This is a genomic window from Kribbella sp. NPDC056951 (assembly GCF_042674205.1).
GTDB lineage: Bacteria > Actinomycetota > Actinomycetes > Propionibacteriales > Kribbellaceae > Kribbella > Kribbella yunnanensis.
Window position 1 is genome coordinate 57672 of record NZ_JBHUQZ010000007.1, and the last position, 115343, is coordinate 173014.

Annotated in this window: 90 protein-coding genes, 2 tRNA genes and 1 riboswitch (1 of these 93 only partly in view); of the genes, 42 read left to right on the plus strand and 50 right to left on the minus strand. The window is 66.6% G+C overall.

Annotated features, from left to right (window positions below; all coding sequences use genetic code 11):
- Positions 1–188: 188 nt before the first annotated feature.
- Positions 189–4733: a GDSL-type esterase/lipase family protein gene (locus ACFTSF_RS26105; protein ID WP_380156378.1), complete on the plus strand. Its 4545-nt coding sequence runs from the start codon at positions 189–191 to the stop codon at positions 4731–4733.
- A gap of 1025 nt (positions 4734–5758) precedes the next feature.
- On the opposite strand, the gene ACFTSF_RS26110 is transcribed toward ACFTSF_RS26105, so the two are convergent.
- Entirely contained in the window at positions 5759–7234 is a 1476-nt protein-coding gene (locus ACFTSF_RS26110; RefSeq protein WP_380156380.1) for a glycoside hydrolase, read from the minus strand.
- 194 nt (positions 7235–7428) lie between these two features.
- On the opposite strand from ACFTSF_RS26110, the gene ACFTSF_RS26115 reads away from it, so the two are divergent.
- The 3 genes from ACFTSF_RS26115 to ACFTSF_RS26125 all read left to right on the plus strand — a co-directional run bounded on the left by ACFTSF_RS26115 (position 7429) and on the right by ACFTSF_RS26125 (position 9755).
- On the plus strand, positions 7429–8271 hold the full coding sequence (locus tag ACFTSF_RS26115; protein ID WP_344158955.1) for an SAM-dependent methyltransferase: 843 nt from the start codon (positions 7429–7431) through the stop codon (positions 8269–8271).
- 41 nt (positions 8272–8312) lie between these two features.
- Entirely contained in the window at positions 8313–9143 is an 831-nt protein-coding gene (locus ACFTSF_RS26120) for an alpha/beta hydrolase fold domain-containing protein (protein ID WP_380156382.1), read from the plus strand.
- A gap of 138 nt (positions 9144–9281) precedes the next feature.
- Complete coding sequence (locus tag ACFTSF_RS26125) at positions 9282–9755, plus strand: hypothetical protein (protein WP_380156384.1); 474 nt, start codon at positions 9282–9284, stop codon at positions 9753–9755.
- Positions 9756–9765: 10 nt separating this feature from the next.
- Here the strand turns inward: ACFTSF_RS26125 and ACFTSF_RS26130 are convergent, their stop codons facing one another.
- The 7 genes from ACFTSF_RS26130 to ACFTSF_RS26160 form a co-directional block, all read right to left on the minus strand.
- Positions 9766–10731: an arabinan endo-1,5-alpha-L-arabinosidase gene (locus ACFTSF_RS26130; protein WP_380156386.1), complete on the minus strand. Its 966-nt coding sequence runs from the start codon at positions 10729–10731 to the stop codon at positions 9766–9768.
- A gap of 34 nt (positions 10732–10765) precedes the next feature.
- Entirely contained in the window at positions 10766–12265 is a 1500-nt protein-coding gene (locus ACFTSF_RS26135; RefSeq protein ID WP_380156387.1) for an alpha-N-arabinofuranosidase, read from the minus strand.
- A 34-nt stretch (positions 12266–12299) separates the two neighbouring features.
- Positions 12300–13127, minus strand: coding sequence for a carbohydrate ABC transporter permease (locus ACFTSF_RS26140; RefSeq protein ID WP_344158961.1), 828 nt, complete (start codon positions 13125–13127; stop codon positions 12300–12302).
- Positions 13124–14011, minus strand: coding sequence for a sugar ABC transporter permease (locus ACFTSF_RS26145; RefSeq protein WP_344158963.1), 888 nt, complete (start codon positions 14009–14011; stop codon positions 13124–13126). Before ACFTSF_RS26145 ends, ACFTSF_RS26140 begins: the two co-directional genes overlap by 4 nt.
- Positions 14012–14020: 9 nt before the next feature.
- Positions 14021–15316 (minus strand): extracellular solute-binding protein, encoded by a 1296-nt coding sequence (locus ACFTSF_RS26150; RefSeq protein ID WP_380156390.1) that lies wholly within the window; start codon positions 15314–15316, stop codon positions 14021–14023.
- Between the two features lie 82 nt (positions 15317–15398).
- Positions 15399–16403 (minus strand): LacI family DNA-binding transcriptional regulator, encoded by a 1005-nt coding sequence (locus ACFTSF_RS26155; protein ID WP_380156391.1) that lies wholly within the window; start codon positions 16401–16403, stop codon positions 15399–15401.
- 24 nt (positions 16404–16427) lie between these two features.
- Complete coding sequence (locus tag ACFTSF_RS26160; protein ID WP_380156393.1) at positions 16428–18749, minus strand: polysaccharide lyase 8 family protein; 2322 nt, start codon at positions 18747–18749, stop codon at positions 16428–16430.
- Positions 18750–18866: 117 nt separating this feature from the next.
- Here ACFTSF_RS26160 and ACFTSF_RS26165 point away from each other — a divergent pair, with 117 nt between their 5' ends.
- Positions 18867–19901, plus strand: coding sequence for a LacI family DNA-binding transcriptional regulator (locus ACFTSF_RS26165; RefSeq protein WP_380156394.1), 1035 nt, complete (start codon positions 18867–18869; stop codon positions 19899–19901).
- Here the strand turns inward: ACFTSF_RS26165 and ACFTSF_RS26170 are convergent.
- Positions 19889–21229: a choice-of-anchor Q domain-containing protein gene (locus ACFTSF_RS26170; RefSeq protein WP_380156396.1), complete on the minus strand. Its 1341-nt coding sequence runs from the start codon at positions 21227–21229 to the stop codon at positions 19889–19891. The two genes, ACFTSF_RS26165 and ACFTSF_RS26170, sit on opposite strands and share 13 nt — an antisense overlap.
- A 104-nt stretch (positions 21230–21333) precedes the next feature.
- A complete protein-coding gene (locus tag ACFTSF_RS26175; protein WP_380156398.1) occupies positions 21334–23295 on the minus strand; it encodes a hypothetical protein in 1962 nt (653 codons plus the stop codon).
- A gap of 70 nt (positions 23296–23365) precedes the next feature.
- Here ACFTSF_RS26175 and ACFTSF_RS26180 point away from each other — a divergent pair, with 70 nt between their 5' ends.
- The 3 genes from ACFTSF_RS26180 (at position 23366) to ACFTSF_RS26190 (ending at position 26312) form a co-directional block, all read left to right on the plus strand.
- A complete protein-coding gene (locus ACFTSF_RS26180; protein ID WP_380156400.1) occupies positions 23366–24070 on the plus strand; it encodes a GntR family transcriptional regulator in 705 nt (234 codons plus the stop codon).
- 86 nt (positions 24071–24156) lie between these two features.
- Positions 24157–25617, plus strand: coding sequence for an NCS1 family nucleobase:cation symporter-1 (locus tag ACFTSF_RS26185; RefSeq protein ID WP_380156402.1), 1461 nt, complete (start codon positions 24157–24159; stop codon positions 25615–25617).
- Complete coding sequence (locus ACFTSF_RS26190; protein WP_380156404.1) at positions 25614–26312, plus strand: aspartate/glutamate racemase family protein; 699 nt, start codon at positions 25614–25616, stop codon at positions 26310–26312. Before ACFTSF_RS26185 ends, ACFTSF_RS26190 begins: the two co-directional genes overlap by 4 nt.
- Here the strand turns inward: ACFTSF_RS26190 and ACFTSF_RS26195 are convergent.
- From ACFTSF_RS26195 to ACFTSF_RS26210, 4 genes are all read right to left on the minus strand, one after another.
- Complete coding sequence (locus ACFTSF_RS26195; RefSeq protein ID WP_380156406.1) at positions 26301–27593, minus strand: hypothetical protein; 1293 nt, start codon at positions 27591–27593, stop codon at positions 26301–26303. The two genes, ACFTSF_RS26190 and ACFTSF_RS26195, sit on opposite strands and share 12 nt — an antisense overlap.
- Before the next feature lie 5 nt (positions 27594–27598).
- Positions 27599–27925, minus strand: a complete 327-nt coding sequence (locus ACFTSF_RS26200) for a hypothetical protein (RefSeq protein ID WP_380156408.1) — start codon at positions 27923–27925, stop codon at positions 27599–27601.
- A gap of 66 nt (positions 27926–27991) precedes the next feature.
- Positions 27992–29875 (minus strand): exo-alpha-sialidase, encoded by a 1884-nt coding sequence (locus ACFTSF_RS26205; RefSeq protein WP_380156410.1) that lies wholly within the window; start codon positions 29873–29875, stop codon positions 27992–27994.
- A gap of 79 nt (positions 29876–29954) precedes the next feature.
- Complete coding sequence (locus tag ACFTSF_RS26210; RefSeq protein WP_380156412.1) at positions 29955–30665, minus strand: FadR/GntR family transcriptional regulator; 711 nt, start codon at positions 30663–30665, stop codon at positions 29955–29957.
- 185 nt (positions 30666–30850) lie between these two features.
- Between ACFTSF_RS26210 and ACFTSF_RS26215 the strand changes: the two genes are divergently transcribed.
- The 7 genes from ACFTSF_RS26215 to ACFTSF_RS26245 all read left to right on the plus strand — a co-directional run bounded on the left by ACFTSF_RS26215 (position 30851) and on the right by ACFTSF_RS26245 (position 39869).
- Entirely contained in the window at positions 30851–32470 is a 1620-nt protein-coding gene (locus ACFTSF_RS26215) for an ABC transporter substrate-binding protein (RefSeq protein ID WP_380156414.1), read from the plus strand.
- 11 nt (positions 32471–32481) lie between these two features.
- Positions 32482–33441 (plus strand): ABC transporter permease, encoded by a 960-nt coding sequence (locus ACFTSF_RS26220; protein WP_344158993.1) that lies wholly within the window; start codon positions 32482–32484, stop codon positions 33439–33441.
- Positions 33441–35408, plus strand: coding sequence for a dipeptide/oligopeptide/nickel ABC transporter permease/ATP-binding protein (locus ACFTSF_RS26225; RefSeq protein WP_380156416.1), 1968 nt, complete (start codon positions 33441–33443; stop codon positions 35406–35408). Before ACFTSF_RS26220 ends, ACFTSF_RS26225 begins: the two co-directional genes overlap by 1 nt.
- Positions 35405–36424 (plus strand): oligopeptide/dipeptide ABC transporter ATP-binding protein, encoded by a 1020-nt coding sequence (locus ACFTSF_RS26230; RefSeq protein ID WP_380156418.1) that lies wholly within the window; start codon positions 35405–35407, stop codon positions 36422–36424. Before ACFTSF_RS26225 ends, ACFTSF_RS26230 begins: the two co-directional genes overlap by 4 nt.
- Positions 36421–37356, plus strand: coding sequence for a dihydrodipicolinate synthase family protein (locus tag ACFTSF_RS26235; protein WP_380156420.1), 936 nt, complete (start codon positions 36421–36423; stop codon positions 37354–37356). Before ACFTSF_RS26230 ends, ACFTSF_RS26235 begins: the two co-directional genes overlap by 4 nt.
- A 778-nt stretch (positions 37357–38134) precedes the next feature.
- A riboswitch (cyclic di-AMP (ydaO/yuaA leader) is annotated at positions 38135–38328 on the plus strand.
- Positions 38328–39239 carry a hypothetical protein gene (locus tag ACFTSF_RS26240; RefSeq protein ID WP_380156422.1) on the plus strand — a complete coding sequence of 304 codons (912 nt, stop codon included), beginning with the start codon at positions 38328–38330 and terminating at the stop codon, positions 39237–39239. (Overlaps the previous riboswitch by 1 nt.)
- Before the next feature lie 147 nt (positions 39240–39386).
- The gene (locus ACFTSF_RS26245) at positions 39387–39869 is read left to right on the plus strand and encodes a CHAP domain-containing protein (RefSeq protein WP_380156423.1); all 483 of its coding nucleotides are present in this window, start codon (positions 39387–39389) and stop codon (positions 39867–39869) included.
- Between the two features lie 9 nt (positions 39870–39878).
- Here the strand turns inward: ACFTSF_RS26245 and ACFTSF_RS26250 are convergent, their stop codons facing one another.
- Genes ACFTSF_RS26250 through ACFTSF_RS26270 form a run of 5 tightly spaced genes read right to left on the minus strand, consistent with a single transcriptional unit; the run spans position 39879 to position 45072 of the window.
- Entirely contained in the window at positions 39879–41084 is a 1206-nt protein-coding gene (locus tag ACFTSF_RS26250) for an ADP-dependent glucokinase/phosphofructokinase (protein WP_380156425.1), read from the minus strand.
- A 1-nt stretch (position 41085) separates the two neighbouring features.
- On the minus strand, positions 41086–41949 hold the full coding sequence (locus tag ACFTSF_RS26255) for a ketose-bisphosphate aldolase (protein WP_380156427.1): 864 nt from the start codon (positions 41947–41949) through the stop codon (positions 41086–41088).
- A 23-nt stretch (positions 41950–41972) separates the two neighbouring features.
- Positions 41973–42815, minus strand: a complete 843-nt coding sequence (locus ACFTSF_RS26260) for a carbohydrate ABC transporter permease (protein ID WP_380156429.1) — start codon at positions 42813–42815, stop codon at positions 41973–41975.
- Between the two features lies 1 nt (position 42816).
- Positions 42817–43749: a carbohydrate ABC transporter permease gene (locus tag ACFTSF_RS26265; RefSeq protein ID WP_380156431.1), complete on the minus strand. Its 933-nt coding sequence runs from the start codon at positions 43747–43749 to the stop codon at positions 42817–42819.
- A 33-nt stretch (positions 43750–43782) separates the two neighbouring features.
- Complete coding sequence (locus tag ACFTSF_RS26270) at positions 43783–45072, minus strand: sugar ABC transporter substrate-binding protein (RefSeq protein ID WP_344159015.1); 1290 nt, start codon at positions 45070–45072, stop codon at positions 43783–43785.
- Positions 45073–45259: 187 nt separating this feature from the next.
- Between ACFTSF_RS26270 and ACFTSF_RS26275 the strand changes: the two genes are divergently transcribed.
- Positions 45260–46057, plus strand: coding sequence for a DeoR/GlpR family DNA-binding transcription regulator (locus ACFTSF_RS26275; RefSeq protein WP_380156433.1), 798 nt, complete (start codon positions 45260–45262; stop codon positions 46055–46057).
- Between the two features lie 3 nt (positions 46058–46060).
- Here the strand turns inward: ACFTSF_RS26275 and ACFTSF_RS26280 are convergent, their stop codons facing one another.
- Both ACFTSF_RS26280 and ACFTSF_RS26285 read right to left on the minus strand, forming a co-directional pair.
- Positions 46061–46513, minus strand: coding sequence for a VOC family protein (locus tag ACFTSF_RS26280; protein ID WP_380156435.1), 453 nt, complete (start codon positions 46511–46513; stop codon positions 46061–46063).
- Positions 46514–46691: 178 nt separating this feature from the next.
- Positions 46692–47663, minus strand: coding sequence for a glycoside hydrolase family 6 protein (locus ACFTSF_RS26285; protein ID WP_380156437.1), 972 nt, complete (start codon positions 47661–47663; stop codon positions 46692–46694).
- Between the two features lie 230 nt (positions 47664–47893).
- Between ACFTSF_RS26285 and ACFTSF_RS26290 the strand changes: the two genes are divergently transcribed.
- Positions 47894–48862, plus strand: coding sequence for an aldo/keto reductase family protein (locus ACFTSF_RS26290; RefSeq protein WP_380156439.1), 969 nt, complete (start codon positions 47894–47896; stop codon positions 48860–48862).
- Here ACFTSF_RS26290 and ACFTSF_RS26295 read toward each other — a convergent pair whose 3' ends face one another.
- Complete coding sequence (locus ACFTSF_RS26295) at positions 48863–49435, minus strand: TetR/AcrR family transcriptional regulator (protein ID WP_380156441.1); 573 nt, start codon at positions 49433–49435, stop codon at positions 48863–48865. It abuts the gene before it with no gap.
- 47 nt (positions 49436–49482) lie between these two features.
- Between ACFTSF_RS26295 and ACFTSF_RS26300 the strand changes: the two genes are divergently transcribed.
- The 3 genes from ACFTSF_RS26300 to ACFTSF_RS26310 all read left to right on the plus strand — a co-directional run bounded on the left by ACFTSF_RS26300 (position 49483) and on the right by ACFTSF_RS26310 (position 56617).
- On the plus strand, positions 49483–51900 hold the full coding sequence (locus ACFTSF_RS26300) for a glycoside hydrolase family 3 protein (protein ID WP_380156442.1): 2418 nt from the start codon (positions 49483–49485) through the stop codon (positions 51898–51900).
- 44 nt (positions 51901–51944) lie between these two features.
- On the plus strand, positions 51945–52640 hold the full coding sequence (locus tag ACFTSF_RS26305; RefSeq protein WP_380156444.1) for an alpha/beta fold hydrolase: 696 nt from the start codon (positions 51945–51947) through the stop codon (positions 52638–52640).
- Positions 52641–53434: 794 nt separating this feature from the next.
- Entirely contained in the window at positions 53435–56617 is a 3183-nt protein-coding gene (locus ACFTSF_RS26310; RefSeq protein ID WP_380156446.1) for an NACHT domain-containing protein, read from the plus strand.
- A 55-nt stretch (positions 56618–56672) separates the two neighbouring features.
- On the opposite strand, the gene ACFTSF_RS26315 is transcribed toward ACFTSF_RS26310, so the two are convergent.
- The 4 genes from ACFTSF_RS26315 to ACFTSF_RS26330 form a co-directional block, all read right to left on the minus strand.
- On the minus strand, positions 56673–57668 hold the full coding sequence (locus tag ACFTSF_RS26315) for an ArsR/SmtB family transcription factor (RefSeq protein ID WP_380156448.1): 996 nt from the start codon (positions 57666–57668) through the stop codon (positions 56673–56675).
- Between the two features lie 81 nt (positions 57669–57749).
- The gene (locus ACFTSF_RS26320) at positions 57750–60809 is read right to left on the minus strand and encodes a BTAD domain-containing putative transcriptional regulator (protein ID WP_380156450.1); all 3060 of its coding nucleotides are present in this window, start codon (positions 60807–60809) and stop codon (positions 57750–57752) included.
- A gap of 248 nt (positions 60810–61057) precedes the next feature.
- On the minus strand, positions 61058–61504 hold the full coding sequence (locus ACFTSF_RS26325; protein ID WP_380156882.1) for a ricin-type beta-trefoil lectin domain protein: 447 nt from the start codon (positions 61502–61504) through the stop codon (positions 61058–61060).
- 151 nt (positions 61505–61655) lie between these two features.
- Positions 61656–67700 (minus strand): RHS repeat-associated core domain-containing protein, encoded by a 6045-nt coding sequence (locus tag ACFTSF_RS26330; protein WP_380156452.1) that lies wholly within the window; start codon positions 67698–67700, stop codon positions 61656–61658.
- Positions 67701–67877: 177 nt separating this feature from the next.
- Between ACFTSF_RS26330 and ACFTSF_RS26335 the strand changes: the two genes are divergently transcribed.
- Positions 67878–71117 carry an RICIN domain-containing protein gene (locus ACFTSF_RS26335; RefSeq protein WP_380156454.1) on the plus strand — a complete coding sequence of 1080 codons (3240 nt, stop codon included), beginning with the start codon at positions 67878–67880 and terminating at the stop codon, positions 71115–71117.
- A gap of 733 nt (positions 71118–71850) precedes the next feature.
- Here ACFTSF_RS26335 and ACFTSF_RS26340 read toward each other — a convergent pair.
- The 3 genes from ACFTSF_RS26340 to tenA form a co-directional block, all read right to left on the minus strand.
- Positions 71851–71923, minus strand: a tRNA-Lys gene (locus ACFTSF_RS26340).
- 70 nt (positions 71924–71993) lie between these two features.
- On the minus strand, positions 71994–73538 hold the full coding sequence (locus ACFTSF_RS26345) for a phytoene desaturase family protein (RefSeq protein ID WP_380156455.1): 1545 nt from the start codon (positions 73536–73538) through the stop codon (positions 71994–71996).
- A 3-nt stretch (positions 73539–73541) separates the two neighbouring features.
- Complete coding sequence (gene tenA, locus ACFTSF_RS26350) at positions 73542–74201, minus strand: thiaminase II (protein ID WP_380156457.1); 660 nt, start codon at positions 74199–74201, stop codon at positions 73542–73544.
- An 84-nt stretch (positions 74202–74285) separates the two neighbouring features.
- On the opposite strand from tenA, the gene ACFTSF_RS26355 reads away from it, so the two are divergent.
- Positions 74286–76001 (plus strand): aminotransferase class V-fold PLP-dependent enzyme, encoded by a 1716-nt coding sequence (locus ACFTSF_RS26355; RefSeq protein WP_380156459.1) that lies wholly within the window; start codon positions 74286–74288, stop codon positions 75999–76001.
- Between the two features lie 4 nt (positions 76002–76005).
- Here the strand turns inward: ACFTSF_RS26355 and ACFTSF_RS26360 are convergent, their stop codons facing one another.
- The 3 genes from ACFTSF_RS26360 to ACFTSF_RS26370 form a co-directional block, all read right to left on the minus strand.
- Positions 76006–76776 (minus strand): hypothetical protein, encoded by a 771-nt coding sequence (locus ACFTSF_RS26360; protein WP_380156461.1) that lies wholly within the window; start codon positions 76774–76776, stop codon positions 76006–76008.
- A gap of 12 nt (positions 76777–76788) precedes the next feature.
- A complete protein-coding gene (locus ACFTSF_RS26365) occupies positions 76789–77277 on the minus strand; it encodes a SigE family RNA polymerase sigma factor (RefSeq protein ID WP_344159050.1) in 489 nt (162 codons plus the stop codon).
- Between the two features lie 184 nt (positions 77278–77461).
- Positions 77462–78484, minus strand: coding sequence for a S8 family serine peptidase (locus tag ACFTSF_RS26370; protein ID WP_380156462.1), 1023 nt, complete (start codon positions 78482–78484; stop codon positions 77462–77464).
- A gap of 203 nt (positions 78485–78687) precedes the next feature.
- On the opposite strand from ACFTSF_RS26370, the gene ACFTSF_RS26375 reads away from it, so the two are divergent.
- Positions 78688–79647: a bacteriocin fulvocin C-related protein gene (locus tag ACFTSF_RS26375; RefSeq protein ID WP_380156464.1), complete on the plus strand. Its 960-nt coding sequence runs from the start codon at positions 78688–78690 to the stop codon at positions 79645–79647.
- A 282-nt stretch (positions 79648–79929) separates the two neighbouring features.
- Here ACFTSF_RS26375 and ACFTSF_RS26380 read toward each other — a convergent pair.
- Positions 79930–80002, minus strand: a tRNA-His gene (locus ACFTSF_RS26380).
- 69 nt (positions 80003–80071) lie between these two features.
- Entirely contained in the window at positions 80072–80668 is a 597-nt protein-coding gene (gene orn / locus ACFTSF_RS26385) for an oligoribonuclease (RefSeq protein ID WP_344159064.1), read from the minus strand.
- Positions 80669–80852: 184 nt separating this feature from the next.
- Between orn and ACFTSF_RS26390 the strand changes: the two genes are divergently transcribed.
- The 3 genes from ACFTSF_RS26390 to ACFTSF_RS26400 are packed head-to-tail and all read left to right on the plus strand — an operon-like array spanning position 80853 to position 84973.
- The gene (locus tag ACFTSF_RS26390; protein WP_380156466.1) at positions 80853–84056 is read left to right on the plus strand and encodes a tetratricopeptide repeat protein; all 3204 of its coding nucleotides are present in this window, start codon (positions 80853–80855) and stop codon (positions 84054–84056) included.
- Positions 84057–84089: 33 nt separating this feature from the next.
- Positions 84090–84503, plus strand: coding sequence for a peptidoglycan DD-metalloendopeptidase family protein (locus ACFTSF_RS26395; protein WP_380156468.1), 414 nt, complete (start codon positions 84090–84092; stop codon positions 84501–84503).
- Positions 84500–84973, plus strand: a complete 474-nt coding sequence (locus ACFTSF_RS26400) for a GNAT family N-acetyltransferase (protein ID WP_380156470.1) — start codon at positions 84500–84502, stop codon at positions 84971–84973. The genes ACFTSF_RS26395 and ACFTSF_RS26400 overlap by 4 nt, the downstream gene beginning before the upstream one ends.
- 48 nt (positions 84974–85021) lie before the next feature.
- Here ACFTSF_RS26400 and ACFTSF_RS26405 read toward each other — a convergent pair whose 3' ends face one another.
- Positions 85022–85225 (minus strand): cold-shock protein, encoded by a 204-nt coding sequence (locus tag ACFTSF_RS26405; protein WP_132164162.1) that lies wholly within the window; start codon positions 85223–85225, stop codon positions 85022–85024.
- 265 nt (positions 85226–85490) lie between these two features.
- Between ACFTSF_RS26405 and ACFTSF_RS26410 the strand changes: the two genes are divergently transcribed.
- The 4 genes from ACFTSF_RS26410 (at position 85491) to ACFTSF_RS26425 (ending at position 90285) form a co-directional block, all read left to right on the plus strand.
- Positions 85491–86282, plus strand: a complete 792-nt coding sequence (locus ACFTSF_RS26410; RefSeq protein ID WP_380156473.1) for a hydroxypyruvate isomerase family protein — start codon at positions 85491–85493, stop codon at positions 86280–86282.
- Positions 86283–86339: 57 nt separating this feature from the next.
- Positions 86340–88106, plus strand: coding sequence for a glyoxylate carboligase (gene gcl / locus ACFTSF_RS26415; protein WP_380156475.1), 1767 nt, complete (start codon positions 86340–86342; stop codon positions 88104–88106).
- A 5-nt stretch (positions 88107–88111) separates the two neighbouring features.
- Positions 88112–89134, plus strand: coding sequence for a 2-dehydropantoate 2-reductase (locus ACFTSF_RS26420; RefSeq protein WP_380156477.1), 1023 nt, complete (start codon positions 88112–88114; stop codon positions 89132–89134).
- A 170-nt stretch (positions 89135–89304) separates the two neighbouring features.
- A complete protein-coding gene (locus ACFTSF_RS26425; protein WP_380156479.1) occupies positions 89305–90285 on the plus strand; it encodes a LacI family DNA-binding transcriptional regulator in 981 nt (326 codons plus the stop codon).
- Here ACFTSF_RS26425 and ACFTSF_RS26430 read toward each other — a convergent pair.
- Genes ACFTSF_RS26430 through sucC form a run of 3 tightly spaced genes read right to left on the minus strand, consistent with a single transcriptional unit; the run spans position 90271 to position 93189 of the window.
- Positions 90271–91143 carry a 2-hydroxy-3-oxopropionate reductase gene (locus ACFTSF_RS26430; RefSeq protein ID WP_380156481.1) on the minus strand — a complete coding sequence of 291 codons (873 nt, stop codon included), beginning with the start codon at positions 91141–91143 and terminating at the stop codon, positions 90271–90273. The two genes, ACFTSF_RS26425 and ACFTSF_RS26430, sit on opposite strands and share 15 nt — an antisense overlap.
- Positions 91140–92021: a succinate--CoA ligase subunit alpha gene (sucD, locus tag ACFTSF_RS26435; protein ID WP_380156482.1), complete on the minus strand. Its 882-nt coding sequence runs from the start codon at positions 92019–92021 to the stop codon at positions 91140–91142. Before sucD ends, ACFTSF_RS26430 begins: the two co-directional genes overlap by 4 nt.
- Positions 92022–92040: 19 nt before the next feature.
- A complete protein-coding gene (gene sucC, locus ACFTSF_RS26440; RefSeq protein ID WP_380156484.1) occupies positions 92041–93189 on the minus strand; it encodes an ADP-forming succinate--CoA ligase subunit beta in 1149 nt (382 codons plus the stop codon).
- 156 nt (positions 93190–93345) lie between these two features.
- On the opposite strand from sucC, the gene ACFTSF_RS26445 reads away from it, so the two are divergent.
- The gene (locus ACFTSF_RS26445) at positions 93346–94716 is read left to right on the plus strand and encodes an OFA family MFS transporter (protein WP_380156486.1); all 1371 of its coding nucleotides are present in this window, start codon (positions 93346–93348) and stop codon (positions 94714–94716) included.
- A complete protein-coding gene (locus ACFTSF_RS26450) occupies positions 94713–95267 on the plus strand; it encodes a hypothetical protein (protein WP_380156488.1) in 555 nt (184 codons plus the stop codon). The genes ACFTSF_RS26445 and ACFTSF_RS26450 overlap by 4 nt, the downstream gene beginning before the upstream one ends.
- 76 nt (positions 95268–95343) lie before the next feature.
- Here the strand turns inward: ACFTSF_RS26450 and ACFTSF_RS26455 are convergent, their stop codons facing one another.
- Positions 95344–95628 carry a hypothetical protein gene (locus tag ACFTSF_RS26455; protein WP_344159093.1) on the minus strand — a complete coding sequence of 95 codons (285 nt, stop codon included), beginning with the start codon at positions 95626–95628 and terminating at the stop codon, positions 95344–95346.
- A 121-nt stretch (positions 95629–95749) separates the two neighbouring features.
- Here ACFTSF_RS26455 and ACFTSF_RS26460 point away from each other — a divergent pair, with 121 nt between their 5' ends.
- The 5 genes from ACFTSF_RS26460 to ACFTSF_RS26480 all read left to right on the plus strand — a co-directional run bounded on the left by ACFTSF_RS26460 (position 95750) and on the right by ACFTSF_RS26480 (position 102995).
- The gene (locus ACFTSF_RS26460; RefSeq protein ID WP_344159095.1) at positions 95750–97459 is read left to right on the plus strand and encodes a thiamine pyrophosphate-binding protein; all 1710 of its coding nucleotides are present in this window, start codon (positions 95750–95752) and stop codon (positions 97457–97459) included.
- Between the two features lie 12 nt (positions 97460–97471).
- On the plus strand, positions 97472–98698 hold the full coding sequence (gene frc / locus ACFTSF_RS26465) for a formyl-CoA transferase (RefSeq protein ID WP_380156491.1): 1227 nt from the start codon (positions 97472–97474) through the stop codon (positions 98696–98698).
- A gap of 31 nt (positions 98699–98729) precedes the next feature.
- A complete protein-coding gene (locus ACFTSF_RS26470; protein WP_380156493.1) occupies positions 98730–100874 on the plus strand; it encodes an acetate--CoA ligase family protein in 2145 nt (714 codons plus the stop codon).
- Positions 100875–100945: 71 nt separating this feature from the next.
- Positions 100946–102448 carry an Nramp family divalent metal transporter gene (locus ACFTSF_RS26475; protein WP_380156495.1) on the plus strand — a complete coding sequence of 501 codons (1503 nt, stop codon included), beginning with the start codon at positions 100946–100948 and terminating at the stop codon, positions 102446–102448.
- Between the two features lies 1 nt (position 102449).
- Positions 102450–102995: a hypothetical protein gene (locus ACFTSF_RS26480; protein WP_344159103.1), complete on the plus strand. Its 546-nt coding sequence runs from the start codon at positions 102450–102452 to the stop codon at positions 102993–102995.
- Positions 102996–103055: 60 nt separating this feature from the next.
- On the opposite strand, the gene ACFTSF_RS26485 is transcribed toward ACFTSF_RS26480, so the two are convergent.
- The 6 genes from ACFTSF_RS26485 to ACFTSF_RS26510 form a co-directional block, all read right to left on the minus strand.
- Positions 103056–103355, minus strand: a complete 300-nt coding sequence (locus tag ACFTSF_RS26485; RefSeq protein ID WP_380156497.1) for a hypothetical protein — start codon at positions 103353–103355, stop codon at positions 103056–103058.
- A gap of 46 nt (positions 103356–103401) precedes the next feature.
- Positions 103402–103593, minus strand: coding sequence for a hypothetical protein (locus ACFTSF_RS26490; RefSeq protein ID WP_380156498.1), 192 nt, complete (start codon positions 103591–103593; stop codon positions 103402–103404).
- Between the two features lie 28 nt (positions 103594–103621).
- Entirely contained in the window at positions 103622–104365 is a 744-nt protein-coding gene (locus ACFTSF_RS26495; RefSeq protein ID WP_380156500.1) for a GntR family transcriptional regulator, read from the minus strand.
- A gap of 104 nt (positions 104366–104469) precedes the next feature.
- Positions 104470–104631 (minus strand): hypothetical protein, encoded by a 162-nt coding sequence (locus tag ACFTSF_RS26500; protein ID WP_344159107.1) that lies wholly within the window; start codon positions 104629–104631, stop codon positions 104470–104472.
- A 105-nt stretch (positions 104632–104736) separates the two neighbouring features.
- Entirely contained in the window at positions 104737–105897 is a 1161-nt protein-coding gene (locus ACFTSF_RS26505; RefSeq protein WP_380156502.1) for an NAD-dependent formate dehydrogenase, read from the minus strand.
- 45 nt (positions 105898–105942) lie between these two features.
- Complete coding sequence (locus ACFTSF_RS26510) at positions 105943–106914, minus strand: LysR family transcriptional regulator (RefSeq protein ID WP_344159111.1); 972 nt, start codon at positions 106912–106914, stop codon at positions 105943–105945.
- Positions 106915–106978: 64 nt separating this feature from the next.
- On the opposite strand from ACFTSF_RS26510, the gene ACFTSF_RS26515 reads away from it, so the two are divergent.
- Positions 106979–107830 (plus strand): alpha/beta fold hydrolase, encoded by an 852-nt coding sequence (locus ACFTSF_RS26515; RefSeq protein WP_380156505.1) that lies wholly within the window; start codon positions 106979–106981, stop codon positions 107828–107830.
- A gap of 260 nt (positions 107831–108090) precedes the next feature.
- On the opposite strand, the gene ACFTSF_RS26520 is transcribed toward ACFTSF_RS26515, so the two are convergent.
- The 4 genes from ACFTSF_RS26520 to ACFTSF_RS26535 form a co-directional block, all read right to left on the minus strand.
- On the minus strand, positions 108091–109113 hold the full coding sequence (locus ACFTSF_RS26520; protein ID WP_380156507.1) for a PQQ-dependent sugar dehydrogenase: 1023 nt from the start codon (positions 109111–109113) through the stop codon (positions 108091–108093).
- A 111-nt stretch (positions 109114–109224) separates the two neighbouring features.
- The gene (locus ACFTSF_RS26525) at positions 109225–109938 is read right to left on the minus strand and encodes a YdcF family protein (protein ID WP_380156509.1); all 714 of its coding nucleotides are present in this window, start codon (positions 109936–109938) and stop codon (positions 109225–109227) included.
- Positions 109939–109954: 16 nt separating this feature from the next.
- On the minus strand, positions 109955–111088 hold the full coding sequence (gene dnaN / locus ACFTSF_RS26530) for a DNA polymerase III subunit beta (protein ID WP_380156511.1): 1134 nt from the start codon (positions 111086–111088) through the stop codon (positions 109955–109957).
- A 67-nt stretch (positions 111089–111155) separates the two neighbouring features.
- Positions 111156–112127 carry an NAD(P)-dependent alcohol dehydrogenase gene (locus tag ACFTSF_RS26535; RefSeq protein ID WP_380156513.1) on the minus strand — a complete coding sequence of 324 codons (972 nt, stop codon included), beginning with the start codon at positions 112125–112127 and terminating at the stop codon, positions 111156–111158.
- Between the two features lie 61 nt (positions 112128–112188).
- Between ACFTSF_RS26535 and ACFTSF_RS26540 the strand changes: the two genes are divergently transcribed.
- Positions 112189–112830: a TetR/AcrR family transcriptional regulator C-terminal domain-containing protein gene (locus ACFTSF_RS26540; RefSeq protein WP_380156515.1), complete on the plus strand. Its 642-nt coding sequence runs from the start codon at positions 112189–112191 to the stop codon at positions 112828–112830.
- Here the strand turns inward: ACFTSF_RS26540 and ACFTSF_RS26545 are convergent.
- Entirely contained in the window at positions 112817–113395 is a 579-nt protein-coding gene (locus ACFTSF_RS26545) for an AAA family ATPase (RefSeq protein WP_380156516.1), read from the minus strand. The two genes, ACFTSF_RS26540 and ACFTSF_RS26545, sit on opposite strands and share 14 nt — an antisense overlap.
- A gap of 119 nt (positions 113396–113514) precedes the next feature.
- Here ACFTSF_RS26545 and ACFTSF_RS26550 point away from each other — a divergent pair, with 119 nt between their 5' ends.
- The 3 genes in view from ACFTSF_RS26550 to ACFTSF_RS26560 are tightly spaced (at most 46 nt apart) and all read left to right on the plus strand, a layout consistent with a single transcriptional unit that may run on beyond the window.
- Positions 113515–114147, plus strand: a complete 633-nt coding sequence (locus ACFTSF_RS26550) for a class I SAM-dependent methyltransferase family protein (RefSeq protein ID WP_380156518.1) — start codon at positions 113515–113517, stop codon at positions 114145–114147.
- Between the two features lie 46 nt (positions 114148–114193).
- Positions 114194–115318, plus strand: coding sequence for an FAD-dependent oxidoreductase (locus tag ACFTSF_RS26555; protein WP_380156520.1), 1125 nt, complete (start codon positions 114194–114196; stop codon positions 115316–115318).
- Between the two features lie 4 nt (positions 115319–115322).
- A protein-coding gene (locus tag ACFTSF_RS26560) for a TetR/AcrR family transcriptional regulator (protein ID WP_380156522.1) crosses the window boundary here: on the plus strand, positions 115323–115343 show its start. Its footprint extends 651 nt past the window's final position; the window shows 21 of its 672 coding nt (coding positions 1–21); the start codon lies at positions 115323–115325; the stop codon falls past the right edge of the window.

Genomic DNA, 115343 nt, shown 5'->3' on the forward strand with positions numbered 1-115343 from the left:
GTTCACGTTCACAGGTTTCGCGATCAGGTCTTGTCAGGTTCGTGAACATGCGCTTTCATCATGGTGATCGCGCGATGCCACAGAGTGTTCACGCTCACAGTCGTTGCCGCTGCGTCCGCCTTTCGCCCCCTGCCGGACCGCGCTACGACCGCTTTTTCCTTCGCCCATTGAGGAAGAGGTACCGCCCCATGTCCAGCCTCCGAACAGTGCTCCTCGCCTCGGCACTGACCATCGCTTCCGTGACCCCGCTACCGGCGGCCGCGCAGCCGTCCGCCCAACCGTCGGCCCTGCCCGCCGGCTGCTCGGGAACAGCGCCGATCCAGTGTCATTTCGACGTTGCTCCTGGCAACTATGACGTCACAGTCGATCTCGGCAGCCCGACCCGAGCTGCCACCACCGGTATGTCGGTGGAAGCCCGCAGACAGGTGTTGCCGGCCGTCTCGACCCGCGCGGGCCAAGTGGTCCGCAGTACCGCCACAGTCAACGTCCGGATCCCGGAAGGACAGCCGACCGGCCAAGGCGGAACCGGCACACCGGGCCTGAGCATCACCTTCGACGGCAGTGCGCCGGCGATCGGTGCGCTGACGGTCAAGCCGGCCGCCGCACCGCTGGTCGCCTACCTCGCCGGCGACTCGACCGTCTGCGACCAGCCGGGCGCGCCTTATGCCGGTTGGGGACAGCTCCTGCCAACCCGCATCCGCAATGGTGCGGTCGTCGCGAACTACGGGGATTCCGGCGAGAGCTCCGGCAGTTTCCTCGCCAACTCCGCGCTGTTTCCCACGATGAAACCGCTGATCAAGAGCAAGGATCTGGTCTTCATCCAGTTCGGGCACAACGACAAGGACACCACCGCGACGGCCTTTCGAGACAACCTCACGAAGCTGGTCAACGGCGTACGCGAACGTGGCGGCACGCCGGTCCTGATGACACCGCCGGTACGACGGTTGTTCAGCGGCAACACGCTGACCCCGACCGCGTTGCACGTGAATGGTCGCGGTGTGGACCTGCCCGCGGTGATCCGGGCGCTCGGTCAGAGCGCGAACGTTGCGGTGATCGATTTGACCGCCAAGAGCAAGGCGTTGGTGGAGTCGCTCGGACCGACGGCCTCGCAGCAACTGTTCCTCACCAAGGAAGCCAACGACAACACGCACTTCTCCACGTACGGCGCTACGCAGATGGCGGACCTGGTCGTCCAGGGTATTCGCGAGCGCAACCTGTCGCTGACAGGGTTCCTGCGCCCGAGTGCTTCTGCTGAGTCCGAGACGCTCGACCGAGGTGTGATCAGTGTGCACACGGCGAAGGGCAACCGCGTCAGCTGGCGGTTGCTCGCGGAAGACCCTGCGGATGTGGCGTACAACGTCTATCGCGATGGCACCAAGGTGAACACCACGCCGGTCACGGGCCCGACGAGTTTCGTGGACGCGGAAGGAACGGCTGACGCGAAGTACGTCGTACGGGCTGTTGCCGATGGGGTCGAGCGGCAGGCGAAGTTTGCCGCCGAGGAGTCGCTGTCGTTGGACAGCGTCAACGGTGCGAACGCGAGCAGCCGGGATGTGCCTTTGCAGATCCCGGCCGGTGGTACGACGCCGTCGGGCGAGGCCTACACCTACACGGCCAACGACACGAGTGTCGGTGATCTGGACGGGGACGGGCAGTACGAGTTGGTGGTGAAGTGGGATCCGACGAACGCGAAGGACAACTCGCAGTCGGGGTACACCGGCAACGTCTACCTGGACGCGTACAAGCTGAACGGGACGCGGTTGTGGCGGATCGATCTCGGCCGGAACATCCGGGCGGGTGCGCACTATACGCAGTTCCAGGTCTTCGACTACGACGGTGACGGCCGTGCCGAGGTGGCGGTGAAGACCGCGGACGGCACCCGATCCGGTACCGGGCAGGTGATCGGGAATGCGAGTGCCGACCACCGCAACTCGTCCGGTTACATCCTGGCCGGGCCGGAGTTCCTGTCGGTGTTCCGCGGGACCGATGGCGCCGTACTGGCGACTGCCAACTACCAACCCCCGCGCGGCACTGTGTCGTCCTGGGGCGACAACTACGGCAACCGGGTCGACCGCTTCCTGGCCGGTACGGCGTACTTGGATGGCTCGCGGCCGAGCATCATCATGGCGCGTGGCTACTACACGCGTTCCGTCATCACCGCGTGGGATTTCCGCAACGGGGCATTGACGCAGCGCTGGATCTTCGACTCGAACTCGGCCGGAAGTCAGTGGACCGGGAAGGGTAATCACCAGCTCTCCATCGCGGATGTGGATGCCGACGGTCGCGACGAGGTGCTCTACGGGTCGATGGCGATCGACGACAACGGCCGCGGGTTGTGGCAGAACAGCACTCATCACGGCGACGCGTATCACGTCAGCGACTTCATCCCGTCCCGTCCTGGGTTGGAGGTGTTCAAGCCGTCGGAGTCGACCAGTGAAGTGGCGCATTGGATGGGTGATGCGCGGACCGGGCAGATTATTTGGAGTGCGCCGTCCTGTGGATGTGACAACGGGCGGGCGGTCGCGGCGGACATCTGGGCCGGCAATCGCGGCGCGGAGGCCTGGTCGGCGGCGGTCGGCGGACTGCGCAGTGCCACCAACGGGAGTGAGGTCGCGGCGCGCAAGCCGGGGTCGATCAACTTCGTGATCTGGTGGGACGGTGACGCGCAACGCGAGCTGCTCGACGGCACACATATCGACAAGTACGGAACGAGTGGGGACACCCGGCTGCTGACCGGCTCGGGGGTGTCGTCGAACAACGGGACGAAGTCGACGCCTGCGCTGTCGGCCGACATCCTCGGCGACTGGCGCGAGGAAGTGATCTGGCGGACGTCGGACAACCGCGCGCTGCGGATCTACTCGACGACGGACAGTACGTCGATCAGTCGGCCGTCGCTGATGCAGGACCGCCAGTACCGGGTGGCCGTGGCTTGGCAGAACACCGGGTACAACCAGCCGCCGCACCCCAGCTTCGCGATCGACAACACGGCCGTCGCCGCTGCTGTTCCGGCCGGGACCGGGGCGCCGAATGACGCGAACATTCAGTACTACGGTCGCTGGAATCGCGCTAACTCGTCGTACTACTCGATGGGTTGGGCCGGCGGGTATCTCGAGGCGGGGTTCACTGGGACCTCGATTGGAGTGCGGCAGCGCAACACCATCGACCTGTACTACTCGATCGACGGGAAGCCGCTGCAGTGGCGGCGCAATGTCTCCGGGACTGTCACTCTCGCGACCGGGTTGTCGAGCGGTTCGCATCGGGTTCGGATCGGGTATCGGGAGCGGGCCGGTTCGTACACGGGTGATCCGGTCTTCGGCGGTCTCGTGCTGGGCGGTGGTGGGCAGACGACCGCGATCAGCCGGCCGCAGAAGCTGGTCGAATTCATCGGTGACTCGATCACTGTCGGGCAGCCGAATGGCAATCGCCCGTTCACGGCTTACCCGTGGCTCACCGGGGAGGCGCTGAAGGCCGGTCACACGCAGGTCGCGCAAGGTGGTGCCTGCCTGGTCAACCAGGACTGCTACGGGATGGTCGACTGGTTCCGCCGGTCCTCGGCCGCGGCAACCACCGATGACTGGAACTTCTCGACGTACCAGGCCTCGGCGGTGGTGATCAACCTGGGCACCAACGATGCCGGGCGAAGTATTCCGGCCGCCACGTTCCAGCAGAACTACGTGACCATGCTCGAACGCGTACGGCGCGCCTACCCGTCCGCGCAGATCTTCGCGATGGGCACCTTCCGCAACCGCTACGTACCGGAGACCCGCAACGCGGTGGCGGCTCGCACCGCGGCCGGGGACACCCGAGTCCGCTTCGTCGACACCACGGGGTGGATCAACCCGGCCACGGACACCAGCGACAACGTCCACCCCACCGAAGCAGGCCACGCAAAGATCGCCCAACGCCTCACCTCCGTCCTAGCAGCCAGTACGGCGAGCGCCGCGGCGCCGGCGACCGCGAACCCCTGCGCGTCATCGCCCACCACTTCATCGGCGGGACCGGCCGCGCAGACCCCCATCACGGTCTGGCTCGCGGGTGACTCCACGATGGCCGCGCCCTCCAGCGGCACGACGTGTCCGGCCGGGTGGGGATCTCAGGTCGCCCCCTACTTCAACTCCAACGTGACCATCCGGAACAGCGCCGTCGGCGGACGCAGTATCCAGACCTGGCTGTACGAGGGCAACGTCACGGGGACGAAGAACTCGGCCGGTGAGTGTGTCCTCAGTTCGAACACCTATTCATCGCGCTGGCAGGCGATGCTCAACTCGACGACCGGTATGAAGGCCGGCGACTACCTACTCATCCAGTTCGGCATCAACGACGGCGACCCCAACTGCCCACGGCACGTCGGCTCGGCCCGCTACCGCGAACTGCTCGGCGTGATGGCCGCCGCGGCCAAGGCCCGTGGCGCAAAGCCTGTCTTCTTGACCCCGGTCTCTGCGATCAGGTGCTCGGGCAGTACGGCAGTCGGCACCCGCGGTTTCATCAGCGAGACGAACGCCGCCGCGAGCGCCAACCAGGTGCCGGTCATCGACCTCCATCGCCTGAGCTACACGCTCTACAACACCCTGAAGTTCTGTCCGAACAACGGCGACTACAACTCAGGCCCGGTCGGTGCCTTCTTCTGCAAGGACCACACCCACTTCGAACCCGCCGGCGCCCGTCAAATCGCCGGCGTGGTTACCAAGGCAGTCCGAGACCAGCAGATCCCCCTATCGGCGTACCTGAAGTAGCCGCTCAGCAGTAAGCCCGAGCTGGCCTGTCGAGCTGGGGGGTTGCCCACTGAAAATCTCGGTGGGCAACCCCCCAGCTGAGGGGGCAACCCCCAAGGCCGGTGACTTAACGCGGCTCGGGTGGTGTCAACCGGGCCCGTCGTGATCCAGCTCCCAAACCGGTTGGGGAGGATCGGCACCACGTGTCCAGAACGGTGGGGAGTCCTACCACCCGACTCGGTGGGGTAGCGCTCCCCAACGCCGCCGGACAGCACCGCAGGTAACGCGACCCCGAACCGCCTGACGAACCGGCTTCGGGGTCAGCCCCAGGGCCGGTCGGTTGAGGCTTTCCACACGTGCCGGTACGGCGTTGTGCACGGTTCAACCATGCGCGCGGGTTGGAAGTGGTTGAGGGGTGCTCAAGGTGACTCCTGCCGCACGATCTCGGGTCCCTGGGGATGGTTAGCGCGTTAGGTGGTAATAGACCGGCGACGACCCGAAAAACTCACTTGTAACGCAGAACTCCATCACGCACCTCAGCCACCGCCCGTCCGTCCCAGACGACGTGGAACCGCGGTCGCCGGGCCTCGCCATCCCGCTCAGCCAACTGCTTGGCCCGCCTCGCGCTTTCAGTCGGCCGCCCTTGGCGGTCGAGTGGGTTGAGGTCCGAAAGGACTCGGCCGGGGACGTGCGCTGTGGCTTGTCACCGCTCCCGGCCGACTCTAAAAGACAGGGTGGCCGGGCGCCGCGGTGGCTGGGGGTGGATGGCGAGGCTGGTGACCGAGGCTCCACGTTGCCTTGGGTTGCCGGGCTGTGGTTGCGGTGCGGAACGAGGCCGACAATCGGCTGACCCGACCCTCTCACCCGCACGCACGCAGGTGCGGTCCGGCCACACCGAACGTCCGACGATCCGGAGACCGGGCCTGCGGGTTTCTTCGGACGTTGTGGTGGAGTTGGGATCCGCAGAGGCCTAACGTCCGATGGTTCGGAGGCGGGTCCTCCGGTTTCGGACGTTAGCTCAGCGACGGATTTGATGTTCGGAGGAGTCAGCGGGTGACGCCGTCGATCTGGATTGTCTGTACGGCGCCTGCTGCGAAGGGCACCTGAACGAGTTCCCCGCTGACAGTCAGGTCCTGGCGACGCGTGTACCGGTCGCCAGAGCCTGAGGTCAGCGTGGACCAGCGAGTGGCTGTGCCGTTCGGTGCCGTGCCGAACGGCGACAGGTCGAAGGTGAGGTTCTGTGCGGCTCCGTTGTTCGCGGCAACGATCACCAGGCGTCGCGCCGCCGCATCATGAGCCGCCACGGCGTAGTCGACTCCGGTGTTGATGATCCGCATGCCAGGGCGGATGTGCCGGGTGAACTGGGCGACGACGTACAGCTTGGTCTCGACTGCACCTGCCTGGCCGGAGTTTCCGTCGTACCGGAGCAGGCCCCAGCCGGCGGTCGGGTCCATCACCTGCCAGTAGCACCAGGCGGACGGCTTGAGCCACCGGAAGTCCATCAGCAGGCAGAGGGCGGTCATCATGCCGGTGCCGTCGGAGTCACCGTGCTCGGAGTTCCACAGCACCTTGCCCGATGCCCGGACCTCGTTGCCCAGCAGATCGCGACGTCCGCTCAGGCCCTCGTAACCGTGCACGTTGACCTGTTGGACCCGGCCCTTGGTGGCCGAGTCGAAGCTGCTCCACGTCGTCCGGGCCAGGTCATAGTTCGTCTCGTCGGAGGCGGAGATTCCGACATTGCTGAGGCCGACCCGGTCGAGTTCGGTCCGCAGGTTGGTGATGACGCTGCGCTGGGTCGTGGCGTCGATGTGGCAGCCCTCCTGGCCGCCGTCGGCCTTCCACCAGCCGGATGACGGCTCGTTGAACGGGTCCACGGTCCGGAAGTTCACACCCCACTGATCGCGGGCGCGACGGGCGGTCGTCGCCAGATGCAGTGCGTGCTGGCGGTGGTTCCACGACTGGAGGTTGTTGCCGCCGTCCGGGGCGCCGGACGGGTTGTGGTTCGAGCACATCCACCACATCGGCGAGTTCGCGAACAGCTCGCTGATCGCGCCACGCTGGGTCGCCTTGGACAGCATCGCCCGCTGCTTGGCGTCGGCGTTCCAGTTCCACGCCGCGGACGCCGGGTCCTCGTTGCTCCAGTCCTGCCAGAATCCCTCGATCTGCTTGAACCGCGGGATGTTGGGCGAGACCGCCATCCGCTCACTGCCGACGGCGTTCCAGCTGCACGCACCGAGGTTGTAGCGGGCGATGTTCATCCCGAGACCCGGCAGCGAGGCGCCGTTGTAGCTCACCGTCTTGGTGGTGAAGAAGAGGTCGGCGAAGTCATCCCGGTCGCCGAAGACATTCGCCCACCAGGCCAGCGAGGTTCCCCACCCCTCCCAGCCCCCCTGATCGGCGGCCGGATCGACGCGCACGGTCGCATCGGCGCGCGCCGTACCGGTGCTGAGCACCGCGGACGCAGCGGTGACGCCGGCCGCGGCGAGTAGTGTCCGGCGGTGGATGTTCACAGGTGAGTCCATGGGGCGGTCTCCTCGCTGAGAGTGGCTTGGGGTCATCGCAGTGGGCGTCCGGCCCCGAAGCAATACTCCGAACACAGACGACCACAATCGACCGACATGTATCTGCCTCGTCAAGGAATTGTGGGCTGTGGTTACAGGGTGATGCACGTTCGCTACGATGCGGGTTACTGCACGGGCGGCGTCGAGGAGTTTGTATGAGTGACCACAGCGATGACACCGAAGTCGACATGGTGGAACGGCTCAATCTGAGTGTTCCGCACAGTGCGCGGGTCTATGACTACTTCCTGGGTGGCAAGACGAACTTCGCGCCGGACCGCGCGGTCGCCGAGCACCTGCTCGAGGCCTTCCCCGGGTTCCGGACCGCGGCGCAGTCGAACCGGATGTGGATGCACCGAGCGGCCCGGTACGTCGCCGAGCAGGGCATCACGCAGTTCCTCGACATCGGTACCGGGATCCCGACCAGCCCGAACCTGCACGAGGTTGTGCAAGAGGTCGTGCCGGAGGCCCACGTCGTGTACGTCGACAACGACCCGATCGTGCTCGCCCACTCCCGCGCGCTGCTGGTCAGCACGCGGGAAGGCCGCACGGCGTACCTCGAAGCCGACATCTCCGACCCGCAGGCGATCCTCGACTCCGACGAGGTCCGCGACGTCCTCGACCTGAGCAAGCCGGTCGCCCTGAGCATCGTCGGCGTCTTCCACTACCTCCCCGACGACGCCAAGCCCTACGAGCTCCTCCAGCAGTTGGTCGACGCTCTGGCCCCCGGCTCCTACCTGCTCTTCTCCCACTGCACCCCGGACTTCGCCCCCGAGATGTGGGAACAAGCCATCCAGGTCTACAAGGCCGACGGCGGCGACGCCCAGGTCCGCAGCCGCGAAGAGATCGCCCGCTTCTTCACCGGCCTGGAACTCGTCGACCCCGGCGTAGAGGTCCCCTACCGCTGGCACCCCGACGCCGAAACCGACCGCCTGGTCGAGAACGACACCTTCAACGACATCAGCTGCAGCCTCTGGGTAGGCGTAGCCAAAAAGCCGTAACAGCCTGACATCAACTGGCCGAGCGGGCATACCCTCCACCCATGCTCGTCTCGGCCAGTGCTGGACCGCACCAGTTCGAGGTCGTTCCCGCGCTCCGCTATCGGCGGCATCTGGATCGCCCACCGTGGGAGTCCGACCTCCATCTCGATCTGCTCGTTCCGCGCGGAGCAGGTCGCACGCCGCTCGCCGTCTACTTCCACGGTGGAGGATGGCAGTCGGGCGGTCGCGAGCTCGCGATGTACCCGTGGATCAGCCCGCTGCTCGCCGCCAACGGCATCGCCGCGGCCAGTGTCAGCTATCGACTGACAACCACCGATCCGTTCCCGGCCCAGCTCGACGATGCCCAAGCCGCAGTCCGCTGGCTGCGCACTCACGCCGGCAGCTACAACATCGACCCCGATCGGATGGCAGTCTGGGGAGACTCCGCCGGAGGGCACCTCGCGCTTCTGCTCGCCACGCGGCCCAATCCCGCCGTACAGGCTGTTGTTGCTCGCTGCGCACCCACCGACTTCCGCACCTGGCACCTGACCGACGAGAACGACCCCGGCTCGGTCTTCCATGACCTGTTCGGCGGACCCAACACCACCAACAGCCAGCTCCGAGCCGCGGCGAGCCCTGCCCACCACCTCCACCTGGTCGACTCGACCTTGCCACCGATCCTCCTGTGCCACGGCGACCGCGACGAGACCGTCCCGTACCGCCAGAGCGTCGATTTCGCCGACCAGGTCCGTTCCCTCGGCGGCGACATCACGCTCCGCACCGTCCACGGTGGACACCACAACCTGACCGACGACGCGCACGCCCCGTGGACCGACCAGCCCTGGGAACAGCTCGGCCACGAGGCCCTGCACTTCTTCCAACGTCACCTGTAGCGGGACCGCCGTAGCACCGGACTGGGCTGTTGAGCGCGAATTGTGCATGGGGCGTCGGCTTGTGCACAGAGGCGTCGCGGCGGTCGCGATGGCGGTGAGGCTGGTGGGGTCGTCATTGTCGAACCGGTGGGAGTCTCCATGAAGAAGGTGCCCCGGCTGCTTGTCGGCCTAGCGATTCTGATGGCGGGGCTCAGCCCGCTGTCTGCCGATGCCAAGACCACTGCAACCTGCAGTGGAACCGGCTGTAACAACAAGGATCCGTATGCGACCGGCTGCAATGTCGGTGCGAGTCCGATCCACGACTTCTATCCGCCCGGCGGTGGCCGCTTCCGGATGTTCTACTCCGGCACTTGCGGGACCAACTGGATTCAGTGGGACGGTGCAGCTGTCTGCACGTGGAAGCGGGTGCAGTCGCCGTACGGGAGCTGGACCCAGTGGGAGAAGGATCACGCGACCTGGTCGTACTCGATGCAGATCTACGCGCCCGGCAACTCGTGGGTCCAGGTCGAGTGGGCCGTTGGCAGCCTCGCCTACGGCAACGGCACCTGCGAGGCCGGGGCCTGGGACTACGCCCACGCTGTCGGCAAGCACGGCTGGTACACCGTGACGTAATACCCAGTCTTCAGCTGACCACGGGCCAGGCGGCGCTGTCCCAGGTGAGCCAGTTGATGCCTAGGAGGGGTGTGCCGTCGTTGGCGTAGTAGTGGTAGACGAGGATGTCGTGGTCGGTGTCGGGGAAGACGTCTTGGTGGCCGGGGCCGTGGATGGTGTCGTGGGAGGCGAGGATTTGGGTGCCGCCTCCCGCGTTCAGGTCGGTGCCGTTGCGGTCGCGGTAGGGGCCGGTGACTGTGGTGGAGCGGCCGACCATGACGCGGTAGGTGCTGTCGGCGCCGCGGCAGCAGTAGTCGAAGGACACGAAGAGGTAGTAGTAGCTGCCTCGTTTGATGATGTTCGGGGCTTCGATCGGGCCGCCGTTGCGGCCGGCGAGGGCGCGCAGGGTGGAGTCGGCGCGTAGGCCGGTGGTGGGGTTGAGGGCGATCTGCTTGATGCCGGACCAGAACGAGCCGAACGAGAGCCACCAGCGACCCTGGTCGTCGACGACGAGGTCAGGGTCGATGGCGTTGTAGTTGTCGGTGGTGCGGGATTCGACGACCAGGCCGCGATTTGTCCAGGTGCCGGAGTTGCCGGTGGGGCTGGTGGCGAGGAAGATCGCTGAGCGGTTGGAGCCGAAGGTGGAGGCTGAGTAGTACAGGTAGTACTGGCCGTTGCGGTAGGAGATGTCGGGCGCCCACAGGTGCGGGCTGCCGTTGGTGTAGGCGGTTGTCCAGGGGGCGCCGCCCGGGAAGACCGAGCCGGCGTTGCGGAAGGCCGTTCTGTCGGTGGATGTCTTCAGCGAGATGTTGTCACCGGTGTGGGCGACCAGGTAGCCACCGCCTGGTCGCTTCACGACGCTCGGGTCGTGCACTCCGATATCCCCGGTGACGTGGCCGGGTCCTGGATAGGCGGCCCAGGCGTTGGGAGCCATCGCGGCGGTTACTGCAATGGCTCCGGCGAGCAAGCTGGCGAGTGGTTTCGTGAAACGACGCATGGCGTCCTCGATCCGTGGGGCGACGGGGCGGGGGTCAGACGGACAGGCTCAGGGCGCTCCAGCTGATGGCGGGCAAGGTGAGTGTCAGCTTGCCGTTCACCAGTTGGGCTGAGTCATGGTGCTGCGCGGTGACGCGGTCCGGGGCGACCGCGGAGTTGGTGGCGAGTGGGTCCTCGTCGTGGATGATGACTGCTTCGTCGATCGAGTTGACGCCGGTCCGGCTGAGGTCGACGGTGATCTCGACGGGCCCCTCGGTGGAGCGATTGACGGCGAACAGCGACAGCCGGCCCTCGTCGTACGTCGCCACTGCGTCGACGGCCGCTACTTCGCCGTGCTTGGCCGTGGTCACCGTGGGGGAGTTGGTCTCGACCCGCAGGACCTGGCCGGCGGCGAGGCGCGAGGTGATGGCGAACGGGTGGAAGGTCGGTTGCCGCCAGGCAGCGCCGCCGGGCTCGGTCATGATCGGCGCGATCACGTTGGCCAGCTGGGCCAGACACGCGACCGCGACCCGGTCGCTGTGTCGCAGCAGCGAGATCAACAGGTTGCCGACGACAACGGCATCCGTGACGTTGTACTCGTCCTCGATGCGCCGCGGCGCGACCTCCCACTGGTCGGCCGGACCATCGGTACGGCGGGAGCGATCGCCGTACCAGACGTTCCATTCGTCGAAGGAGATGTCAATGCGTTTGCGGCTCTTGAGCTCGACACCCACGTGGTCGGCGGTCGCCGTGACGGAGTCGATGAAGTGGTCCATGTCCACGGCCGAGGCGAGGAAGGACGCGGTGTCACCGTCGTCATTGCCGTAGTAGGCGTGGCAGGAGATGTAGTCGACGAATTCGTAGGTCTCGCGCAGTACGTCGCGCTCCCAGGTACCGAACAACGGCATCTTCGACGACGACGAGCCACACGCGACGAGCTGCAGATCCGGTTCGACCATCCGCATCGCCCGAGCCGTCTCGGCCGCCAGCCGCCCGTATTCGGTCGGAGTCTTGTGCCCGACCTGCCATGGCCCGTCGAGTTCGTTGCCGAGGCACCACAACTTCACCCCGTACGGCGAGGCTCCGTGCTGCGCGCGCAGTTCGGACAACGCCGTACCGTCCGGGTGGTTCGTGTACTCGAGCAGGTCGAGTGCCTCCTGTACGCCGCGGGTACCGAGGTTGAGCGCCATCATCGGCTCCACCCCGGCCTTGGCGCACCAGCGCATGAATTCGTCCAGCCCGAACTCGTTGGTCTCGACGCTGTGCCAGGCGAGGTCGAGCCGTCGGGGCCGTTCCTCCCGCGGACCGACACCGTCCTCCCAGCGGTACCCGGAGACGAAGTTGCCGCCGGGGTAGCGAACCACCGAAGCGCCGAGCTCCCGCGTCAGCTCGAGGACGTCCTTGCGGAAGCCGTCCTCGTCGGCGGTCGCGTGGCCGGGCTCGTAGATCCCGGTGTAGACACATCGGCCCATGTGTTCGACGAAGGTCCCGAAGGTCCGGCGGTTCACCGGGGCGATCGCGAAGGCGGGATCGATGGTCAGGTGGGCAGTGCGCACCAGCTTGCTCCTGTCAGTGAAAATGTTGTAGCGGTCAGCCTTTGATGCCGGCGTCGCCGACCCCGCGGACCACCTGACGCTGGAACAGCGCGTAGACGATCAGCAGCGGCAGGCCGCCCAGCACGGCCGAGGCCATGATCTGGGCGTAACGCAGGCCGTACGAACCCTGGACGTTCGCGAGCCCGACCGGGATCGTCATCATCGACGGGTCAGTGGTCACGATGAAGGGCCACAGAAAGTTGTTCCAGGCACCGATGAAGGTGAAGATGCCGACGGCAACGAGAATCGGGCGTGACATCGGCACCATCACGCTCCAGACGATCCGCCACCGGGACGCGCCGTCGACCCGGGCCGCGTCCTCGTAGTCGCGGGAGATGCCGTCGAAGAACTTCTTCAGCACGAACACCATCACCGGTGCCACCACCTGCGGCAGCACGATGCCCCAGTAGGTGTCGACCAGCCCGAGGCCGGTCATCTCCTGGAACAGCGGCACGATCAGCACCTGCGGCGGCACCAGGATGCCGGCCACGACCAGCCCGAAGAGCACCCGTCGGCCGGGGAAGTCCGTGCGGGAGAAGCCGAATGCAGCCAGTACCGACACGAGCAGCGTCAGCACAGTGACCAGAACCGAGACCACGCTGCTGTTGACGAACCAGCGGATCAGATCACCCTGGCTGAGGATGCTGCGGTAGGCATCCACCGTCGGTGCCGCGGGCCACCACGTGATCGGCGACCGGGTGGTCTCCGGTTCCGGCTTGAGCGACGTACTGACGGCCCATAGCAGCGGAATCAGCCAGACCACGCCCAGGATCAGCGCGCCGACCGTGGTGGCGACCTTCGGGAACGTCCAGGCCGGCCTCATTCGCTGGTCTCCTTCGAGCCGGAGAACAGCTTGAACTGCAGCACGGCCACCACCACGATGATCGCGAAGAACATGTACGAGATCGCCGAGGCGTAGCCGATCCGGTAGTTGGTGAAGCCGTTCTGGTAGATGTACTGAATGATCGGCCGGGTCGCGTAGTTCGGACCGCCGTTGGTCATCAGGTAGATCTGGTCGAAGATCTTCAGCGAGGCCACCAGTTGCAGTACGGCGATCAGCGCGGTCGTCCGGCGCAGCAGCGGCAACGTGATCCGGAACAACTTCTGCCGCTCACCCGCACCGTCGATCGCCGCCGCCTCGTAGACCTGCTCCGGAATCCCTTGCAGAGCGGCCAGATAGAGCAGGAAGTTGAACCCGACCGTCCACCAGACGGTCGTGATCACCACCGCGAGCATCGCCCGGTTCTCGGTGTTCAGCCAGTCGATCTCGGCGAACCCACCGGCCGTCAGCAGTCCGTTCACCAAACCGAATCCTGGTTCGTAGATCCAGACCCAGATCAGTGTCACGACTGTGGCCGGCAGCACGAACGGAGCGAAGTACGCGAATCGCAACAGCCACCCGAGCACACCGGTGCGATTGGCCAGCAGGGCCATCACGAGCGCGATGATCACCAGCGGTGGCGTGCTCATCGCGGTGAAGATCAGCGTGTTCTTCAGCGACGACCAGACCGCGGAGTCGCTGAACATCTCGCGCCAGTTCTGCAGCCCAAGGAACTCCTGCTCAACACCCGCCAGGCTCGTGTTGAAGAAGCTGTTCCACAGCCCGGAGATGGTCGGCCACACCAGGAATACCGCGAACAGCAGCAAGAACGGGCCGACGAAGAACAACCCGGCCCAGCGTTCCCGCCAAGGCTTTTGGGAAGACATGTGTACCTCCTAGACCGGGGACGGAGTGTCGAGGAGCTTCTGGGTCGCCGCCTTGAACTGCGCGAGCGCGGCCTGGGGTGTCGTCTGTCCGGAGAAGACGCCACTGAACGCCGCACCGGCCTCGTTCTGCAGCTGCGCCCCGGAGCCGCTGAACCAGGCGTCGGGGTCGAACAGCACGTCAGGCGCGACACTGCGGTACTCCGCCTGTGGCTTGAGACTCAGGTATTCCTGGCTGGTGACCACTGGCTGGTACGCCGGGATGTGGCCGCCGACCGCCCAGTCCGTACTGTGCTTGAGCATCCACGCGATGTACTCGACCGTCGCCTTCGTGTCGGCCCGGTTCCGGTTCGCCTGGTGCGGGAGCACGAAGGTGTGCGCATCACCGGCGTACTTGGGAACGTCGTACAGGACCGGAAAGGGCGCCATGCTGAACGGCAGTTTCGCCGTCTGGTAGGTCGTCACCTCCCACTCGCCGTTGAAACTCAGGCCCGCCTCGCCGTTGCTGAACTGCGCAACCAGGGCGGCGTAGTTGGCCGATCGAGGCGTGAGCCCGTCGGCCGCGAGCTTCGCCATCAGCGACAGGGCTTCGAGCGCCTTGGCGTCGTCGAGCGCCAGGCGCTGACCGGAGTCGTCGAAGAACTTGCCTTCGAGCTGGCCGTAGAGCGTCCACCACATCCGCCAGGGGTTGGTGGTCTCGACCGAGGCGGCGAACTTGCCGGTGGTCTCCTTGACCGCCTTGAGCATGTCCAGGAAGGCGGGGATGCCTTCGACCGGTTTTAGGCGGCCGTCGGGTGCGAGCAGCCCGGCCTTCTGACAGATCTCGGTGTTGTAGTACAGAACGAACGGGTGCTGGTCGAGGGGAACGGCGTACAGGACGCCGTCGACGTGGCAGCGGTTCCAGATCTCCGGCAGGAAGTCGGACTCGCTGATGCCGGCCTCGGTCAGCAGGTCGAGCGGGATCGGGTCGAGCATGGTCGTCGGGCTGAAGCCCTTCAGCCGCGACAGGTGGAGGGTGGCCACCTCGGGCGCACGCCCGCCGGCCGCCGACATCGCGAGTTTGGTGTAGAACGGCGGTCCCCAGGCGAGCGTGTGGGCCTCGAACCGTACGTCGGGATGTTCGGCGACGTACTGCTGGTGGATCTGCTGCAGGCGGGCGCCGTCACCGCCGCCGAAGAGGTTCCATTCGCGAACGCGGGTCTTCGACTGCAGGCCGGCACAGCCGGTCAGGGACAACGCGCCGGCGCCGAGCAGACCGCCGAGTACGGCGCGGCGACGTGGGCGAGAGGGGGCGGAGCCGTCGGCCATTGCAGGGTTCCTCCGGCCTTCTACATCGGTGTACTACATCGGTGTAGAAAGGATGCACGCCAGCCCTGAGCCGGTCAAGACGTCAGCTGACGGTCGACTCGCGGACGTGCAATCGGTACGGCGCGACGAGCTCCTCGTGCTCCGAGGTGTCGCCGCCCATCCGCCGGACGAGCAGGTCGACGGCGGTCCGGGCGATGTGCACCCGGTTGGGATCGACCGTGGTCAGCGTCGGAGTGCTGTACTCGGCCTCGTCGATGTTGTCGAAGCCGGCCACCGCGATGTCGTCCGGAATCCGGAGCCCATGCGTGGTGATCGCGCGGATCGCACCCAGCGCGAGCGTGTCGTTCAAGGCCAGGACCGCGTCGAAGTCCCGCGTGCGGGAGAGCAGGTCGTTCATGGCGTCGGCTCCACTCGAGCGGTGCCACTTGCCGCCCGAGACGGCCAGGTCCTCCGGGACAGGTACGCCGTACTCCTCGTGAGCCTCGATGTACGCGCGGTGCCGGATGGCGGCGGTGCCGATCTGCTCAGTGGGTTTGCTGCCGAGCAGCGCGATCCGCCGTCGGCCCTGGTCGAGCAGGTGCTTGACCACGGCCTTGGTCCCCTCGACGTTGTCGATCATCACGTGGTCGACCGGGCCGTGAAAGATCCGTTCGCCGAGGAGCACCATCGGACTGCGGGTCGGCAGCTCGTCCACGTCTTCTTGCCCCAGCCCGAGCGGGCTGTACAGCAGACCGTCGACCAGGTGACCGCCGGGCCGGGCGAGCGCGGTCAGTTCGCGCTCGCGGTCGGCATTGGTGGTCTCGATCATCACCGTCAACCCGTGCTCACCGGCGGCTGCGATCGCCGCATCGGCGAGCTCCGCGAAGTACGGGTTGCTCAGCTCGGGCAGCACGAGGGCGATGACACCGGTCCGCCCGGACTTCAGCGTGCGAGCGGAGATGTTCACCCGGTAACCGAGATCGTCGATCGCCGCGAGCACCCTGACCCGAGTCTCTTCGCGGATGTACGGGTACCCGTTCATCACGTTCGAGACCGTCTTCGGCGAGACGCCCGCATGCCGCGCGACGTCGCGCATCGTCACCGCCACCAGCCCACCTCCTCAGGGGCCAGCTTAGAGCCGGATGGTCAGCTTTCGGGTGGAGCCCGCTGCGTTGGTGACGTCCGCGGTGATCTCGAGGCCGTAGCCGGTACGGCGGAGGTGGACTCCTTCGTCGGCGCTGACGATGGTAGCCCTGGGCAATGACAGTCGGACACGTACCTCGGTGGCCAGTTGGGTCGGGTCGGAGAGGGCGATGTCGATCTCGCGACCACGAGCTCGCCGTACGACTGAGCATGGGGTGTCCGCGGTGAGTTCGGCGGCCCGGCCTGGGGACCAGAAGTTGGCCAGGAGGAGCCGACCACTGAGGATGGCCTGTACGTCGGCTGTGTTGCGGAGCACGAGGACTGAGCAGTGGCGAGCGAGTTCGGCGGTTCGTACGGCGGTTGCGCCCGGTGCGATGAGATAGCTGTACGTCGCGTTGGTCGGATCGACGCCGTGGTCCAGCCACATCGTCAGGTACCGGCGGTCGACCGGCGTGGTGGGGCCTCCCGTGTTGATGTCGCGCCAGGTGCCGGTCCGGGTTTCGCGGCGGAGCTGCAGTGGGGTGCTGCCGTCGAGGAAGACGTAGCCGGCGACTCCGTCCAGGTGAGCCCAACGAGCAGCGACGGTCTTTGCGTCACCGAGCTCCGGGACCTCTGCGGATCCGTTGACCAGCAGGGCGTTCGTGCCATCGCTGTGCAGGTTGCGGTTCTCGACGATCGTCTCGACGGGGTGCCCGCTGGTCCCGGTGATTCCGGCGCCGAGGGCAACGACGTACTCGTCCAGGCAGAACCAGGATTTGCGGGCGCGCATTGGTGAGCCCAGGCCTTGGAGGTCCTGGCCGACGGCTGCATAACCGGCGAGGGTGGATCCACCTACCCAGTTCGTAGTCGGTCGGCTGGCTCCCCATTCGCCGCCGGTTTTCGGTGCCAGGGGCAACTTGTCGACGGTGATGCCGGGGAGGCGGTAGCGGTCGACGGTGGGCCAGAAGGCGTCGGCGTACTGGCCGTTGTCCTTGTCATAGAGATACGTCATCCCGGAGCCGGTGTGGAAGCCCTGGTCGTTCTCGCCGTTGCCGCATTCGTAGTACGCGATCCGGGCGCTGGCCATCGAGATCGAGTAGGCCCAGCCGGAACGGCGGTGGACCGCGCGATCCATGCTGGCGAACAACGTGTGGCCGTCGGGCTCAGGTGCCGGGGTCACGCCCTGCAGGCTTTTGATCAGCGCGACGCGGGGGATGCTGGCCCCGGCGAGCACGCTGCCGAACGTGTCTCGCGAGACCCAACCGGCGACCGCGGCACGCCACTTTGTCGCGAGGGTGGCATCGACTCCGTTGGCCAGGCGCAGGATCGCCTCCATCACGGTGTAGCCGTCGTTGTGGTCGGAGGCGTTGTACCGCGAGACTGCGCGGCCGCGGACGAAGTCCATCATCCGTGTGTCGTGGACGACCGGGAGATACGCCTTCGCGACCGAGTCGAACAGGATCTGCCGCTTCGGGTCGGTGACTTCCCAAGGCGACTGTGCGAGCAGGGCGAGGAGCTTGCCGATGCCGTTGAGCAGGACGTGACCGTAGGTTCCGGTGTACGCAACCCAGGTGTGCTGGATGAACGAACCGTCGCGGTAGAACCCGTCGCCGCTGGTGACGTACTGCCAGGTGTCGCTGAGACCGTCGCGGGCATGGATGAGTTTCGCTTCGTCGTCGGTGACCAGCGAGCGCACGATGATCGCCTGGCAGAGGTCGACCCGGTTCGCGCCGGTCGACACGACCGAGCGCGCGGGCGGAAACATCAGGTACGGGTCGGGGACGAAGTGGTCGATGGCCGCGCAGTACCGATCACGCGCCTCGGCCGGCAGGACGTCGTACAGGAGGACCATGATGCTTGCGAGCGGCCGCGTCGCGCCGATCTCCCACGACCACCAGTTGCCGAACTCGGCAGTCGTCGTGTTGTAGATCAGCTGGTTCATCGACTCGAGCGCAGCCAGTACGTCGGTCAGTAGCGCGGCATCTTGGTGGTACGTCGAACCTGGCGTTGCCCAGGCGGTTGCCAGTTGCTCGAGCCGGACGTAGGTGTTCGCGACCGACGGGTCGGCGGTCAGCGGGTAGTCGGTGAAGACCCGCGTTCGTTGCGGAGCGCGGTCGAGTTTGCCAAGCGACGACGCAACCGCGGTGTCCAGGCGACGGAGTGCGGCAGTGTAGTCCGGATCGGCTGGGTCGATCGCCGTACCTCCGGTCAGGCTGGCGGCCCACCTGGCCCGCAGGGCGGCGAAGTCCGACGGGGCTGCGGCGGCCGGTAGATGGAGGGTGAGGGCTGCGGTGGCGGCAGTCGTGCCGACCAGGAAGGCGCGTCGATTCACGGGGGATCTCCTGAGGCGGATTCAGGGGGTGTTCGGATGAGTGTGGGCCAGGTCATCTGCTGGGTCAACAGATTGATACGAATGAATTTCCGGAGTGCTGCCCAGTAGAGTCGGCGCGTGAGCGGATCCGAGGTGCCGGCGGCTGACGTGCAGCGCGGGCAGAAAGCGCGGCATCTCGCGCTTGACCTGCGGCGCGGGATCGCCGAGCTGCGATGGCCCGGGGGCAAGCTGCCGACCGAGCAGCAGTTGGCCCGTGAGCAGGGGGTCAGCCTCAGTACCGTCCGGCGGGCGGTGGATCTGCTGGTCCAGGACGGACTGGTCTACCGGCGGCAGGGCTCGGGGATGTACATCGCGAGCAGCGACACCGGGCCGCTGATCGGCGTGGCGGTGCCGTCGATGACGTACTACTTTCCGCGCATCATCGTCGGTATCGAGCGCGAACTGGCTGTCCACGGTGCGCAGATGCTGTTGCGGTCAACGGAGTGGGACGCGGTCGCGGAGCGGCAGGCAGTCGAGGGGCTCGTGAGAGCCGGCGCGGCCGGGCTGATCCTCGCGGCGGACGTGCCGGGGCTGGACGATCTCGACGTACCGGTGGTGCTGGTGGAGCGTGGTCTGGAGGATCCGGGCACGTTGCACGAGTTCGTCGGGTCGAACCACGCCGCCGGAGCACGGGCTGCGGTTGAGCACTTGCGCGGGCTGGGGCACACGCGGATCGCTTACCTGGAACGGACGAGCCCGCATACGGCACCGCAGCTTCGCGACGGACTTGGCGACGTACCGGTGGTGTCGGAGACGCGGGACCGCTGGACGAGTGCCGACGCGAGCCGATTCCTTGCCGAACTCATGCGTGAGCAGGTCACCGCTGTCATCTGCTTCGCCGACCGCGAGGCGACCTTGCTGGTCAACGCGGCGGCCGCGAACGGCATCGCGATCCCCGGCGACCTCTCCGTGATCAGCTACGACGACGAGGTGGCCGACCTCTCCGATGTCCCGCTGACCGCGGTCTCCCCGGCCAAGCTCGATGTCGGCCGCCTTGCCGTCGAAACCCTGCGCGCGCGGCTCGCAGACCCCGACTCGCCGCGGCGGCAGATCTCGCTGATCCCCAGGCTCGTCGTACGCGACTCGACGGGTCCGGCCGCTCAGTACTCGTAGGCGCCCGCGTCGTACGGGACCGAACGGGTCTTGCCGTCAGCGTCCGTCGATGGCGCGTCGGTGGTGGTGCCGAATCCGATCGCGGGACTGCCGGACTTGAGGTGGACGTTTCCGGCGGCGTAGTCCACGAAGTACGTCGAGTACGCCGCGCCAACGGTCACGTTGTTGCTGTGCCGGGTATTGGTTCCGGCGCCGGTGTTGAAGGCGTGGGCCACGTTGTTGCGGATTACATTGTTGTCGGACGGGGTGCCGTCCTTCTGGTTGGTCAGCCGGATCTCGCTGTCGACCCCGAGCGCATTGGGCACGACCGTGTTGTTGACGATCCGGCTGTTGTTCATGCCGTAGAGGCCGATCGCGAGATTCACCTCGACCATCACGACATTGTTCTCGATGGTCCAGTTGTCGTACGGACCGTCGAAGGCGCCAATGCCTTGAGTGGTGTATTTCCCGTTGTACTGAAAGGGAATCTTCGAGTACCGGGTGCCCTGCCGACTGATGAAGACGTTGCCCCGAAGCACCACGTTCGTGATCGGCGTGAAGCTGCCGTCGCCGCGATAGCTCTGAAACATGTCGCGGTGCGGCGGATCGTTCTCCATGCCTGGCGGTACGACGGCGTAGCTGTTGATCGCGGAATTGCGCTCCAGGAGACAGCCGCTGACCTTGCAGCGGAAGGCATCCTCCCAGAAGTGGTTGACACTGTTGCCCCGGACAACAGCGCCGGTCGCGCCGGCACCGGCGGTCGTCGTCCGCTCGAGCATGACTCCGTTGCGGACATTGCGAATCTGGTTGCCCAGCACCTGATTGTTGCTGCCGACCACCATCACCGCGGTGCCGCTGCGGTTGACCCAATCGTCGTTCGCCCAGCCGGCCGCCGTACTGTCACTCGCGGCGCGGATCTGCGAGTTCTGTACGACGTCATTCGTGGCACCCGCGTCGAACTGGACCAGGTTGGCGGTGGTGAACGACCCGTCGGCCTCCTGTGGAGACACCACCACACCGTCGACCGTCCAGCGCGTGGCGCCGCTCTGGAAACGCAGTGTCCGCATTCTCGGTGTCTGGCCCGCTTCCGCCTTGATCGTCCGAACACCGGAGGCGACCCCGCCCCGAATCACGGGATTCCCGTGGTTGCCGCTCCGCAGGTAGATGACATCACCGGCCGCGAAAGTGCGGCCGGAGTCGAAGACCTCCTGCAACGTGCGCCACGGGCTGCCCGCGGTGCCGGGATTGGACGACGAGCCAGTCGACGGATCGACGTAGTACGCGGCGGCCGTGGGAACCGGCGCAAGCGACGCGGTGATGATCAGGGCGGCAGTGGCGAGAGGCAGCATTCGAAAGCTCCTTCAGTGGGGCGGCGACTGAGGGATTTCGAACGAGTGTGATCCAGGTCATGCCCGCCGTCAATAATTCATCCGAATGACTTTTCCTCGGTGAGTTAGCCGTTGACGTCGACCGGTGGGCAGGTTGGGTCTAGGCGGATGAGGGCTAGGTCTCGGCCGGCTAGGGTCCAGGCGTTCCAGGTGCTGGGTTGGAAGGCCAGTTGGGGGTTGGTGTACCACTCGTCGCCTAGGCCGGTGGCGATGAGTTGGGCGGTGGTTCCGCTGAGTTCGTGGACGTTGCCGCCGCCGTAGTAGGTGGCGGTGAAGACCTTGCCTCGTTGGAGGTGCAGTTCGCCGTAGCCGGCCAGTGATCCCTTGCGGACGATCTTGCGGGTGGCGAGGTCCATGGCGAACCAGCTCGAGGTGCGTTTGTAGACGCCGTACAGGAGGTTGACGTTCGGGTGGACCTTGAGGTCCTGGAAGGTTTGGTAGTTGGCGATCGGGCTGTTTCGCCAAAGGACCTTGCGGGTGGGCAGGTCGAAGGCGGCGATCGAGGCGGTGGTCTGGGTGGGGGTCGTGCCGCCGCCGCCTCGTACGTCGCCTCCGAGGTAGACGATGCCTTTCGCGCTGTCCAGGGACAGGGTCATCAGGGACTGGTCGGGGATGACGTCGACGTAGACGTTCATCTCGCCGGTGTCGGGGTCGACGATCGACAGTGCGCCTTTGAGGCTGGCGCCGAGAGCGCTCGACGCGACCAGGAGTTTGTCGGTCACAGCGTCGTACTCGAGATCCCACGGGCGTTGCTGGCCGTGGCCGAGGTAGCCGAGGCTGCGGATCGCGTCGGTGGCCTGGTCGATCTCGATGATCTGCCCGCTGGGGTAGATCGCGGCGTAGACCTTGTCGCCGCGCTGGACGAGTGCCTTGGGCTCTCCCGGCACCCAGAACCGCCGATGCAGTCCGGTGGCCAGATTCCTTACTGTCATGGAGAAGTGGCCGCCGATGTACACCGCTTTGCCCGAGATGAGCAGCATCGACTGCGGTCGTTCGGCCCCGGCGGGCAGGCCCGCTGCCATCAGATCGGTGTACGTCGATTGCCCGGTGCCGGGGTCCATTTCCCACCATCCGCCGCTTCCGGTGAAGCCGGTCAGGTGGCCGTCGACGGGCACGATCGTGCGCGTCTCCTCTTCCGCTCTCGGAGTCCCGACCTCGACGACGGCGGTATCTCCGCTGCGGTAGGAGAGGATCGCGCCGCGTGGCCGAGTCGAGAGATACGCAGTGCCGTCGGGGGAGACGGTGATCGCATCCGCACTCCGTCCGCCCAGGTCAATCGACTTGAGGTCCGTGCCGTCCTTGCGGACGTCGATCAGCGTGCCTCCGCTGCCGGCCAGTATCCGGTCGCCGTTGGTCGTCAGCACTGTGAACCCGGTCGGCCCCGTAGCCAGCTGACGCTTCGCCCCGGACGAGCGATCGATCGCGATCAACCGCGCCTTGTCCAGCAGACCGGCGTACACAGTGGTGTCGTCGACCGCGAGGGATCGCACATACCGTTCCCCTGTGGCGAGGACACCGAAGTCGCGGACTGCGCCGGTCGACGGAACGTACTCCCAGACCTTGCCGTCGGGGTAGGTGCCGAGATAGAGCGTCCCGTTCGAAGCGGCCGCCATACTCCAGATGAAGCCACCGTTGGCCCCGAACGACCGCAGCAAGGTCGCCTTGCCAGTTGCCAGGTCGTACCGATACAGATCCGGCACCGGGTAGGTCCCGAAGTAAACGTTGCCCCCGGCAACTGCCGAGGCCCAGGCGCCTTCGGGCCTCCCTTCCCCGGGCCCGTCCGGCAGCGTGGCGGACCGCACGACCTGACGAGTCGCCAGGTCGACGTCGCCGACGACAGGCGGGGTCTGTCCCCGCGTGACGACGTACGCGTGGCCCTTGTCAACCGCCGCCGTCACGATCGCGCCACTCACCGACGCCGGCCCGAACCGCTGAACCGCAGGATCCGCACAAGCCGTCTGCCCGGCCAACGCTTCCTCAGGTAAAGCGACCACGGACAAAGCCACCAGCGCCAGAGCCAACACCATCCGGAAAGATCGAAACACAGCTGCCCCCAGCGGATCCGCGACGTGAACCGCGTCAGACTATCGTGAGGGGATGCGTCGTCGATCGGCTTTTGCCTCTCGGTTGGTGCGGACGTCCGGCGCCGGCCGGACGCCGTCGCTGGAGGCTGACCTGCGGCGTGCCATCCTGACCGGCGATCAACAGCCCGGTACGCCGATTCCGATCGACGAGGTGGCGGCGTTCTTCGGGGTCAGTCCCATCCCGGTCCGGGAGGCGCTCAAGACCCTGTTGGCCGAAGGACTCGTCGAGCATCGGTCGCACGTGGGGTACAGCGTCGCCAAGTTGACGTTCAGCGAGTTCAAGGAGCTGTACGACGTCCGCCAGGCGCTCGAGGCGGCGGCTCTTCGGGCGGCCGTCGGCCGGGTCGATGTCGAGCACGAGGCGGAAGTCCGGGCGGCCCACGAGCAGCTTGGTGATGCGGTCGAGCGAGGAGACGACCGCGGGTACGACGCGGCGGCCCGCCGGTTCCATCTGGCCCTGATCGCGCCATCGGGGATGCAGCGCTTGGTCAAGATGTACGAATCCGCCTGGAATATCACCGAACCTGCCCGGCCGATGTCGCGCGTCCCCGCCGCCGACCGGGCCGCGCTGCACGCCGACCACGAGCGGATGATCGAGGCGTTCCAGGCCCGCGATGCAGATGCGCTGATCGCCCAGTCCGATGAGCACTACACACGTCTCCGGACCGTGATCAGCCGGTTCGCCGACGACCCCGATTGCTTCGTCGACCCTGCGTGATCGTTCGCGCTGCATATATTTGAGCGGAAACCTTGGGTTTACCGGCGGTGTCCGTCGCCGAAACGAGGTCTTCTTAGCGTCACTTCATGACCGACACCGCGACGCAGATCGACCCCGGGACCAGCTACGACCCGCGGCTCACGAACGAGGATCTGGCTCCGCTGCAGAAGCAGTCCTGGGGCAGCTACAACATCTTCGCGTTCTGGATGTCCGACGTACACAGCGTTGGCGGCTATCTGACCGCGGGCAGTCTGTTCGCGCTCGGCCTGACCAGTTGGCAGGTGTTCGTCTGCCTGATCGCCGGTATCTGCATCGTGCAGTTCTTCTGCAACCTGGTGGCCAAGCCGAGCCAGCTCGCCGGTGTCCCGTACCCCGTGATCTGCCGGGTCTCCTTCGGTGTCCGGGGCGCCAACATCGCGGCGATCATCCGCGGCCTGATCGCGGTCGCCTGGTACGGCGTGCAGACGTTCCTGGCCGCCGCTGCGCTCAATATCGTGTTCCTGAAGCTCTGGCCGGGTCTGGCCCCGTGGGCGGATGTCACGCAGCACGGATTCCTCGGTCTGTCCGTCCTCGGGTATGTCGGGTTCGCGATTCTCTGGGTGGCTCAGGCGGCGCTGTTCTGGCGGGGGATGGAGACGATCCGCAAGTTCATCGACCTGGCCGGCCCAGCCGTCTACGTGACCATGCTCCTGTTGTGCGGCTACCTGCTGATCAAGGCCGACTTCCACATCGACCTCAGCCTGTCGGACCACAAGCTCTCGGGCTGGGCGACGGTCGGCACGATGCTCAGCGCGATCGCGCTCGTGGTGTCCTACTTCTCCGGACCGATGCTGAACTTTGGTGACTTCTCCCGCTATGGCAAGAGCTTCGCAGCCGTGAAGAAGGGGAACCTCTGGGGTCTGCCGCTCAACTTCATCTTCTTCTCCCTGCTGACAGTGGTCACCGCGGCCGCCACCGTCCCGGTGTACGGCGAGCTGATCACCGATCCGATCCAGACCGTGCAGCGGATCGACAGCACGTTCGCCATCCTCCTCGGTGCCGCCACCTTCGTCACCGCCACCGTGGGGATCAACATCGTGGCGAATTTCATCTCACCGGCGTTCGACTTCTCCAACGTCAGTCCGCAGCGGATCAGCTGGCGGGCGGGCGGCATGATCGCGGCGGTCGGCTCGGTCGTCCTCACCCCGTGGAACTGGTACAACAACGAGACCGCCATCCACTACACCCTGGGCATCCTGGGAGCGTTGATCGGTCCATTGTTCGGCATCCTGATCGCCGACTTCTACCTGATCCGCAAGCAGAAACTCGTCGTCGACGACATGTTCACGATGGACGAAGACGGCGAGTACTTCTACTCGAAGGGCTACAACCCCAGCGCAGTCAAGGCAGTCGTCGCAGCGGGGCTGATCTCCATCGCCTCAGTACTGGTTCCGCGGTGGATCGATGCGGCGTTGTGGATCAGTGACTACAGCTGGTTCATCGGCTGCGGCGTCGGCTTCGCGGCCTACTCGGTCCTGGCGAAACGCGCCAACGTGGCCGCCGCGTGAAACTCAAGATCATCAACCCCAACACCACTGCATCGATGACCGCCAAGATCGGCGACTGCGCCCGAGCCGCGGCCGGCCCGGGAGTCAGAGTCGACGCGACGAGTCCTCGCCACGGACCGCCGGCGATCGAGAGCCACGCTGACGCGGCCCTCGCCGTACCGGGGGTGCTCGAGGAGATCGCCAAAGGCGAGGCCGAGGGGTACGACGGCTACGTCATCGCCTGTTTCGGCGATCCCGGCCTGAAGGCCGCGCGAGAACTCGCACGCGGTCCAGTGGTCGGTATCGCGGAGGCAGCGATGCGGACAGCGGCCTATCTCGGACGCGGTTTCAGCGTGGTCACCACACTGTCCAGAACCGTCGGGCAGGCTCAAGACCTTGCCGACGAGTACGGCGTCTCTCGGAGCTGCCTCGGTATTCATGCGTGCGAGATTCCGGTACTCGACCTCGAGACCGACCCGCAAGCCCGGGCAATCATCCAGCAGGCCTGCAAGGACGCCCTCGCCAGCGACGGCTCCGACGCGATCGTCCTCGGCTGCGCGGGCATGGCCGACCTGTGCCACGACCTGTCAGCCAACCTGGGCGTGAGCGTCGTCGACGGCGTCGCCGCAGCGACTGTCGCCGTCGAAGGTCTGGTGCGAATGCGGCTGACGACCGGCAAGCTCGGCGAGTTCGCCCTACCTCCGTCAGGGCGCTAGTTCGTAGCCGTGGTCTCGGAGTAGGCGGCGGAGTGAGTCCTTGAGTTCTTCCTCGCCGAGGCTGCTGTTCTCTGGAGCCCAGAGCATGAAGGCGATGCGGGAGGGTCCGGCTTCTTGGAGCCAGATGCCGGGGCGTCCGCGGTCGCGGGCGTACAGGAGATAGGTACCTCGTCGTTCGCCGGGACCCTTCCAGGATCCGCCGGTGGCGTCGGCCTGGTTGGGTTTGCCGAAGCTGAAGGGGATCACGGCCGAGGAGTACTGGGTGTAGACGACCCAGATCCCTTCGGCGGTTCGGCAGCTGTAGATCAGCCGGGTGATCTGACTGCCCTTGGCTTCCGGCTCTTCCTGCCAACTGCGGCAGGTATCCGACCATTGTGCGAGGTCGGCGCGGAGAGGGTGGTCAGCGGGGAAGCCGAGGGGGATGACAGACACAGTGGGGTTGCCGGCCGGCTGGGGGGTTGAAAGCGGCCCCGGCGATACGGTCGCGCCGGCGTTCGGCTGGGCGGATCCGCCACTGCGGCCGGCGAGCAGAACGATGCAGGCGACGAGCAACGCGCCCGCAGCGATTTGGAAGGCAAGGACCTTGGACTTGAGACTTCCTTCGCGCTGGGCCGACTCGGTCACGGTCCGCAATTCGGCCGACAGGATCTCCGCCGCAGGCCGGTCGCTGCTCTCCAGGCGCTCGATGACATCCTTCACATCCGCTGGTGCGAACGTGCTGAGTACCCGGGCAGCCTGGTGCGGCTCCATGTGGCCGAGGTAGACGGCGCGGTGCGTGGCTGGAAAGGCCGCGAGCACCTTCGCCGCCGTACCGATATCGCGTCGTGCGAGGTCCGACAACAACGGTGCACCGTCAGCAGACCCCATGCTGCCGATGATGCGCGCCGGGTTGCCATGGGCTTCCATCAAAGCCGCTCTGGCCGAAGGTTTCATCAACAGCATGAGCTTCCCGGCGAAGGCAGGGGCCAGCTGCCGGACGAGTTGCCGGGCGCCGGCCTCATCAGCCGTGACGAGCTTCGCGACGAGATCGGACGCACGACGGGGGTCCTTGGCGGCGAGATCGCCAAGAACACCCGCCTTGAGCTCGATCTTCCGGAACCTTTGGAATGCCGCGTTCAAACTCAGATGCTGAAGCTCGAGAACGAGGTCGTTGATCGACGACGGACTACCGATGTGAATGTCGCGCCCGGCGGCCAGACCCGCGATCGAACCGTCGCTGGCAATCGTCGGTCCGGTTTGCTGCGACGGCTTCCGGGCAGCGTTCTCGTCCGGGTCCGGCACGGTGATCAAACGCCTTCGTCAGGTCGCTCCGGCCGAGGTGTAGGCGGCGTACCGATGTTGATGTCGTTACCGGCCGCCAGCCCCGCAATCGAGCCCCCGCTCGCAAACGTCGTCCCGGTCTGCTGGCTGGGCCTCCCCTGACTTGGCGGCTCTGCCTTGGAGCGGGACGCGAGGGAACTCCCGATAGCGACCGTCGCTGTGCAACACACACCGGCCAATCCGATCGCCCAGGCCTTGACCTCACCGGTCAGCAGGTAAGTGCCCAGCACGATGACTGTGAAGAGCACCAGCACGGCACTGATGGTCGCAACCCACACCTTGGACCTGCTCATGCGCACCTCCTACGCCCTAACAGAATGGAGTGGAGAAAGGTCGCAGGCAAGAGCCGAAGGAATTGGTCAATCGACTGAATTGAAGGGGAGCGAGAGGCCGAGGGCGGGACGGATGGGGGAGTTGTGCTCGCGGATTCGGGTGAGTTCGGTGGGGGAGAGGGCGCGGCGGTAGACGCGGACCTCGTCGAGGTTTCCGCGCAAGCGGTTGGCGCCGTCGACACGCTGACCAATGTGAATGCCTTGTACGCCGAACTCCTGGCCGGCGGTGACTGAGCCAGGGGGCGCGGTCGCCGTACCGACCTCGGCTCCGTCGACGAGCAGGCGGAGTTTGCCGTTGGCACGTTGGAGGACGACGTGGTGCCACTGGTTGTCGTTGTACGCCGACGTCGACTGCACCGTGATGTTGAAGCGGTCGACCGCGATCAGCCCGCGGATTCGGTTGCTTTCGGGTTCGGCGCGGAGCCAGACCTGGGGTGTCGTGCCCGAGCCGGTGCGGTAGGCCCAGAGGAGCGCGTGTGATCCGGTGGTTGCGCCGTACTTGATCCACGTCATCATCGTGAAGTCCTGTGCACCGACGTCGATCGAGCGGTCGAACGGCACCTCGACGCGATCGTCAACGCCGTCCAGCGCAAGACCGCTGCCGAACTTGCCCTCGGCAACTGTTGCTCCACCACGCACGTACGCCGGGTTGTGGGCCGGCCCGAGGTTAGCCGTCGTCGGGCCTGGTGCGGGCGGGCCGGGGATGCCCGGGGGAGTGCCGTTCGGCGTTGCCAGGTAGGCCTCGTTGAACCGCGCGTACCGGATCGACTCGTACGGTGTCGCGACGCCGGCCTCGTAGAGCAGCGCGGCCTGATCGCCTTCCAGGCGAACCAGGTCGGAGTACGCCGTCGGTCCCCACCAGAAGACCTTGCCCTGCTGCCACGTGTCCCAGGTGCGCGCTTCGTCGTACGACGATCGGATCGCCATCACCTCGCGGGCAGCCGGGTGGGCCGGTGCGGAGAACAGGATCCGGTTCCGCCGATCGCCGTCGTACGGTGCGCTGAATCGGAGCAGCGATCCTTGGACGTCGGGCATCTCGAGTCGGGGCAGCGTCCGGAACGGGCGGTCGAACGACTCACCGCCGTCGCTGCTGATCGCGTACGCGCGGCTGCCCGGATCGGTGCCGCGTTCTCGAGCCAGTGAATAGATCCGGCCGTCCGCCAACTCGATCACGGTGACCTCTTGAGCGATCACCGTGCCGTCGTCGCGGGAGGTGGTCGCGCCGATATGCCAGGTCTGGCCGGAGTCGTCGCTATAGAGGAGGTGCGTGCCGTAGACGTGCGCGCCAACGCCGTCGTATGACTCGAAGTTGGCGCCGACGATCAGCCGACCTGCGTGCCGACCGTGTTGGAGCTGGATGCCGTGCATCGGTCCGGTTGCGTACCAGAAGTTCCAGCTCGGCAGTTTGCCGTCGGTGATCTCTCGCGGCGCTGTCCAGGTCGCCCCGGAGTCGTCACTGGTCTGCACGTAGGGGTCGCGGTCACACCCGTTCGGACAGGGGGCCGCGCCGTTGTGAGTCGTCACCAGGACGATTCGGCCGGTCCGGTTGTCCACCATCGGCACGGGATTGCCGTGGGTGTCGCCGGCTCCCTCGGACACCACCTGCAGCGGCCCCCAGGTCTTGCCGCCGTCGGTCGACCTTCGCAGTACGACGTCGATGTCGCCATCGTCACCGCAATCCGCGACCCGGCCCTCGGCGAACGCGAGAACCGTGTTGTTGGCCGCCCGCACGATCGCCGGGATGCGGAAACACGCGTACCCGTTCGTGCGCTGTTGGAACAAGGGGCCGTCTTCGACGAAGGGCGCAGCGGCGGCCGGCTCGGTGGCCTGGGCCGGAACGACGGATGCGAGCAGCGCGCCGACGGCGAGCAGAACTGGAGCCGCGACGCGGCCAAGACTGAACTTGCGCATAGGACTCTCCCTGAGAGTGGAGATAGGACGTGGGATGTCCGGCGTCAAGGTAGCCGACCTGGCGTGGTTCGCCAAGAGGTCAGTTGCTGCTGGGGGCCCGCGGACTGCGATAGGGGCCGGTGCCGAGGCGGTCGCGAACCTCGTCGAAGTGGGCGTGCACGGACTGCTCGGCCTGGTCGGCGTCGCCGGATCCGATCGCGTCGACGACCCGCTGATGCCGCGCCGCGGTCTCGGCCGGCGAGGGGGCCACGGTCTCCACGCTTTCGACGGCTCGGTAGACGTCCCAGAACAGACCGACCAACTCCCGAGCGAGCGGAACTCCCGCGGCATCGCAGATGTGCTCGTGGAACTCGCGGTCCGCGGTGGCCGCGTCCTGGCCCTCGACGCGCATCCGGTCGACGCAGGCGGACAGCTTCTTCAAAAGCTCGGCGTTGTCGGTGCGGGCGACCCGGCGGGTGAGCTCGGTCTCCAGGATCTCCCGGATCTCGAGCAGCTCGCTCAGCCGCTCGACGCTGCTGCCGGACGACCGGGTCCGGAACAGCAACCACGGGTGCAGCGCTGCTGAGCTGGCTGAGCCGACGAAGGTGCCGTAGCCGTGCCGGATCTCGACGATCCCGAGCGCCTGCAAGGCCTTGAGCGACTCCCGGACCGAGTTGCGGCTGACCTGGAAGTCGGCCATCAGCACGTTCTCGGTCGGCAGCGGGGCACCGGGTTGCAGGTTGCGCTCGATGATCAGGTCCGCGATGGCGTTGGCGAGCTCATCACTGCGTTTCGGCCGCGTCAGTGCCACAACGCACTCCCACTCTTCCGCTCCTGCATGGCCCCACATCCTACGTCCGAGGTCAGCCGGCTCCCGGGCTTGACCGACCGGCGACGGTCTCCTAAGGTCGGCGGTCATAGGACGTAGGATGTGGGATGAATGGCTGCAGCCTACCTCCTGCGACGCACCATCACACCCCTGTAGTCGGAGGCATCGTGAACGAATTCGCAGGATCTGGGTTCGACCGCCGGTCGTTCCTGAAGTACTCCGGCGTGCTGGGGGCAGCCGCGACGATCACTGGTGGATTGTCGGCCTGTTCCGGTGGGCCGGCCTCGACCGGATCCGTAGGCGCCGGTGGCGACACCGACCTGGTCACCGCGGTGATCGGCTACGGCAACAACCAGAGCTGGGATCCGACGCTGAGCGCATCCGCGTTCACGATGGCGGCGATGCAGCACATCTACGAGGGCCTGCTCGACACCGACCCGATCACCCGCCAGCCGTACGCCGCGCTGGGCACCGAGGTGCCGGCCGACCTGAACGCGACCTCGTGGAAGTTCACCCTGCGCGACGGCGCGAAGTGGCACGACGGTCAGCCGGTCACCGCCGACGACGTCGTGTTCACCTTCGAGCGGATCCTCGACCCGAAGCTGAAGGTACTGACCTACAACTTCTTCGCGGCCTGGCTGAAAGAGGTCAAGAAGGTCGACGACAAGTCCGTCGAACTGGTCCTGAACTTCCCGTTCCCCGACGGTGCGCCCCGGCTGACCATCGCGAAGATCATGCCCAAGCACGTCTTCTCCCAGCCGGGTGCCTGGGACCTGGCCAAGAACGGCAAAGCGGTCGGGTCCGGCCCGTACAAGCAGGTCTCGCACCAGCCGAAGTCGAACACCACCTTCGAGGCGTTCGCGGACTACAACGGTCCGCGTCCGGCGGCGTTCAAGAAGATGAACTGGCTGAGCATCGTCGACGCCTCGGCCCGGGTCGCGAAGATCTCCGGTGCCAGTGCGGAGGCACAGATCTCCGACAACATCCCGTACGCCAACATCGAGCAGCTGAAGAGTTCGGGCCTCACCGTCGAGGGCGGCAAGGGCATGAACCACATGTTCCTGATGTTCAACACCGCGAACAAGCCGTTCGACGACGTCCGGGTCCGGCAGGCGCTGTTCATGGCGATCGACACCCAGAAGATGATCGAGGTCGCGCTCAAGGGCCGGGGCCGGGCCAGTACGTCGTTCCTGAACGAGGAAAACCCGGCGTACGCCAAGGCGAAGACGGTGTACAGCTATGACCCGGCGAAGGCGAAGGCACTGCTGGCCGAGGCCGGCGTGACGAACCTGTCGATCAACCTGCTCGCGGTGAACCTCAGCTGGATCGTCGACTGCCTGCCGACCATCGCGGCCTCCTGGAACGCGATCGGCGTGAAGACCACGCTGCAGCCGCAGGACACCGCCGCGGTGTTCACCAAGATGGACCAGAACGCCGACTACCAGGTGGTCGCGGCGGCCTCGAACCCGAACCAGTTCGGTGCCGACGCGGACCTGATCCTGCGCTACAACTACACCCAGGGCGGGTCGTGGATGAAGTACACGCGCTGGGAGAACAGCGCCGGCGCGAAGGCGATCTTCGCGAAGATGGACCAGGCGGTCCGGGCACCCGACGCGGACACCAGGCTCAAGCTGACCCACGAGTACCTCGATCTGGTCGCCGAGCAGGCGGTGCTGTATCCGGTCGTCCACACCGAGCTGATGACGGCCTGGAACCCGAAGAAGCTGAGCGATGTCGAGGCGCAGCCTTATCCGGGGATCAACCTGCTGCAGTCCAAGCGAGCCTGAGGTAACCGACTGTGGCTGTCATCGTCCGCATGCTGGTTCGCCGGCTGCTTCTGCTGGTTCCGTTGCTGCTCGGCATCATCGCGTTCGTCTTCCTGGTGATGCGGTTCTCGACCAACGATCCCGCGGTCGCCTACTTCCAGGGCGCGAACCCGACCGAAGAGCAGTTGCACATGTTCCGGCAGGAGAACGGCCTGCTGGATCCGCTGCCGCTGCGCTACGTGCACTTCGTCGGCGACCTGTTGCAAGGTGATCTCGGGACCAGCGTGCTCACCAAGGCGTCGGTGCTGCAATCGATCACGACGGCGATGCCGTTGACGTTCCAGCTCACTCTGCTGGGACTGCTGATTGCAATAGTGCTGGCGTTGCTGCTCGGTGTCACCGCAGCGATCTTCCGGGACCGCTGGCCGGACCAGGCGATCCGTCTGGTCTCGCTGATCGGCGTCGCCGCCCCGTCGTTCTGGCTCGCGCTACTGATGATCCAGTACGCCGCTGTCGACCGAGGCTGGTTCCCGCCGAGCGGATACGTGAATCCGGCCGACGGGGTGGGCCCGTGGTTGCGGACGATGACGTTGCCTGCGCTCGCGCTGTCGCTGCCGGTGGCCGCGCAGCTGATCAGGATCATTCGTACGTCGGTTGTCGAGGAACTGGACAAGGACTACGTCCGGACCGCCATCGGCAGCGGCCTGCCACCGATGGTGGTCGTGGGACGCAACGTCCTGCGGAACGCGTTGATCAACCCGCTGACCGTGCTGGGCCTGCGGATCGGCTATCTGCTCGGCGGAGCGGTCGTGATCGAGCAGATCTTCACCCTGCCGGGGATGGGCACGCTGATGATCAACGCCGTCCGCGACGGCGATCCGGCGGTCGTGCAGGGCGTCGTACTGACGATTGCGATCGGGTTCGTGGTGGTCAACCTCGTCGTCGACGTGCTGTACCTGCTGGTCAATCCGCGACTGAGGAGCGCTGCCTGATGCGTGCACGCCTGGCCCGGCAGTTGTCTCGCCCCGGGATCAACTTCAGGCGGCTGCCACTGCCCGCCTGGATCGCGGTCGCCGTACTGGCGGTGGTGATCCTGGCTGCGGTGTTCGCTCCGCTGCTGACGCCGTACGACATCCTGACGCAGGAGGACGCCGGCGGTGGGCCTTCGGGTGCGCACTGGTTCGGACTGGACAGTGCGAACCGCGACATCTTCACCCGACTCGTGTACGGCGCTCGCTGGTCGCTGATGATCGGTCTCGGCGCAACCGCGCTCGCGTTGACCGCGGGCGCGATCATCGGAGCAATCGCGGCCACTTCGCGTAAGGCGGTCGACGAGACCGTGATGCGGATCCTGGACATCGTGATGGCGTTCCCCGGGATCGCGTTGGCCGCCGTACTGGTTGCGGTGTTCGGTGGGTCGATCCCGGTGCTCGTGTTCGCGATCGCCTTCCTGTACACACCGCCGGTGGCCAGGGTGGTCCGCGCCAACGTGCTCGCGCAGTACGGCGAGGACTACGTGGTGGCGGAGAAGATCATCGGAGCCCGTACGCCGCACATCCTGATCCGGCATGTGGCGATCAACTGTGCCGCGCCGGTGCTGGTGTTCTGCACGGTGATGGTTGCCGATGCCATCGTTTTCGAGGCGTCACTGTCCTTCATCGGAGCAGGCGTCCGGCCACCAGAGCCGTCGTGGGGCTCGGTCATTGCCGATGGCAAGAATATGGTGCTGCTGGGTGGCTGGTGGGCGACGGTGTTCCCGGGATTGCTGATCCTGATCACCGTGCTGTCGCTGAACATCCTGTCCGAGGGCGTCTCTGACGCCTGGGCGGCGCCGGGCGGGCGTCGGGCGGAGAGCAAGAAGGACAAGGATGCGTTGGAGACCGCGCAGCCGGGCTCCGGTGAACTCGTCGAACTGCCCGGTCTCGACCTGGCGGCGGCTCGGCTGCGGGAACGCGCGCGACCGTTGCCGGACGGCGAACCCGTGCTGTCCGTGCAGCAGTTGGCGATCGGCTTCGAAGGCCGGCATGACGGCGTCGACATCGTCGATGGGATCAGCTTCGACGTACGGCCGGGTGAGGTCCTCGGCCTGGTTGGCGAGTCCGGGTGTGGCAAGTCGCTGACCGCGCTCGCCGTGATGGGACTTGAGCCGCGCGGCGCCCGGATCCGGGGCCGGATCCGGTTCGACGGCAAGGACCTGCTGAGCCTGCGCCGCACCGAACGGCGCCGGCTGCTCGGCCACGACATGGCGATGATCTATCAGGACGCGTTGTCCTCGCTGAACCCTGCGATGACGATCAAGGCCCAGTTGAAGCAGGTGGTGCGCCGGGGCGGTCGACGTACTCCGACTGAGCTGCTGGAACTGGTCGGCCTGGATCCCGAACGCACCCTGACCAGCTACCCGCACGAGCTCTCCGGCGGTCAACGCCAGCGAGTGCTCATCGCCATGGCGCTGTCTCGGGACCCCAAGCTCATCGTCGCGGACGAGCCGACCACGGCACTCGACGTCACCGTGCAGGCCCAGGTGATCCAGTTGCTGCTGCGACTGCGAGCCGAGCTCGGTTTCGCCTTGATCCTGGTGTCGCACGACCTGGCGCTGGTCGCGGACGTCACCGATCGAGTGGTCGTGATGTACGGCGGCCAGATCGTCGAGACCGGCGTCACGGCCGACCTGGTCGGCGAGCCGGCGCACCACTACGCCCGTGGTCTGCTGGGTTCGGTCTTGTCGCTGGAATCCGGCGCGGCCCGGCTGACCCAGATCCGCGGCGTCGTACCTTCACCGGCTGACTTCCCGGCCGGTTGCCGGTTCGCCGACCGGTGCCCGATGGTCACCGAGCTGTGCCGCAGCACCGCTCCGGCGCTGACTGGGCAGGCGCAACACCGGGTGGCATGCCATCACCCCGCGATCGCACTCGCCGTACCGGAGCCGTCGGAGCCCTTGGAGAAGGAGGCACTGCGATGACGGAGCCTGTGCTCGAACTGTCCGGCGTACACGTCGTCCACCGGGCTCGGTCCGGCGGTCTGTTCCGCAAGGACCGGGTCTACGCGCTGACCGGGGCCGACCTGACCATTGCCGCGGGGGAGACCGTCGGAGTGGTGGGGGAGTCCGGCTGCGGGAAATCCACGCTGGCCAAGGTGTTGGTCGGCGTACAGGAACCGACCGAGGGTACGGCGTCGTTCCGCGGCCGAGACATCTGGTCGATGAAACCCGCCGAGCGTCGCCAGGCGATCGGCACCGGGACCGGAATGATCTTCCAGGACCCGTCGACCGCGCTGAACCGCCGGCTACCCGTACGCCGGGTGCTGCGCGATCCACTCGACGTACACCATCGTGGGACCGTTGCTCAGCGCAACGAACGGGTCCAGGAGTTGATGGCGCTGGTCGGCCTGCCCCGCAGCGTCGCCGATGCCCTGCCGGGCCAGCTGTCCGGCGGGCAGCGGCAACGGGTGGCGATCGCACGTGCACTCGCGCTCGAGCCGTCGCTGCTGGTTGCCGACGAACCGACGAGTGCGCTCGACGTGTCGGTCCGCGCGCAGATCCTCAACCTGCTGCTGGATCTCAAGGAACGCCTCGGTCTTTCGCTCGTGTTCGTTTCGCACGACATCCAGACCGTTCGAAGGATGAGTGATCGAGTGATCACCATGTATCTCGGCCGGATCGTCGAGGAGGCACCAGTCGCCGGCATCGCCAGGCGGGCGCGGCACCCGTACACCCGGGCGCTCTTCTCTGCGACTCCCGGACTCATCTCTCCGATCGATCCGATCCCACTGACCGGCCCGGTGCCGTCGGCGACCCGACCACCGAGCGGCTGCCCGTTCCGCACCCGCTGCTGGAAGGCCGACGACAGCTGCGCCGGCTCAATGCCGGACTTCGAGTCCGACGCCGCCCATCCGGCACACCGGTTCCGCTGCTATCACCCGGTCGTGGAGCGCGAGTCCACCGATGACCTGATCACCCAAGCATTGGAGCGTTCATGACCTTGCCAGCCCGCCTGACCGGTGTCATCCCACCTGTCTGTACGCCGTTGACCCCGGATCACGAGGTGGACACCGCCTCCCTGGTTCGGCTGGTCGACCACCTGATCGACGGCGGCGTGAGCGGACTGTTCGTGCTCGGTTCCACCTCCGAGGTGGCCTACCTACCGGACGGACACCGCAAGGTCGTGCTCGACACCGTGGTCGGCCACGTAGCCGGCCGACTGCCAGTGCTTGCAGGTGTGATCGACACCGCGACCCTGCGCGTCATCGACCACGTCCGCACCGCAGTCGCCGCCGGCGTCGACGGCATCGTCGTGACCGCGCCCTTCTACACCCGCACGCACCCGGCCGAGATCGACCAACACTTCCGCCTGGTCGCAGCGGCCGCCGGACTACCCGTGTTCGCGTACGACCTCCCGGTCTCCGTCCACTCCAAACTCGGCGCGGATCTAGTGCTGCAGCTAGCGGCGGACGGCGTACTGGCTGGCCTGAAGGACTCCAGCGGCGACGAGGCCGGCCTACGCAACGTCATCCTGGGCGCCCGCGACCGCGGCGACATCACCAACTTCAGCATCCTCACCGGCTCCGAACTAACCGTCGACAACGCCCTGCGAATGGGCGCCGACGGAGTAGTCCCAGGCCTAGGCAACGTAGACCCCCACGGCTATGTAAACCTCGTCAACCAAGCCACCGCCGGCAACTGGGAAGCCGCCCGCACCGAGCAGGAACGCCTAATCCGCCTCTTCGACCTGATCCGAGTAGGCGACCCGACCCGCATGGGCGTGAGCTCCTCCGCCCTCGGCGCCTTCAAAGCAGCCCTCCACCTCCGCGGCATCATCGAATCCGGCACCATGGCCCCACCCCAAATCCCCCTCAACCCCGACGAGATAGCCCAAGTCGAAAAGCACCTGGTCACCGCGAACCTGCTCTGACCGATACCTCGTCGATCTGTCGCCGTCATCTGGCGGGTTCGGGCGCGCGGTCAGCTCTGAAAGGGGTTTGGGGGCTGCCCCTGGATGCCCCGAGCTCTGGCCTTCCCAACGATGCGGGTTCGTGGCGAGACTCGTCGTACGAACGCGACCGCGTCCGGAGTGCTCGCGCAGGTTCTGTGTGACTTGGGGACGGATTCGACCGTTGAGGCTTACGTTAGATTCGCGTAAAGGTGAAAGTGGTTGAAGATCATCACGTTAGGGACACTGTGCGGTCGGGTGCCTGTTGCTCGGGCTCGGCTCGTGCCAGGGTCGTGCCACGAGCAATCGCTGAGGGGAATGTTGTGGAGCCGCTAGGGGATATGTCCGGACCCGAACGAGCCGTCGCCGCGGCGCGAGACCCCGACGAATACTTCGCTCGGGTACGCGCTGAGAGCGAAGCGGCCGCGGCTGCCGACGTCCGCGAGCGAGAGCAGCGACGCGCCCTCGAGACAAGAGTGAAGCTCTTGCGTCTCATCGGCCTCCGCGGTCTGGCAGAACGGCTGGCCGGCAGGGCCTGAGAAGTCCGGCACCCCGACTGAATTCGCCGTTGGGATGACCGAATGTGCGCGAAGTGTCGGCGTGGCGAGAGGTTTCGGCCTGCGCCGGATTCCGCCGGCCGTGTCGACAAGCCTTGTAGACAAGGCGAAACGCCGACGCTGAGCGTGTCCCGCGACGTTGCGAGCCGTTCCGGCATCGCTCTGCTACTGTCGCCGACAGTCCAGTGAGTAACTGGACTGTTTGTGTGTCAACGCCGAACCCTGCCGGACACACGGACTCCCCTCGAAGGACTGTGGCAGGGGTGGGGGACCCAGGAGGTTGGAGTCTCGACTGTGAGTGGTCGGGACCCTTGGGGTGAAGTCCGCGGGAGCGGACCGGGTCTTGACTCTCAGCCCGAACCCGACAGCTAACTTCACAGGCGTTGGGAGTTGTGCATGCTCGAATTCAACGGGCGTCGCAGGTCGGAGGCCCCCGACGTGCGTCCCTGGTACCGCCGCCTGTCGTGGTGGCGGTTGTCGCTGTGGGGCGTGGTGATCGCGGCCGGGCTCGGGGCCTGGGCGCTGCAGGTCGACTACGGCGAGGTGCTGCCTGGCCAGACCGGGTGGTGGATCTTCTCCGGCGACCGGAAGAAGATCATCCGGCTGATGGGGATGGTGTGTGCCGCGGTGATCGTCGCCATCCCGGCGTTCTTGGCCTGGGAGGCCGGCATGCGGGCGAAGCGGGCAGGCGCCCGCGAGAAGGACGAGATCGCGTTTCGCGTGCAGACGGTCAACGGTGTCATCGCCCCGCTGGCGGAACACTTGGGAGGGCTCGCGCAGCTGGACCCCGGCGAGACATTGCCGAGACAGCGACTCGCCGGCGCGGCGGAGACGGCCACCTTGGCTGGTCTCGCCAATCTGCATGGTGGAGCAGACGCCGGTGTGCGAGTGTGTCTGTACTTGGTGGAAGGCGACATCTCCGATCGTCGTCTGGTGTTCCGGCACCGCGCTGGTCGGGGTAATTCCAAGCCGATGCGCGCGGTGTTCGAGGGCGACGGCGGCCGCGGCACGGAGACCTTCAACGCGCTGGATGCGCGGGAGCCCCGCACCTGGCGTTACGTCGAGGGAGAGACTCCGGCGGTCGGTTGGAACCCCCGCAAGAAGTACCGCTCGTTCATGGCGGTGCCGGTCGCGTCGGGTGACACGCTGTTCGGGATGATCTCCATCGATGCTGTGGATCCGGCGGCGTTCCACGTCGCAGTGGATCTGCCGACCATTCAGACCGTGGCGGGACTCTATGCTGCGTTCCTGGCCGGGATGTCTGCGCCCAAGGATCATCCGGATCAGTCCGGAGCAACCTTCATGTGACGGCGGGCAACGATCCGTAAATTGCCTACCTAACACATCAGGTCTTCGTGAGTTTCCTCCGTTGCCCACTGCGACAACGCGGTCACGCTCTGCTTGCCTTGACGGAACAAGCCCTCCCGTCGCAGTTGAGAGTGAAAGGCAACCATCATGAGGTCAGCTTTTGTTCGCTCGTTCACGCGTCTGACCGCGACCGCCGCCGTGCTCGGCGGGCTGGTCGTCACTGTTCCGGCCACCGCGACAGCAACTCCCGCGCCGGCGCCGATCGCCAGTACGTCGTTCGGTCCGCAGTCGCGGGCCGATGACGCGATCGCGTGGTTCAGGGCCCGTAACGGCTCCACGTCGTACCAGGGGTACTGCGAGAAGGCCGTCGAGAACGCGTATGGCCGGACCGGCATCTATGCGTCGGCGATCGCCAACTGGAACGACGCCGTACGGCGGGGCGCGGCGCACCGGGGTGACCTGAACCCGCCGAAGGGAGCGCTGGTGTTCTGGAACATCAGCTCCTACGGACATGTCGGCATCGCGACGGGTGACGGCAACTTCTGGGCGACCAGTGTCAACGGGAGGATCGGCAAGGCGAGCCTGCCGTACTTCAACAGCTACCTCGGCTGGGCGCAGCCGAACTTCTAAAGAACTTGCCTACCGCAACGAACGCGGCTCGGCGACGGCTGCGAGGAAGCCGCCGACGAAGGTGTCGCCGAGTCCGACGGTGGTGGGGTTCTCGATGTCGAGGACGAATCCGGGGACACAGTGGACCGCGGCGCCCATCCGCTCGTGGAGCGCCGCGGCGAACGTGATGGACTCGGGCCATCGCGGTTGCGCGCGCAGGCGGTCGACGTCGTCTGCGGTGAAGTCGTCGCCGTGGCGGTAGCGGGCGGTGGCCATCACGGTGCCGGTGTCGAGAGCGTCGGCGTACTGGTCGGCGCGTTCGCCGAACGCCGCCACCCAGTACTTCGTGTGCACTACCAGCGTCGGTACGGCGATGAGCGCGTGCAGCGCCGTGAGCGCGTCTGCGACTTCGGTTGCGGAGAGCAGGTTCACGGGGTGCCCGACGAACGACTGCAGCTCGTCCTCGTTCAACCCGTACACGTCGATCATCTCGAGCAATGCGTCGCGGACGTGGCGGCTGAACGCGGGCTCGTGGAAGGCCGCGTCCTCGAAGTAGGTCACCGCATCCGGTGGCAGTTGCCGCAGGTGTGATCGCAGTTCGGTGAGTCGCCGGTCGAGCTCCTCTTGGTCGCGCATGGCGTTGAAGCCCGAGATCAGGAACACGGACGCTTTGCTCAGCCGGTCGCCCAGTTCGTCGGCCAGCAACATGGCGCCGTTGGCCGGGTCGTTGACGTAGATCAGCCGATTCGGGTACGGCGCGGTGATGTCGAGATCGCCGGTGCGGATCCGCAGGCCCGCGTCGTACTGGACGATCAGGTGCGGGTAGAAGGTGTCCTCGACGCTGCTGGAGATGTACTCGGTGTCCGGCGGCAGCAGTCCGCGCATGGTGTCGTTGATGCTGACCAGGTGCAGCGTTGACGGCACGCCCAGCCGACTCATCACGATCCCGGCCCGCACCGAGGTGCCGCCGAGGGCAACTCGATGCGGGAACCGGTTGGCGAAAGTCCCCAGTGTGGCGGCAGAGGCGACGTACTGCTCGCCTCCGCCGCCGCGGGCGACGTACTGGAGGATGGACACGACAAGGTCCCGCTCGCCGCCGACCGGGACCGGCGACGTCAGCTCCGCGGCGCTGATGTTGTAGTCGGCAACCAGCTGTTCCAGTACGCCGGCGGTGAGCTTCAACTCGTAGTCGACGCATCCGCCGAGGCCCAGCAGTACACGGGAGGCATCGGTCATATCAGTAGAGTGAACCCTTGCCGGTGGCACCGAACAGGTCGATCTTCTGGGCGGCGACGATCTTCATGGCGTCGATGCAGGCCGGCTGGATGGCGTTCGGCTCGCGCGTCTTCGGATCGTTGCCCAGTACCTCGCGCATCTTGTCGTGGTACGCGACCTTGATATCGGTCGAGATGTTGATCTTGTTGATGCCGATCCGCGCGGCCTCGGCGATCTCGTCGTCCGGGTTGCCGGAGCCGCCGTGCAGCACCAGCGGAATCCGCACCTGACTCTTGATCTCCTTGAGCAGGTCGAGTTTCAGCTCGGGCTTCAGGTGCGCCGGATAGAAGCCGTGGTACGTGCCGATCGCCACCGCGAGGCAGTCCACGCCGGTCTGTTCGACGAACGTCACCGCATCGTCGGGATCGGTGTAGATGATCGTGGCGGCGCCGGCCTCGGCGTAGCTGTCGTTCGCGCCGATGGTGCCGAGCTCGGCCTCCACCGACAGACCGAGCGCGTGCGCGGAGTCGGTGACCTTCTTCGAGAGCGCGACGTTCTCTTCGAACGGCTTCAACGAGGCGTCGATCATCACCGAGGTGAAGCCGTACTGGATCGCCTCCAGCACTTGCTCGTACGTCGCTCCGTGGTCCCAGTGGATCGCGATCGGCACACTCGATCGGTGTGATCGCTCGATCATGCCGGTGATCATTTCGCGGCCGATGTGCTTCACCTCGTCCGGGTGGATCCCGACGATCAGCGGCGCGTCCTTCTCCTCGCTGATCTCGACGATCCCCTGGAACATCGCCCAGTCGCTGATGTTGAAGGCCGGTACGGCGAAGCTGTGCTCGTTGGCGACGTCAAGTATCACCTTGGTGGTCGTCAGCATGCGTGATCTCCTTTGAGGGGGTGTCAGGATTTGACGGCGCCGGCGGTGAGTCCGCCGATGAACCGTCGCTGGAAGAGCAGGAAGAGGACCAGGACGGGAACCGAGCCGAGGATGCTCATCGCCATCATCTGGTTCCACTCGTACGAGTGCTGGCCCATCAGCAACTGGATGCCGATCGGCACTGTGCGCATGTCGTCGGTGCGGGTCAGCGTCAGCGCGAACAGGTATTCGTTCCACGAGATCATGAACGTGTAGACCCCGACCGCGATCAGACCGGGAACCGAGATCGGCACCAGGACCCGCCACAGAGCGCTCCAGCCGGTGCCGCCGTCGACCTTGACGGACTCGTCCAGCTCGCGCGGCAGTGTGTTCAGGTACGCGGTGATCATGATGATCGCGTAGGGGAGGGTGAACACCATGTGCGTGAGGATCAGGCCCGGATAGGTGTTGTACAGACCGAGCGCGACCACGAGCCCGAAGTACGGGACGACCAGCGTGATCGGCGGGACGGCCTGGACGCTGACGATCGCGGCGTTGATGGTCCGCTGGAACGGAAACCGGAAGCGGCTGAACGCGTAACCAGCCAGCAGCGCCACCAGGAGCGTCAGGATGGTGACCGCGAAAGCGACGATGTAGCTGTTGAGGAAGAACCGGAGCTGGGCGCCGTTGCCGAGGATCTCGCGATAGGCGTCGAGCGAGAAGCTCTCGGTGAGCAGCTTCGGCGGGCTCTGGAAAACTTCCCCGTTGCTCTTGAACGACGTGGAGAGCATCCACAGGACCGGCAGTCCGGCGAAGAGCGCGCCCAGGATCAGCCCGGCGATGACGCCGGCCTTCGCGAGGGTACGGCGGGTCTCGACTCTGGCCATGTCAGCGCTCCCTTTGCTGGCGCACGTAGAAGAAGGCCAGCACCATCGTCAGCAGCAACACGATCACGGCGGCCGCAGATGCGGTGGCGAACTCGTATTCGCTGAAAGCCCGTTTGTACGTGTAGGTACTGAGCATCTCGGTCGAGTTGAGCGGCCCGCCGCCGGTCGTCATCCAGATCAGCGCGAACTGCTGCGACGTCCAGATCAGGTCGAGCACCGCCATACTGATGATCACCGGCCGCAACTGCGGAAGCGTGACGTTCAGGAACCGCTGGAACGGGTTCGCCCCGTCCACGGCGGCCGCTTCGTACAGGTCGTGCGGAATGCCCTGGAGCCCGGCGAGCAGGCTGATCATGAAGAACGGATAGCCGGACCAGATATTGACGAACGTCACCGCCCAGAGCGCCGTACCGGGGTCGCCGAGCCAGTTCACACCCTCCTGGACCACGCCCAGCGTGTGCAGCACGTAGTTGACCACGCCGGACGGATCGAGCAGCAGCCGCCAGATGACGGCGATCACCGCGATCGTGAACAGCCACGGCAGGATGTAGACGATCCGGAAGACGGCCTTCGTGACTCCGCTCAGCAGTTGCGTGTTGAGCATCATCGCGAAGGCCAGGCCCAGGAGCAGGTGGGCCACGGTACTGACCGAGATGAACACCCCCGTGTTCTTCAGCGCGGCCAGGAAGTCCGGGTCGGTGAGGACCTTGGTGTAGTTGGTGATCCCGGCGAACACCGAGTTCTCCTGGACGATCACGTTGTCCCGGAACGAGTAGCCGATCACCATGACGATCGGAATCACCATCAGGACCACGATCAGCAGAATCGTGGGACTCAGATAGCCGTAGGGGATCAGGGCACGGGCCCGGGCGGGGCGGCGGCCCGGACCGACCTGCTTGGCCGGCGTCACTGTCTCGGTTGCGGTGAGCGTCATCGATGCCTCTCCTTGATCGGGCGCCCTGGCGGGCTACTGGATCACCGAGGTCCAGGACTCCTGGGACTTGGCGAGCGCGTCGTCGACGCCGGTCTTGCCGGTCAGCACCAGCTGGAGCTGCTCGTCGAAGCTGCGCATCAGGTCCTCGGACTTGGGCAGACCGACGAACTCGTTGGCCGGGTAGCCCTGCTGGTAGATGTCGAACGCGGTCTTGAACAGCGGGTCGCTGTCGCTGAAGTCGGGCTTCGCGTTCTTGTTGCCGGGGAAGCCGTTGGCCATCGTGCTGAGTTTCGCGTTGGTCTCCTGGCTCATCAGGTAGGACACCAACTTGAATGCCTCGGCCTTGTGCTTGGTGGAGTTGGAGATGCCGATTCCCCAGGACGCGTACGGGATCCCGCGCTTACCGGTGTAGCCGTCCTCGGCCGGCAGCGCTGCCACCTCGAATTTCAGGCCCGGCTTGTTCTTCTTGATCAGGTTGATGTGCGCGAGCGAGTCGATCATCATGCCGACCTGGCCGTTGGTGAACTTCTCGACCTTGTCCTGCTCTTTCATGGTGAGCGAGCCGGGCGCGATCACCCCGGCGTCGTTCAGGCTCTTGACGAATTCGACTGTGCTCTTGACCGGAGCGCTGGTCAGGTTCGGCTTGCCGTCCTGCAGCATGCTGCCGCCGGATGCCCACAACCACGACATCACGTCGTTCTGGACGCCGTTCGGTACGGCGGTGTCGAGCGGAAGCGCCCAGCCTTTGACGTCACCGCCGCTCGCACTGATCTTCTTGGCCGCGTCCAGGAACTCGGTGCGTGTGCTGGGAACCGCCGTGACACCGGCCTTGGCGAGTAGATCCTTGTTGACGAAGAGCGGGTAGACGAAGTTGACCACCGGGATCATGTAGGTCTTGCCCTCGAGCTGCACCTGGCTGGCGAGCTGGCCGGCGTCGTACTTGGCGTCGGTCATCAGCTTGGACAGATCGGTGATCGCGCCCTGCTTGGCGAAGTCGTTGACCCAGGCACCGTCGAGCCCCACGACGTCGGGCAGGGTCTTGGACGCAGCGCCGGTGACGAGTTGCTGCTTGGTCGACGCGTACGGCGCGCTGAGCAGCTTCACCTTGATGTTCGGGTTCTGCGCCGTGAAGTCATCGATGAGCTTCTCGAAATTCCCGGCGGGGAGTTCGGCTCCCCACCACTGGGCGAACTCCAGCGTCACGGTGCCGTCCGCTGCGGCGCCGTCCGAGCCACCAGAGCCGCACGCCGCCAGTGACGCGACGGTCGCAATCGCCGTCATCCCCCCTACCAGACGCCTCAGCCGGGATCTGCGTGTCGCCATGGCGAGCTCCTTCGTTCTGTTCTTTGCGGGATTGGCGCCAAGCTAACAGCGAGATATCGCAAGCACAAGAGTAGAGCTGCAAAGAGCCGCAACGTATGGCAGACTAATGCACAGCAGAGAGTGTTCGCGGCAGGCATGTGCGCGTGGTTGTGGCATACTTCCGCACGAATCGGGAGGAAGAGTGAGCGTGGACAAGGACGACAGGCGGGATCTGCCCGCTGGCCGCAAAGCCCAGCTCGCGGCGTACGTCGCCGAGACCGGTCAGGTCACGGTCGGCGAACTGGCCGAGCGCTTCGGCGTCTCCATCGACACCGTCAGACGCGACCTCGATCAGCTGAGCGCCGATGGCGTCCTCGTGCGCACGTACGGCGGCGCTGTCAGCCTGTCGACGATCTCCCGCACCGACCGCGCCGTCGACCAGCGGCTGACCCTGCAGGAGCAGGAGAAGGAAAAGATCGCGACGCTGGCCGCCGCCCTGGTCCAGGACGGCTCCACCATCATGATCAACGGCGGGACGACCACCCTCGCGCTAGCTCGGAGCCTGCGCCAGCACCGCGATCTCACCGTGGCCACGAACAACCTGCTCGTCCCGGCCGCGCTACCCCCGTCGGCCGTCCGCGACATCTACGTCTTCGGCGGCGCGGTGCGCTCACTCACCCTGGCCACGATCGGCCCGGTCAGCTTCCGCGTCAACGGAGGCGCCGAGCTGGACATCAGCTGCGACCTCGCCCTGATCGGCGTCGGCGCAATCTCCGCCGACGCCGGCTACACCACCAGCAATCTCGCCGAAGCCGCGATGATGCAAGAAATGCTCTCGCGCGCCACCCGCGTAGCAATCCTCGCCGACTCCTCCAAGTTCGGCCGCCGCCTCTTCGCCCAAGTCTCCGAACTGAGCAGCGCCGACTACCTGATCACCGATACCCCGCCCCCCGCCGACCTGCGAGAGGCCCTCACCGCAAGCAAGGTAGAGCTGATCACCCCCTAACCTTCAGGGCTTGGACCGAGCGGCCAGCATCTCGAGGTAGTGCGGGTTGTGGTAGACGCCGAGCACGTTCCCGAACGGGTCGATGACCGAGGCGGTCACGAATCCTGATCCGGCGCCGCCCTGCTCGGTGATCGGCTCATGCTCGGTGGCACCCATCGCCAGCAGGGTTTCCATCGTCGCCTTCAGGTCATCAACGTGCCAAGCGACGGTTGCGGCATTCACGGTGCCGGATGGCGTGTAGCGGCGGTCGATGAACCCGAGCTCGACCTGGTCGTCGCCGACCCTGAACTCGATGTATCCCAGCCGCATAGCGGTACCGCATTCGGCGCAACGATCGTCACCGAACGCTCGCGCCCCACACGTCTCGCACTCGTAGGCGCGAAAGTACGGCTCGATGCCCAGCAAACCGGCGTACCAGCGTCCTGCCGCCTCCAGATCATCGGCAGCGAACCCCACGGTGCAAACTCCTCGCAGCATGATCATCATTCCTTTCCCTGGCCTGATGACAACCATCCTGCGACCTGTAGCGGCCAGCTTCTGACCTCCACCAGAAGGACCCGTGTCGGCGGCTCCGGGCCCGCCGCTCGGGACGGCGGGCCCGGAGGGATCGAGTCGAGCCGGTTGGCTCGGTGGGTCAGTTTCCGTTGATCAGGTGCATGGCCAGGACGGGACTGAAGGTGCCGGCCGGGATGCCGGCGCCGGTCCCGCAGGAGCCGTCGGAGTCGCCCGGGACCTTGATCCACAGCAGCATCTCCGCGCCGCCGCCGAGCCGAGACGTGGTACCGAGCTTGCGGCCGGGCGGGTTGCACCAGTCGCTGCCGGGGCCGTTGCCGTTCCGGCTGGTGTCGATTACGTAGGGCTTGGCCGCGGACAGTTTGCCGTTGACTGCGTTGCCGTAGCTGACCGTCTGGGCGGTGGTGTAGTAGTTCGATACGTTCAGCGTGAAGCCGTGGGCGCTCGCGAGGCCGGCGCCGGTCAGTCGCTGCGCCATCACGTCGGCGGCGACCCAGCCGGCGTTGCCGCCGTCGAGGTAGGCCCAGGTGTTCGGAGCCAGATCCTTGAACTGCTGTACGGCGTACTTCAGCATGCCGTTGCGGACGGCGATCTGGTCCGCGTTCATGCAGTTGAAGTCACCGAGCGCGTCGGGTTCGATCACGACCACCGCCGGACGGTTGCCGATGGCAACGGCAAAGTCGTGGATCCAGGTGCGGTACGCCGCGGGTGTGCCCGCGCCGCCGCCCGAGTGACCGCCGCAGGCGTCCCGGCCGGGGATGTTGTACGCGACCAGCACGGGCAGCTTGTCGGCGGCGTCCGCGGCCCCGACGAAGTTGCCGACGGAGGTGCCGATCGGGTTGCTCCAGTTGCCGAACCAGCGCGCCATCGGCTTGCTCGCGATCGAGTTCTGGATCGCGGTACGGCGGCTGTCGTTGGGGTTGTTCCGAACCCAGGTGGCTGGATTCGAGTTTGGATCGACATAGAACCCGCTGGTCAGCTGCGTCGGGTCGCCGGCGGTCACGGTGGCTTGGGCGCCCTGCGTCACTGGCGCGACGACCGCGACCATCAGGCCGGCGGCGACCAGGCCGCGGGTGATCCTTCTCGTTCTCATTGCTGCTCCTGTCTCGGGGTGGGGCGATCTCCGGGAGCGCTTCCGGTTTGCTCAGTCCGTGAGCGATGTGTGACCGATAGTGTCGGATGGCATCGGTGGCCGTCAATGCCTCGATTTGCTGACGAATCTTCGCGTTTGCCGCGGGGAAGGCCGATCAGTACGGTGACCGGGAGCGCTTCCAGAAATCTGACTCGTTGCGCTCCTTGACGTGATGAAGGAGGACTCCGGGCATGCAGCACCGGCGGCTCGGCCGCAGCGGTTTGAAGGTCAGCGAGATCACCTACGGGAACTGGATCACCCATGGTTCCCAGATCGAGCAGGATGCGGCCGTTGCGTGCGTTCGTGCGGCGCTCGACGCCGGCATCACCACCTTCGACACCGCGGATGCGTACGCGGAGACTCGGGCCGAGCAGGTGCTGGGGCGAGCGTTGGCAGGTGTCCGACGGGAGTCGGTCGAGGTCCTGACCAAGCTCTACTGGCCGACCGGACCCGGGGCGAACGAGCGCGGCCTGTCGCGCAAGCACATCATGAACGCGGCACATGCCTCGCTCCGCCGGTTGGGCACCGAGTACATCGATCTCTATCAGGCGCACCGGTTCGACGAGGACACGCCGCTGGAAGAAACGCTCCGGGCCTTCGATGACCTGATCCGGCAGGGCAAGGTCCTGTACGTCGGCGTTTCCGAGTGGACCGCTGCGCAGATCAGCGAGGCCGTCGAGATCGCCGACGGCCTCGGGCTGGACCGGATGGTTGCCCATCAACCGCAGTACAACATGCTGCACCGGACGATCGAAGCCGAGGTGGTCCCCGTGTGCCTCGAAGCCGGGATCGGGCAGATCGTCTACCAACCTGTGGCGCAAGGCGTTCTGGCCGGCAAGTACCTCCCCGGTGAGTCGGCCCCGGCCGGCTCCCGGGCCACCGATCCGACGGGATCCGAGTTCATCCAGCGCCTGCTGAGGGAAGAGATCCTCGAGCGCGTACAACGACTCCAGCCGCTCGCGGACGAGGCCGGGCTGTCGATGGCGCAGTTGGCGATCGCGTGGGTTCTGCAGCAGCCAGGCATCTCCTCGGCCATCGTCGGAGCCTCACGCCCTGAGCAGATCACCAACTCTGCTGCCGCATCCGGCGTGAAGCTCGACCCATCGCTCCTGCAGACGATCGACGCAATCCTCGGCGACTGCGTGGTGCGCGCCGCCTGATCAGGTAGGTCGCAGCAGTTCGATCAGATGGTCCAGTACGTCGCCTGGCTCGTCCGGAAGCCCGAACTGGGACTGGATCTGCAGGCCGTCGGACAAGGCGATCAGCAGGGTGGCTATCTTCTCCGGATCCGCCGCCGCGCTGATCGTTCCGTCCGCCTGCCGGTGCTGGATGCTTGCGGCCAGTACCTCGCGCAGATCGCCGTACCGTTCCACGAAGTACTCGTGGGCGCCGTGCTGGGGATCCCCGGCCTCCGCGGAGAAGGTCGAGTACAGCTGGACGAGGCCCGGAACGCCGGCGTTGTGCCGCATGATGGCGCCGAGTTTGCCGACCGCGTCGGACTCCTCGCCGAGTCGCTCGGTGTCGGCGGTGTCACGCGCTCGCAGTACCTCCTCGAAGAGCTTCTCCTTCGATCCGAAGTAGTGCAGCAGCCCGGCCTCGCTCAGCCCGGCCGCACTCGCCAGTTCACGCGTCGACGTCTTGCGGTACCCCTGCCGCGCGATCACCTCGAGCGCCGTGGTCAGGATCTCCTCGCGCTTGGCGACCCCCTTCGCGTACGGGCCTCTCGGTGCCATGTCCCAAAACCTAGCATCACTCGGTTTTCGCGCCTACAGTGACACTCATGAGCCCGACTCCCGCTGACTTCGCCGATCGCCTCGGTCGCCTCACGCTCGAGGACAAGGTCCGGATCCTCACCGGACAGGACTTCTGGTCGACGCACCCGCTCCCCGCGATCGGGCTGCGGTCGATGATCCTGTCCGACGGTCCGAGCGGCGTACGGGGCCCGGTCTGGGACGAGCGCGATCCGTCGCTCAACCTGCCGTCCGCGACCGCGCTCTCGTCGTCCTGGGATCTCGAGATCGCGCACCGGTACGGCGTGGTGTCCGCGCTCGAAGCCCGTCGCAAGGGCGTGGACGTGGTGCTCGGCCCGACGATCAATCTGCACCGATCGCCCCTCGGTGGGCGTCATTTCGAGGCGTTCAGCGAGGACCCGGTCCTGACCGCCGAGCTCGCCGCCGCCTACGTGGCCGGCGTCCAGGAGCTCGGCGTCGGCGCCACCCCGAAACACTATGTGGCCAACGATTTCGAGACCGACCGCTTCACCGCCGATGTCGTGGTCAGCGAGCGGGCGCTGCGCGAGGTGTACCTGCTCGCCTTCGAGAAGGCGGTCACCGAGTCGAAGGCCTGGCTGGTGATGAGTGCCTACAACTCGATCAACGGTGCGACCGCGTCGGAGAACGAGTTGCTCGAGACTCCACTGAACAGCGAGTGGGGCTTCGACGGCGTCGTGGTCAGCGACTGGACCGCCGTACGCAGCGTGGAAAGCGCCAACTACCCGCAGGACCTGGCGATGCCGGGCCCGGTCGGGGCGTGGGGCGACGCCTTGGTCGAGGCTGTGCAGTCGGGAGCGGTCAAGGAGGAGGCGATCGACCGGAAGGTGCTGCGTCTGCTCGCGCTGGCTGCCCGGGTCGGCGCGCTCGAAGGGTTCGTGAAGCGAGTTGCCGTTCCGTCGATCGACACAGTCGCCTTCGCGCGCTCCGCGGCGGCCGAAGGATCGGTCCTGCTGCGCAACGCCGACGAGCTGCCCTGGAACGCGACCGGGCTCCAGCGGGTCGCGGTCATCGGCCACAACGCGCGGGACGCGCGGACCCAGGGCGGTGGTAGCGCGACCGTCATACCCTCGTCGGTGGTCTCACCGCTCGATGGACTCCGGGCCGCGCTGCCCGCTGCTGAGGTGACCTACTCGATCGGCGCGGTGGTCCAGGAGGGTGTCGCGGAGTTGCCGCTGTCGACGATGACCAACCCGGTCACCGGCCGACCCGGCGCCCGGGCACGCTTCCTCGCCGCGGACGGGTCCGAGCTGTACGCCGAGGATCGCTTCTCCAGCGCGCTCGTCTACCTCGGTGGGGACGCGCCGATCGCCGACACCGCGGTCTTCGAGTTCAGTACGACGTACACACCGACGGAGTCCGCATCGGCGCTGCTCGGGTTCGCCTCGGTCGGCCGTGGCCGTATCTTTGCCGATGGCAACCTTCTTCAGGAGGAATTCGTCGTACCGGCCGGCACCGATCTCGGCGCCGCCCTGCTGTCCCCGCCGTCCGTCTCCACCCCGCTCGACCTGGTCGCCGGCCGGCCGGTCGACATCCGCGTAGAGCTCGAAGTGCCGACCGCGGACGGCGGCCTCGGCAACGCCCTGAGTATCACCGTCGGACTCGAGCCGGACCGCTCGAACCCGCAGGCGCTGATCGACGAAGCCGTCGCCGCCGCCCGCGCCGCGGAGGTGGCGGTCGTGGTGGTCGGCACCAACTCCAAGGTCGAATCCGAGGGCCACGACCGGACCACCCTCGCACTCCCCGGCCGCCAGGACGACCTCGTCCGGGCCGTCGTCGCCGCGAACCCCCGGACGGTAGTCGTCGTCAACGCGGGCTCACCCGTCCTGCTGCCGTGGCGTGACGAGGTCGCGGCCCTCCTGGTCACCTACTTCGGCGGCCAGGAGTACGGCAACGCATTGGCCGACGTACTTCTCGGCCTCGCCGAGCCCGGCGGCCGACTCCCCACGACGTGGCCGCGCGACGAGGCCGACGTACCGGTCATCGACGTCACGCCGCACAACGGGACGGTCCGCTACGACGAAGGCATCCACCTCGGCTATCGCGCCTGGCTCCGCGCCGGAACCGAGCCCGCGTTCGAATTCGGCCACGGCCTCGGCTACACCACCTGGTCCCTGTCCGACCTCCAAGCCACCGCGACCACCGCCTCGGTAACCGTCCGGAACACCGGCCGACGACCCGGCAAACACGTCGTCCAGGTATACGCCGAACGCCCCGAAACCACCGTAGATCGCCCACTCCGCTGGCTAGCCGGCTTCGCCGTCGTACGCCTGCAAGCAGGCGAGACCACCGAACTCACCATCCCCCTGCACAACCACACCTTCCACCACTGGGACAACACCTGGACCACCGAGCCCGGCACCTTCACCCTCCGAGCCGGCTCCTCAGTCACAGACCTCCCCCTCTCAACCGACCTCAATCTCAGCTAGCGCGTCGTGGCGCGTGGTGGGTCTGCTGTGTCAGCCTGGCTGGCATGGGTTCATTGGTGTTGTTGCATGGGCTTGGGGCGACGGGGCGCGTGTGGGACGGGTGGCCGCAGCCGCGGCTAGCGCGGGACTTGCCCGGGCATGGGCGGACGGCGCCGTTGGCGCACTACACGTTCGAGTCCATGACGGCCGCCCTGGCTGAGGCGCTGCCGGTACGGCGAGGCCTGGTCGTCGTCGGACACTCGTTAGGCGGGGTCCTCGCGCTCGAGCTGGCCAGCGGACGGTACGGCGTACAGGTTGACCGCGTAATCGCCCTTGGCGTGAAGGTGTCCTGGACGGACGCCGAACTCGCCAAGGCCGCCGCCTTGGCGCAGAAGGAGGTCGCCTGGTTCGACAGCCGGGAGGAAGCAGCCGCGCGATACCTCAAGGTATCCGGGCTGCAAGGCCTGGTGGATCCGGCCGACGAGTCCGTGGACGAGGGGTTGCAGGAGGTCGACGGTCGCTGGCGGCTCGCCATGGATCCGGCCACCTTCGGCGTCGGGGCGCCCCAGATGCCCCAACTGATCGCGGCAAGCCAGGCGGACGTCCTCCTGGCGCGCGGCGAACTAGACCCAATGAACACCGACACCGACCTAGCCGCCCTGCACGACCAAACCCTCACCCTGCCCGGCCTCGGCCACAACGCCCACGTGCAGGCCCCATCCGCCTTCAACCACCTCCACGCCCAAGCCACCCACACCTAAAAGGACGGCGAAAGCCCGAGCAACGGCGGCAACCAGGGACTCGAACCCCGAACCCGCTGATTTCCAGCTGAGGCTGATCGTTGGTTGTCATTAATGCGCGGAATCGCCTGCTGGTAAGGGATTCCGCAGCTCACGGGTGATCGTGAGTTCTCATCGCTGTCCATCGTCTCGCGCTGATTGAGGTGCGTAAAGGGGTGCGTTCTGACGCCGAACTCGCGGCGGTGTCAATAACGAGCCCAAGCTCAGACTTGATCCTGAACGAGACGATCTCATGGGACGACTGCGCGCCCAGTTCGGCTATGACACGCGCCATCAACCAAGGTCACGACCTCACATTGGTCGCCCTGGCCGGTAGCCGCGCCCAGCATGTCTTAGCACTCACCCCACCAGTCGACCAATGCCACCGACAGCCTCACCTGAGCGGCTGTGTTCAAGCGCTCGCGCTTCGGGCGTGGCTCGATCGAGAAGCGGCTGTGGAGTGCGGACCAGACCAAACTCCACTCAAGGCGATCGGTCCGGTTCCGCCCCGTCGCACCTGCGGGATCCGCGACAGCTTCGAAGGCGCCCAGCGGATCCAGCCACTTGTCGGCGTCGCGCGTCGTGCTCCGCGACGTCGAGATGCCGGCGCGGTGACAGTCGAGTGTCTTTCGGCGTAGGCCGCAAGTCGGCGCACCCCGACGAATTTCGAGAGTCTTAAGTTTGATCAAAGGTGAGTTCTGCTGTCGTTGGAGGGCTCGCCGACCGGCTGCGGTGGGTATATGTTCTGCACCCTCAGTAGTTGCTCGGGGAGAAGAATGAAGGTTCAAGAAGGGCCGACCGGCAGTGCGGGCGAGTCGGGGAAAGTGGCGCGGATCGTTCCGCCGCTGATCACTCTCGGTCCGCCCGTGCTGGTCACCGGATGGTTGTGGGACAAGGCCCAGGACAACGTTGTCCTGACGATCGTTTTCGTCTGTGTGTATTGGATCGCGGTGAGCACGATTCGTTTCGTGCTGCGCGTGACGCGTACGGTCGGCGATCTGTGGGTCGGGCGGCTGTCAGGAGGCTTGGATCGTCGGCTGAGCGCGATGGTCCGGGGATACCGGGCCCGGTACATCCATCAGTTGCTGGCTAGTGTGCGCGACGTTGAGATGCTTGGTATGGCGACGCAGGGGGAGTTCTCCCTGCAGCTCAAGCACATCTACGTCGACGTCAGCCTGGCGCCGTCGCCTTTGCAGACCACCGCGCATGCGCCCTTCGTCGGACCGGAGTTCGCGGTAGGAGATCGTCGTACGCTGGAGTCGTTCCTGGTCAGCGGCGGACCGCGGGTGTTCGCGGTGATCGGTGGCCCAGGGTCCGGGAAGACCACGTTGCTGCGGCATACCGCGATGTCGCTCGGTGAACATCGGCGAGGAAAGCGGGCGTTGCCGATTGTTCTGTACCTGCGCGACCACGTCCAGGAGATCGTCCGCAATCCCGCGGTGACTGTGGCCGAGCTTGCGGCCGGGGTGACCTGGTTGCGGGGCATGGTGACCGCCGACTGGTTCGAGCGGTGCCTGCAACGAGGGCAATGCGTCGTCATGCTCGACGGTCTCGATGAGGTCGCTGTTGAGGAACAACGTGGCCTGACGACGAGCTGGGTCCGCGATCAGGTGGCGCGATATCCGGAGAACACCTACGTGCTGACGTCGCGGCCACACGGCTATCAAGCGAACCCGCTGACCGGTGCGGACGTTCTTCAGGTACGGCGGTTCACCGGGGACCAGATCGTCAAGTTCGTCCATGGGTGGTACTACGCGATCGAGTGTCGCAGTACAGGGGAGAGCAGCGAGCGGACGCGGCGGCTCGCCGACGAGCACTCCGAGGACCTGCTGCGGCGAATGCGGCAGCAACCGTCGTTGTACGACCTGGCGGCGAACCCGATGCTGCTGACGATGATCGCCAACGTGCACAAGTACCGCGGTGCCTTGCCCGGTAGCCGAGCGGCCTTGTACGGCGAGATGTGCGACCTGCTGCTGCAGCGTCGCCAGGAGGCCAAGAACCTTCCGGCCGCGTCGCAGCTCAAGCCGGAGCAACGCGCCAAGGTTGTGCGCGAGCTGGCGCTGGCGATGATGTCGCAGGAGGTCCGCGACGTCACGCCGGAGGCCGCGCAAACCATCATCGGGCCGATGCTGGGCCGGATCCCGAGAACGGTCTCCGCGAGCGCGTTCCTCGGCGAACTGACGAAGAGCGGCCTGGTTGTCGAGCGTGAGATCGGCATGTACTCGTTCGCTCACCAGACGTTGCAGGAGTACCTGGCTGCGGTGGAGATCCGGGACAGTCCGACGAGCGATCTGCTGCCGTCGATGGTCGGGAACCCGTGGTGGCGCGAGACCATCCTGTTGTGGGCGGCCAATGCGAACGCGTCGTCCGTCGTCGAGGCGTGTCTGCACATCGGGTCGGTCGACGCGCTCGCACTAGCCTTCGACTGCATGGATGAGGCGCGCGAGGTCGACGGCGACCTGATCAAGAAGCTGGAAGGACTGCTGTACGCCGTACCAGCGGACGCCGATGAGTCGGCTCGCGAAGCGCACCGACGGCTGATCGCAGCGGTCCGCGCATCCCGAAGCCTTCGGCATACGGTGACTCTGGCGACGGGCGCGGTGGCGTGCGCACGTCCGATTCCCTTGTCGATGGTCCACTTGTACGAACAGTGGGGTGACCCTTCGCCTGATCAGACGGTGCCGGTCCAAGCGCAGGACGACACGGCAGAGGCGATCGGCGTCGGCTCGCGGGAGGTGGCCGACTTCGTTGCCTGGACCAACGGACTGTTCGACGACGGCACGGCGTACCGGCTTCCGACGCGCACGGAACTGGCAGATCCGATGACCGGAGTTGTCGTCGACCTGACCCAGCGAACAATCTGGTACGACGACGAAGAGCCTCCGAGCGCGGACCGGTACGGCGGTCCGCGGCTGTTCGTGCCCGAGACGGGCCGGCACCCATACCTCGCGCCCGTTGATCAGCTGCGTGCGGTGGTTCGGAGTGACCTGACTGGGCTCTCAGGCATGTTGCCGTTCGTTATGTCGTACAGCCTCGTTCGCAAGGTCGACCTGGCGTCTGCCCGTGACTTCACCGATCCGTTGGCCAGGCTGAAGAAGCTCGGCGAGAGTGAGACGCCGGCGCTGGTGGTCGATCCGAATCACATTGACCGGGCGATCGCGAGAAGCCGCAACGGGGACCTGTCCCAGGGCCGCGAGTTGGCGCAGCAGATCGAGCGCGTCAGAGGCTTTGCCGATGGCCTGATCATGGCCGGGATGGATGGCGAGGCGCGCGCGGTCAAGGGGCTCCGGAACGCCGTACGCCGGAACCCCGCGGTGTCCGAGGCGTTGGGTCAGGCACTGGACATTGTCCTGACCCATTCGCTGCAAGCAGATGATCTGCACCTCTTGCAACAGGACCTGCTGGAGATGGCGGACGGAAACACAGCTCGCCGGCTCGCCGGCGAGGACGTCGAGCTGGTCGTCCTCGCATTCAGCGTCTTGCTGTCGACCTGGCAACCGCCACGCTCCAAAGCTCGACCCGGCCAATCCTGGGAGCACTTCGTCCAATTCGTCGCCGCGCTCCTCGACGAGTCTCGCGCTGTTACGCCGGTCATCCCCGAGGTGGCGCCTTTCATACTGCGCGGCACCGCCCAGCAACTGAAGTACGCGAAGTGGAGCGGACCGGCCTACAGCGGCGCCGAAGGCAAACGCGATCAACAGGCCTGGCGCATCCTGGCTCGCCGGATGACCACGCTGGCCGTCGGCACGGTGACGGCGATCACAGCATCCCCGGAGCTGGTGTCGGCCAGGGGACCTGCAGCTCGGCTGGGCCTACTGGCCGCCACCGTCGTGGCCGACATGTTCGACGACGAGGTCGCGAATGGCCTCCGTGGCGTCCACAGCAGCATGCACTGCCTGGAGGCCCGGCGGACCAACAGCCATCTAGCGTCCGAGGTGATGCTGCTGGTCCGCGCCTGAGCTCACCGCACAGAGGCGCCGGGCCGTCGACGACATCGCGCTCGGCCGTATGCGGTCAACGGTCGGATCTGAGCAGAGAACGGCCCAGCGGGGTGACGGCGTGGCGGACGGATTGACCGGTTCGGGTGGTGGTTACGAGGCCGGCCTCGCGCAGGGTCTTTGTATGTTGGCTGATGGCGGCCGGGGTGACGTGTAGGCGGTGAGCCAGTTGGTTGGTGGACGCGGCGATGCCGACAGCGGCGAGCAGTTTGGCGCGGGTATGGCCGATCAGGTCGCCGAGGCCGGCGATGGTGTCAATGGTTGGGGTGATCGTGCCGATGCCGTCCCAGTCCCGGACAGCTGGGCAGACCAGGGTCGGTGGCTGGTCGCCGTCGATGAAGGTGAGGGGTCCGCCGAAGTTGAAGTACGCCGGGACGATCTGCAGGCCGCGACCGCCCAGTTCGAGATCCAGATCGTACGAGTAGTCCGCCTCGAGGACGGGCGCTTTCCAGCGGATCGACGGGTGCAGGCCGGCTAGTAGAACGTCGAGCCCGCCGCTCAGGAGGTCATGTGCGTAGCGGGCCCGGGCGGTCTCGACGTGTCGATGTACCTCGCCCCAGACCGGGCCTTGCAGTGCGATGGCCCGGTAGTCGCGCAGGAGTCGGACCACCCCGTCGGGTCGGCCTAGTTCGTGCAACCGGTGGGCCCAGCGTGGTGGCTGGTCGAGGCGGCGGTAGGTGCGGGTGAGATCGGCCCGCACAGCGGCGGCCGGCAGTGCCAGCATGGACTCGAAGTGAGCCTGTGCATCGAGCTCATCGACTGTGGGGGTCAGGAAGTCGGCGAAGTTGCCGGCGGCTGGGACCACGGCGCACGCGGACTGCAGCACCCTAGCATCGAGTGCGCGAGCGCGGCCCCGGGTCCCCACCGAGTCCCGCCAGCTCCAGTACTGCGGCGGCAAATCGTCTTGCTGGAGACAGTTGATACTCAGGACCAGTTCCCACAACGGGTGCGGCCCGCCCGCGATCCGCACTCTCCGAAGGTCCTCGCTCGTGAAGTAGATCCGCAGCACCATCGCTTCCCCCGTCCGTGATCGGCCGTTCTCCGCATGCTCACAGACCGACTTCCAGAAAAGTTCCAAGCGACTTCCAACTGCTTACGGTACGGCGCAGGTTTCGTCCAGGGTCGCGATTTCTGTGCGGAGGGCATCGGCCTCGGGGAGGTGCTGGTCGGCGTACAGAGCTAGTGCCTGGTGCCACTGGCGGTGGGCCACGTCGTGCCGGTCGAGTGTGTGGTTGGCTCGGGCGAGGCCGTGGTGGGCGGCGGCTTGCGTTCGGCGGTTGCCGGTGCGGAGGGCGTGGCGCAGTGCCAGCTCGTACTCTGTGGCGGCCGCGTCATGGTCGGCGACGGCGAGGTGGTGCTCGCCGAGACTGTTCCGGATGCTGCTCTCCAGTTCGCTGTCGCCGAGCTCGTTGCTGATGGCAAGCGCCTCCTTCTGATGCTGCAGCGACTCGTCGTACCGGCCGAGCCGGCAGAGCACCGAGCCGAGATTGCTGATGGCGTTCGCCTCGCTCCAGCGTTCGCCGAGTTCGCGGTGCAGTTCGAGGGCAGCCTGTTGGTGTTCGAGGGCCGCGGGATAATCGCTCAGTGCCTCGTACGTCTTGCCGAGCGCGCCAAGAGCATGGGCTTCACCGATCCGGTTCCCTGACTGACGGAACAGTTCCAGTGCCTCTCCGAGCCGATCGAGCGCCTCCGCGTTGCGTCCGGTCGCATGATCGAGCAGACCCAGGTTGATCAGCGCCATCGCGCGATGGGGAGGCCCGGCTGTCACCCGGAGGATCGCAAGACATTGCTCGAGATCGTCGCGCGCCAGCAGGTTCTCGCCGAGCATCATCCGAATCGTCCCGAGAGTGCCCAGGGTGGCTGCCTCGCCGGCTAGATCACCGCATCGACGACGCATCACGAGCGCGCGCTCGCCGTACGCGATAGCTACAGCGGTGTCTCCAGAACGTCGCCAAGCCCCGGCGAGGTTGTGCAGTGTCTCTCCCAGAGCCCATTCGCCACCCATTTGCTCGCACGCCTTCAATGCGGCTTCGTGGGTGCTGATCCAGTCCTGCTGGTAGCCACGAATGTAGAAGAACCGCCAGAGCGTCTGCGGGAACTGCCACACGCGATCGTTGCGGCCTCGCCGCCCTGCATCCGCCGTCAAGGCCAGCAGGGCAGGCCGCTCGGCTTCCAGCCACTCCATCGCCTGTTGATGGGTCTCGAAGACCGGTACGCCGATGGGCGGCGGCGCCGGGGGATTCGGCAGCTGGACCCGTCGCGGGTCGATCTGGTTCATGGCGGCGCCGGCCGCTGTCAGGTACCAGTCGGCTAGCCGGTCGCTTGCCGCATCGCGGTCGGCGGCTGAATCTTCCTGCTGTACCAGTTGCACGGCATAGGCCCGCAGGAGGTCGTGAAAGGTGTACCGGTCGGTGACCGGCTCCTCCACGAGATGTGCCGCGACCAACTGCCGCAACAGTCGGGTCGCCTCCACGACCGAGACGTCGGCGAGGGCGGCCGCGGCATACGGGCCCACCTCGGGCATCGGGATCAGGCCGAGCAGCCGGAACATGCGTTGCTGCGGCCCGGTCAGGCGGAGATACGAGTGGTCGAACTGCCGCCGTACGACGGCCTCGGGATCACCGTCGACGGCGAGGAGCCCGAGCTGATCCTCTGCGAGGCGGTCGACCGAGTCGGCGATGGTCGCGCCGATGCCGGCGGCCGCCAGGCGCAGCGCGAGCGGGAGGCGTGCGCAGAGTTCGATGAGCCTCGCGACGGCGGCCGACTCCGCTTCCACCCGCTCGGGGCCGAGCAGGCGGGCCAGTAGATCGAGCGACTCCTCGTCAGTCAGTACGCCGAGGTCGACCCGTCGCGCGCCGTTGAGCGCGACCAAGCCGGTCAGGGAATCTCGGCTGGTGATGAGGGCAAGACAGCCTGGTGAGCCTGGAAGCAGCGGGCGGACCTGGGAGACGGCGCTCACGTTGTCAAGCACGATCAGCAGCCGACGCCCGGCCAGCGCAGACCGGTACATGCCTGTCTTCGACTCCAGATCAGGCGGGACCTGGTCTCCCGGTACGCCGAGCGCGTGGAGCATCCATTCGAGTGCCTGGCCTGGTTCGATCGGGCGGCCGGTCGAGTAGCCCTGCAGATTGAGGTACAGCTGCCCATCGGCGAAACGGTCAGCCACGGAGTGCGCCCAGTGAACGGCCAGCGCGGTCTTCCCGACTCCCGCCGTACCGGTGATGGCACTGATCACGACCGCGGACACGCCGCTCTCCAGGGAGACAAGATTGTCGAGGTACTTCAAGGCATCCCGGCGACCGGTGAAATCCGGCACCGCAGCAGGCAACTGCGCCGGTACCAGGACCCCCGGCATCGCTGATGGCTTGGGGCGATCCGCTGTTGGTCGAGTTGCCGACAGAATCTGAGCTTGTAGTTCCTTGAGCCGCGGACCTGGTTCGACACCCAACTCTTCGCCGAGGAACCGGTAGACCCGCTGGAACGCGTCGAGTGCTTCGGCACGCCGCCCGCAGCCGTCCAACGCGAGCATCAGTTGCTCCCACCGATGTTCCCGCGTCGGCTGCGCGGTCACCGCCTCTTGCACCCGGCCGATCACCGCCGCGTGCTGCCCGAGTTCCAGCCGCAGATCGATCAGCTCCTCCTCGACCTGCCAGCGACTCTCCAGCAGCGGCGCCGCAGCCTCGTGCAGCATCGGGGACCCGAGGCCTTCGAACGGCACGCCTCGCCATAATCCCAAGGCCTCTTCGAACCGGGCCGCGGCTTCCTCACGGTCGCCCGCGTCCTCGGCCTGGCGCCCTGCAGCCACTAGATCCTCGAAAGTGAAACTGTCGAGCTCGGCCCGCTCGACACTCAGCCGATAGCGCCCCGACCCCCGCCCGATCCGCGCCGCTCCCGCCCGAGTCGGCGGCAGCACCAGCCCAAGACCCCACAGATAGGTCGACAAGTTGCCTGCCGCGGAACGGGGCGGATCTGTTTCCCACAAGAAGTCGATCAGGCGGTGTGAGCTGACCCAACGGTTGGCGAACAACAACAGGACGCCGAGCGCGGTGAGTTGCTTGCCGCCCCCGGCCTTGATCCGCCCACCATCCGCATCCTGAACCTCAAACGTCCCCAGCACGTTGAAGAGCAAGAACACCATCCCCTTCGCGTCCAACTCATGACGTTAGACCAACGGGGGAGCACGAACGGTTGCAGCTTTCCTGGAACGGATCTGGAAGGTTTGCTGCGACGGAAGGTGTTGTCGCCTGCCTGGGACGTGTGAAGCCTCGTAGTTCTCTTTGCGCGAGTCCGCGGAAGACGAGCCGCAGCACCTGAGGCTCCTCCTACAAGCACGACAGCGCCAGGGCGAGACACCTGCTGGTCTCGCCCTGGCGCCGCTTGATGCCTGGGTGGGATTCTGAGTCAGACCCTTCGCCAGAGTTGGTACAGACTTCCAGGATCACATTCGACCAATAGCAGGTCGCGCGGTCCGCTGATTCGCAGGCATCGGGCCCACTGCGGGTTGCGGATCAATCCACGCGACAGGTTTACCTCCCAGTCTTGATCTGGCTCGGCCGAATTGCACGTATGCCCATAAACTTCGTACTGGAACACATCTAGGCAGGATCCGTTCCGGACGTTCCTGATCCGGTACTTTCCGTTAGGAATCGGATCCAACACCCAGAATCTATATGCGTCATTCTGGCAATTTCCCATGTAGGCTTTGTCGTTACGGCTGTAGTTCACGAGGCAGAGGCTGCTGTAGAGGTTCTGGATCCGGAAGGATGACGCTGCAGGTTCAGGTGTCGCCACAGCCCGGGTGGTGGCCGCCGGTGCGGCCAGAGTCGTCGCAAGAACTGCGCCAATCATCGCGAGGTGAGCGAGGATCCGTCTTGGCGAGTTGGTGTACACGGATGCTTCCCTTCGGTAAGGAATGTCAGCAGCAGGGCTTCTTGATCATCGTCACGCCAATCACTGGTTTCGGACACCGCTATTAAGGCAGAACTAAACAGTCATCAGGTCAGTCCAGTGGTCCGCCGCCGTAGCGGCGGAGAATGTCCAGGAGCCTGAAGATGATGTAGCCGATCTTCTGTCCGTCGTTTGGTACATCTCCCGGGGTTGGTTGCCACGGCTCCCGCACCGGATCGGCTTTCTCGCCCTTCCATGTGGACGGGTCGCGTTTGGGGAGCTGCTTGTACTCGTCGGGCAGGCGTTGCTGCTTGGGGAGTTTGGTTGCGGGTTCGCGCAGGAAGGTGTCGCTCTCCGGTGCCTCGTGCTTGCCCTGGTAGTCGCCGTCCGGTTTGCGGTGCCTTCCGGGTTTCGGCTGATTCCGGTGCTGTGGTGGCCGACGGAACTGCTTCGGCGGCTTCTTCGGGTTGACGCGTGGTGGCTTCGGGGTCTTCGGCGCGGAGGTGCGAGCCTTGCTGGCCGGCCGGGTGACCTTCTTGGCGATCCACTTGACCACCCGCTGGGTGATCTTCTTCCACATCGTCACTTGCTGCTTGACCCAGGTGACGACAGTGTCGACCACCTTGTTCCACAAGCCTTTGACGCCGTCCCAGAAATCCTTCACCTCGTCCCTGGCCTGTGGAACGAAGATGTAGGCAAGGACTGCGACGACGACGACCACGATGGCGATCGCCATCACCAACTGACCGACCGTCATGGCAACCGCGACGCCGGCGATCACCACGGCGAACCGGCCGTCGGCGTCGTTGAAGCTGGTCGGGTTGTTCTGTGCGTAGCTGTACCCGTTCAGCTGCTGCGGGTCTTGGTAGTCCGGCACCGGGTCGACTGAAACGAACTTGCCGATCCTCGGGTCGTATTCGCGAGCGCCGAGGTGGACCAGCCCGGTGGACGGATCACCGGTACCGCCGACGAAGTCCTTCTGTCCCGGCCAGGCCGTCGGCTGTGGGCCGCGGGCATTGCCGTACGGATCGGTACGCCGCCGCTGTACCTGCTGGGTCGTGGCATCGACGGTGAGTTTCGGCGTCCCCTGGAGATCGGTGCCCACCCAGCTGACCTTGGCGCCGGTCCGTACCGACACGAGCTTGTCGCCATGGCTGTAGTACCTGGTTCCGGTCAGGGTGCCGTCCGGATGCATCAGTACTTCGGTCTTCCCCAGATACAGCGTCGTTCCCGAGGAGTCGCGGCGAATGATGCGGTTGCCTTCGGCGTCGTACAGGAAGGACGTCGTGGCGCTGTCCTTCACGACCTTCTCCAAGTGACCCTCCGCATCCCAGCTGAAGGTGTCGCCGTTGCGTTGCTTCAGGTTGCCGGACCGGTCGTAGCTGTACTCGTCGACCGCAGTGCCGGTCGGTCCGGTCGTGCTGACGTTCCGGACTGCATGGGGCTGGCCGTCTCCGGGCGCCGGGTACGTATAGGAGCTGGTCGATGTACCGGCTGGTGATGTCCGCGTCTCGGTCTTGCGGTTCCCTGTCTTGTCGAAGGTCCACGAGTGCCAGTACGGCGCAGGGCCGCCCAGTGCCGACTGAGCGGGCGCTGCGGCGCAGTCACCGGCGCCAGGTGTCCACGCGTCGGTCAGTCGCCGGAGGCTGTCGTACTTGAAGCACTGCGTGTCGGTCTGCTCGCCGGGCTGTGTGGCCGTGTCGGTGATCTTGGTGACGTTGCCACTCGGGTCGTAGCCATAGCTCGTATCGGCCACCCGTCGAGGCAGTGTCTGGCGCTCGGTGACGACTCGGGTGAGCCGTCGAGTGCCGATCTCGTACTCGTAGTTGTTCTGGACCCACTTGCCGCCTGTCTGGGCCAGCGTCACCACGGACTGCTCGCCGTACGGCGTGTATTCGGTATCGCTGACGTAGGTGCTGGTGTCGCTGGCCAGCGTGGTGGGCCGGCTGTCGGCGTTGTAGCCGTACCGGAGGATCTCGGCCGGCAGGTCGGCAATGCCAGGCAGTGATTCGGCCGACGGCGTCCCGTCCGGGTTGTAGGTCGTCTCAGTCGTATAGGTCCCACCGAGCGCCCCTTCGGACGCAGGAATTGTGACCTGCGCGCCCTTAGGGCGACCTGCGGTGTCGTATCCGGTGATACGAGTTGTGTAGGCGTCGTCGCCGACGTAGCGCGTCGCGGAGGTCGGAGAACCTTTGGCCAGCGTGTCGTAGACCCACTCCGCGCGCTTCGGACCTGTCACAGAGCCGTCCCGGACGGAGGTTCTCCGGCCGAGCTCGTCGTAGCTGAAGGCGAGCGTCGTACCTGTTGCATCAGTCGACGAGACGATCTGATCCAGGTCGTTGTAGGCGTACGTCGTGATCCCCTTGTCGGGATCGTCATCCTTGACCTTGCGGCCCCTGACGTCATAGGTGAAGCGCCAGACGTTGTCGGCCGGATCGGTGACGGAGGCGAGCCGACCGCCTGCCGTGTAGGTGTATCGCGTGCGGTCGAATTCGCCGTCTCCCATGTCTTGGCGGAGTTCGGTCAGTTGGCCTTCGCTGTTGAAGATCTTGGTTTTCGGCTGATCACCAGCAGGCGGCGTGGTGGTGTAGTGATCGGCCTGAGCGCTGTACGCCGTGCGCCACTTCTCTTGGCCCTCGGACCGGAAGATCTGCGCTGTCGGCTGCTCGGAGGCGTCGTACTGCGTGATCGTCTGCCCCGGCAGCGACGCTTCGTTCGGAAGCAGGACAGCCGTCCCGGGTGGCGCGTCGTTGTAGTACGGACCGTTCTGCTTGATCTCCAGCCCACGGGAATCGTAGATGTGGTCGGTCACCATGCGGCCGCCGCCAGGCGCCGGTTCCTGTGATTGACGCGGCCGCATCAGCCCGTCCGTGAGGTCGTAGCTGGTCTCGAAGCTGCCGTCTGCCTGGAGCTCCTTGGTGGCGACCACTCCGGGAGCGTCGGGCCGGATCTGGTAGGTGTACTCGGTGTTGGGGGTGTCGATGCCCTTCTTCCGGCCTGGCTCCCACACCTTGGTCGTGCGGCCGAGCGGGTCGTAGGCGACATCGGTACGGCGCCCGTCCGGGCCGGTGATCGTGGTCTCCTCGTTCCATGCCGGTTCGAACTCGGTGACGGTCTGATGCCCGTTGGCCCGAGTGACCACCGTTTTGGTGACCGGCCCGGCCGTCGCCGGTGTGAACTCGGTCCGGGTCGGCCGACCGAGGGCGTCGGTGGTGCTTGTCGGACGACCGAGAGCGTCGTACGCGGCGGTGAAGACGGTCTGGTAGGTCGCTTGCCCGGCGGCGTCGAAGCCCGCAAGCCGCTCGCCCTTGGTCACGTCCCCCTTGGTCGCGGTGCCGACGGTCGAACTGTTGTCGTAGTAGAGCCGCTCGTCGTTGACCACGTCGTCCTTGGTCCACGGCTGATCGCAGCCGACCGACACTGACTGGACGCGGGCCTGTAGCTCGGACACACCAGTGCTCGAGTTGCCGGCGTACTGGAATCGGGTGCACTGGTCGTCCGCTGCGGTACTGACGTCGTTGAGATCGCTGGTCTGCAGCAGGGTTCCGTCGGCAGCATAAGTGTTCGTTGTGGCGGTCTTGCGGAGTCCGCCGGTGACCGCCTGGTCCTGGCGCAGGCCACCTTGTTCGGTCGCGAAGGATCGCGTGGTCCCCCAAGGGCGGGTTCGGGTGGAGGTCGCCGATGATGACCAATGATCGGTGATCACTCGATCGATCACCGCAGTACCGTCGTACTTGGTGACCTCACGCGGTCGACCGGCAAACTGCTCGGAGTCTGCGACCGCGGCTCCGGTGGAGTCGGTGACCTGGACCGATTTCGTTCCGCCGTTGGCGAGTTTGTCACCGTTCATGCCGCGAAAGTAGCGGTTCTCGACGACGGACTTCGGGCCGCTTGCGGAGCCTTTGGTGACGCGGACACGGTCGTAGCCGCGCCATTGGGACCAGGTCTTGCGCCCGATCTCGACCAGGCCGTCTTCTTCGTCGTGATGCCAGGCCGGCGGTGAGAGGTATTCGACGTGGGTGACGACCGGCTCCAGACCGCTGATGAGGTCGCTTTCGGTGACATCGGTGACGACGTACTTGTTGAACCAGTCTTGCCGCTCGGCCTGCCCTTCCGGGGTCCACTTGACCGGATGGCATCGCTTGCCATTGGTGTCCGGAGCCGGCACGTTGCCGGGCAGGCTGCAGTCCTTGCCGGAGTAGGCGATGGCCAACTCGCCACCGGTGCCGTAGTGGATGGCGGAGACGCGCCACCAGTTCAGCGGCGGGATGCCGTCGACACCGTCGACGCGGTTGGCCAGTTGGATGCCGTCGAAGTTCACCTCCGGCGCGGCGACCGCGCCTCCGACCAGACCAGTGTTGGTGATCCCTTCCAGCCACATGCCGGGGCGTGTCCCGTCACCGGGGGCGGGGAAGGTGTGTCGCAGTGTCCACGATTCGACGTCGCCGAACGTCGTACCTCGCCAAACCTGGGTAGTGACCTTGGCCAGGCGTTTCTTGGTCCAGAACGATGGGCTGTAGTGGTTCTTGCAGTTGGTTGTGCTGGCGCAGGCGAGGTCGAGTGGGGTGTCCGGATACGAGGTGCATTGCGTGTCGCTGCACCTTTCCGCGGTGCTGAAAAGGGCTCGGGCAGTGGCCGGCGTCGTGTAGACCTGGCCATCGCGCTGGCCGTACTCGATCCGCGCGATGTTGCCGCCCCGGGTGTATTCGCTGACGGTGGTGTCGGTCTGGTTGCGCGAGTAGTGATCCTGCTCGCGGTCGTAGAAGAGGCTCATGGTGTTGCCGTGTGGATCCACCACGTAATCGAGGTTCCAGCGGTAGGCCTGGTTGCAGTACGACGCCGCGAAGTCGGCCAAGTGGCAGGGCTCGCCCGCGTGGTTGCCGAAGACCGGGACGGTCCACGCCGAGCCGGTGTTCTGCGTCTCGTTCTGCCAGCCCGGAAGGTGGTTCAGGCCGAAATAGTACTGCGTGCCGTCCTTACTGGTGATCCGCCAGTACTCGCCGTCGTTGTCGCCATTGGCTGCCTTGTTCAGCCGTTCGACCTTGGAACCGTCGTCGGAGCGGGCGTGCCAGACCTTCGTCTGGTCGTCCTGAACGAGCTCACCACCCTTGCCGTTCAACGTGTACGTCGCGTTGTCGGTCGCCCAGCAGAGGTCGCCGACCGTCTTCTTGCCGTTGTTCCCGGTCTGCTCGGACTTGGCCGCACAGGACGCGTACCGGCGCTCGATCGAGCCGCCCGGTGTCAGGTCGAAGCCCTCCCCGGCCCAGGACGGCTGGTTGTTGGTGGCGGTCGTTCGGCCATCGACGCTGCCCGAGGAGTAGGCGACTGTCAGGTCGAGCCTCGGACCGGCTGTACCAGGCGGCAGCGTCATCGGATAGGACCAGGTGAAGTCGCCGGCTGAGCCGCCGACGCTCCAGGTGGCGGTGGGAGCCAGGGATGAGGCCGTGAAGTCGCCGGAAGTGCCGGCCGGGCCGGCTTGGACGAAGTACTCCGTGGTGGAGGCGTCGGCGCCGACGTCGGCGGTCAGGAAACCGCTGCCGGTGTTAGTGGTGGGGATGGGTTTACACACGACAGCACAACTGGTGACTCGGAGCCGGCTGGACCAGTCCCCGCCGAAGGTGTCGCGGAAGGCGCTGTAGTCGAGTTGAAGATTGACTGTGCCGGGCTGCCTGAGCCCGTCGGCGCGCGCCAGCCGTAGTACGAGGCCGTTGTCCTTGCGGCCGACCAGCTCGACCTTGACCTTGGCCGGTGTGGTGCCCGGGGCTTTGGATTGCTTGTGGGCAGGGGCGATGGCGATCGGCAACGCCCCGGCCTTGGCCGGCGTGATCAGGCTGGCCGGTTTGGGTTGGCTGGGTTGCCGGGCTGACGGTGTCCTGCTGTCGGCCAGCGGTACGGCGACCTCCGCCGTGCCGGGGCTCGGCCAGGTGACCGCGGTGGCGCGGGGGCGGGCGGCGGCTTCGGCCGGGTCCGGTTTGCCAGGTGAGAAGGTGGCGTTGACGCCGGGGACGGACTTTTCCTTCCGCGGTGTGAAGGGTTTGCTGTCGGGCGGTCGCTGCGCGGCGGCCTCGGCGGCCGGGCCGTGCAGGCCGATGATCAGGGCGGAGCCGACCAGGATCCCGAGTGATCGGTACCAGGTACGGCGGTGTCGTTGTCGCATGCGGTGTAACCCCTCCCCAGGGATGTGGACTCATCGAGGTCCGCCCTTTGTCGCAGTGGTTCTGGCGCGCGTCGAGAGCCTTTTAGCCGTGGCTAAAGAGCCGTTGAGCGCCTTGGACGAGCGTGGTGTGCTCCGTGCGTCACGAACCGTGACGATCGCGGACCTGTGGGGGTGGACATGCTGAATGCACGCAGATGGTTGATTCTGTTACTCGGGTTGCTGGTCGCATTGCCAGTGACACTGCAGCCACGGATTCCGGTGGCCACGGCCGCTCCGTTGGCGGCCCAGGCGACGGGGTTGTCGTACACGGGGACGGCGTATCGCTGGACGCATGTGAATCAGATGGCGCCGAATCAGTCGTACTGGAACTACGACCGTGCCGAGGGTGCGAAGGTCGGGTTTTCGTGGGACCGTGAGGTCCGGTACCGGTCGTTCTTCCAGTTGCCGACCGGTCCGATCGGCGGCGCGCGGATCATCAGCGCGACGTTCTCGATCATCCTGGATCACAGCCCGACCTCGACGTCGACGCCGGTCAACCTGTACGAGACCGGGCCGATCGATCCGGCCGTTCCGTTGACCTGGAACAACCAGGGCGCCCTTCCGTGGAAGGGTTTTCTCGACAGCGCGAGCGGCCACGCCTGGACGGCTGGTGGTGAGCCGAACATGGGGATGGAGTTCGCCAGCTCGAACCTGACGGCGATGGTTCAGCGGGCCGCGAACAACAAGACCGGGTTCGTCACCGTTGGTCTGCAGGCGCCGGATGAGGGCAATGTCAACCAGTGGAAGAAGTTCGTGCCTGGCAGCGCGAAGATCACCATCGTCTACAACCATGCGCCGGTGATGCCGACGCAGCTGAACTTCACCCGGCCGCTGCCGTGTGGCTCGGCGGCCGATCCGACGCCGATCGGTACGACGCAGCCGCAGTTCTCCGCGGTGGCCACTGATCCGAACGGGCAGAACCTGACCTCCCAGTTGCAGTTGCACAAGGCGGACGGCACGCTGGTCCATGCCGTGACCTCGAGTACGACGACATCGGGGGCGGCGTTCGCCTGGCCGGTGATCCCGGATGGCAAGCTGATCGACGGTCAGGTGTACTCGTACTCGGCGAACAGCTCCGACGGACTCGACAACGGGCCGTGGACCGGGCGGTGCTCTTTCCGCATCGACACCAGCCGGCCGCAGACTCCGAGCATCGAGTCCGCCGACTTTCCCGACGGCGAACCGAAGATCGACGTCGGGAAGACCGGGCGGATCACCCTTCGGCCGGCTGCCGGTGACGCCGGGGTCGCCGAGTACGCCTACGGCTTCCAGCAGGACAAGACCACGATGCGGGTGAAGGCTGGGCCGGACGGTACGGCGGTGATCCCGGTAACCGTTTGGCCGGGGACTGGAGGGGTTCCGACCAAACGGTTGTACGTCCGCGCAGTCGATGCCGCAGGCAACATCAGCCCGGCCGGACCGGCGTACGGGTTGTCGGCCAACGAGCCCACCGAGCCGAAGCCGGTGCCGCATGTTCGCGGCGATGTGAATGGCGATGGGCGGGCGGATGTTTCGCTGGTCCTCGACCACGGGTTCGGCCGGACCTCGGTCTGGAACGTGGACGCCAAGGAGGATGGTTTCGAGACCGGCTTCGTTGGATGGGACAGCGGCAACAACGGCGGCTTTCCGCTGTTCCGCAGCCGAGCGGCGCAGGGAGACTTCGACGGTGACGGACGGACCGATGCCGCGCTGTTCCGGGAGGAAGCCGGGCGGCGGAACTCGCTGTATCTGCTGAAGTCCGACGGTAACCGTTACGACAGCGCGGCGACTCCGGTCTGGAGCAGCGGCACCTCGAGCTGGGCGCTGTCGACCGCACGGGTGCTTGCCGGTGACGTCGACGGCGACAAGAAGTCCGATATCGTCGTGCAGCGCAACCTCGGTGCCGGCCGCTGGGAGACGCTGGTGTTCCGCGGCGGCGACTTGGGCAACCCTGTCAGCTGGCTGGACACGCCGGGGGAGTGGGCGGGCAGTGCGCCCGTGTTGACCGACATCGACGGGGACAGCAAGGCTGATCTGGTCGACCAGCGCAACTTGGGCGGCTGTCACACGGTCACGTCCTGGTTCCGCTCGACCGGTACGGCGTTCGCGGCGACACCGGCCGTACTGGCGGACAACACGTCGTACTGCTGGGAACGCTCTCGCCCGGAGGTGGCAGACGTCGACGGCGACGGTAAGGACGACTTGGTTGCGCTGTACGACTATGGCTCGAAGGACACTGGTCTGTGGGTGTTCAAGAACACCGGTACGGCGCTCAGCCCGGCACTGTGGTGGCGCAAGGCCGGGACGTTCGACCCGGCAGACACGGCACTAGCCACCGGTGACTACGACCTGGACGGCAAGGACGATGTAGCTCTCGTGGCATCGTCGGGCACGCGTGGAACCGGTCGCCAGGTGTGGAGCCTCGCATCGACCGGTACGACGTACTCGGCACCCGTTCTCGGCTGGGATGAGGCCGCGGTCGGTGCCGCGACCAACCCGGGCTTCGACATCGAGAATCGGACCTACGAGATCGTCGCGCGCCACAGCGGCAAGTGCCTGGAACTGCCGGCCGCGAATGTCGACGATCGCGCGCTGCACCAGCAATGGGACTGCCAGAACACGCTGCACCAGCGCTTCCGGCTGAATCGGGTCGCCGGGACTGACCGGTTCGAGGTTCGGCCGGCTCACGCGCCATCCAAGTGTCTGGGGGTCGATGCCGCTTCGACTGCTGACCACGCACGAATGATGCAATGGTCGTGTGTGGGCGCAGCCAATCAGCAACTGACGCTCGACTACGTCGAGGGCAGCTCCTACGACACCGTCGTACAGCTCCGTTTCGGGCACAGCAGCAAATGCGCAGAGGTGATCGGGGCCTCGCAGGCAAACGGCGCCCGACTCGAGCAACTGCCCTGCTCGGCCGCGGCAAGCCAGCAATGGATCATCCGAGCAGCCCTGAACACGCCACAGCTCGACCGGCAGTACAAGATCCGGTCCGAGGTGAACGTCGGCCGCGTCATCGACATCGAGAACTGCAACACCGCCGATGGTGCCAACGTGCGGATCTGGGACTACTCAGCCGCACTGCCTTGCCAGAAGTGGCAGTTCGAGAGCCTGGGCGACGACGCCTACCGGATCCTCGACAGCAACTCCGGGAAGCCACTGAACGCCGCCGCCTGCGGGTCGACGCTCGGAACGGTCGTCGACATCGCCACGGCCAACGACCAGGCCTGCCAGACCTGGCGCGTCGAGCCCAGTGCCAACGGCACCTACAGCATCATCTCCACAGTCAGCGGTCTCGCCGTCGACATCCCGCAAAGTAACCCCAACCGAGGCGCCGAGGTCCACCTGTGGCAATACCTCGGCACCAGCAACCAACGCTGGTACCTCGACCGCCCGTAGCTCTTCGGAGGCCTACGACCTCGGCTGTCGGCGAGGCTCATCGTGCCGGAGATGATGGCGCGGCCGGTTTTGGCGGTTGAGGTGCCGGATCGGTCGCTGATGGTGGTGATGACTTTGTCGAGTCTCTGGGTGGTGGCTTCGCCGGTGCGGAGTTTGGCGATGGCGGGGCGGATGTGGTTGTGGATGACGCGTTCGTAGGTGTCGTAGGAGGTGGGGGAGCGTTTGCCGAGCTCGACGAGTTTCTTGAACTTCTTCTCCCATAGATCGATCAGGTGGCTGATCTTGTGCATCGCCGTGAGCTCACCCGCGTGAGCTGACCTTGCACGGTCTTGGAGCTTCTTGAGGACGGCTGCTTCGGCGGCGGTCTCAGTCTTGTCGTAGGCGCTGACAGGACGGAGATGGCCGTCGGGGTCGCGATACCGCGCCTGGGCGTGTGCTTGACCGGCTTGCCCTTGGCGTCGGTCTCGGTGACTCAGGTGGAGATCGCTCCCCAGGATCCGATGGGTGTCGGTGGTCTCGCCATCTCGGGCCTCCAACCGGGGTGATGGTTGGAACCTCAACGGCCGTCTGGGAGAAGATCCGGGAGACCGGCAACGACGAGCGTCGATGTGACATGACGCACAGTTACGATCAGATCGGGGGCGTCGATCGGCAATCTGGTGCGTTTGTGGTGTGTTGGAGACACACGAAGGCCCGGTGCACATTGCGATGTGTGCCCGGGCCTGCATGTTTGTGCGCCGCCAGGGACTCGAACCCCGAACCCGCTGATTAAGAGTCAGCTGCTCTGCCAATTGAGCTAGCGGCGCATGTTCTTTTGTGGTCTTGCTTGCGAACGAAGAGGAGCTTAGCAGGGGATTTGGGGAGATGCGAAATCGGTTAGCGGGTCAGGATCGTCATGGCTGCGTTGTGGCCGCCGAGGCCGGAGACGGCGCCGCCGCGGCGGGCGCCGGAGCCGCAGATGAGGAGGTTGGCGGTGTCGGTTTCGGTGCCCCAGCGGCCGATGGTGGTGTCGTCGGTGGACCAGGGCCATTGGAGGTCGCCGTGGAAGATGTGGCCGCCGGGCATGCCGACGGATTCCTCGATGTCGTACGGCGTTTTGGCCTCGATGCAGGGGTTGCCGTCGGCGTCGTGGGCGATGCAGTCGGCGAGGGGTTCGGCGAGGTAGGACTCGAGGCCGGCCAGGGTACGACGGGTGGCTTCGGCGCGGGCCGATTCGTTGTCGGAGGCAAACAAACGGGCGGGGAAGTGGACGCCGAAGACGGTCAGGGTGTGGTGGCCGGAGGCAATCAGGTCGGGGGAGAGGATGGACGGGTCGGTCAGGGAGTGGCAGTAGACCTCTGAGGGCGGTACGGCGGGGAGGGTGCCGCCGGCTGCGGAGCGGTAGGCGGTTTCGAGTTGGGTGTAGTCCTCGTCGATGTGGAACGTGCCGGCGAAGGCGCGGGTGGGGTCGTCGCCGGACCGCAGGGCGGGGAGGCGGGAGAGCAGCAGGTTGATCTTGAGCTGCGAACCTTCGGGCTTCACCGAGACCTCACGGCCACGCAGAGTGTCCAGGGTTGCCGGGGCGACGTTGGCGAGTACGTAGGAGCAGTCGACCGAGCGTTCTCCGTCGCCGCCGAGCCAGGTGACTGAGCCGCGTACGCCGTCGACCTCGACCGATGTCACGGAGGCGTTGGTGATGAGGGAGGCGCCGGCTCGGCGGGCTGCGGCGGCCAGGGCGTCGGTGACGGCGCCCATGCCGCCTACGGGTACGCGCCACTCGCCGGTGCCGTTGCCGATCAGGTGGTAGAGGAAGCAGCGGTTCTGGATCAGAGACGGGTCGTGTAGCCCGGCGAAGGTGCCGATGACGGAGTCGGTTGCGACTACGCCGCGGACGGTGTCGTCGGTGAAGCGGCGTTCGACGGACTCACCGAAGGGGCGCTCGATCAGTTCGTCCCAGAGCGCCGGGTCGACGCGGGAGCGCAAAGCAGAAGCGGACTGGAGAGGTTCGAGCAGGGTCGGCGCTATGGCTTCGGCCAGTGTGCCGACCGCACCGTAGAAGGCGGTCCACGCGTCGTACTCGGCGTCGCTGCCAGTGAGCCGCGCGAACGACTCCCGGGTCGCCGCACCCTCCGGGCGCTCCACCATGAGGCCGACGTCGCGACCGGAACGACGTACAGGCGTGTATGACGCCACTGCGCGCGAGCGGAGTTCCAGGGACAGGCCCAGGTCGGCCACGATCTTGTCGGGGAGCAGGCTGACCAGGTACGAGTAGCGCGACAGGCGTGCGTCGACGCCGGGGAACACCTGCTGGCTGACCGCTGCGCCGCCGGTGTGGGGCTGCTGCTCGAGGACGAGCGTGGACATGCCGGCCTGGGCCAGGTAGGTGGCGGCGACGAGGCCGTTGTGCCCGCCACCGACGATCACGACGTCGTAGAAGTCCATTGTTCAGACCGGCCAATCCAGCTTGGTGTACGCGGCGTCCCAGAACATCCATTCGTAGCGACACGTGGTCGCGAAGTGCTGGTGACAACGTTCCCGCTCCGACGCTCCGACGTCCAGTACGTCGGTCACCGCCAGCACGGACTCGACCACCGCATCGAACTCGTCCGAACCGTACGTCTCGATCCACTGCCGGTAGACCGGGTCCGGCGACGACCGCTTCAGCAGCTCGCGCCCGACGTCCCGGTAGATCCAGTAGCAGGGCAGTACGGCGGCCACGGCCTCGGCGTACGTCCCGGTGGCGCAGACTGCGGTCAGGTAGGACATGTACGCCGTGGTGGTCGGCTTGGAGCCAGCCGCCTCGACATCTGCCGTGGTGAGCCCCAAGTCGGTCAGCAGTGTGCTGTGGAGCTCCCGCTCGACCGCAATGGCGTTGGCAGCGTGCAGCGCGAACATGCTGACCGCGTCCTCGTCGGTCGCCCGCCCCGCAACCAGACTGAGCGCCCGCGAGTACGCACGCAGGTAGTGACTGTCCTGGACGATGAAGTAGCGGAACGCATCGTGGTCGAGCGTCCCGTCCGTCAGCCCGGTGATGAACGGATGCCGCACGATCTCGTCGTACACATCGGCCCCGCCGCGAGCCCACAACTCACCGGAAAACGTCATGGCCCCGACCTTATCCACAGGAGCCCAGGACGGCACCTGGAGAAGTGTTACCGGACTAGCCGCTCGCGGATCTACGCTGGCCCCATGACCATCCAGGGGGAACGCGTGGAGGCGCCGCCGGAGTCGCCGTTGTTGCGGCGGATCCGCGCTTCGGTGATCGGTGACGACCAGGTGATGCCGGGGCCGTACGGGCCGCGGCGGGTGACGTATGCCGACTACACCGCGTCGGGGCGGGCGTTGACGTTCCTCGAGGACTTCATTCGGGAGGAGGTCCTGCCGCGGTACGCGAACACGCACACCGAGTCGAGCGGGACCGGCTTGCAGACGACTCGGTTACGCGAGGACGCGCGGCGGATCATCCACGAGAGCGTGGGTGGCGACGACGAGACTGCGTTGATCTTCTGTGGGTCCGGAGCGACCGGGGCGATCGACAAACTCGTTGGTGTGCTGGGGTTGCGGGTGCCGGCACAGCTGGACGACGAGCATCATCTGAGCGAGCAGATCCCGGCTGAGCAGCGCCCGGTGGTCTTCATCGGGCCGTATGAGCACCACTCGAACGAGTTGCCCTGGCGGGAGTCGATCGCCGATGTGGTGACGATCAGCCAGGACGCCGACGGGCACATCGACATCCCGCAGCTGGAAGCGCGCCTGATCGAGTACGCCGATCGTCCGCTGAAGATCGGGTCGTTCTCGGCCGCGAGTAACGTCACCGGGATCGTCAGCAACACCCACCGTGTCTCCGCGCTACTGCATCGCCACGGTGCGTTGTCGTTCTGGGACTGCGCCGCCGCCGCGCCGTACGTCGAGATCGACATGTACGGCGGTCGCGACGCGGACCCGTTGTCGTACAAGGACGCGATCTTCCTCAGCCCGCACAAGCTGATCGGCGGTCCCGGAACCCCGGGCGTGCTGGTCGCCCGGCGAGAACTCCTGCGGAACCGGGTGCCCGACGTACCGGGTGGTGGCACGGTCGCGTTCGTGAACCCGACCGCGCACCGCTACCTGGACGACCCGGTCCATCGCGAGGAGGGCGGGACGCCGGACATCATCGGGTCGATCCGGGCCGGGCTGGCGTTCCAGCTGAAGCAGGCGGTCGGGATCGACGTGATCCGGGCGCACGAGGACTCGTACCTGCGGCGCGCGGTCGAGGCGTGGCGCAGCGAACCGAATATCGAGATCCTCGGCAACCTGGACTCCGAGCGGCTCTCGATCGTGTCGTTCGTGGTCAAGGCGCCGTCCGGTCGCTACCTGCACCACAACTACGTGGTCGCGTTGCTGAACGACCTGTTCGGTATCCAGTCCCGTGGCGGCTGTTCGTGCGCCGGACCGTACGGGCATTCGCTGCTGGGCATCGACCTGGCGCGCTCGGCCGAGTTCGCCGAGGAGATCATGCACGGCTGCGAGGGCATCAAGCCCGGCTGGGTGCGGGTCAACTTCAACTACTTCATCTCCGAGCCCGTCTTCGAGTACGTCGTGGAGGCGGTCAAGCTGGTTGCCGAGGGCGGCGCGCGGTTGCTCGGGGACTACCGTTTCGACCCGGCGACCGGCCTGTGGCGGCACCACCGTGGACCGGTGGAACCGCCGATGCGCCTGTCCGCGGTCGGGTACGACGCCGACGGCAAACTGCGGTATCCGCGGCACGACCACACCGCCCCCGAGTCGGCGCTCCAGGACTACCTGGCCGAGGCCCGCGAACTGCTCTCGACCTGCCAGGACCGCAACGCCGACACCGAAGGCACCGTCAACACCGACTTCGACCACCTACGCTGGTTCGACCTACCGTCCCGCTGCCTGACCTGAGTCCCTACTTGGAGGCCTTGGCCGGGTACGTCCACAGCTTGCTCTCGGCGAGCTCGGTCAGCTGCGCGACGCTGAGGATCGGCGAGGTGCGGGTCGGCTTGGTGTCCTTCTCGCCGGCCGCGTTGTAGCTGGTCAACCCGATGAACCTGCCGTCCTTCCGGGTGATCTCGACGAAGTTCGAGATGATTCCGTTGCCCTCCTGACCGAGCTGCTGCGACCTGATCGTGGAACCGTCCGGCCGCATCGTGCAGCCGGGGAGGTCCTTGCAGCTCACCGGCCTGTTCAGCAGCATCCGCTGGGTGAGCACCTGGACCTGCGACTTCCCCTTGCCGTCGTCGACCACCAACGCGGCGGCGAAGAACCCGTCGTTCTCGCTACCCCAGGACTCCGGCGCACTCAGCGTCCGTCCAGGTGCCTTGAGCAACGACCGCAAGGTGGCCAGCGTCGGGCCGCCGGGCTTCGGCTTCGGGATCTTCGTCGGCTGCGTCGACGGCAGACCGGACAGAGTGTTGGTCGGCTTGGTGGACGCCACCGGCGGACCGGCCACCATCGGCCCAGCGTCCCCGCGGTGATCGAAATGCTGGAAACCGGCGACCACCAGCCCCATCGTCACCAGTACGGCGCCTCCCGCGGCCACGCCGGCAGCCGTACTACGCCGGCGCCGCAATCGAACCCCCTGCGCCAGACTGCGCTGCACCAGATCAACCGACTCCGGCTCCAGCCCGTCGGTGGCCCGAGCCATCAAGCCGGGCAGCTGACCATCAAGCTTGTTCACACCTTCTCCTGTTCACTGAGCGATCAACTGTCCGACGTCGTCCCCGAGCACCGCGCGCAACCGCTCCAGCGCCCGCGCCGTCCGGGTGGTGATCGCACTCGGCTTCTTCCCCAGATCCAGCGCCACCTGCTCGACGCTGCGATCTTCGAAGTACCGCAGCACCAACACCGCCCGATCCAACGGAAGCAACTCCCGAAGCGCCCCCTGCAAAGCCACCCGCAGCTCGACATCCACACCAGGCCCGGCGCTCTCCGGCAGCGCCGACGTAGGCCGCTCCGACCAACTCTTCCGCCGCCGCTGCGAAACAAAGGTCCGCACCAGCGCAGTCCGCGCGTAAGCCTCCGGACTGTCGATCCGGTTCCAGGCCTTCAGCATGTTCGCCAAGGTCTCCTGCACCAGATCCTCGGCATGATGCCGATCCCCGCACAACAACCAAGCAGTCCGGTACAAAGGCCCCACCCGAGCCCGAGCGAACTCCTCGAACTCCGCAATCCCCTTCATCCACCCTCCACCAGGTCGCCTACACCCCCTAGACGCACCCAACACCTCGCTGGGTCACACCCCTGGCAAGATAAGACCGTGAATGGAAGCTCCTGGTTCGCCTACGCAGTAGTCGTCGCCGTGACGTTCGCCGTGGCGCTGGTGGCGTTCACCGTCTGGGTGCTCAGCCTCGTCTTCTGACGAGTCAGCGGGGGCCGCCGGTGAAGAGGAGGCGGTTGGGGGAGCCCTGGAGGGGACCCTTCAGAGCGCCTTGGGTGGCGTTCTTGATCAGCCAGGTGCGCACTTCCTCCGGCGTGGCTGTCCTGTGGACGGAGAGGTAGAGGGCGGCCGCGCCGCTGACGATCGGGGCTGCCCAGGACGTCGCGGCGCCCTCCGAGGCGGCGATGCCGCTCGGGACGAGGGTTTTGTCCACCAGTGAGGTGACGTTCTCGGCGGGGGCGAAAAGGTCCACACAGCGGCCGTGGTTCAGGCCGGCGTCTTCGTCGGTCTCGGTCGATGCGGCCACCGTGACGACCTTGGGCAGGCCGGCCGGGGGATGCTTGCAGGCGTCCTCGCCGTCGTTACCGGCCGAGGCGACAACCGTGAGGCCGGCGTCGACGATCCGCTGCACGGCAGCAGTGATCGCGGGTACCGGCGGACTCACGTTGAAGGACAGATTCACCACCGCGGGCTTGGTCGCGTGGTCGGCCACCCAGTTGAGAGCCTCGGCGAGCCGCGCCACCCGCTGGGCCTCGGTCACCTCCCCTTCGAGGCCCTCGCAGCCGTAGCTCGAACCGACCGAGACGACCTTTGCCTGCTTGGCGACGCCGGTACGCCGGCCTGCCACCAACCCGGCCACGAAGAGCCCATGGTTGGTGCCGTCCTCCAAACTGCACGCCACCCCGGCTTTGAGGCCCACCGATGCCCGGCCGCCGAAGTCGGAGTGGAGTACGTCGAAGAGCCCGTCGACGACGTAGACCGTCACGCCCTGTCCTTCACCGGTGGTGCTGAAGCGCTGGTTCAGCGGCCGCTGGTGCTGGTCGATCCGGTCCAGCGCCCACCCCGGGTTCCGCTGCGTCACCTCCGCGGGCCGGACTGTCGAAGGCGGCGGGTTCGGGGCACCGGACTCCGGCGCGGAGTCCCCGCCGGAGCAGCCGCTGACACCGATAAGCAGCGCGGCCAAACCGGTCGCGAGCACGCTGCGCCGCCGGCGCCATCCCAAGATCATGGCGCCAGCGTAGGACCGAGCCGCCCGCGAATTCGCGACCGAAACGAGCAGCCGAACGGGCAGACCCTACTGCCGGAGATCTGGGCGGTGTCGTTCCGCCTCCTTTTCGCCCAGATCGAAAAGGCGGCGACCCCCGGACCCTGTGGTCGTCGATCGTCGTCGAAAAGATGGCTCCTGGGACAGCGGCGACGTACTAAATGTTCATGGTTGAGACTGGGGAAAACGAACGCTGGGTACTCGCCTTCGACGCGGCGTGCAGTACTTGTGACGAGATCGCGCGGGCGGCGGAAGCCGCCGCGGGCGGACGTCTGCAGGTGTTGCCGTTGAAGGATTCGCAAGTGGAGCGGTGGCGCGCGACAGCCTTCGGCGCGGAGCCGCCGTTCGGGCCCACCCTGCTGCGGATCCGGCACAACGGGCAGCAGGTGCGAGGCTGGACCGGGCGCCAGCTGGTGGCACCACTCGTCGGCCGCCTGGGGATGAGCCGAACCATCCGCGTACTTGACGCCCTGGGGCAGCTGCAGGCAAGGGTGCGCCAGCCACTCCAAGCGACCACGCGGCCGGTCGGCGTCAGCCGCGCGCAGTTCCTTCGGTGGGGTGCGATGCTCGCCGGTGGCGTCGTGCTAGGCGGAGCAGCCCCCGCCTTCGCAGCAGAGCGAGCCACCGCCGCCAAAAACTGGGTCGCCGCCAACCGGAACAACCTCCCCCGCACATACGGCGAGTTCAGCCGCTACCAACTTGCGTTCCGCAAGGAAATCTTCCGCAAGCTCCCCGTCTCCACCCGGGCCACCCTGTGGCGCGAACACATCCTCCGCTACCGCGCCGAGCACAAGTCCCTAACAGCCGCCCAGCACAAAGCACTGGCCGCCCTGGACAACTTCATTGCCACCGATTCCGTCTTCGACCCGAACACCCCAAACCAAGACACCAAGGCACTGAAGTCCCACATAACCGCTGCCTTCGGCGCCCCCGAGACAGCCCACCTACTCTCGTCCCTCGGCTCACCCGCGAGCCCCGCGGACAGAATCCCCGACCCCGACTGCAACTGCTGCAAACACGACGACTACTGCAACGGCCCCTCCTACTGCGCCCCCCGCGGCTGCGTCTGGGACGACTCCGGCTGCGGCACCTTCTGGCAAGAAGAATGCGACGGCATGTGCGCCTAACCCAACAGAGGAAGCTGCTTGTAGTACGCCGACCGTAGTAGCCCAGCAAACAGCGCCCCCCAGCCACAGCGCGGACCCGGGAAGCCTGCCCCAGCCACAGCAGCCGAGCGAAGCGAAGGCGAAGGGCGAGAAGCAACCTCAGCCACAGCAGCCGAGCGAAGCGAAGGCGAAGGGGGTGCGGGTGGCGAAGCCCCCGCCCGCGCCAAGCGAAGCGCAGGCGCACAAAATGCCGAAGGCGACCCGGTCCGCGCTTTCCGCGGACACAGGTCGCCTTCGCCTGAGGGTGAGTGACGGGACTTGAACCCGCGACCACCTGGACCACAACCAGGTGCTCTACCAGCTGAGCTACACCCACCATTGCCGCTCAGTACTGCGGCGGCTGGGTAATCATAGCGATGATGTGCTGCTACTAAAAATCGGGGGTTCAGGACTCCGAGACGGCGGCTGCGGCGGCTCTGGCGGTGTCCGAATCCGGGCCGGGTTGGGGGACGAAGACGGTCTGCCGGTAGTAGCGGAGTTCGGAGATGCTCTCGCGGATGTCGGCGAGGGCTCGGTGGTTGCCGGTCTTGGCGGGGGTGGCGTAGTAGACGCGGGGGTACCAGCGGCGGACGAGTTCCTTGATGGAGCTGACGTCGACGTTGCGGTAGTGCAGGTGCGCTTCGACGCGGGGCATGTCGCGGACCAGGAAGGTGCGGTCGGTGCCGACGGAGTTGCCGGCCAGGGCGGCTTTGCGGGGGTCTTTGACGTAGCCGGCGATGAAGTCGAGGACCTGTTGTTCGGCGTCGGCGAGGTCGATGCCCTGGTCGAGCTCGGCGAGCAGGCCGGAGCCGGTGTGCATGTCGCGGACGAAGTCGCCCATCTGCTCGAGGGCGGCGGCGGGCGGCTTGATCACCAGGTCGATCCCGTCACCGAGCACGTTCAGTTCGTAGTCGGTGACCAGCACCGCGACCTCGATCAGGGCGTCTGCCGCCAGGTCGAGGCCGGTCATCTCGCAGTCGATCCACACCAGCCGGTCATTCATGGGCACCCACCTTACGGCTGACCGTGGACAGTCCCGTGACCGGCTGGCCGCGGGGCGGCTGTTTCCGTTGCCGGTACGGCGAGAATCCGAGACTATTCACCACGGTTGGGTGACAACCTGGTTGCGCTCCGGATGCTGCTGGTGCTGTCCTGTTGCGGGGAGCTGGGGAGGAGGTGCGGGGCTGATGGAACCTGGGGCGGGGACGGTGGGCCGGCCGCGGCTGACGGCGTTGCTGGACGAGGGCGTGCACCGACGGTTGCTGACCGTGGTGGCCGACGCTGGATTCGGCAAGTCGACTTTGTTGTCGGCCTGGGCGGCTGGACGCACCTGTGCCTGGCACACCGTGCGAGCCGAGGACGCGTCGCTGGCCGGCATGGTGGCGCGTCTGGTGGCCGCTCTGCGCAGTCAGGTGCCAGCGCTCGCTTCTATCCCGGCTGAGCTGCAGAGTCCCCGCGGACCGGACGCAGACGCCGAGCAGGAGACCAGAGCCCTCGCGTACGCCGCTCTGCTGGCAGACGCCCTTGATCACAACCTCAACGAGGACCTGGTCCTGGTGCTCGACGATCTGCACGAGCTAGGCCCAGATGCACCAGCGACGCGGCTGATCGAGGGCCTCGTGCGGATAGCGCCAGCGAACGTGCACCTGGTTGTCGCGTCCCGCACCTCGATGCCGTTCGGGATCGACAGGTTGCGTGGCCGGGGTCAGGTCCTGGAGATCGACGCGACCGCGCTGGCGTTCACAGTCCCCGAGACTGTCGCCGTACTGGAGAAGGTGCTCGGTGAAGGTACGGCGGACCTCGCGGAGCCGTTGCAGGCGGCGGTGCAGGGCTGGCCGGCAGCCGTACGGCTGGCTGTCGAGGCGCTGCGGACTGCACCGGCGGCTGAGCGGGCTGGTCGGCTGCGGCGGGCGCTGCGCTCGGACGGTCCGCTCTATGACTACCTGGCTGAGGAGGTCTTCGCCGCCGAGCCTCCATTGGTACGTCGTCTGGTGGCGGGCGTTGCGGTACTGCCCAGGTTCGGATCTGAGCTGTGTCAGGCGATCGGCCTCACCGACAACGCCGACACGCTGCACCAACTGCGGACCCGGGGTCTGTTGGTCTCAGCGGGTGAGGCGGATGGCTACGAGCTCAATCCGCTCGTCAAGAACTTCGCCAACGACAGGCTGGTGGTGGACGAGCCGGAGCTTGCCGAGCTGACTCTGCGAGCTGGGAAGTGGTTCGAGTCTGTCGGTGAGCACCGTGACGCACTGGCCTGCTATCAGTCGGTCGACCCGGCCAGAGTGGCCCGGATGCTCACCGAGACCGGCCACTCGATGGTTGCGGGTGGGCTGGCCGAGGTAGTGGTCGCAGCGGTCGCCGCACTGCCGGCCGACCTGCGCGGTGCTGCGCTGGACCAGCTCGAAGGGGAAGCCCGGCAGGTGCTGGGGGACTGGCAGGGTGCAGTCGAGTGTTTCGACCGCATCATCGAACCGGACGGCGAGATCCCGGTGGGCGTGGCTTGGCGGCTGGGGCTCATCCACCATCTGCGTGGTCAGACCGATGTGGCGATCGCGACGTACCAGCGTGGTCGCATCGACGGGCAGCAGCCGACTGACGAGGCTCTACTGCAGGCGTGGTGGGCGGGCGCACACTGGCTGCGTGGTGAGTTCGAAGAGTGCCGGGCGCTGATCAACTCGGCCTACGAGACGGCCAAGGTGTCTGGTGATGACAGGGCGCTGGCTATCTCGCACACTGTGCTGGCGATGCTGGCTGCGGTCGACAGCGACCCGAGTGGCAACTCGTCGCACTACCTGTATGCGCTGGACCATGCAGAGCGTGCCGGTGACCTCCTGCAGTCGATCCGGATCCGGGTGAACCGCTCGTCGCACCACATCGCCGAGGGCGACTACGAGCTGGGTCTACAGCAGCTCGACATCGCGTTGGAGCTCGCGGATCGCGCCGGCTTCGCAGTGTTCCGTGCGCTGGCCCTCAACAACCGTGGCGAGGCGCTGCTGCGTCGTGGCCGGCTGGATGAGGCGATCGGTGAGCTGGAAGCGTCCCGTGCGCTCTACCAGAAGCTGGACTCCAAGCGGGTCGCCCAGCCGCTGTCGGTACTTGGCGAGGTCTATCGCCAGCGTGGCGACCGTGCGATGGCCAGGGCGTGTTTTGAGGAGGCCATTGCGATCGGTGAGGCGACCAAGGACATGCAGTCGCTGGTCCCGTCGCTGGCTGGCTTGGCGCGAGTCCTGGCAGTAGAGGAGCCGCAGCGCGCAGCGGAGCTGGCTGAGTTGGCCCGGCAGGCCGTTGCCTATGGCCCGGTTCTGGGGCTCTCGGGTGCGCTGGTCGCTTTGGGCTGGGTCACGCTGCACGCCGGCAACCGTGCTGACGCTGCGGCGACTGCAGAGGAGGCTGCCGCGCTCTGCCGTAAGCGGCGCGACCGTGCCGGTCTGGCCGACGCTCTGGAGCTGTACGCCGAGGCTGGTGGCGCATCGGTCCTCCACGAGGTGCTGAACATTCGCAGCGAGCTGGGCGACCAGTTGGGTGAGGCCCGCGCGGAGCTGATGCTGGCCAAGCGGACCAGTGGTGCAGAGGGACGCGAACTCGCCATGCGAGCGCACCAACGCTTCCTGGCGGCCGGTGCGACGCGCTATGCGGCCGCAGCACTGGCTACTAGCGACCAGACCGGTCCTGCTGCGGTGAAGGTGGAGTGTCTGGGCGGCTTCCGGGTGCTGCGCGCCGGCAAGGCGGTCCAACTGGGGGAGTGGCCGTCCAAGAAGGCCCGGGACCTGCTGAAGATCCTGGTCGCCCGCCGCTGCCGACCGGTCGCGCGGGTGCAGCTGCTGGACCTGCTCTGGCCGGACCAGGACGAAACGGTCGCGTCCCCGCGGCTGTCGGTCGCCCTGTCGACCGTGCGGTCCGTGCTCGACCCGGAGAAGAAGTACCCGCCGGACCGCTTCGTCGGCGCCGACCGGGCGACTATCTGGCTCGATGGCGACCAGACGGCGGTCGACGTCGAGCTGTTCCTGCGCGATGCCCGCGAGGGGCTCAATGCCAGCGATCTGCGGTTGCTGCGGGCGGCAGAGGCGGCGTACAGCGGTGACTTCCTTGAAGAGGACGTGTACGCCGACTGGGCCGCAGGGATGCGTGAGGAGGCCAGGGCGCTCTATGTCCGGGTGGCACGGGTCCTGGCCGAGCGGGGACGACGTGACCCGGACGCGACGGCCGGGTACCTGCTCCGCATCCTCCAGCGGGACCAGTACGACGAGCGCGCGCACCTGGGCCTGGTTTCGGCGTTCCAGGCGAGCGGTGCACACGGCGAAGCACGTCGGGCGTACCGGACCTACGTGCAGCGGATGGGCGAGCTGGAGGTCGAGCCTGCGCCCTACCCCGCCGTACCGGCTCGGCTTTAAGACTGGCTGAAGGTCTGCCAGCACCATCTGGTCATGGCAGCACCGGTGCACAAGCCAGTGGTGGTTCGCGAGTACGAGCCCGCGGACCATTCAGGTCGTGACTACCGCACCCAGCCCGGAGGAACGGTCCGGGCGACTTTGGCCGGTGTGGTGGTGCACGTGGACGGTGACCAGGTCGTGGTCGAGTCGAACGCGATCTGGCACCTCTACCGGCCGCTGTCCGAACCGACGGTCAGCCAGGGGGAGACCGTCGAAACGGGTGAACTGCTGGGGTGCGCCGCCGACGCCGCTCTGCACTACGAGGAGCGGGTCGCGCCGTACCGGGCCGGCGATCATCGCAAGCCCCAGTTCGATACGCACACCAACGCCCGGATGCGGGTGGTGGCGCCGGGTGAGTCGGCAGTGGAGGGATCTGCCGAGCCGCCCGGCGCTACCGTGACTACGTGATCGCAACCGCCTTCAGCACCTCTCGCCTGACACTGCTCCCACTGGCACCCCAGTACGCCGAGGAGATGGCCGGCGTACTGTCCGACCCGGCTCTGTATTCCTTCACTGGTGGTGAGCCGCCGACCGTGGACGCGCTCCGGGCCCGGTACGAGCGTCAGGTCGCGGGACCCGGGCGAGCGGACGAGCACTGGCTCAATTGGGTGATCCGGGCCGGTGACGAGCTCATCGGCTTTGTGCAGAGCACTGTGACCGGCAGTACGGCGGAGATCGCCTGGGTGATCGGTTCTGCCTGGCAGGGTCACGGCTACGCCAAGGAAGCGGCTATCGGGCTGGCCGATCGGCTGAAGGCTCAGGATCTTCGGATCATTGCCCATATTCACCCCGACCACCTGGCCTCGGCTGCAGTCGCCGCGGCTGTCGGGCTGAGCCGCACTGATCAGCTCACCGACGGCGAATATCTCTGGACATAAAGAAAAAGCCCCGGGTCGCCGAAGCGAACCGGGGCCTTTCTAAGTCGTTCAGACCGGGCGAACGTTCTCCGCCTGCGGGCCCTTCTGGCCCTGGGTCAGGTCGAACTCGACCTTCTGGTTCTCGTCGAGGCTACGGAAGCCGTCGGTCGCGATCGCCGAGTAGTGCACGAACACGTCGGCGCCGCCGCCGTCCGGGGAGATGAAGCCGAAGCCCTTCTCGCCGTTGAACCACTTCACTGTACCGCTGGCCATGATGTACCGCTTTCTAAAGAAATTAATGAACTGGTTGCGGTCATCCGGCCCGGGACAGAAAAAACGCCCAGCGGATCACAAATCCGCGGGCGTCAATGAACGATCGAGGAACTGCAAAAACTGCAACCGGTAACGACAGTAGCACACGGTACCGGTCCGCAACCGGCGGACGACGTGAACATCCGGCGTCGAATGTGATCTTGACCGCACTGCAGCGGCGGCCTACTGTATCCGGTATACAACGCCCTGCGGGAAGGTGGGATCGATGAACACTGCCCGGTTCGCCGTCAACTGTTCGATCCTGTTCACCGAACTGCCGCTGCTGGAGCGCCCGGCGGCGGCCAAGGCGGCCGGGTTCGAGGCGGTCGAGTTCTGGTGGCCGTTCGACACCCATCTGCCGGGCGATGCCGAGGTCGACGCGTTCGAACGCGCGATCACCGACGCCGGTGTCCAGCTCATCGGGCTGAACTTCGCAGCCGGTGACCTGCCGTCCGGTGACCGCGGTCTGCTCTCGTCGCCGGACACGGCCCGTGAGTTCCGCGACAACATCCCGGTCGCCCTCGGCATCGGGGAGCGGCTCGGCTGCCGTGCGTTCAACGCGCTCTACGGCAACCGCGTGGACGGGTTCAGCCCGCAGGTGCAGGACGAGCTCGCCGCCGAGAACCTCGCGCTGGCCGCAACTGCCGCCGGTGCGCTGGGTGGCGTCGTACTGATCGAGCCGGTCAGTGGCGTCGACCGCTACCCGCTCAAGACCGCGGCCGACGCGGTCGCCGTGGTCGATCGGGTACGGCGGCAGTCCGGCGCGATCGGTCTGCTGCTCGACATCTACCACCTCACTGTCAACGGGGACGACGTGAGTACGGCGATCACCAGGTTCGCGGACCGGATCGCGCACGTACAGATCGCCGACGCGCCCGGCCGGAACGAACCCGGTACCGGGAAGATCCCGGTCGACCAGCACCTCGCCGACCTCGCCACCGCGGGGTACGACGGCTGGATCGCCCTGGAGTACAAGCCGTCCGGCTCGACCGCCGAGAGCTTCGACTGGATCCGCTGAGCCGGATCGCCCTTCGTCTGCCTGAAGCACAGCGTCTTCCGCTCGATTGGAGCTGGTATGCCCCGAATGACCGCTGCCCGCGCTGCCGTGGAGATCCTCCGCCGCGAAGGCGTCACCCACCTGTTCGGCCTGCCCGGAGCGGCCATCAACCCGTTCTACTCCGCCGTCCGCGCCCAGGGCGAGTTGCGCCACGTACTTGCTAGGCACGTCGAGGGCGCCTCGCACATGGCGGAGGGCTACACCCGGGCCCAGGCCGGCAATATCGGCGTCTGCGTCGGTACGTCGGGACCGGCCGGAACTGACATGATCACCGGACTGTATTCGGCCAGCGCCGACTCGATCCCGATCCTCTGTATCACCGGCCAGGCACCCGTGGCCAAGCTGCACAAGGAGGACTTCCAAGCCGTCGACATCTCGTCGATCGCTGCCCCCGTAGCGAAGTGGGCGGTCACGGTGATGGAGGCCGCGCAGGTACCGGGCGCGTTTCAGAAGGCGTTCCAGCTGATGCGGTCGGGCCGGCCGGGGCCGGTACTGATCGATCTGCCGCTCGATGTGCAGCTCACCGAGATCGACTTCGACCCGGAGCTGTACACATCGTTGCCGGTGGCAACGCCAAGAGCAAGCGTCGCGCAGGCGAAGGCGGTGCTGGAAATGCTCGCGCAGGCGGAACGGCCGTTGATCGTGGCCGGTGGCGGGATCGTCAACGCGGACGCGGCCGACCTGCTGGTCGAATTCGCCGAGCTGGCGAACGTGCCCGTCGTACCGACCCTCATGGGCTGGGGGACGATTCCGGACGACCACCGGCTGATGGCTGGGATGGTCGGTCTGCAGACGTCGCATCGCTACGGCAACCAGACGATGCTGGCGGCCGACCTGGTGATCGGGATCGGGAACCGCTGGGCCAATCGGCACACCGGTGGGCTCGACACCTATCGGGCCGGGCGGAAGTTCGTTCATATCGATATCGAGCCGACGCAGATCGGTCGGGTGTTCGCGCCGGATCTCGGGATCGTGTCCGACGCGAAGGCTGCGCTCGAGGTGCTCATCCATGTCGCGCGGCAACAGGCGCCGCTGGACGATCGCTCCGAATGGGCGGCCGCTTGCCGGGACCGCAAGGCGCGACTGCGACGCCGTACCGACTTCGATGATGTGCCGATCAAGCCGCAGCGTGTGTACCAGGAGATGAACAACGCCTTCGGGCCGGAGACGCGGTATGTGTCGACGATCGGGTTGTCGCAGATCCAGGCCGCGCAGATGTTGCACGTGTATCGGCCGAGGCACTGGATCAACGCCGGCCAGGCCGGTCCGCTGGGGTGGACCGGGCCGGCTGCACTCGGGGTCGCGGTGGCGGATCCGGAGACGCCGGTGGTCGCGCTATCGGGCGACTACGACTTCCAGTTCCTGATCGAGGAACTGGCGGTCGGTGCCCAGTTCAACATTCCGTACATCCATGTGGTCGTGAACAATGCGTACCTCGGGCTGATCCGGCAGGCGCAGCGCAACTTCGATATGGACTTCTGCGTACAGCTTGCCTTCGACAACATCAACACGCCGGAGCTCGCCGGGTACGGCGTCGACCACGTGAAGGTGGCCGAAGGCCTTGGCTGCAAGGCGTTGCGCGTGTTCGAACCCGACGGCATCCAGCCCGCACTGGATGAGGCGAAGAAGCTGCTGGCCGAATACAAGGTGCCGGTGGTCGTCGAGGTGATCCTCGAGCGCATCACGAACGTTGCCATGGGCACCGAGATCGACAAGGTGGTCGAGTTCGACGAACTGACCGACGTACGGCACCCGGTGCCGACGGCGTCCGGGCCGAGGGAGTGATGACGATGAAGGTTGCGGTTCTCGGCGCCGGGGCGATCGGTGCGTACGTCGGCGCTGCGTTGCACCGTGGTGGGACCGAGGTGCACCTGATCGCGCGCGGTGCGCATCTGGAGGCGATCCGGCGCGACGGTGTTCGGGTCCTCAGCCCACGTGGCGACTTCGAGGCGCGGACCCCGGCCACGGACGACCCGGCCGAGGTGGGACCGGTGGACTTCGTGTTCCTCGGCCTGAAGGCGAACTCGTACGCCTCGGCCGGACCGCTGCTGGAGCCGTTGCTGCACGACAAGACCGCGGTGATCGCAGCGCAGAACGGCATCCCGTGGTGGTACTTCCACGGACTGAAGGGCCCGTACGAGGGTCGCCGGATCGAGTCCGTGGATCCGGACGGCTCGGTGACGAAGGTGATCTCGCTCGACCGGGCGGTCGGGTGCGTCGTGTACTGCTCGACCGAGCTCGAAGGACCAGGGCTGGTTCGGCATCTGGAGGGCACCCGGTTCTCGATCGGTGAGCCCGGTGGTGGAATCTCCGCCCGGTGCACGGAGTTCAGCGACGCGATGATCGCCGGCGGGCTGAAGTGCCCGGTCGAGGACGACATCCGCAAGGACATCTGGATCAAGCTGCTCGGCAATGCGGCGTTCAATCCGATCAGCGCGCTGGCCCGGGCGACCATGGTCGAGATCGCGACCCACCAGGGCACCCGGGCGATGATCCGGCTGATGATGGAGGAGTCGCTGGAGATCGCGGCCGCGGTCGGTTGCACGCCGGAGATCTCGGTGGACAAGCGGATCGACGGCGCCGAGCGGGTCGGCGAGCACAAGACGTCGATGCTGCAGGACCTCGAGAAGGACAAGCCGCTCGAACTCGACGTCATCCTGGCCGCCGTCGTCGAGCTCGCCGACCTCACCGGTACGCCGGCGCCGACGCTCCGCGCCGTCCATGCGGTCGCCGACCTGCTGTCTCGCAAGATCGGTACCGGCCCGGCCATCGCCCACGCCCCCACCGCCGCGCCCGCCCCGGTGCGCTCCTGAATCAGGTCCGCTCCGGCCCACAGCGACGGCCGGGGCGGACCTGCACCACCCACCAAGTTCCGGAACCGCCGGTCACTTCTCAACGTCCTTGTCCGGTCGTAGTGTTCACGTAAACACGGCCGGATGGGGGAAGTTTGGGTACGACGGGACGACCGCGGCGCGGGCCCTCGATGGCCGACGTCGCCGCCCTCGCGGGGGTCTCCGGGCAGACCGTGTCCCGGGTGGCCAACAACCGAACCAACGTGGACGCGACCACGCGAGCCCGGGTGCGGGCTGCCATGCGAGAGCTCGGCTATCGGCCGAACGGGGCTGCGAGGGCGTTGCGGAACGGCGAGTTCCGGGGCATCGGCGTGATCGTCTTCGAGCTCTCGACCTTCGGTACGACGCGCGTCCTCGACGCGATCGCGACCGCCGCCACCGAGCGCGGCTACTCGGTCAACCTGATGCCGGTCCTGGACATCAACCAGCGCGCGGTCAACGACGCGTTCAACCGACTCAGCGCGCAGGCGGTCGACGGCGTCATCATCCTGACCGAGGCCTACCTCCTCGACGAGGCCGGCGTGCAGCTACCGCACGGGCTGGCCGTGGTGATCGTCGACTCCAGCGCGCACTACGACTATCCGGTGGTCGACACCGACCAGTTCGATGGCGCCCGGCAGGCCGTGGTCCACCTGCTCGAGCTGGGCCACCGGACGGTTCATCACGTCGGTGGCCCGCGGACGTCGTACCCGGCTGCTCATCGTCGTCATGGTTGGGAGCAGACGCTGATCGACCACGGTCGCGAGCTGCCCCCGCCCCACTTCGGCGACTGGACCGCGCAGTCCGGCTACGAGGCCGGCCGCGCGCTGGCGGCGGACCCATCGGTCACCGCCGTCTTCGCCGCCAATGACCAGATGGCGCTCGGCGTGCTGCGCGCACTCCACGAACACAACCGTCAGGTCCCGACCCAGGTGAGCGTGGTGGGCTTCGACGACATGGAGGAGTCCGCGCACTTCTGGCCGCCTCTGACCACAGTCCGCCAGTGCTTCGCCGAACTCGGTCGCTACTCAGTCGAGTCCCTGCTCACCACCTTGGCGAACGGCGAACCGCAGCCGATCGCCGTACCGACCGAACTGATCATCCGGGCGAGCACCACCTCACCGGGACAGTGACTCGATGGTTTTGAGGAGGGCTGAGTGGTCCAGGGAACCGTGACCTTGGGAGCGGGCTGCGGCTACTAGTTGGGCCACGACGCCGGTGACGGGGAGCGAGACGCCGGCGGCTCGGGCTGAGGCCAGGGCGATGCCCATGTCTTTGTGGTGGAGGTCGATGCGGAAGCCGGGCGTGAACTCGCGGGCCAGCATGGTGGTCGACTTCAGGTCGAGGATGCGGTTGCCGGCCAGCCCACCGGCGAGGACTTCGAGACCCCGAGTGCTGTCGACGCCCGAGGCTTCGAGCAGGACGATGGCTTCGGAGACCAAAGAGATGATGCCGGCGACCATCAGCTGGTTGGCGGCCTTCACTGTCTGACCGGAGCCGTGCGGGCCGACGTGCACGATGGTGCGGCCGAGGGCCTCGAAGATCGGGCGGGCGGTTTCGAAGTCCTCGGCCGAACCGCCGACCATGATGGACAGCGAGGCCTTGATGGCACCTTGTTCGCCACCGCTGACCGGTGCGTCCAGGACCTGTACGCCGCGCTCGGCACCGGCCGCCGCGACGGCGATCGAGGTCTCCGGGGCGATCGAGCTCATATCGATCAGCAGTACGCCGGACTCGATCGCCGACAGTACGCCGTCCGGGCCGAGCACGACCTCGGCGACCTGCGGTGAGTCCGGCAGCATCGTGATCACGACCTCGGCCCCGGCGACGGCCGAGGCGATGTCGGGAGCCGGTTTGCCTCCGGCCTGAGCCAGGCGATCCACAGCCGCCGGTACGACGTCGTACCCGGTCACCGCGTGTCCCGCGGCGATGAGGTTCGCCGCCATGTGCGAGCCCATGATCCCCAGGCCGATGAACCCGATGGCGGTCATACAGCAACCAGCACTGAGCGGAGGAGTTCGGCGGTTTCGGTGGGGGTCTTGCCGACGCGAACGCCGGCCGCCTCAAGCGCCTCCTGCTTGGCGGCTGCGGTGCCGGAGGAGCCGGAGACAATCGCGCCGGCGTGGCCCATGGTCTTGCCCTCCGGGGCGGTGAAGCCCGCCACGTACCCGACCACCGGCTTGGTGACGTGGGCCGCGATGTACGCCGCCGCCCGCTCCTCGGCGTCGCCGCCGATCTCGCCGATCATCACGATCGCGTCGGTGTCGGGGTCGTCCTGAAACGCTTGCAGGGCGTCGATGTGGGTGGTCCCGATGATCGGGTCACCGCCGATCCCGATCGCGGTGGAGAAGCCGAAGTCCCGCAGTTCGTACATCATCTGGTAGGTCAGCGTCCCCGACTTCGAGACCAGCCCGATCCGTCCGGGTCCGGCGATGTCGGCCGGGATGATGCCGGCGTTCGCCTGTCCCGGGCTGATGATTCCCGGGCAGTTCGGCCCGATCACGCGGACTCCCGCAGCGGAAGCGTGGGCGAAGAAGGCAGCCGTGTCGTGGACCGGCACGCCCTCGGTGATCACCACCACCAGCGGGATCCCGGCGTCCACCGCCTCGATCACCGCACCCTTGGTGAACCGCGGCGGCACGAACACCACCGACACGTCCGCACCGGTCGCCGCGACCGCGTCCGCGCACGACCCGTAGACCGGGATCGAGCGTTTCGCGAAGTCGACCGACTGGCCGCCCTTGCCCGGCGTCACGCCGCCGACGATATCGGTGCCGGCGGCAAGCATCCGGCTGGTGTGTTTCTGTCCTTCGGCGCCGGTCATCCCCTGGACGACGACGCGGCTCTTCTCGGTCAGGAAGATCGCCATCAGATAAGTCCCTTCAGTCTCAAGCGGCGGCGAGCTCGGCGGCCTTGGCCGCGGCGCCGTCCATCGTGTCGACCACGGTCACCAGCGGATGGTTGGCCTGGGCAAGGATCCGGCGGCCCTCCTCGACGCTGTTCCCGTCGAGCCGAACCACCAGTGGCTTGTCGGCGGCAGCGCCGAGCAGTTCGAGCGCCTGGACGATCCCGTTCGAGACCGCGTCGCACGCAGTGATCCCGCCGAAGACGTTCACGAACACACTGCGCACCTGCGCATCGCTCAGGATGATCCCGAGGCCGTTCGCCATCACCTCGGCCGAGGCGCCGCCGCCGATATCCAGGAAGTTCGCGGGCTTCACGCCGTACTGCGAACCGGCGTACGCGACCACGTCGAGGGTCGACATGACGAGCCCGGCGCCGTTCCCGATGATGCCGACCGAGCCGTCGAGCTTGACGTAGTTCAGGCCCTTGTCGTGCGCGGCCGCCTCGAGCGGATCCGCGGGGGCGCGGTCCTCGAAGGCGGCATGATCCGGATGCCGGTACGCCGTACTGTCGTCCAGCGTCACCTTCCCGTCCAGCGCTTCGAGCGATCCGTCGGCCAGTTTCACCAACGGGTTCACCTCGACCAGCGTGGCGTCCTCGGCGATGAACACATCCCACAGCCGCCGTACGACGTCCTCCGCGCCGGCGGGGAATCCGGCCGCGGCCACGATCTCCGCCGCCTTGGCCTCGTCGACACCGACCGCCGGATCAATAGCCACCTTCGCGATGGCGTCGGGGTTCGTGTGCGCGACCTCCTCGATCTCCACACCGCCTTCGGTGCTGGCGATACAGAGATACGTGCGGTTGGCCCGGTCGACGAGGAAGGAGAAGTAGTACTCCTCGGCGATCGCGGCGGCCGGTGCGAGCAGCACCCGGTGCACGGTGTGGCCCTTGATATCCATGCCGAGGATCTCGCCGGCCCGGGCGACGGCCTCGTCGGGGGAGGCGGCGAGTTTGACCCCGCCGGCCTTGCCGCGGCCACCGGTCTTCACCTGGGCCTTCACCACGACCCGGCCACCGAGTTCCGCGGCGGCTGCGGCCGCGTCGGCCGGATCCTCGATCACGCGGCCGAGCGTCACCGGGACGCCGTGCCGTGCGAACAGCTCTTTGGCTTGGTACTCCATCAGGTCCACAGGGGCAGTCCTTCCGATCCGAGCGGTCGTGTGCCGACTGTATGCGGTATGCAATCTGGTCACAAGAGGCAGCTGCAACACGCCAGGTCTGGACAACCGACGGCGGAGAGGAGTACCACAGATCTCATACGGTATGCAGTAGTCAGGAGGCGCGACATGAATCACGTGACTGCCCGAGACGTGCGTGACGTGTACGGCCGGCGCTATCGGGTCGGCGAGGATCCTCGCGATCTGACCGGGCACTCGCGCCGCTGGCAGTTGTGGGCCGCGTGGGCCTGCATGATCGCCATCAGCCCGTTGCAGTACTCGTTCGGTACGGCGGCGCTCGGTCTCGAGTCCGACCGTGGTTGGGGCGCGGTGCAAACCCTGTGGCTGCTGGCGATCTTCGTCGCCTGCCAAGCCCTGGTCGCCATTCCGGCCGCCTGGGTGCAGCGGGTACGGCGGGCCTCGCCGACCCAGCTCGTGGTTCTCGGTGGCCTGCTGTCCGCCGTCGGCCTCGCGACCCTCGCGCACGCGGACAGCTATGCAGTCGTGGTGATCGGCTACGCCCTGCTCGGCGGAACCGGCGCCGGCATCGTCTACGCCGCATGCATCACCACCTCGGCCCGCTGGTTCCCCGATCGGCGGACATCGACGATCGGATTCGTCACGGGCGGGTTCGCGATCGGCGCCGTACCGAGCATTGTGTTGCTGACGCTGGCCGACAGTCCTGGCAGTCGGCGGCTTGTCTTCGACCTGACTGCGGTTGTCGCGGTGCTGGCCACGGCGATCGGTGGTGGGTTGCTGAAGGATCCGCCGCGGCATTGGTGGCCGGCCGCGATCGACGCGCAGGCCTGGGCGATCGACCGCAAGCTCAATCGCAGCATCCCGCACAACGCACCTGCCGTGCGGCACTACCGTCCGGCCGAGGCGATGCGGACCGGTGCGCTGCCGCTGATGTGGCTGATGCTCGCGATCAGCGCCGCGTTGTCGTTGTTCGGCATCGCCTTCGTCGTGAGCTTCGCAGTGGCCACCGGACTCGGGATGGCGGTCGCGGGCTTCGCCGCCGGATTGCTTGCCGCAGTCAACGGTCTCGGCCGCTCACTCGCAGGCACGCTCTCCGACCGATTCGGCCGGCGGCGCGTACTGGCCGCCGTACTGATGGTCGAGAGCTTCACCCACGTCGGCCTGGTCGTCGCCGGTGAGGCGAGTGTGGGTTGGGCGTTCGTCGTCTGCGCGATGTTCGCCGGCCTCGGTGGCGGAGCGTTCTACGCGATCATGGCCAACCTCGTGCTGGAGTTCTTCGGCGAGAACAGCCTGGTGCAGAACCAGGCGATCCTGTACTCCGCCAAGGCCGTCGGCGGTCTCGTCGGAGTCGGAGTGGCCGCTTCGGTGATCGCGGTGGTTGGCTACCGGCCGCTGTTCCTCGGCGCGGGACTGCTCGGCGTACTGGCTGCACTGAGTGTGCGATTGCTCAAGCAGCCCGGGCGACCTGCGCTACCGGTGCGGCCCCAACTAGGTACGCCGGTCGCCGGGTCGAACGAGTGAGTGAGTACGGGCGCGTTGTGCGGCCCGACCCCTGTGTGATGGAGCTGGTGTCCAAGCTGGCCCGGGAGCCGTGGACGGATCGGCCGTCTTGCGTGCATCCGACTCTGAGCGCGGCGGCCCGGGCCGTCCACGACCACTCCAGCCGGGCCGGACGGCGAGCCCTGCTGCCACTGGCGCCGAAGTTCATCGACACCGCCCGCCCCGGTCTGGAGGTGTCGGCGCGGGTGGTCGCGCTCTGCGTGTCCACCGCGCTGGCCGGCGGTGACATGACCGGAGACGAGGCAGCGCGGCTCGGCAAAGCGCACGAGACCGCGCTGCATCTCTTGACTGGGCGAGGAGAGCCACGCTGGTGGCTGTCTCTCCTTGGCCGGTTCGGCTGGAGCGAACCGTTCTACCGGACCTTCGTCGCCACCGAACAAGTCGCAGAAGCAATCGCGGTCACCGCTCGCCAGGCGAACGGTGACCGCGATCTACGACTACGGCAGCTGCTCAAGCAGTGCCTGGCGGTGCAATTTGCTACGCCTCCGGCGCAGCGGGTCATGGGGCCTTGATTCCCGTGCTTCCCTCGTCGCTCCAGTCGCTTCGCTCCCTGCGCTCCTCAGTCCAGAACGGGGGCCCCATGACCGGTCACGGCGCTCTGCGCCCCGGAGCTCCGACTCCCTCATGATCCACATCCCCGGCGCCCCACAACCCATGGTCGCGGTCGTCGTCGGGGATCACCATCAGCTCGCCGCGGACCGGCACCTGGACCTGGTCCTCGAGCCGGCGCAGGTCCGACGTACAACGTTCGAGATCGTCCAGCAGGCGGAGGACGTCGAGATGCTCACCCAGGTGATTCCTCAACGACATAAGGGACTTCTCGAGGGCCAGCAGTGCGGTCCGGGTTCGGTGCAGCTCCTCGTGAATTGTCATGCAGTCCTCCCTCTGGACAACCACCGTGGCGTGGGATAAGACTACGACTACCACATACGGTATGCAATCTACATTGACCCCAAAAGCCGAGCCCCGGCTCTTTCCGAGGAGATGACTGCAGATGGCGCAGACAGTGTCGGAGAACCAGTCCGTCGCGCAGGTGAAGGAGCCGGAGACGATCTCGGGCGGTCACCTGGTCGCCAAGGCCCTGAAGGCCGAGGGGGTCGACGTGATCTTCACCCTCTGCGGCGGCCACATCATCGACATCTACGACGGCTGCGTCGACGAGGGCATCGCGGTCGTCGACGTCCGGCACGAGCAGGTCGCCGCGCACGCGGCCGACGGCTACGCGCGGATCACCGGCAAGCCCGGCTGCGCGGTCGTCACCGCCGGCCCCGGTACGACGAACGCCGTGACCGGTGTCGCGAACGCCTTCCGCGCCGAGAGCCCGATGCTGCTGATCGGCGGCCAGGGCGCACTGAACCAGCACAAGATGGGGTCCCTGCAGGACCTGCCGCACGTCGACATGATGACGCCGATCACCAAGTTCGCCGCGACCGTGCCGCACACCGCACGCGCCGCCGACATGGTCTCGATGGCGTTCCGCGAGTGCTACAACGGCGCGCTCGGCCCGTCGTTCCTGGAGATCCCGCGCGACATCCTGGACGGTTCGGTCCCGGTCGAGTCCGCGACCGTACCGGAGGCCGGTCACTACCGCGCCTCCACGAAGAGCGTCGGCGACCCGGCCGCGATCGAGGCGCTCGCGGATCTCATCGCGCACGCCGAGAAGCCCGTCGTACTGCTCGGTGGTCAGGTGTGGACCTCGCGCGGCAGCGACGCGGCCACCGACTTCGTGCGGGCGCTCGACGTACCGGCCTTCATGAACGGCGCCGCCCGCGGCACGCTCGCCCCAGGCGACCCGCACCACTTCCACCTGTCCCGGCGGTACGGGTTCAACAACGCCGACCTGATCATCATCGTCGGTACGCCGTTCGACTTCCGGATGGGTTACGGGCGGCGGCTGCCGAAGTCGGCGACCGTCGTACAGATCGACATGGACTACCGCACGGTGGGCAAGAACCGCGATGTCGACCTCGGTCTGGTCGGCGACCCGGGTGCGATCCTGGCCGCGGTCACGCAGGCCTCGACGGGTCGGGTCCGGAAGTCGGATCGCAAGGCCTGGTTCAAGGAACTGCGTGCGGAGGAGGAGGCGGCGTACCAGAAGCGGCTGCCCCGCCAGCTGTCCGACGCGAACCCGATCCACCCGCTGCGGCTCGCGCACGAGATCAACGAGTTCCTCACCGAGGACTCGATCTACATCGGCGACGGCGGCGACATCGTCACCTTCTCCGGTGGCGTCGTCCAGCCGAAGTCGCCCGGCCACTGGATGGACCCGGGCCCGCTCGGCACCCTCGGCGTCGGCGTCCCGTTCGTGCTCGCGGCGAAGTACGCGCGGCCGGACAAGGAGGTCGTCGCGCTGTTCGGTGACGGCGCCTTCTCGATGACCGGCTGGGACTTCGAGACCCTGGTCCGCTTCAAGCTCCCGTTCGTCGGTGTCATCGGCAACAACTCGTCGATGAACCAGATCCGCTACGGCCAGGAGGTCAAGTACGGCCACGACCGCGGCCGGGTCGGCAACACCCTCGGCGACGTCAAGTACGACGAGTTCGCGCGCAACCTCGGCGGGTACGGCGAGGAGGTCCGCGACCCGAAGGACATCGGGCCGGCCATGCAGCGGGCTCGCGAGTCCGGACTGCCGTCGCTGATCAACGTCTGGGTCGACCCGGACGCGTACGCCCCCGGAACCATGAACCAGACCATGTACAAGTGAGAGGACCCCGCCATGTCTAAGGCCCTCGATGGTGTCCGCGTACTCGACATGACGCATGTGCAGTCCGGACCTTCCTGCACCCAGATTCTTGCCTGGCTCGGCGCCGATGTGATCAAGCTCGAAGCGCCCACCGGTGACATCACCCGCCAGCAGCTGCGCGACGTACCGGACGTCGACAGCCTCTACTTCACGATGCTGAACTGCAACAAGCGCAGCATCACGCTGAACATGAAATCCGAGCGGGGCAAGGAGATCTTCGTCGACCTGGTGAAGAACTCCGACGTCCTGGTGGAGAACTTCGCCCCCGGCGCGATCGACCGGATGGGCTTCACCTGGGAGCGCCTGCAGGAGATCAACCCCGAGCTGGTCTTCGCCTCGATCAAGGGCTTCGGCCCGGGCCGGTACGAGAACTTCAAGGCCTACGAGGTGGTTGCCCAGGCGATGGGCGGCGCGATGAGTACGACGGGCTTCGAAGAGGGCCCGCCGACCGCGACCGGCGCTCAGATCGGCGACTCCGGCACCGGGATCCACCTGGTCGCCGGCATCCTCGCCGCGCTCTATCAGCGCACGCACACCGGCAAGGGCCAGCGCGTCTCGGTGGCGATGCAGGAGGCCGTGCTGAACCTGACGCGGGTCAAGCTGCGTGACCAGCAGCGGCTGACGCACGGCCCGCTGAAGGAGTACCCGAACGACAACTTCGGCACCGAGGTGCCGCGGTCCGGGAACGCCTCCGGCGGCGGCCAGCCGGGCTGGGCGGTTCGTACGGCGCCTGGTGGGCCGAACGACTACATCTACGTGATCGTCCAGCCGCCCGGCTGGGCCCCGATCGCGAACCTGATCGGTAAGCCCGAGCTGGCCGAGGACCCGGACTGGGCCACGCCCGCGTCCCGCCTCGACAAGCTGGACAAGATGTTCGCGCTGATCGAGCAGTGGACCGAGCAGCACACCAAGTTCGAGGTGATGGACAAGCTCAACGCGCTGAACGTGCCGTGCGGGCCGATCATGTCCACCCGCGAGCTGATCGAGGACGAGACGCTGGCCGAGCTCGGCGCCGTCGTCGAGGTCGAGCACCCGCAGCGCGGCAGCTTCAAGACCGTCGGCTGCCCGATCAAGCTGTCCGACTCCCCGGTCGACATCGAGACCTCACCCGGTCTCGGTGAGCACAACTCCGCCGTCTACGGATCGCTCGGGATCGACACCGCCGAACTCTCCGAACTCAAGGCCGCCGGCGTCGTCTGACGCCACCATCTTCTGAAATGGAGTGCAGGGCATGACCTATGACAAGGCAGCAGTCCAGACCATCCTCGACCAGGCTCTGGCGGACGGCCGCACCTCGCTGAGCGCGCCCGAGGCCAAGCTGGTCGCGGACGCGTACGGGATCCCGACGCCGGGTGAGGGGCTGGCCACGACTGCCGAGGGAGCCGCCGGTCTCGCGGCCGAGATCGGGTTCCCGGTCGTCCTCAAGATCAGTTCGCCGGACATCCTGCACAAGACCGACGCGGGTGGCGTGGTGGTCGGGGTCGACAGTCCCGAGGCGGCCCAGGCGGCGTACGAGCAGATCATCGCGAACGCCAAGGCGTACAAGGCGGACGCGCAGATCAGCGGTGTCCAGGTGCAGAAGATGCTGGTCACCGGCGGTGACGTCCAGGAGGTCATCGTCGGGGCGGTGACGGATCAGACCTTCGGGAAGATCGTCGCCTTCGGCCTCGGCGGTGTCCTGGTAGAGGTGCTGAAGGACGTCACCTTCCGGCTCGCGCCGCTGAACGACGCCGAGGCGCGGGAGATGATCGACGGGATCAACGCCCACGAGATGCTCGAAGGTGTTCGCGGCGCCAAGCCGGTGGACAAGGACGCGCTGGGCGAGCTGGTCAAGCGGCTGTCCGACCTGGTCACCGACTTCCCGCAGTTCGCCGAGGTGGACCTGAACCCGGTGCTGGCCGGGCCGGACGGCGCCACCGCGGTGGACTTCCGGATCATCGTCGACGCCGAGGCCGGCAAGCCGGTCGAGCGGTACAGCCAGGAGGAGATCCTGACGGCGATGACGCGGATCATGAAACCGCGGGCGGTCGCCGTGATCGGGGCGTCCAACGAGGACGGCAAGATCGGCAACTCGGTGATGAAGAACCTGGTCAACGGCGGGTACGCCGGGGACATCTACCCGATCAACCCCAAGGGCGGCGAAGTCCTTGGGCTCAAGGCCTTCCCGAGCATCCTCGACGTACCGGGTGACGTGGACGTGGCGGTGTTCGCCGTACCGGCCAAGTTCGTCGGCGGAGCGCTCGAGCAGTGTGGCGAGAAGGGCGTGGCCGGGGCGATCCTGATCCCGTCCGGGTTCGCCGAGACCGGTGAGCAGGAGCTCCAGGACGAGATCGTCGCGATCGCGCGGAAGCACAACGTCCGGATTCTCGGGCCGAACATCTACGGCTACTACTACCTGCCGGAGAAGCTCTGCGCGACCTTCTGCACACCGTACGACGTCCAGGGCAGTGTTGCGTTGTCGTCACAGTCCGGTGGGATCGGGATGGCGATCCTGGGCTTCAGCCGGTCCAGCCGGATGGGCGTCTCCGCGATCGTTGGGGTAGGCAACAAGGCCGACATCGACGAGGATGACCTCCTGACGTTCTTCGAGAACGACGACAACACCAACCTGATCGCCATGCATCTAGAGGATCTGAAGGACGGCCGGGCGTTCGCCGAGACGGCGGCCCGGGTGTCGAAGAAGAAGCCGGTCGTCGTGCTCAAGGCCGGCCGCACCGCCATGGGCGCCAAGGCGGCCAGCTCGCACACCGGTGCGCTGGCGGGCAACGACAAGGTGTACGACGACATCCTGCGGCAGAGCGGGGTGGTCCGGGCACCGGGGCTGAACGAGATGCTCCAGTACGCCCGCGGGATCCCGCTGCTGCCGACTCCGAAGGGTGAGAACGTCGTCATCATCACCGGTGCGGGCGGTTCCGGTGTCCTGCTTTCGGACGCCTGTGTCGACAACGGCCTGCAGCTGATGACGATCCCGCCGGATCTGGACGCGGCGTTCAAGAAGTTCATCCCGCCGTTCGGTGCCGCCGGCAACCCGATCGACATCACCGGCGGTGAGCCACCGTCGACGTACCGGAACACGGTCGCGCTCGGTCTGGAAGACGAGCGGATCCATGCGCTGATCCTCGGTTACTGGCACACGATCGTGACACCGCCGATGGTGTTCGCGAAGCTGGTCGCCGAGGTGGTCGAGGAGTACCGGGCCAAGGGCATCGACAAGCCCGTCGTCGCCTCGCTGTCGGGTGACGTCGAGGTCGAAGAGGCCGCTCAGTACCTGTTCGAGCACGGCGTGGTCGCCTATCCGTACACCACCGAGACACCGGTTCAGGTGCTCGGCGCCAAGTACCGCTGGGCCCGCAACGCGGGACCCCTCGGTTCGTAACTCTCCGAGGAGGAAAGTCAGCGGGGGTTTTTCATATTCCAGGTGCCTGGCGTCGATCTAAGGAGTCCGCCTTGGACGTCACAAGCAAGACCTCAGAAGTCCCCGACGAGCCCGCCGCGGCGGCCGTCACCGAGAAGGTCTGGAAAGCCGGCCGGCTCGAACCGATGCCGATCCGGAAACTTCCGGACGCACCACCGTCCCTGCACATCCTCGGCCCGACCGTCTTCCTGGTCGCGCTCGGGGTGGGCATGGGGGAGTCGTACATGTGGCCCCGGCTCGTCCTGGTGTTCGGGCCGGACATCCGCTGGCTGTTCATGGTCGGCGTCACCCTGCAGGCGTTCGTGCTGCTGGAGATGGCGCGGTACGCGATGGCGACCGGGGAGAGCATCTTCTTCGGCGCCGCCCGGATCTTCAAACCGTTGATGTGGTTCTTCTACGTCGCGGCGATCCTGATCTACATGTGGCCCGGTCACCTGTCGGCCGGCGCCGCGGCGTTCGAGGAAGTGAGCGGAATACCCTGGCAGGTGTCGGCGTGCGTGGCTCTGGTGTTCGTCGGCGTCCTGTTCAGCATGTTGTCGGTCATCTACAACTTCCTCGAGAAACTCCTCGGCCTGCTGATCGGCTTCCTGGTCGTCGGTACGTCGATCATCGCGGCACTCGTCGGTAGCTGGGACGATCTGGCCAAGACCATTTCCGGCATGTTCGCCTTCGGGTACTTCCCCGACCAGGCGATGACGAGTGTCTGGTTCCCGGTCGTGGTCGGATCGATCGCGTTTGCCGGACCGTCGGGTATGCAGCAGATGTGGTACACGCTGCAACTGCGCGACAGCGGTGCCGGTATGGGTGCGCACATCCCGAAGATCCGCGGTCTGCGCGCCTCCGGCGAGGCCGAGGCGATGCCGTCGCGGGGCTTCATGTTCGACACCGAGGACCCGGCCGAGATGGCGAAGTGGAAGGGCTGGCGCAAGTGGGTCACGTTCGACGCGCTGCTGCTCTTCTGGGGTATCACGATGCTGGTGACGATCTCGTTCACCGTGCTGGCCATGTCGGCGGCCCGGACGAACCCGAACCTGGCCAGCATCATCCAGGAGGACGACTCGCGGTCCGCGGCGCTCCAGGCGATGTCGGATGCGTTCGCCTCCGCGGGTTCGCCGATCCTGGGTACGTTGTTCTTCGCCTTCATCGCGCTGATCGGACTGAACGCGACCCTGGGTCTGTTCGACTCGTTCTCCCGTGGCCAGGCCGACATGACGTACTACTTCGTCCCGGGCGCCAAGAAGTTCTCGATGTCCCGGATCTACGCCGGGTTCCTGTGGGGCGTGATCGTCTTCGGCATCCTGATCCTCCTGTTCGGCCCGGCCGACGGTCCGGCCGGGATCCTGGACACGCTCGCCTTCCTGTCCACGTTCGCGATGGGCGCCTACTGCATCGTGTTGCTCCTGGTGAACAACAAGTTGCTGCCCAAACCGATCAGGCCCGGTCCGATCCGCAACGTGATCATCGGGTTCGGCGCGGTGTTCTACCTGGGCATGTTGTTCTACTGCCTGTTCCGCTTCGGCGTGGCAGTGGGCTGACATGACCTCGGTCAAGGAACTCGCAGAGTTCACGGCCCCGGCCGCGGTCGTGGGTGCCGCGGCCGGGCTGGTCGCCGGCCTGCTCGGCTCGGTCGCCGGACAGTCCCTCGGCGTGGCCCTGGTCACCGGCCTCGGCCTGGGCCTGCCACTGATCGTGTTCGGCACCGGGTACGCCGTACTCGTTGCCCTAGGCAAAGTCCCGGCCGGGGTGTTCGCCCCGGCCGCGGTCTACTGGGTGGTCGCGTTCCCGCTCTCGCTGCTGGTGCACGCGATCGCCACCGAATGGGTCATCGCCGGCACCCCCGGCCTGCCCGCCGAACCCTGGAAGTTCCTCGCGTTCCGCGCCCTGCTCAGCATGGGCTTCGCGATCGGCTTCCTCTGGATGCACGAACAGATCGGCCGCCACTGGTGGCCACACATCCTCGAGCACAACCGCTACGCCCGCCGTACCGTCGAGCAGTACGTCCACCTCGCCAACGCCATGGAGGCCCGCAAAGCCGCCACCGGCCGAGGCCGCAAGAAGCGCGGCGTAGCCCTGAAGTTCTGACGCCGCATCCCCTGCCGATCGCCCGCCGACCCCACCAGGGCCTGCGGGCGATCGCCTGTGTCAGCGATCCCACTCCCAGTCCTGTATCCGCGAGTGGACCGCGATCGCATTGACAACCAAGTTGGTGCGACCTCCCGCCTCTAGTCGCGCCATACAAGCCTCCGCCATCTCCTCGGAGAAGAAAGCACCGATCTGGCCGTAGCTCTTGTCGTCCTCATCGAGCCACTCGCCGGAGTAGATCAACTCCGGCGCGCGGTACCCGCTCGGCAGCTTCAGAACCCAAGACGGCCAAGTCCGGAAGTGCCATCGCCCGATCCGGAGGCGAATGCGGTGAGGATCTTCAATCGCGAACTCGAACACCACCTGAGCCTAAATCAGCTGGCAAACGAGCTGCGCAGCGATCCGCTCAGGCGCCTCGGATGGAGTCGAGCTGCTGCCTCAGCGAAGCGAACTTGCCGGCCGTGAAGCCGCAGATGGCGCTGACCTCGATCTGATCCCAGACGTTGGTCGCATAGTGCTCGATGGTGAGCAGTGCAGCCCGGACGGCGTCGGTTTCCTCTGGGCTGAAAGTGACCTCGCCCCGCTCTCCGATCTCCATGTCGCGACACCCTGGTCGTGCAGGTGCGTCAGCTGAGGGTGCGGCGTCGGCGGCGGGGTTCGGGTTCGGGGGTCGGCTCGGTGGGGCCTTCGGTGGCGCGGAGGTCGTGGTAGGCCTTGCGGGTGTGTTCGGTGTGCTCGCGCATGGTCTGGGCGGCCTTGTCCTCGTCGCCGTCGCTGATGGCCTTCACGAGGCGGCTGTGTTCGCGCCAGGAAGCGGCGCCGCGGACGGGGGCCAGCGGGGTGTAGTACCAGCGGACGCGGCGGTCGACCTGGGCGGCGAAGTCGATCAGGAAGCGGTTGCCGGACATCTGGGTGATGAAGGCGTGCAGTTCGCCGTTCGTGCGGACGGCGCCGTCGGTGTCGCCGGACTCGTGGAACGCCGTACCGACCTTGCAGAGCTCTTTGAGCTTGGCCAGGTCTTCCTTGGTGGCGTGCCGGGCGGCCAGACGAGCGGACTCGGACTCCAGCGCGGCACGGGCGGCCAGGAGCTGGTCGACCTCGTCCTCGGCCGGGACGTGCACCATGGCGCCGAAACCGGGCCGCAGGTCCACCCAACCTTCGTTGTTGAGCCGCTGCAGCGCCTCACGCACGGGCTGCCGGGAAACACCGAGCAGACCGGCCAGCTCGACCTCGACCAGGTGCCGGCCGCGTTCGAGCGTGCCGTCGATGATCATCTCGGTCAGAGCCTCGTACACCGACTCGCGCAACGGTTGCGGCCGCTTGACGTGCCGTACACCGGCCGGTTCCGCTCCTGTGCTGATGGTCGTCATCGAGGTCCTCCGGTTTGCCTGGGGCAACAGCATGGCACTTGGTAGACAGTCTACCAAGTGCCATGACCGTACATAGTGTTCGTCGCAGCCTTGGGTCAAGCGATTCAGGCGGCCGATTCCTCGGCGCGCTTCTTCTCGTCGGTGCTGGTCAGCTCGGCGAGCTCGGCATCCAGGTCCACGGGGGTGTCCAGTTCATGCTGCAGCTCCGGGGCATCCGGAAACTGCGGGCGCGCCGCCAGAGCACCGAACCTACGGGTGAAGATCATTGCTTTCCCTTCCTGCTCCCGAGAGGAGCTTTCTTGAATTCTGGCTTCTGTATACATTCAACCAGGTGTACTGACCGGTTATGCCCGCATCTCACGTGATGCGCCTTACATACGGGTCGAATACGAATGCGCTCCGGTACCCGCCAGTCGCCCACCGTCAACAATCAGGTATTCGTCGCGGATCGGGGTCCCCGCCAGCCACGATTCCAGGATCTCGCGGGTGCCCGCGGCGTACCGGGCCTGGGCGGACAGCGATGAGCCGGAGATGTGTGGGGTCATGCCGTGGTTCGGCATCGTCCGCCACGGGTGGTCGGCCGGGGCCGGCTGCGGGTACCAGACATCACCGGCGTATCCGGCCAGCTGCCCGCTCTCCAGGGCGCTGACGATCGCGTCGCGGTCGGCGATCTTCGCCCGGGCGGTGTTGATGAGGTAGGAACCACGCTTCATCGTCGCCAGCAGCTTCTCCCCGAAGAGCCCCTCCGTCTCCGGGTGCAGCGGCGCGTTGATCGTCACGACGTCACAGTGCGGCACCATCTCGGCCGCGCTCGCGTGGAACGTCAGGTTCAGCTCGCGCTCGACTGACTCCGGCAGCCGGTGCCGGTCGGTGTAATGCAGGTTAACGTCGAACGGCGCGAGCCGCCGCAGGACCGCCGTACCGATCCGTCCGGCGGCGACCGTACCGACATGCATCCCCTCGAGGTCGTACGACCGCTGCACGCAATCCGCGATGTTCCAGCCACCGTCGACTACGACCTGGTACGACGGGATGTAGTTCCGCACGAGCCCGAGAATCATCATCACCACGTGCTCGGCGACGCTGATGCTGTTGCTGAAGGTGACCTCGGCAACTGTCACGCCATGCTGAACGGCGGCGTCGAGATCGACATGGTCGGAGCCGATGCCGGCGGTGATCGCGATTTTGAGGTTGGGCGCCTTTGCGATCCGCTCGGCGGTCAGATACGCCGGCCAGAATGGTTGCGAGATCACCACATCGGCATCCGGCAACTCTCGATCGAGAACCGAACCGTCGCCGTCCTTGTCCGACGTCACGACCAGTGTGTGCCCCTGACTTTCCAGGAAGCTGCGCAGGCCGAGTTCGCCGGAAACGCTGCCGAGCAATTCGCCCGGTGTGAAGTCGATCGCCTTCGGGGTCGGTGCCGTCTGACCACCGGGATAGCCGGTGATCGTGGGGATGTCATCGCGGGCATATGGCTTCGGGTAACCGGTCGCCGGGTCGTCGTACAGAACACAGAGGATCTTCGCCATGATGTGGAATCTCCTTGTTTGTAAGGTGATTCCACAGTCCCGCTGTTAGGTGCCGACGGTCAAAGACTTGCTCGTTATCGCGTGATAGCCAGAACCCATCAAATGCACATCGAGCAGATCGTCGAGGGCTTTGTGCACACCGGCCTGACGCGCGACATCGAGTAATGCTCTGGCCAGCACGGGTTCCGGGCTGCGGGCGGCGATCACCAGTCCCACCCGCGGTCCGTCGGCCGGGCCCTTCAGCGGTACGACGCGCATTCCGTCCGGTACGCCGAACATGTGCAGCCAGGCATGGGAGATCACCGTCGACCAGTGGTTGCCGTGCAGGTGGCTGTAGAGGCCCGAGACGGTGTCGCTCTCGATGGCCGGTGTGGCGATCGCGCCGTCGTCGGTGAAGTAGCCGTTCATGATCCGGCGGTTGCGCATGTCCGGCGACAACAGGCACAACGGCAGCTCGGCAACCTGCGACCACGTTGCCATCGGCACCTCGGCCAGCGGCGAGTGCTGCGGTGTCAGCAGGAGATAGCGCTCCTCGTAGAGCGGCGTCTTGCGAACCTGACCGAGCGTGTCGTCGTCGAGATAGGTCATCGCGACATCAAGGTCGAACTCGGCCAGCTTGTGCGTGATGTCGCGGGACGACAACGACTCGATCGTCACGCGCGCGTTCCCATGGCGTTCGCAGAACGGCGTCGTGAGGAGCGACACCACTGGCATCGCGGTCGGGATCGCGCCCAGTCGCAGAGTGCCGGTCAGACCGCCGCGCAGGACCGACAACTCGTGTCGCAGTGCGTCCTGCTCGGCGAGGATTCGCTGGGCCCACAGCAGTACCCGCTCACCTTCAGGAGTCAGCCCCTCGAAGCGGCGCCCGCGCCGTACGATCGGTACGTCGAGCTCCTGCTCGAGCTTGCGGATCGCGGCCGAGAGCGACGGCTGCGACACATAACAAGCATCGGCCGCCCGGGCGAAGTGCTTCTCCCGAGCCAGCGCCACGAGATACTCCAGCTGCCTCAACAGCATCGCGCATACCAGCTGTCTGTATACATAATGCAACTGTACGGACTGGACCAACCTTTGGCTATCTGTGAGCCAGGTCACAATTCGCTGCTGTCTGCTTCGCTGCCCGCCGATCGACGCTCAGGCAAAGGACTTCTTCTTCACGAAAGGCAGCGAGATGCAGAAGGTCGCTTCACTGGACGGCACCGAGATCGCGTACGACGTGGTCGGTAGCGGGCCCGGTCTGGTCCTGATCGCCGGTGCGTTCACCGGCCGGGCGTACTTCACGCCGTACGTCGAGGCGCTGTCGACCGCCTTCACCGTGGTGAACTACGACCGCCGCGGCCGCGGTGACTCCGGCGACACCGCGCCGTACACGGTTGAGCGCGAGTGGGAAGACCTGGCAGCTGTGCAGGCGGCAACGGGCGCACGGTTCGCCTGTGCGTTCTCGTCCGGGGTGATGGTGCTGCTCCAGTCCGGTGTGCCGTTCGAGCGGATCGCTGTCGTCGAACCGCCGTTCCGGGTCGAGGGTGCACCGCCGGTGCCGGAGCGGTACCTCGAGCGACTGCAGGAGTTGGTCGCGGCTGGGAACCCGGCTGGGGTGGCCGAGCTGTTCATGGTCGAGGCTGTCGGTCAGCCAAAGGAGGCCGTCGACCAGATCCGCGAGACGCCCATGTGGCCGGGGCTGGTCGCCATGGCGCCGACCCTCGTGTACGACACCCTGCAGATGGGCGACAGCGCCGTACCGACTGCTCTGCTCAAGTCGTACGACACACCGACGCTCGCGCTCTTCAGCAACGCCAGCCCGGCCTGGCTACAAGAGTCCATCCGCCAAACCGCCGCCGCCCTCCCACACGCGACCGCCGAAGGCCACGAAGGCACCTTCCACACCCTCTCCCCAGAAACCCTCACCCGAGTTCTGGCCGACCACTTCGCCTAGCTGACCTGCATCCTGCGATGGACAGGACGTATACGTCTGCTGATCCACCAGACCGCCGACCGTGAGCGCGGCGGCGACATCCAGTGCACGCATACGTCCTGTTCCTCGGAGGATTGCTGGCGTGGGGCACATCTCGGGGGTGTGCACCCCGTGCGGGGGGCTTGAACAAGTTATGCCTTGTTCACGGCCCTCAGTTGTTGTTCACGCCCCCAGCAGTTGCACGCCAGCTGACCCGGCACGCTCTTCGAGTGAAGAAGTGGTCAGCCGAGGACCACCCGGAGAATGCTGCCGTTGGTTTCGCTGATCACCCAAAGGGAGCCGTCGGCGGCGTTGGCTACCGTGCGGATACGGCCTTGCTGGTTGGTGAAGCTGGCGACCGTGTTCCCGTCGCGGACGCCGCCGCGGACCGGGATGGCCCATAGGCGCTGGCCGCGGAGGGCGGCCATCCACATGGTGTTGCGGGAGAAGGCCAGGCCGGACGGGGACGCCTGGGCGGTCGTCCAGGTGGCCTGGGGGTTGATGAAGCGGCTGTCGTTGCAGCTGCCTTCGCAGGTCGGCCAACCGTAGTTGCCGCCGGCCCGGATCTGGTTGAGCTCGTCGGTGGTGTTCTGGCCGAGCTCGCTGGCCCAGAGCCGGTTGCCTTCGTCCCAGGCGAGGCCCTGGACGTTGCGGTGCCCGAGGCTGTACACGCGGGTTCCGCTCGGGTTGCCGGGCGCGGGACTGCCGGTCGGGGTGACCCGGAGGATCTTGCCGCCGAGCGAGTTCGGGTTCTGTGCGTTGGCGGTGTTCGCGGCGTCACCGGTGCTGATGTAGAGGAAGCCGTCGGGCCCGAAGGCGAGCCGGCCGCCATTGTGGATGTTGGCCCGCGGGATCCCGGTGACGACGGTCTGCGGGGTACCGAGGGTGGTGCCGTCATAAGTCATCCGGACGACTCGGTTGTCACCGGAGGCGGTGTGGTAGGCGTAGAGCAGCCGGTCGGTACCGAAGGTCGATGCGACCGCGATCCCGAGCAGACCGCCTTCGCCGCCGTGCTGGACATTCGGGACGCGGCCGATCTGGCGGACCACGCCGGCCGCGGTGACGTGCTTGATCAGGCCAGTGTCTCGCTCGGAGAGCAGTGCCGAGCCGTCCGGCAGGACCGCGAGGCCCCATGGGGACTGGAATCCACTCGCCACCGTCCCGGCGATCCGGGGTGTCGGTGGCACGGCGGCGACCGCGGATGGTGCGGCTGTCACCAGGAGCAGGGCGGTAACGGAGGCCAGGGCGGAGAGTCGTTTACGCATGAACTCGGGTCCTCACTGTCGATCCCCCTCTTCGGACAGCAAGCCTGCCGTACTTCCGCCCGCGAGGCCACCCACAGTGATGGGAGGATCACTGTGGGCGTTCCATTTGGGTCAGGAGCCGGGTGGGCGGATCAGGCCGGGGTGGGCGGCGGCTAGCTGGCTGTAGGCGGTGAGGACTGCGGGTGGGATGTCGATGTGGTCGAGGTAGTTCTTGCCTCGGGGGCCGTAGCCGGTGGGGGTGTCGTGGAGGCGTTGGATCTCGCCGAGGATGAGGGAGCGGAAGCGTTCGAGGCTCCAGATCTCGGGGTGATCGGGGCCGGCGCTCACGAAGCCGGGCCCGATCCAGGGGATGAGCGGTGCGTGGCTGATGAGGTGCGTGCCGGGGAGGTCGGCGAAGGAGCGCTCGAAGCTGGCGTGGGTTCGCCGTTGCATGGTCGGGTCCTGGATCAGCAGGAGCGTGGTTGGTTGGTCGATGAGGCGGCGGGTGAAGGAGGCGTTCTCGCCGCAGTTCGTCGACTCGTCCTCGACCTCGATGGCTGACGCCGGTACGTCGTACTGCGTGGTGAGGAGGTCGCGGAAGACGTGCGACTCGGGGCGGCCGCCGATCTCGACGGGCAGACCTCGGCGCGTGACCGCGGTGTCGAGGTGATGGGTCGAGTGGCCGATCCCGCCACTGATCAGGATCCGCGCGGACGTGTCCTGGTGGAGTCGGGCGGCGACTTCGACCGACTCCAGTACGGCGGATCCCATCAGCACGATGACGTCGACGTGCTCGACCGGCTCGTCGCGGCGGGCGAGGTAGCGGGCGATGACTGCTTCAGGCACCTGCATCAGTTTGGCATCAGCTGATCCCTCGGAGTGGGACGACGATGTACGCCGAGTGGCCGTCCGGGGTTTCGTCGGGGGAGTGCAGGCCGACGATGTTGACCGGTTTGGTCGGCTCGGTGAAGGAGAAATGCGTGAACGGTGTGCCGAGCGAACCGAGCGCATCCACGAGGTAGCCCGTGTTGAACCCGATCACCAGGGGATCGCCGGTGAGCGTTGCCTCGATCGGCTCGGTGGCCTCGGCCTCCTCACCGCTGCCGGCGCTGAGGATCGCCGTCCCCTCGGTGAACTCGAACCGCAGCGGCGACGTGCGCTCCGCGACGAGCGAGACCCGCTTCACCGCCTCGATGAGACTGGCGGTGTCCGCCGTGACCGTCCTGGTGATCGAGCCCGGTGCCGGAATCAGCTTGCGCACCTTGGGGAACTCGGCGTCGATCAACCGGCTGGTGGCCCGGCGGCCGGCCCCCTCGAACCCGATCAACCCGTCCCCTGTGCGAGTTGAACCGAGTGCGAGGGTGACCTCGTGACCGGCCATCGTCCTGGCCAGGCCGGACAGCACCTTGGCCGGGACGAGCGCGTCCGCCTCGATCTCCGGATCGTTCGGCTCCCAGGCGAAACTGCGGACCGCCAGCCGGTAGCGATCCGTGGCCAGCAACGTGATCACCGGCCCGCGGATCTCCACCCGAACTCCGGTGAGGACCGGCAGGGTGTCGTCCCGCCCCGCAGCGGTCACCACCTGAGTGACCGCCCGCGCGAACACCTCACCGCTCACCACCCCGCCGGCGGCCGGAAGCTCCGGCAGTGCCGGGTACTCATCGAGCGGCAGCGTCTGGAGCGCGAACCTGGCGGCACCGCTCGACACCGCGACCCGAGCCCCCTCCGAACTCAGATCCACGGTGTCCCGCGGCATCGCCCGGCAAATACCGGCCAATAGCCGCCCCGAAACCAGGACCCGGCCGTCGTCCCCGACCTCGGCCGGTAGGGAGACCTGCGCCGAGCTCTCGTAGTCGAACCCGGACACCGTCAGCATTCCGTCGGCCGCCTCGACCGACATCCCGGCCAGAATCGGCACACTCGGCCGGCTCGGCAGCCCTTTGGCTACCCAACCAACCGCCTCGGCGAGCACCTCACGCCCCACTCGAACCTTCACGGTCACCTCTCCCGATCGCGAGGTTCAACCCAATCAGGCGCCACCGACAGTTTCCGTGAAACCCTTGTCAGGCCACGGCGATCACGACTTTCCCGCGCACGTGACCATCGATCAGGTACTGGATCGCCGCCGCTGCCTCGGCCAGCGGGAAGACCCGATCGACGGCCGGAACCACCTTGCCGGTCTCGATCAGTTCGGTCATCGCCTGCAGGTCGACGTGGTTCTCGGAGCTGATGAACGGACGCAGCCGCTGGCCGACGAACCCGGTCAGCACCATCGCCCGCAACAGGCGGTCCATACCGCCCAACCACCGGCCACCCGTCTCACCTCCGACGATGACAAGCGTCCCCTTCGGCGTCAGCGCCTCCCGCAACCGACCCAGCGACGAGTGCCCGTTGATGTCGAGGATGACGTCGAACGGCCCGTACTGCGTGAAGTCGTCGCTGCTGTAGTCGAGCACCTGATGCGCGCCGAGCGCACTGACCAGATCGCCCTTGCTCTTGCTGCAAACCCCGGTCACGTCGGCACCGAATGTCGCGGCCACCTGCACCGCGTAGCTGCCGACCCCGCCCGAGGCGCCCAGAATCAGTACCCGGTCGCCACGCTTGACCTTCGCCTGATCACGAACCGCCTGGAGAGCAGTCAGCGACGAAACCGGTACGGCGGCCGCCTGCTCGAACGTCAGATTCGCCGGCTTCGGCGCGAGCTTCTTCTCCAGAACCCGGGCGTATTCGGCGAACGTCCCGATCCCGAGCCCGTACACCTCGTCGCCCGGCTTGAATCGGCTGACCCCGGCCCCGACCGAGCTGACCACCCCGGCCACGTCCATGCCGATCACCGGGTTCTTCGGCGCACGAACGCCGTACCCGGCGAGCCGGACGGGGTAGGGAAGGCCGGTCATGAGGTGCCAGACGCCCCGGTCCACCCCGGCCGCGCGGACCTCGACCAGCACCTCGTCGTCAGCTGGCACCGGCACGTCGACTTCGCGGAGCGCGAGCACGCCGGGATCGCCGTACCGGTTCTGTGTGATGGCAAGCATTGTGTTCCCCCCACTCTCGTACTTACGGCGTAAGCTTACGATGTAAGGTTAGAGTCTGTCCATGACACCGCGGGGAGATCCACTCAACCGGGAACGCGTCCTGCGGGCCGCGATTGCGCTCGCCGACCGGGACGGGCTGGACGCGCTGAGCATGCGCAAACTCGGCACCGAGCTCGGCATCGAGGCGATGTCGCTCTACAACCACGTGAAGAACAAGAGCGATCTGCTGGACGCGATCGTCGATCTGGTGCTGACCGACATCGAGGTGCCACCGACCGGGACGCCGTGGAAGGAAGCCATGCGGCGGCGGTCGATCTCCGCACACGATGTGCTGGTCGCGCATCCGTGGGCGGCGCTGCAGATCATGTCCCGGTTCACGATCGGTCCGGGGATGACGAAGTACCTGGACTCGACGCTCGGTCGGCTGCTCGAGGGCGGCTTCACCGTCGAGGGCGCGCTGGATGCCTGGCACACGCTCGACAGCCACCTGTACGGCTTCACGCTGCAGGAGGTGAACCTGCCATTCGCGGTCGACGCGGCCCCGGATGTGTCGGCTCAGGTGGTGGGCGGACTGGATCCCGAGCGGTTCCCACATGTCGTGCGGATCATCACGCACGTGATGGAGTCCGGCCGGGTCGAGGACTTCGAGTTCGGCCTCGACCTGGTCCTGGACGGCCTGGAGGCCAAACTCAACGGAAGGTGATCGCCTGCAGCCGGCTCGCCTGACGCCGGCTCAGCACGATCGCGGACCGCGCACCCGGAACCACCTGTCCGGGGTCCTGAGTTGCCCGAGCGAGCAGCTGCGGCCAGCGCCGGCAGTGCGTCTCCATACTGCTGGTCCGTACGACGCGTCCGCGCGACCACTGGCCGTCCCGCGCCACCTCACCCGGTACGTCGATCAGGATCAGGTGCAACGGCAGTCCGGCGCGACGCGCACGCCATCCGAGCACTCGCCGTACCCACGGGCGCGTGGCGCAGTCATGGATCACCATGGGACCGCTGTGCATCGCTCTGAGCACCTGCACGTAGTAGGTCAGGTGCAGCAGCGGACGCCAGTAGGAATAAGGAACAGGACTCAGCACGCGCATCCACCGTGCCCGCAACCGCTCGGAGTCGAAGACCCGCAAGCCACCGTGGTCCTCACCCTCGGGGTAGAGCCGACGCAGCAGCGTGCTCTTGCCGGCTCCCGGAATCCCGGCCAGCACGACCACAGCATCCCCTGAGTACCGAATCTCTTCCTCGGCGCCGACAACCGCCAAGTTCATCATCGCTACCACGTCAGTGCCCTTCCCTAGCCTGCCAGTACTCGTTTAGACGAACGGGGTTCCCACCTGGCCCCGTGCCTGCACTAAGAACTCCCTAGGAGTTCCCTGAGAGGAATCACGTCATGGACTGGTCCACCTGGCACGACGACTACGACCGCCCCGGTACGCCGCTCGCCCGGCGACTGGCCGACGTACAGGGGCATGTGCGCGCGGCCCTGTCCGACGCCCCGCCTGGCCCGCTCAAAGTCATCAGCCTTTGCGCGGGGCAGGGCCGGGACCTCATCGAGGTGTTGGCCGACCACCCTCGTCGTGCTGACGTCCACGCTCGCCTCGTCGAACTGGACCCGCGCAACACCGCCGTAGCCACCGCAGCTGTCGAGAGTCTCGGACTCTCCGGGGTCGAGGTCGTCACCGGCGACGCGTCGCTCACCGACCAGTACGCCGGCCTGGTGCCCGCCGACCTCGTGCTCGCCTGTGGCATCTTCGGCAACATCTCGGACCGGGATGTCGAGCGCACGGTCTCGCTCAGCCCGCAGTTCTGCAAACCCGGTGCTGTGCTGATCTGGACACGCCACCGCGAGGCGCCCGACCTGGCGCCGACGATCTGCGGCTGGTTCGAGTCGGCGGGGTTCGAACGCGTGTATCTGTCTCCTGCCGACGCCGGGTACGGCGTGGGCGTGCACCGCTATATCGGGGATGAGCAGGCTTTTGTGCCGGGTGTGAGCCTCTTCACCTTCGGATCGGCGCGCTCGTAGGTCGAACGAACTTGTTCGTAACGAACATGTTCGTTATGGTCGGTGTATGACTACTCATCACCCCATTGCGATCATCGGCGCCGGGCTCGGCGGGCTGACGGCTGCGCGGGTTCTGCAGGTGAACGGGATCGAGGCGGCGCTGTTCGAGCTGGAGCCGTCGGCGGAGGCGCGGGTGCAGGGCGGGATGCTCGACATCCACGTGGAGAGCGGGCAGCGGGCACTCCACGCCGCGGGCCTGTACGACGACTTCCGCAAGCTCATCCATGAGGGTGGCGAGGCCATGCGCCTGGTTGGTCGTGATGGCACGGTCCACGCCGCTATGGAGGACGACGGCAACGGCGGACGACCGGAGGTGGATCGCGGCGACCTGCGCAAGCTGCTGCTGGATTCGCTACACGACGGTGCGATCCACTGGGGCAAGAAGGTCACCGGCGTGCGGCCGTTGGACGGCGGACGTCACCAGGTGTCCTTCGCCGACGGGTCCACCATCACCACCGACCTCTTGATCGGTGCCGACGGCGCGTGGTCGCGTGTTCGGTCGCTGGTTTCGGATGCAGTGCCGACGTACACCGGCATCTCCTTCGCCGAGTTCGACCTACTGGACGCCGAGGTGCGCCACCCGCGCAGCGCTGCGCTGATCGGCAGCGGCTTCTTCATCTGCCTGGGTGACGAGCGCGGCATCCTGGCGCACCGGGAGACCGATGGCAGCCTGCATGTCTACGCCGGGCTGAAGGTGGACGAGGATTGGCTCGACATCGTCGACCCCACTTCCACCACAGTGCTGCGCTACTTCGACGGCTGGGACGAAGGCCTCCGAGAGCTGATCGCAGCTGCCGACGGTTCTCCAGTGCTGCGCCGCATTCACGCGCTGCCGGTCGGACACCGCTGGGAGCGCACCGCCGGTGTGACGCTGCTGGGCGACGCCGCTCACCTGATGTCGCCGTTCGCCGGTGAAGGCGCCAACCTGGCGATGTTCGACGGCGCCGAGCTGGCACAGGCGATCGCGGCACACCGCAACGACACCGAGGCTGCACTGACGGCGTACGAGAGCTCTCTCTTCCCGCGCGGTGAGGCCAGCGCTGCGGAGTCCGCTGAGAGCCTGGAGATGATGTTCGGTGCGGACGGTCTGGAACGCATGACCGAGTTCTTCACAGGCGGTGCAGTAGCTTGAGTGCATGCCTGCGCTGAGCCGCCGG

Excerpts from the sequence above, each read along its gene's own strand:
- ACFTSF_RS26430 (WP_380156481.1), bottom strand. The coding sequence starts at position 91,143 with ATGACCGCCATCGGGTTCATCGGCCTGGGGATCATGGGCTCGCACATG.
- ACFTSF_RS26540 (WP_380156515.1), top strand. The coding sequence starts at position 112,189 with ATGACACCGCGGGGAGATCCACTCAACCGGGAACGCGTCCTGCGGGCC.
- ACFTSF_RS26555 (WP_380156520.1), top strand. The coding sequence starts at position 114,194 with ATGACTACTCATCACCCCATTGCGATCATCGGCGCCGGGCTCGGCGGG.
- ACFTSF_RS26425 (WP_380156479.1), top strand. The coding sequence starts at position 89,305 with ATGGCCGACGTCGCCGCCCTCGCGGGGGTCTCCGGGCAGACCGTGTCC.
- ACFTSF_RS26125 (WP_380156384.1), top strand. The coding sequence starts at position 9,282 with ATGAAGAAGGTGCCCCGGCTGCTTGTCGGCCTAGCGATTCTGATGGCG.
- ACFTSF_RS26180 (WP_380156400.1), top strand. The coding sequence starts at position 23,366 with ATGCGTCGTCGATCGGCTTTTGCCTCTCGGTTGGTGCGGACGTCCGGC.
- ACFTSF_RS26150 (WP_380156390.1), bottom strand. The coding sequence starts at position 15,316 with ATGGCCGACGGCTCCGCCCCCTCTCGCCCACGTCGCCGCGCCGTACTC.
- ACFTSF_RS26140 (WP_344158961.1), bottom strand. The coding sequence starts at position 13,127 with ATGAGGCCGGCCTGGACGTTCCCGAAGGTCGCCACCACGGTCGGCGCG.
- ACFTSF_RS26505 (WP_380156502.1), bottom strand. The coding sequence starts at position 105,897 with ATGGCGAAGATCCTCTGTGTTCTGTACGACGACCCGGCGACCGGTTAC.
- ACFTSF_RS26200 (WP_380156408.1), bottom strand. The coding sequence starts at position 27,925 with ATGAGCAGGTCCAAGGTGTGGGTTGCGACCATCAGTGCCGTGCTGGTG.
- ACFTSF_RS26420 (WP_380156477.1), top strand. The coding sequence starts at position 88,112 with ATGAAGGTTGCGGTTCTCGGCGCCGGGGCGATCGGTGCGTACGTCGGC.
- ACFTSF_RS26445 (WP_380156486.1), top strand. The coding sequence starts at position 93,346 with ATGAATCACGTGACTGCCCGAGACGTGCGTGACGTGTACGGCCGGCGC.
- ACFTSF_RS26245 (WP_380156423.1), top strand. The coding sequence starts at position 39,387 with ATGAGGTCAGCTTTTGTTCGCTCGTTCACGCGTCTGACCGCGACCGCC.
- ACFTSF_RS26315 (WP_380156448.1), bottom strand. The coding sequence starts at position 57,668 with ATGGTGCTGCGGATCTACTTCACGAGCGAGGACCTTCGGAGAGTGCGG.
- ACFTSF_RS26120 (WP_380156382.1), top strand. The coding sequence starts at position 8,313 with ATGCTCGTCTCGGCCAGTGCTGGACCGCACCAGTTCGAGGTCGTTCCC.
- ACFTSF_RS26335 (WP_380156454.1), top strand. The coding sequence starts at position 67,878 with ATGCTGAATGCACGCAGATGGTTGATTCTGTTACTCGGGTTGCTGGTC.
- ACFTSF_RS26405 (WP_132164162.1), bottom strand. The coding sequence starts at position 85,225 with ATGGCCAGCGGTACAGTGAAGTGGTTCAACGGCGAGAAGGGCTTCGGC.
- ACFTSF_RS26250 (WP_380156425.1), bottom strand. The coding sequence starts at position 41,084 with ATGACCGATGCCTCCCGTGTACTGCTGGGCCTCGGCGGATGCGTCGAC.
- ACFTSF_RS26240 (WP_380156422.1), top strand. The coding sequence starts at position 38,328 with ATGCTCGAATTCAACGGGCGTCGCAGGTCGGAGGCCCCCGACGTGCGT.
- ACFTSF_RS26325 (WP_380156882.1), bottom strand. The coding sequence starts at position 61,504 with ATGATTGGCGCAGTTCTTGCGACGACTCTGGCCGCACCGGCGGCCACC.
- ACFTSF_RS26390 (WP_380156466.1), top strand. The coding sequence starts at position 80,853 with ATGGAACCTGGGGCGGGGACGGTGGGCCGGCCGCGGCTGACGGCGTTG.
- ACFTSF_RS26535 (WP_380156513.1), bottom strand. The coding sequence starts at position 112,127 with ATGCTTGCCATCACACAGAACCGGTACGGCGATCCCGGCGTGCTCGCG.
- ACFTSF_RS26500 (WP_344159107.1), bottom strand. The coding sequence starts at position 104,631 with ATGATCTTCACCCGTAGGTTCGGTGCTCTGGCGGCGCGCCCGCAGTTT.
- ACFTSF_RS26170 (WP_380156396.1), bottom strand. The coding sequence starts at position 21,229 with ATGCTGCCTCTCGCCACTGCCGCCCTGATCATCACCGCGTCGCTTGCG.
- ACFTSF_RS26130 (WP_380156386.1), bottom strand. The coding sequence starts at position 10,731 with ATGCGTCGTTTCACGAAACCACTCGCCAGCTTGCTCGCCGGAGCCATT.
- ACFTSF_RS26330 (WP_380156452.1), bottom strand. The coding sequence starts at position 67,700 with ATGCGACAACGACACCGCCGTACCTGGTACCGATCACTCGGGATCCTG.
- ACFTSF_RS26460 (WP_344159095.1), top strand. The coding sequence starts at position 95,750 with ATGGCGCAGACAGTGTCGGAGAACCAGTCCGTCGCGCAGGTGAAGGAG.
- ACFTSF_RS26490 (WP_380156498.1), bottom strand. The coding sequence starts at position 103,593 with ATGGAGATCGGAGAGCGGGGCGAGGTCACTTTCAGCCCAGAGGAAACC.
- ACFTSF_RS26510 (WP_344159111.1), bottom strand. The coding sequence starts at position 106,914 with ATGCTGTTGAGGCAGCTGGAGTATCTCGTGGCGCTGGCTCGGGAGAAG.
- gcl (WP_380156475.1), top strand. The coding sequence starts at position 86,340 with ATGCCCCGAATGACCGCTGCCCGCGCTGCCGTGGAGATCCTCCGCCGC.
- ACFTSF_RS26145 (WP_344158963.1), bottom strand. The coding sequence starts at position 14,011 with ATGTCTTCCCAAAAGCCTTGGCGGGAACGCTGGGCCGGGTTGTTCTTC.
- ACFTSF_RS26270 (WP_344159015.1), bottom strand. The coding sequence starts at position 45,072 with ATGGCGACACGCAGATCCCGGCTGAGGCGTCTGGTAGGGGGGATGACG.
- ACFTSF_RS26185 (WP_380156402.1), top strand. The coding sequence starts at position 24,157 with ATGACCGACACCGCGACGCAGATCGACCCCGGGACCAGCTACGACCCG.
- ACFTSF_RS26355 (WP_380156459.1), top strand. The coding sequence starts at position 74,286 with ATGACCATCCAGGGGGAACGCGTGGAGGCGCCGCCGGAGTCGCCGTTG.
- ACFTSF_RS26265 (WP_380156431.1), bottom strand. The coding sequence starts at position 43,749 with ATGACGCTCACCGCAACCGAGACAGTGACGCCGGCCAAGCAGGTCGGT.
- ACFTSF_RS26295 (WP_380156441.1), bottom strand. The coding sequence starts at position 49,435 with ATGGCACCGAGAGGCCCGTACGCGAAGGGGGTCGCCAAGCGCGAGGAG.
- ACFTSF_RS26225 (WP_380156416.1), top strand. The coding sequence starts at position 33,441 with ATGCGTGCACGCCTGGCCCGGCAGTTGTCTCGCCCCGGGATCAACTTC.
- ACFTSF_RS26235 (WP_380156420.1), top strand. The coding sequence starts at position 36,421 with ATGACCTTGCCAGCCCGCCTGACCGGTGTCATCCCACCTGTCTGTACG.
- ACFTSF_RS26300 (WP_380156442.1), top strand. The coding sequence starts at position 49,483 with ATGAGCCCGACTCCCGCTGACTTCGCCGATCGCCTCGGTCGCCTCACG.
- ACFTSF_RS26370 (WP_380156462.1), bottom strand. The coding sequence starts at position 78,484 with ATGATCTTGGGATGGCGCCGGCGGCGCAGCGTGCTCGCGACCGGTTTG.
- ACFTSF_RS26255 (WP_380156427.1), bottom strand. The coding sequence starts at position 41,949 with ATGCTGACGACCACCAAGGTGATACTTGACGTCGCCAACGAGCACAGC.
- ACFTSF_RS26110 (WP_380156380.1), bottom strand. The coding sequence starts at position 7,234 with ATGGACTCACCTGTGAACATCCACCGCCGGACACTACTCGCCGCGGCC.
- ACFTSF_RS26480 (WP_344159103.1), top strand. The coding sequence starts at position 102,450 with ATGACCTCGGTCAAGGAACTCGCAGAGTTCACGGCCCCGGCCGCGGTC.
- ACFTSF_RS26105 (WP_380156378.1), top strand. The coding sequence starts at position 189 with ATGTCCAGCCTCCGAACAGTGCTCCTCGCCTCGGCACTGACCATCGCT.
- tenA (WP_380156457.1), bottom strand. The coding sequence starts at position 74,201 with ATGACGTTTTCCGGTGAGTTGTGGGCTCGCGGCGGGGCCGATGTGTAC.
- ACFTSF_RS26495 (WP_380156500.1), bottom strand. The coding sequence starts at position 104,365 with ATGACGACCATCAGCACAGGAGCGGAACCGGCCGGTGTACGGCACGTC.
- ACFTSF_RS26285 (WP_380156437.1), bottom strand. The coding sequence starts at position 47,663 with ATGAGAACGAGAAGGATCACCCGCGGCCTGGTCGCCGCCGGCCTGATG.
- ACFTSF_RS26455 (WP_344159093.1), bottom strand. The coding sequence starts at position 95,628 with ATGACAATTCACGAGGAGCTGCACCGAACCCGGACCGCACTGCTGGCC.
- ACFTSF_RS26205 (WP_380156410.1), bottom strand. The coding sequence starts at position 29,875 with ATGCGCAAGTTCAGTCTTGGCCGCGTCGCGGCTCCAGTTCTGCTCGCC.
- ACFTSF_RS26365 (WP_344159050.1), bottom strand. The coding sequence starts at position 77,277 with ATGAAGGGGATTGCGGAGTTCGAGGAGTTCGCTCGGGCTCGGGTGGGG.
- ACFTSF_RS26470 (WP_380156493.1), top strand. The coding sequence starts at position 98,730 with ATGACCTATGACAAGGCAGCAGTCCAGACCATCCTCGACCAGGCTCTG.
- ACFTSF_RS26305 (WP_380156444.1), top strand. The coding sequence starts at position 51,945 with ATGGGTTCATTGGTGTTGTTGCATGGGCTTGGGGCGACGGGGCGCGTG.
- frc (WP_380156491.1), top strand. The coding sequence starts at position 97,472 with ATGTCTAAGGCCCTCGATGGTGTCCGCGTACTCGACATGACGCATGTG.
- ACFTSF_RS26115 (WP_344158955.1), top strand. The coding sequence starts at position 7,429 with ATGAGTGACCACAGCGATGACACCGAAGTCGACATGGTGGAACGGCTC.
- ACFTSF_RS26375 (WP_380156464.1), top strand. The coding sequence starts at position 78,688 with ATGGTTGAGACTGGGGAAAACGAACGCTGGGTACTCGCCTTCGACGCG.
- ACFTSF_RS26545 (WP_380156516.1), bottom strand. The coding sequence starts at position 113,395 with ATGATGAACTTGGCGGTTGTCGGCGCCGAGGAAGAGATTCGGTACTCA.
- ACFTSF_RS26260 (WP_380156429.1), bottom strand. The coding sequence starts at position 42,815 with ATGGCCAGAGTCGAGACCCGCCGTACCCTCGCGAAGGCCGGCGTCATC.
- ACFTSF_RS26410 (WP_380156473.1), top strand. The coding sequence starts at position 85,491 with ATGAACACTGCCCGGTTCGCCGTCAACTGTTCGATCCTGTTCACCGAA.
- ACFTSF_RS26395 (WP_380156468.1), top strand. The coding sequence starts at position 84,090 with ATGGCAGCACCGGTGCACAAGCCAGTGGTGGTTCGCGAGTACGAGCCC.
- orn (WP_344159064.1), bottom strand. The coding sequence starts at position 80,668 with ATGAATGACCGGCTGGTGTGGATCGACTGCGAGATGACCGGCCTCGAC.
- ACFTSF_RS26310 (WP_380156446.1), top strand. The coding sequence starts at position 53,435 with ATGAAGGTTCAAGAAGGGCCGACCGGCAGTGCGGGCGAGTCGGGGAAA.
- ACFTSF_RS26520 (WP_380156507.1), bottom strand. The coding sequence starts at position 109,113 with ATGCGTAAACGACTCTCCGCCCTGGCCTCCGTTACCGCCCTGCTCCTG.
- ACFTSF_RS26175 (WP_380156398.1), bottom strand. The coding sequence starts at position 23,295 with ATGGTGTTGGCTCTGGCGCTGGTGGCTTTGTCCGTGGTCGCTTTACCT.
- ACFTSF_RS26345 (WP_380156455.1), bottom strand. The coding sequence starts at position 73,538 with ATGGACTTCTACGACGTCGTGATCGTCGGTGGCGGGCACAACGGCCTC.
- ACFTSF_RS26290 (WP_380156439.1), top strand. The coding sequence starts at position 47,894 with ATGCAGCACCGGCGGCTCGGCCGCAGCGGTTTGAAGGTCAGCGAGATC.
- ACFTSF_RS26550 (WP_380156518.1), top strand. The coding sequence starts at position 113,515 with ATGGACTGGTCCACCTGGCACGACGACTACGACCGCCCCGGTACGCCG.
- sucD (WP_380156482.1), bottom strand. The coding sequence starts at position 92,021 with ATGGCGATCTTCCTGACCGAGAAGAGCCGCGTCGTCGTCCAGGGGATG.
- ACFTSF_RS26230 (WP_380156418.1), top strand. The coding sequence starts at position 35,405 with ATGACGGAGCCTGTGCTCGAACTGTCCGGCGTACACGTCGTCCACCGG.